Consider the following 110095-nt stretch of genomic DNA (forward strand, 5'->3'; position numbering starts at 1 on the left):
GAAGGCCTCCGCGGCCGACACGCCCGAGCCGGTCCCGGCGGCGGTGCCGGGGCGCGGCACGCCGTGGACCTCCTGGACGCCCGACGCGCCCACCCCACCCGCCGCGCGCCCCGCGCTGCGCTCCTGCAGGGCCTCGACGACCGCCCGCTCCCCGCGCCCCCGCATCAGCAGCAGCACGAACGGGTCCTCGTCCAGGAGCCGCGCCACCTGGTAGCACAGGGCCGCCGTATGGGGGCAGTGGTCCCAGGCCTCGCAGCCGCACTCCGGCTCCAGATCGCCGATGCCCGGAAGGAGTTCCAGCCCGGCCGCCGCCGCGTCCTCCACGAGGTGCGGCGGCATCTCCCGGTCGAGGAGGGCCGCGATGTGGCCGGCGCTGTCGACCGCGAGGTCCACCAGCCGGTCCCATTCCTCCTCGGACAGCTCCTGCAGCAGTACGTCGCTGCGGTGGGCCGTGCCGTCCCGGTCCCGGACCACGGCGGTGATCCGGCCCGGCCGTACCGACACCGCGCCGACCGCCCCGGCCCGCGCGTGTCGCCGGCCGGCCTTCAGCTGCTGGGCGTCGAGCGCCGTGTCCTCGAGCGCCTTGAGCCACGCCCGGCCCCACCAGGTCCGCGCGAAGGCCCCGCCGCCCACCGGCGGCAGCGCCGCGAAGGTCCGCTCGTCGGCGGCCCCGTCCGCGGAGTCCTGCGCCGTGGCACCGTTCCCGTACCCGCTCATCGTCCGTCCTCCCCGCGCAGTCGCACCAGCTCGGCCAGCTCGGCGTCGGTCAGTTCCGTGAGGGCGGCCTCGCCGGTGCCCAGCACCGAGTCGGCAAGCGCCCGCTTGCGTTCCAGCATGTCCGCGATCCGGTCCTCGATCGTGCCCTCGGCGACGAGCCGGTGGACCTGCACCGGCTGCGTCTGCCCGATCCGGTACGCCCGGTCGGTGGCCTGCGCCTCGACGGCCGGGTTCCACCAGCGGTCGTAGTGGACGACGTGCCCCGCCCGGGTGAGGTTGAGCCCGGTGCCGGCCGCCTTCAACGAGAGCAGGAAGACGGGCACCTCGCCGTCCTGGAAGCGGGCGACCATGGCCTCCCGCTCGGTCACCGGCGTGCCGCCGTGCAGGAACTGGGTCGGCACGCCCCGGGCCGCCAGATGCTCCTCCAACAGGCGGGCCATGCCCACGTACTGCGTGAAGACGAGGACGCTCGCCTCCTCCGCGAGGATCGTGTCGAGGAGCTCGTCGAGCAGCTCCAGCTTGCCCGAGCGGCCGGCGATCCGCGGTCGCTCCTCCTTCAGGTACTGCGCCGGGTGGTTGCAGATCTGCTTCAGCCCGGTGAGCAGTTTGACCACCAGACCGCGCCGCTCCATCCCGTCGGCCTCGGCGATGGCGGTGAGCGTCTCGCGCACCACCGCCTCGTACAGGCCCGCCTGCTCCTTCGTGAGCGCGACGGCGTGGTCGGTCTCGGTCTTCGGCGGCAGTTCGGGCGCGATGCCCGGATCCGACTTGCGCCGCCGGAGCAGGAACGGCCGGACGAGCGCGGCGAGTCGCGCCGCCGCGCCCGGATCGCCGCCGCCCTCGACGGCGGAGGCGTACCGCGTTCGGAACGCGCCGAGCCCGCCCAGCAGACCCGGGGTCGTCCAGTCGAGGATCGCCCACAGCTCAGACAGGTTGTTCTCGACGGGCGTTCCCGAGAGCGCCACCCGCGCCTTCGAGCCGATCGTGCGCAGCGCACGCGCCGTCGCCGAGTACGGGTTCTTCACGTGCTGGGCCTCGTCGGCGACGACCAGTCCCCACGGCACCTCGGCCAGCCGGGCGGCGTCCAGCCGCATCGTGCCGTACGTGGTGAGGACGAAGCCGCTGTCGGCGAGCGGGTCGTCCCCGCCCCCGCCGGCGGCGAGACCGTCCAGCGTGCGTGACCCGCCGTGGAAGCGCCGGACCGGTGTGCCGGGCGCGAACCTCTCGATCTCGCGCTGCCAGTTGCCCATCAGCGAGGTGGGGCAGACCACGAGGGTGGGCCCGGCCGTCGTGGGGTCGCCCTGCCGGTGGAGGTGGAGCGCGATCAGCGTGATCGTCTTGCCCAGGCCCATGTCGTCGGCGAGACAGCCGCCGAGTCCGAGCGAGGTCATGCGGTGCAGCCAGCCGAGGCCGCGCAGCTGGTAGTCGCGCAGGGTCGCGGCCAGCGCGGCGGGCTGGGCGATCTCCCGCTCGCCCCCCTCGGGGTCGGCGAGTCGCGCCCGCAGCCGCTCCAGCCAGCCGGTCGCCTGGACCTCGACGGGGCGGCCGTCGACCTCGGTGGTGCCGGTGAGGACGGCGCCGAGCGCGTCGACCGGGTGGAGGGCGCGGTCCCTCCGCTCCCGGGCGCGGCGCAGGTCCTCCGGGTCGACCAGCACCCACTGGTCGCGCAGGCGGACGAGCGGGCGCCCGGCCTCGGCGAGCCGGTCGAGTTCGGCCCGCGTGAGTTCCTCGTCGCCGATCGCGAAACGCCAGTTGAAGGCGAGCAGGGCGTCGGCGGACAGGAAGGAGGGCAGGGCGTCACGCCGGTCGCCCGAGCCCGAGCCCGAGTCGGAAGCCGAGGCGGGGTCGGCGTCCGAGCCGGAACCGGAGGCGAAAGCGGAGGCGAGAACGGAACCGGAACCGGAACCGGACCTGGAACCGACCCCGGAAACGCCTTCGTCGAGCGGCCCGATCACCGCGCGGGCGGTGAGCCGGTGGGCGAGCTCGCGCGGCCAGTGCACACGGACGCCGCTCGCGGCGAGCGCACGGGCCGCCGGACCGAGGAGTTCCGCGACCTCCTCGTCCGCCAGGTCGACGGCGTCGGGCACGGCGGCCCTGAGCAGCGGGGACAGCGGTGGCCACGCCCGCGCCGCCCGGCGCAGCGCGAGCAGCGCGTCCATCCGGGCCCGCGCGCCGAAGGCGGCCCCGGCCGGCGTCGTACCCGCCCAGACCTCGGCCGCGTCGGCGACCAGGGCCGGGTCGGCCAGGTCGTGCATCTGGAGGACGGCGCGGAAGGAAGGGGCGGACGCGTCGGCGTCGTGGGGATCGACGGCCCCTCCTCGGCCGCCGCCCTCCGTGTCGCCGGAGGTCCCACCGGACACCAGCTCCAGGCGCAGCGACAGCCGCACCCCCGCGTCGTGTCCGGCCGCCACGTCCGCCGCCCAGGCCCGCTGGTGCGGGAGGGCCTGCGGCTCGTGGTGCTCGTCGGCGGCGAAGGCGGGCCCGCCCGCCGCCAGCGGGGCGGCCGGAGTGCGGGGCAGGGTGTCGGCGACGGCGTCGGCGAACGCCCGTAGCAGGCCCTCGGGTTCGGGCAGCAGCGGGCCGCCGTCCTCCGCCGTCCCGGACAGCGGTACGGCATGGGCCGACGGCGGCATGGAGGCGGCGAGGTCCCGCAGCGCGGACAGGTCGTCCGGGCCGAGCGGCCCGGCCCGCCAGGCGTCGAGATCGCTCGCGGTGACGCCGGGCAGGAGCAGGCCGCGGGCGACGAGGTCGAGCGAGAACAGCGAGGCCGCGCCCCAGAAGGCCGCCGAGGGCGAGGCGTTCTCGTCGAACCGGGCACGGGCGAGGACCGGCAGCGCCTCCCGTACCGAGAGCAGGAGCGCGGGCACGGTGGTGACCCGGACGTCGTCGCCGACGACCGTCAGAGGGGCGAGGGCTTCGCCCTCGGCGGGCGGGGTGACGGGCGAGGCGTCGAGGGCGGCGACAGGGGAGGTGGAGGACCCGCCCTCATGAGACCCGTCGGAGGACCAGAAGGCGATCAGGCCCGCGCGGGGCGGATCGGCGGGCAGGAAGAGGGCGGAACAGCGGGCGAGTTCATCGGGGCGGGGGAGCGAGGGCGAGGACGAGGGCGACTGCGACGGAGACTGCGACAACGCATTCCTCAAATTTGACTACTGGGCCGAGCGGCCGAGAGTACCTGAAGACATCCCGTCACGCGCACAGGGCGGAGGTGATCCACGTCACGTGCCTCCGCAGGGGGCCGGCGAGGGGTAGGGGAGACCCCACCCTCACCCCCGGGGCGCCCCCCGAGCGGGTCGGGGTGGTGCCGCCATGGTCCCGGGTGATCTCCGATCCGTACGTTTCAGGAAGCCGGCGCGGCCCGAGCGACGGCCTCTTCCACGGACACCTCCAAGGACCCGGAGACCGCCATGCCCCAGGCCACCGCGACTCGCACCGACACGCCCACCGTGACGCTCCCCGCGCCTCCTGCCCCGGCCGACCCGAGCGGGCATCCGAGCAGGCATCCGAGCGGACATCCGAGCGGGCATCCGACCGGACGCCCGGGCGGGCACGCGCGCCCCACCGGCCCTCAAGGCAGGGGCAAAGCAAGCGAGTTCGCTCCCCTCCTGCGCCTGATCAAGGAACAGGGACTCCTCGAACGGCGCCCCGGCTGGTACGCCCGCGGCATCGTCGCCAACCTCCTCGGCCTCGCCGCCGTGTTCACCGCCCTCGCGCTCATCGGCCCGTCCTGGTGGGCCCTGCCGCTCGCGCTCCCGCTCGCCCTGTTCTCCGCCCGCGTCGCCTTCGTGGGCCACGACGCCGGCCACGCCCAGATCACCGGCCACCGCGGGCTCGGCCGGATCATCCAGCTCGTGCACGCCAACCTGCTCCTGGGCATGAGCCGTGAGTGGTGGAACGACAAGCACAACCGCCACCACGCCAACCCCAACCACCTCGACAAGGACCCGGACGTCGCCGCCGACGTCCTCGTCTTCGCCGCCCACCAGACCACCGACCGCACCGGACTGCGCCGTTGGCTGACCCGCCACCAGGCCTGGCTCTTCTTCCCGCTCACCACCCTGGAGGGCATCGCACTCAAGGTGTACGGAGTCCAGGCCCTGATCTCCTCGACCGGCCCCTACCGCACCCGTCGCGAACGCCTCGTCGAGGGCGCCCTGCTCCTCACCCACATCGCCGGCTACGCGGCCCTGCTCCTGACCCTGCTGACGCCGCTCCAGGCCCTCGTCTTCGCGCTGCTCCACCAGATGCTGCTCGGCGTCCACCTGGGCATGGCCTTCGCACCCAACCACAAGGGCATGGAGACGCCCGACGCCCACCCGGACGGCGACTCCTGGGGCCACCTGCGGCGCCAGGTCCTGACCTCCCGCAACATCCGCGGCGGGGCCCTCACCGACTGGTTCCTCGGCGGACTCAACTACCAGGTCGAGCACCACCTCTTCCCCAGCATGCCCCGTCCCCACCTCCGCCTCGCCCAGCCCGCGGTACGCGCGCACTGCCAGGCGCTCGGCATCCCGTACACCGAGACCGGTTTCGTCGACTCCTACCGTCAGGCGCTCGGCCACCTGCACGAGGTGGGGGCCCCGCTGCGCGCCGAGGGCGTCGCGTAGGGTCGAGGCGCACGGGGCCTCGCGGAGAGGTCACCGCGGGAGAAGAGGAGCTCCACCTCATGAGTGCAGGCACGACCGCAGGCACCGTCACCACGGTCAGCAGCAACGGCGTCTACTCGTTCACCAAGCCCAACCGGGAGAGCATCACGCTCCTGGCCGGCCTGGGCGTGGAGGGCGACGTGCACGCGGGAGTCACCGTCAAGCACCGTTCCCGGGTGGCCAAGGACCCGACCGTGCCCAATCTGCGCCAGGTCCACCTGATCCACGCGGAGCTCTTCGACGACGTGGCCGGCGCTGGCTTCGAGGTCGCCCCCGGCGACCTCGGCGAGAACGTCACCACCCGCGGCATCGACCTGCTCGGCCTGCCGACCGGCACCCTGCTGCACCTCGGCGCCGAGGCCGTCGTGGAGGTCACCGGCCTGCGCAACCCCTGCGCCCAGATCGACAACTACCGGCACGGACTGCTGAAGCAGGTCCTCGGCCGCGACGAGAACGGGCAGGTCGTCCGCAAGGCGGGGATCATGTCCGTCGTGCTGACCGGCGGGGAGGTGCGGCCCGGCGACCCGATCCGGGTCGAGCTGCCGGCGGAGCCGCACCGCCCCCTGGAGATGGTCTGACGCCCACCTCGCCTTCCCTGCCGGAAACCCGGGCGCTCCGACCGCGCCTCAGCGCAACGCGCAGGAATTGACCACGTCACCGCCCGCGGGCCGCGCGATCAGCCGGTCCTCGGGCGGCCTGACGTCCGCCTCCACCCACCGCGTCAGGGCGGTGAACGCCGAGCGGTAGCAGGGCAGGATCGGCCGCAGCCGGTCCGGGTAGGTGTCGTACAGACCGTCGGTGTGCGTCCCGTCCTGCACGGTGTAGTAGCGGTGCAGCGCACCCCGCCCGCGGGCGTCGATCATCCGCGCGTACACGTCCGAGTCGGTCGCGATCGGCAGCAGCGTGTCCAGATCGCCGTGCAGGGTGATCAGCGGCTTCCCGATCCGGCCGGTGAGCGCGACCTTCGCCACCGCCTTCCGCACGGAGGCCGGGCGCGTCGCGTAGTCGTACGAGGCGTCCGAGGCGCACGGCGCGAGGATCTGCTCGACCGTCGCGCCGGCGGTGGTGCCGGGGCAGGCGGGGTCGTACGAGGGGTCGAACTCGGCCCGGAAGATCTTCTGCGTCAACCCCCAGTAGGCCTTGTCGTGGTACGGCCACAGGAAACGCGAGCCGGGCGCGAAGCCGGCCCGGATCAGGTCCTCGTCGCCGGCCGTCCCGAAATGGCGGGCGACGGTGACCGGCAGGCCGGTGAGCAGGTTGGGGCCGCGCGTGGTCCACAGGACGCCCTCCCAGTCCACGCCGCCGTCGTACAGCTCGGGCCGGTTCTCCAGCTGCCAGCGGGTCAGATAGCCGGCGTTGGAGATGCCCGTCATGTACGTGCGCCGGGGGCCCGAGCCGTACCGCTGCCGCACGGCCTTCTTGGCGGCCTTCGTCAGCTCGGTCACCCGGCGGTTCCACTCCGCCACGGCGTCGCCGGGCGCCCGCCCGTCCGTGAAGAAGTCGGGCCCGGTGTTGCCCTTGTCCGTGGCCGCGTACGCGAAGCCCTGCGCGAGCACCTGGTCGGAGATCAGGGTGTCCGTGGAGTACTGGCGGCGCGTGCCCGGCGCGCCCGTCACGACCAGGCCGCCGTTCCAGTGGTCGGGCAGCCGGATCACGAACTGGGCGTCGTGGGCCCAGCCGTGGGTGCCGTTGAGCCGGGAGTCGTCCGGGAAATAGCCGTCGACCTGGACGCCCGGCACCCCTGAGGGGTTGACCGTGCCCTTCGCCGAGAGCCCCGCCTGGTCGGCCATGTCCGTGTACGGGGTGCCGGCCAGCCCCGCCGTGGTCAGATCGGCCAGACAGGCGGTCTCCTGGTGCTCCGCGCCCGGTACGTCGAGCCGGTGCTGCCGGGCGCAGTGGCCGGGCTCGCGCGCCCCGGCGGGCGCGGCGGGGCCGAGGACGGTGAGCCCCGTCAGGAATACGGCGAGCAGGGGAACGCCTCGGGACAGGCGCATGGCGGGCCTCCGATGGGACGACGGTACGGACGCGGGGTGCGCGCCGAGAGGCGCGCCGCCACATCCTGCGGGCGTCCCGATCAGCGGACCATGGGCCCGCGCCACACCTCCGACGCCCTCGTCGTGTGGGACGCGCTCAGCTGGGACGGACCGCCATCGCGTCCAGCGCCTCCAGGAGCGCCGGCAGCTTCGGACCGCGGGTCACCGGGAGGACCTCGTGCGGCTCCTCGTCCAGGAGCACGAAGGCCATGTCGTCGGTGCGCGCGACGAGCGACCAGCCGGGGCCGTCGGCCCGCAGCATCCGCGCCTCGCCCCCGGCGAAGCTCGATCGCACCCGCCCCACGGGCGGCGCCTCCTCCAGATACCCGCTCAGCTCGTGGAGCGCCCGGCGAACGCCGGTGTAGGGGACCGGTGCGGGTGCGGGTGCGGAGGCAGAGGCGGGGCCGCCGGGGCTTTCCGTTCCCGGGCCGCCCGAGCCCGCGGAGGGGACGCTCTCCGCGGCCGGCCCCTCAGGGGCCACGGCCTCCGAGCCCGCGCCGTCCGGGGTCCCGCCGTCCTCCGGCTCGTCCATCCGGGACCGCCACGCGGACCACTGGAGCGCCACCATGTCCGCGCCCAGGCGCCGCTGGGCCGGTCCCCACCGCTCGCCGTCGGGCGGCGACAGCGGGGCCGGATCGCCCTCCTCCGGCTCGGGGTCGTGGGGCGCCGGCAGGCCGGGCGCGGCCGTGGCGACGGCGAGCGGCCAGCCGGGCAGCGCGGCCACGACCGACCGCTCGTCGGGGGACAGGTCGTACTCCATCCCGCAGTCCCAGGAGGCGATCGCCACCGCGACCAGCGACACGTCGTCGACGACGACCGTCCACCGCGCGCCCTGGCCGTCCTGGCCGAGCACCAGCCCGTACCCCTCCGCATACGGCTCGAGGTGCAGGGCCGCGCACGCCGCCGGGTAGTCGTCGCCGAGCACGGTCGGGAACTGTGCGGGCGTGAGCAGCGCGGCCGTCAGCACGTACAGCGCGTCGTCGTCACCGTCGCCGTGTCCCGCGCCGGTCGCGGCGGGTTCCGGTTCACCCACGTCAGCCTCCCCATCTGGTCGTCGGCGCACCCTAACCAGTGAGTAACCCGCCCGTCGAGAGCTGTCACGGGAACATCCCGACGCGCGGGACGGCGGTGGGGGCGCGGGCCGGCGCTGCGGGCCGGCGGCCCGGCCGGTGCAGCAGGTGGCGGCGCGGACGGTGGGGCGGACCGTGGGGCGGCCGGTCGGGCGGGCGCCGGGGAGATCGTCGGAGTGGCGGAACCGTCACTCCGTACGGCGTACGGCCAGCGCGAGGAAGCGGTCGTCCTCGTCGGTGTAGGCGGTCAGCTCCCAGCCCGAACCGGCCAGGAGGGGCCGGAGATTGGGCTCGGCCCGCAGGTCGTCGTCGGTGAGCCGCCGTCCGTGGCGCGCGGCGAGCGCGGCGCGTCCGATCGGGTGGAAGAGGGCGAGCCGCCCGCCCGGCCGTGTCACGCGGGCCAGCTCCCGCAGACCGCGGGCCGGGTCCGCGAGGTGCGAGACGAGCCCCGCGCCGAAGACCGCGTCGAGCGCCCCGTCCCGCAGTGGCAGCCGGGCGACGTCCGCGAGCAGCAGCGCGCCGGACCGGTCGCGTCCGGCCTTCGCCGCCTCGGCCAGCATCTCGGGGGTCAGGTCCGCGCCGATCACCGTGCCGCGCGGACCCACCGCGGCGCGCAGCGGCGGCAGCGCCCGGCCGGTGCCGCAGCCCGCGTCGAGCACGGCGGCGCCGGGCCGCAGGCCGAGCTCGGCCACGGCGGCCGCGTAGGCGGGGCCGTCGTCCGGGAACCGGGAGTCCCAGCGCGCGGCGCGGGCGCCGAAGAACTCCCGTACCTGTGTGGGGTCATCGCTCATGTGTCCCATGATCCCTCAGGCGCGCGTCACCCACAGGCGTGAGTCACCGGGATCGGGCTCCTCGGAAATCCCTCGGGCGTGTGAACGTTCTGTGCGCTCGTTCGAGCCCGCCGCGATCGTTCGGGAAATCTCTCTGTCATATTCCATCAGCTTTCGAAATGCGCCCCCGGTGCGCCCCCCGGGGCCCACTAGCGTCCCGGAGCCATGGGACACCTGGACCACGCCAGCTACGGCTGGCTGACACCCGTGCTGTCGTACGCGATGGCCTGCATCGGCGCCGCCCTCGGACTGCGCTGCACCGTACGCGCCCTCGACGCGACCGGACGGTCACGGCGCAACTGGCTGCTCACCGCCGCCTCCGCCATCGGCACCGGCATCTGGACGATGCACTTCGTCGCGATGCTCGGTTTCGGCGTGACCGGCACCGACATCCGCTACGACGTGCCCCTCACCCTCCTCAGCCTCCTCGTCGCCATGGGGGTGGTGGGCGTCGGCGTGTTCGCCGTCGGACACGGCCGCGACCGGGTCCGGTCGCTCCTGATCGGCGGCCTGACGACGGGGGTCGGCGTGGCGAGCATGCACTACATGGGCATGGCGGCGCTGCGACTGCACGGGCAGGTGCGCTACGACCCCGCGCTCGTCGCCCTCTCCGTCGTCATCGCGGTCGTCGCCGCGACGGCTGCCCTCTGGGCGGCCCTCAACATCCACGCGCCGGCGGCCGTCGCCCTCGCCTCCCTCGTCATGGGCGCGGCGGTCAGCAGCATGCACTACACGGGCATGTTCGCCGTACGGGTCGAGGTCGCGCCCTCCGCGGCCGAGCTTCCCGGGGCGACGGTCATGCAGTTCATCTTCCCGCTCGCCGTCGGCCTCGGCTCGTACCTCTTCATCACCTCCGCGTTCGTCGCCCTCTCGCCCACGGCGAGCGAGCGCGCCGCCTACGCCTCGGCCGGGCGCCTGACGGAGCCCGACGAGCGGGCGGTGGACGTCGCACCGCCCGGCTTCCGGCCGGACGAGACGCCACCCCGCCCGCGGGAGACCGCCGCCACGTCCGCTGCCTTCGCCCATCCGGCGGGACCGGTCCATGGCGCTTCGGACGCGTGAGGGGGCCGGGGAGGTGTGGGGGTCGGCTCCGGCGGGCCGGGGAGGTGTGGGGGTGCCCCTCTCGCCCTCCCCGTCCGCCCGGTGCCCCGCCCACCACCCGCCGTCTCCCGTCCGTCCCGCCGCGACTCGCAGGTCGCCCCGTCCGATCGGCCGTCTCAGCCGGTCCCTGCCGTCTTAGCCGCCCCCTGCCCTCCGTTGCCGGTCCCTGCCGGCCCGCCGGTACGGAGCCGGGCTCGCCGACCGTCGTCGCGTACCACCCCGCCGTAAGCCCCAGCACCAGCGGACCCCGCCCGCTCTGACCGGGTCCGTGAACGAAGGAACGAGGAGGCCATGCGAACTCCCCGCAGGACCCCGGAGGCCGAGGCCTCCGCGCAGCCGCCCACGGCGGCCCGCGGGCGCCGGGCGCACGCCGGGCGGCCCGCCGACGAAACGGCACCGCACGAACGGCCTGCCGAGTCCGCGCCGGGCGTGCCCACGTCGGGCGTGCCCACATCGGGCGAGGGGGCTGGCGGCCGACCGGCCGCGGGCCGCCCGGGCCCCGAGGGGCTCCCTCCTGAGCCGCCGTCCGCCCGCCGTGACGCTGGTCATGAACCGGTGACGCGTCTCGGGGGCCGGAGCCGAGGCCTGGGCCTGCGCCCCCGTACCGTCCGGGCCAAGATCGTCTCGTTGCTCATGGTCCCGGTCGTGTCCCTGCTCGCCCTGTGGGGCTTCGCCACGGTCACCACGGCCCAGGACATCGCCCGGCTCCGGCTGCTGCAGTCCGTGGACACCGACGTCCGGCAGCCCGTCGTCCTCGCGATCGTCGCTCTCCAGGACGAACGCCGTGCCGCCGTGCGCCAGGCGGCCGCTCCCGGCAGCGGGCGCGCCGCCGAGCTCAAGGACCGGGTGCGGACGACGGACGCCGCCGTCGCCCGGCTGAGGCTCGACGAGCGGCACACCGTCGGCGACAGCGGCAACCTCCCCGTCGACGTGTCGACGCGGGTCGCCGACTTCGCCGGCAAGGCCGAGGGCCTGGGCCGGCTGCGCACCGCGGCCGTGGAGGGCCGCGCCGACGGAGACCAGATCTACGACGCGTACACCGCCGCCATCTCCGCCGGCTTCGCCGTCGGCGGCGCCCTCTCCGGCATCGAGGACACCGGCTCCGGCGCCGAGGCCCGCGTCCTGCTCGAACTGGCCCGCGCGGGGGAGATGCTCGCCCGCGAGGACGCGCTGCTCGGGGCCGCGCACCTCACCGGACAGCTGAACGCCGAACACCTCCGGGAGTTCGGCGGCGCCGTCGAGGCCCGGCGGACCCTGGTCGAGTCCGCCACCGCGGACCTGCCCGCGCCCCAGCGGGCCGCATGGCACGACGTGACCGCCCAGCCCGCCTACCGGCAGCTGGAGAACGCCGAGGAGCGGGTGCGTGCCGCCGAGCCGGGACGGCGCGCCGCCCAAGCCGCCCCCTCCGGCGAGTGGGACGCCGCCCACACCACCGTGAGCGAGGGCATCACCGGCGTCGCGAAGGCCGCCCGCGCCAATGCCGCCAACCGGTACGACCCCTTCGGCGGGGGCGCGTTCAGCGCGGGCGGCGCCGCCGTCGTCCTCGGACTCGCGGCCGTCGCCGCCTCCCTCGTGATCTCGGTCCGCATCGGCCGCGGCCTGGTCGTCGAGCTCGTCAGCCTCCGCAACGGCGCTCTGGAGATCGCCCGCCGCAAACTTCCCGCCGCCATGCGCCGGCTGCGGGCCGGCGAGGAGATCGACGTACAGGCCGAGGCCCCGCCCGGACCCGCTCCGGAGGACGAGATCGGTCAGGTCGGCGAGGCGCTGACGACCGTCCACCGGGCCGCGCTCTCGGCCGCCGTTGAACGCGCCGAACTCGCCAGCGGCATCTCCGGCGTCTTCGTCAACCTCGCCCGCCGCAGTCAGGTCCTGGTGCACCGGCAGCTGAACCTGCTCGACAGCATGGAGCGGCGCGCCGACGACCCGAACGAACTCGGCGACCTCTTCCGGCTCGACCACCTCACGACCCGCATGCGCCGGCACGCCGAGAGCCTCATCATCCTCTCGGGCGCCGCCCCCGGCCGCGCCTGGCGCATGCCTGTCCCGCTCACCAACGTCGTCCGGGCCGCCGTTTCCGAAATCGAGGACTACGCGCGCGTGGAGCTGCGCCCGCTCCCCGATGCCGCCGTCGTCGGCGGCGCCGTCGCCGACCTCACCCACCTCCTCGCCGAACTCATCGAGAACGCCGCCCAGTTCTCCCCGCCGCACACCAAGGTGCGCGTCAGCGGCGAACCCGTCGGCAACGGCTACGCCCTGGAGATCGAGGACCGCGGCCTCGGCATGGGCAAGGAAAGCCTCGCCGAGGCCAACGCCCGCATCGCCCAGTCCGAGGCGCTCGACCTGTTCGACAGCGACCGGCTCGGCCTGTTCGTCGTCAGCCGCCTCTCCTCGCGGCACGACGTCAAGGTGCACCTGCGCACCTCGCCCTACGGCGGCACCACCGCCGTCGTGCTGCTCCCCACCGACCTGCTGCAGGGCGCCCTCCCGCCCGGCCGGACCGCCGCACACGCCTCCGCTGCTGCTTCCGCCCCGGCCCACGCCGACCCCGCGGGGCGGACCACCGCGCCTGTACGCGTACCCGTACCCGGGGGAGCATCCGTGCCCGGCCCACGCCCTGCACCGGTTTCCGCAGGAGCATCCGCATCCGCGACCGCGGCGGGCGAACCCGGCCCCGGCGCTCCGCGACCGCCCCGCGTCCCCGCCCTCGCGGCGCCCTCGGAGCCGGACCGCCCTCCGGCCGCCGTCACCGACCTGCGCCGGCGCGCCACGCGCACGCTGCCCCCGGCCTCCCCGACCCTGCCTACGGCGCCCCCTGGCGCACCCTCCACGGGGCCGGCCGTGCCCCCCGCAGCCGGCGTACCAGCCGGATCCACCAGATCTGCCGGTCCTGCCGAATCCACCGGACGTACGGGACCTGCGGGACCCACGGGGCCTGCGGGATCTCCCGTAACCGCCGGATATTCCACGGGACCTGGTGCGCCCGGGGAGGGCGCAGGCGCTGAACTGCCGCGGCGGATACGGCAGGCCAGCCTCGTGCCGCAACTGCGTGAGGCGCCCGAGCCCGGCCCGTACGCCACTCCGGCCGTCCCCGACGGCGCGACCGGACGTACCCCGGAGCAGGTCAGGGACCGGATGTCCGCCTACCGCGAGGGCTGGCGGCGAGGCGGAGGACCGGCTCCGGGCACCCCGCTCCCGGGCAGCCCGCTCCCCGGCGACGCACGTGCCGGCAGCGGCGCCCAGGGAGCTCAGCCCGGTCCCCGGCGCCCCCTCGGCACCGGTTACGGCCACACAGCACCCCGCGACCCCGGCAGTGAAGGAGACGACGAATGATCGACCACGAGAGGATTTCCCACCACCGCTCCGGCGAACTCGACTGGCTGCTCGACGACCTCGTCATGCGCGTCCGCGAGGTGCGCCACACGGTGGTGCTGTCCAGCGACGGGCTCGCCGTCGGCGCCTCCAGCGGGCTCAGCCGCGAGGACGCCGAGCACCTGGCGGCCATCGCCTCCGGCTTCCACAGCCTCGCCAAGGGCGCGGGACGCCAGTTCCACACCGGCGGCGTGCGGCAGACCATGGTCGAGATGGACGACGGCTTCCTCTTCGTCGCCGCCGCCGGGGACGGCTCCTGCCTCGCCGTCCTCAGCGGGGTCAACGCCGACATCGGCCTCATCGCCTACGAGATGGCCCGCCTGGTGAAGCGGGTCGGCGAGCACCTGCACACCCCGCCGCGGCTCACGGTGACCCCGCCGGCCGCCGGCTGACCGGAGAGACCCATGAACGAGGACAGCCCCGGCGACGGCCAGGCCCTGCCGGGCAGTCGGTGGTACGACGCCGACGCCGGACCGCTGGTCCGGCCGTACGCGATGACCGGCGGCCGTACCAAGCCAGGACCGAGCAACGTACGGTTCGACCTCATCGCGCTCGTCGTCGTCGACGACCACCCGCCGGGCTCGGCCGAGGAGTCGCTCCTCGGTCCCGAACACCGGTCCCTGCTCACCCTGTGCCGCGCCGAGACCCAGTCGGTCGCCGAGCTCGCCGCCGACGCCGACCTGCCCGTCGGCGTCGTGCGGGTCCTCCTGGGCGACCTCCTCGAAGCCGGCTTCGTGAAGGTCAGCAGACCCGTGCCCCCCGCACAACTCCCGGACGAACGGATCCTGAGGGAAGTAATCGATGGCCTACGAGCGCTCTGAGAGCACCCCGGCGGGCGGCGTGGACACCACGGCGCTCGCACTGAAGATCCTTGTCGCCGGCGGATTCGGAGTCGGCAAGACCACCCTCGTCGGCGCCGTCAGCGAGATCCGGCCCCTGCGCACCGAGGAACAGCTCAGCCGCGCCGGGCAGTCCGTTGACGACACGGGCGGCGTCGACCAGAAGACCACCACGACCGTGGCCATGGACTTCGGCCGCATCACCATCCGCTCCGGCCTCTCCCTCTACCTCTTCGGGACGCCGGGGCAGGACCGCTTCTGGTTTCTGTGGGACGAGCTCTCCCAGGGCGCTCTGGGAGCCGTCGTGCTCGCCGACACCCGGCGCCTGGAGGACTGCTTCCCCGCGGTCGACTACTTCGAGCACCGCCGGATCCCGTTCGTCGTCGCCGTCAACTGCTTCGCGGGCTCCCGTACTTACGGCGCTCACGACGTCTCGCGAGCCCTGGACCTGGACCGTGGCACTCCGGTGGTGCTGTGCGACGCGCGGGACCGCGACTCGGGCAAGGAGGTCCTCATCCGGCTGGTCGAGTACGCGGGCCGGGTGCACACCGCGCGACTTCTGGACTCGGTCGGCTGAGTGCCTGGGCCGCGCGGACGAGGACCTCGGTGAGGACCTCCGTGAGCAGGTGGCGGCGCGCGGGGACGGCGACGGGTGCTTGCCCTGTCCACGACAGTGCGTAAGGCTGATCCGAAGCATGACCACACAGGGGGAGGACCACTTATGGCGCTGGACCGCGGACTCGACTGGCTCCTGGACGACCTGACCCGCCGGGTCGACTCGATACAGCATGCGCTGGTGTTGTCGAACGACGGCCTGGTGACGGGTGCGAGCAGCGGCCTGGAGCGGGAGGACGCCGAGCACCTGGCCGCGGTCTGCTCCGGTCTGCACAGCCTGGCCCGCGGCTCGGGCCGGCACTTCAACGCCGGCCGCGCGCGGCAGACGATGGTCGAGTTCGACGAGGCCCTGCTGTTCGTCACGGCGGCGGGCGAGGGCAGCTGCCTGTCCGTCCTGAGCGCTGCGGAGGCCGATGTCGGTCAGGTCGCCTACGAGATGACGCTGCTGGTGAACCGGGTCGGCGAGCACCTGGGCGTGGCGGCGCGACAGCCCGGCGGGAAGGGCGGAGCGGACGACGCCTGAGGTTGTCCACAGGCGGTTGTCCACAGGGTAGGCGGACGGTCGTCACTGTGCGTTACGGTCATCACCGAAAGTGTTCGAAGTGAACGCGACACGGGGGAGACCGACGCATGACCATGCAAGCGACACCGCAGAAGATGTGGCGGGCGGCGACGGCGACGACGAACCGAACGGCGTCCCGGGCGACGTCCCGAACGACGTCCCGAACGACGTCCCGAACGACGTCCCGAACGACGTCCCGAACGACGTCCCGGACGTCGATCCGGCCGGCAGGGACGGCGACGTCGAAGTCGAAGTCGAAGTCGACCGAAAGTGCGGCCGAGCGCGCCGTCAGGCTGGACAAGGACGGCGCGTCGACGCTGACGCCCGGGCGGGCCGCCCGGGAACTGGCCCTGAAACGTGAGGAGTTCCAACTCGCCGTCCAACTGGGCTTCGTCCGTACGGTGCCGGGCGCGATGCCCGGCACCGCGGAGGGCGCGGCGGATCCGACCCGGCGCCGCGTGGCCCGGAGTGAGATCGAACGGCTCACAAAGGCCCCGGACTTCCCCGAGGGGCTGCGCGAACGGGTCCGGTCCGTCGGGACGAGCGAGGGTGCCCAGCTGCTCTCCATCAGCAAGGAGCGGTTCGCCCGGCTGGCCAGGACCGGGCACTTCAGCCCCGTGCGGTTCTACGTCAACCGCTACCGGGCCGTCGTGTGGCTCTACCCGGCCGCCGAGCTGGGGGAGTTCGCCCTCACCCACCCGGGACTGCTCACCGGTCGGCTGCCCCTGGACGTGCGCATCAGAGCCGACGGGGGCGAGGACTGGCGGCCCCGGAACTGGCGGGCCCGGCGGCTCGGGATGCTGCTTCGGGCGAGCGGCGACCCGTGGGTCCGCACGGCGGCCATCGCCTCGCTGCTGGACCCGGTCCAGTTGGCCGAGGTGGTCGACGACCCCTTCGAGCGCGCCTATCTGGACCGGTTCCGCCCCGCGCCGCCCAGCTGGCGACCCACCACTCCGGCGGCCCGGGAGATCGCCGACCGTCTGCTCCTCGCGGACGACCCGGACGAGATCCTCTGGCACCGCATGAGTCTCGCCCTCGCCCTGGACGAGGCCCGCGCCGACCGGCAGGCGCCGTGGCCGGGAGCGCCGCCGCCCGGCGGCCATCCCCTGGCCCCACCGGGGAGCATCCTCGCGGCCCTCGGCGTGCCCATGCCCGCGACGGCGCCCCTGGGCCTCCCTGCCACCGCTCCCGCGACCCTGCCGTCCCCGGCACCGGCGGTACGGCCGCAGACGGCGCTCCCGGGCGGTGACGCGGCCGGGCCGGTCCCGGGCCCGGCGCCGACCGGTCCGGCGTCCTCCGGCCCGGCGTCCTCCGGCCCGGCGTCCTCCGGCCCGGCGTCCTCCGGCCCGGCGCCGGCCGGGCTGGCGGGCGGTCCGATGTCGCCCGGCGAGGCGTCGCTCGGACCGGCGTCGCCCGGACCGGCGTCGCTCGGCACTGCGTCGGCCGGCCCCGCGCGTCCGCCCGGGGGCATCCGGCCGCCGGGGCGGCGGACTCGGCGGAGTCTGCTGGACCGGCTGCGCGGGCGGAAGGAGGTCAGGTCCCGGCCGGGCGGGTGAGGGGCGGGCCGGGGGGTGCGCGGGCCGGGGTGCGGGGTGCGGTGCGCACGGGCAGGATGGGCGCATGCTCCTTGCCCGAGTCGCCGAGGTGTCGGGGCAGGTCGCCGCCACGTCGGCGCGGTCGCGGAAGATCGGACTGCTCGCCGAACTGTTCGCGGAGGCCGAGCCCGACGAGAGTCCGCTGGTCATCGCCTATCTCTCCGGGCGGCTGCCGCAAGGGCGGATCGGGGTGGGCTGGAGCGTGCTCAAGACCGTCCTGCCGCCGGCCGTGCCGCCCGCGGAGGAGCCGGAGCTGACGCTGGCCGCCACCGACACCCTCATGACCGAGCTGGCCGCGGTCGCGGGGGCCGGGGCGCAGGCCAGACGGGCCGGGCTCGTGCACGAGCTGCTGGCCGCGGCGACCCTGCCGGAACAGGAGTTCCTGCTGCGCCTTCTCTCCGGTGACGTCCGGCAGGGTGCCCTGGACGCCGTCGCGCTGGAGGGCGTCGCCAAGGCGGCGGGAGTCGGGCCCGAGGAGCTGCGGCGGGCCGTCATGCTCGAGGGCTCGCTGCCGCGGGTGGCCCGGGCCGTGCTTGCCGAGGGGCCGGCCGCTCTCGGCGCGTTCACTCTTCGGGTGGGCAGCCCCGTGCAGCCGATGCTCGCGCACACGGCGGGCGGGGTCGCGGAGGCGGTCGCGGCTCTCGGGCCCTGCGCGGTCGAGGAGAAGCTGGACGGGATCCGGATCCAGGTCCACCGGCGAGGCGACGAGGTGCGGGTCTACACCCGTTCCCTGGACGACATCACCGACCGGCTTCCCGAGGTGGTCGCGACCGCTCGGGAGACGCGCGGGGACGAGTTCGTCCTGGACGGGGAGGTGATCGCCGTCGACCCGGGGACGGGCCGGCCGCTGCCCTTCCAGGACATCGCGTCCCGGGTCGGCTCGCGGCTCGACGTGGCCGGCGCGGCCGCCGCCGTGCCGCTGTCCCCGGTGTTCTTCGACGTGCTCGCGGCGGACGGCGAGATCCTCGTGGACCGGCCCGGGCGGGAACGGAACGAGGTGCTGGCCCGGCTGCTGCCCGAGCCGCTGCGGGTGCGCCGGGCCGTCGTCGCCGAGCCCGGTGAGTCCGCGGAGGTCGAGGCGGCCGAGCGGTTCTTCCGGGACACTCTCGCCCGGGGCCACGAGGGCGTGCTGGTGAAGGCGCTCGACGCGCCGTACGTCGCCGGGCGGCGGGGGCGCACCTGGCTGAAGGTGAAGCCGGTCCACACTCTCGACCTCGTGGTGCTCGCGGCGGAATGGGGGCACGGGCGGCGCACCGGGCTGCTGTCCAACCTGCATCTGGGCGCCCGCGCGGCGGACGGCACGTTCGCCATGCTGGGCAAGACGTTCAAGGGGCTCACGGACGAGATGCTGCGGTGGCAGACCGAGCGGCTCGGTCGACTCGCCGTGTCGGACGACGGCTTCACCGTGCGCGTACGGCCGGAGCTCGTCGTCGAGATCGCCTACGACGGGCTGCAGCGTTCGACCCGTTACCCGGCCGGGGTGACGCTGCGGTTCGCCCGGGTCGTACGGCACCGCACCGACAAGTCCGCCGCGGAGGCGGACACGGTGGAGACGGTCCTCGCCTCCCACTGAGGCGGCGGACGTGGCTTCGCCGCCCCCGGCCGGCGGGGTCCTTACTTGCGGTCCTGGGCCGTGTAGCGGTGGCGTACCCAGAGCGGCAGGACGAACCAGCAGAGGAGGTACCAGAAGACGAGTCCGGCCACCAGCCAGGGGACGAACGTCGCCCCGGTGGCCACACGCAGGATGAGCAGCAGGGCGCAGGCCAGGGTGGCGAGGAGGAGGACCAGGCCCACGAAGGTGAGCCGGGAGGCCCAGGTCACGGCCTGGGGCTTGATCCGCCGGCCCGCGACGATCCGGTGGAAGGGGACGGGGCCGATCAGCGCCCCGGTCGCGGCGGCGCCGAGGGAGACCGTGATGATGTAGATGGTGCGGTCGGTGTCCGACAGTTGGGGAAAGCGTGTGGTGAAGACGACCGTCAGGAGGAAGCCGAACAGGATCTGCACGCCCGTCTGGGCGACCCGGATCTCCTGCATCAGCTCGTTCCAGCGTCGGTCCGCGCGTTCCTCGGGCGTCTCGTGGCGGCCCCGGTAGAGCTGGTCGTCGTCCTGCCGCGAGGGCTCCGGGTTGCTCGGTTCTCCTCCGGTCACGCCGCCTCCCGTGTCGTCGTCCTCCCACCCTGACTCCCACCTTGCCACGAACCTCGCGGGACACCGCCCCGAGAGGGATGCTGGAATCGGCACACGAGGAGATGAGCGACGTGTACGACTTGCACATCGACACCGATGTCACCGTGCAGCTGAGCGACTGCTGCCGGGAGGACGCCCAGGCCGTCTTCGAGGTCCTCGACCACACGTACCAGATCGAGGACATGACGGCGCCGGGCCCGGAGGCGGCCACCACGCCCGCCACCACCGTCTGGACGGCCACCTTCGACACGGCCGGCGGCCGGCACGAGGAGACCCCGCCTGCGCCGCTCACCGGCATGGTCGGTGCGCTGCTCACCGGTGGATACCACGCGGTCGACGAGGTCGAGAAGGTGCTGGCCCGCGCCTTCGAGATCCAGTCCCTGCAATCCGTCTCCGGTGATCAGGAGACCGAGGCGCGCCTCCTCCTCGCGTCCCGCTGACGGGCGTCTCGCGACCCCCCGGGCGGAGCGGACGGGCGCCGCCCGGGGCCGTCATGCCCTGCGGCGGCCTGCCCGCTCTCCGTGTCCGGACCCCCTCGCCTTCCCCCGTATACATCGTGTGTATAGTCCTTGGCGAGCCGTCCGTCCCCGTCATGACCAGGCGTGGGACCCGGCTGTCGAAGAAACGATTCCGGGGAAAGCGAGACGCACATGTTCCGAACCAAGCAGGGCCGGCGTCGGGGACCGGCCCTCGCCCTCGTCGCGGCGGCGTCGCTGATGTACGCGCTCACCGGCTGCTCGGCCGAGCGGGTCACCCCCGGCGAGGCGCGCGCCGAGGCGGGTACGGACAGCGGGAACCGTAAGGGCGGCGGGGGTGCGAGCGCGGCCGATGCCGTCGACTGCGCCGCGGTGAAGTGCATCGCCCTGACCTTCGACGCGGGGCCGGGCAAGGACACCCCCCGCCTCCTCGACACGCTGAAGGAGAAGCGGGTGCGGGCGACCTTCTTCCTCCTCGGCAGCAAGCACGTGGACCGTTACCCCGAGGTCGTCAAGCGCATAGCGGCCGAGGGGCACGAGGTCGCCAACCACACCTGGAGCCACCGCATCCTCACCGACCTCGACGCCGCCGAGGTCCGCGACGAGCTCTCCCGGACCCAGGACGCGATCGAGCGGATCACCGGACGCAAGCCGACCCTCATGCGCCCCCCGCAGGGGCGCACCGACGACACCGTCAGCGACGTGAGCCGCGAGCTCGGCCTCGCCCAGGTGCTCTGGAGCATCACCGCCAAGGACTACTCCACCGTCGACTCCGCCCTCATCCGCGAGCGCGTCCTCGGCCAGGCCCACCGCGACGGCATCATCCTGCTCCACGACATATACGACGGGACCGTCCCGGCCGTGCCCGGGATCATCAACGAGCTCAAGCGACAGGGCTACACCTTCGTGACCGTCCCGCAGCTGCTCGCCCCGGGGAAGGCCGAGCCCGGCGTGATCTACCGCCCCGAGAAGGACGACTGAGCCGAGCAAACAGGGTGAGGTGACTCACATCCGACACAGGGGACAGGGCGGAACAATGGGGGATGGTTTACCGTTCATCTGTATGTGACGGTGAAGGGGTCCGGTCCCCAGGTCCCCCCAGAGGTGACCGCCCTTCCTGACGTCACGGCAATCGGCCCCGGTTGGAATCCCCCGTCCAACCGGGGCTTTGTCGTCTCCACGGTTCCCCCGGCCGGTGGAATCGCGAGCCCCTCGGACGCCCTGTCGGCGGCGCACGCTCCGGCGCGTTCGACCCCTTCGGGTGAGTCGACCGGGTCCTCCGCATGGCCCGCCGGGCACCGGGCATTGATCGCCACGAAACGGACGGCGATCATCCCGCCGGCCCCGCCGCTCAGGCCCGCCACCAGGGGGAACCATGCGCCACGCCACCCGCCGCGCGATCGTCACGGCCGGCGCCGCGCTCGTCCTCGCCGGCTGCGCCACGGTACGCCCCGGACCCGCGACGCCGCCCGCCGCCGCGCCCACCGACCGGCACCGGCAGGACCAGCTCCTGAAAGCGGCCGAACATCACCTGGTGGTCAGGTGCCTCAGGGCGCAGGGACTCACCCTGAGCCCGGGCACCCAGGCCCGCGCCCCCGCCGAGGACACCCGCCTCCAGACGGCCCTGTTCGGCACGGACCCCCGCGAGCTCTCCCTCACCCTCGCCACCGGCCTCACCGTCACCGCCAACAGCGACGGCTGCGTCGCCACCGCCCGCGCGCAGCTGTACGGAGATCCGACCCGCTGGTTCCGCGCCCAGGTCACGGTCGACAACCTGCGCGCCGAGGCCCAGGCCCGGATGAAGCACGACCCCGCGCACCGGGCCGCCCTCGGGCGCTGGACCCGCTGCGCCGCACCCGTCGGCGGGTCACGGGCCGGCCGGCCCGACCCGGCCGTCGCCGAACGCTGCACCCGCGAGAGTGGCCTCGCCGACGTACGGGCCCGGCTCGAACCGGCCGAGCTGGCCACCGTACGCGGCCTCCATCGCGACCAGGTCGCCACATACGAGCAGCTGCGCGCCCGCGCACTGCGGCGGGCAGCCGAGCTGTCCGTACCCCCCACCGAAACGAAAGGCAACGACGCTTCATGAAGCGACTCCTCGGCCCCACGACCGCCGCTCTCCTCGCCCTCGCGGGCGGACTGGCCCTGACCGTGCCCGCCGCGGCCGCCGACTGCCCCTCCGGGGAGTTCTGCGTCTGGCAGGACGTGAACTTCGGCGGCCAGCGCGCCAACTGGAGCGGTGACGACGGCTGGTGGGAGAGCTGGATCGCCGACACCGACTCGTCCTGGGCCAACCACGGCATCTCCGGCCCGGGGATCAAGGACTACGTCAAGGTCTACGAGTCCGCCTGGCAGGGCGGCTCCATGACGATCTGTCTCGCCCCCGGCCAGGAGGTCGGTTACAACGGCGCCGCCAACGACCGCGGTGACTCCCACATCTGGGCCACCGGCTGTTGACCCCGCCCCACCACGGGGTGCGGCCGCCTGTCTCCCGCACCGCCGGTGGGGGAGACGGGCGGCTCACCGCGTGCGGGCCGGCGGGCGGCCCGCCCCCGGGTGGCGCAGAGCGGAGGAGAGGAGCAGGCCGGCGCCGCGGACGCTACTGGTGGCCGGGTCGTTGGCGAGGCGGAGGCGAACGCCCAGGCGGAGGGCGAGACGGCTGGTCAGATCCAGGCGGAGGGCGCCGCCGCCGGTGACCAGGACGCCACGGCGCAGGGCGCCCCGGACGGCGCCCGTAGGGTCGGACCGCCACAGATCCATGACCATGTCCGCCGTCGTGTGGACGAGGGCGAGCGGTGAGCCGCCCTCCTCCGGGAGGTCGTCCAGACCGACCTCGGCCAGGCGGGCGTCCTGGACCGAGCCGTCGACGAGGAGCGTGACCTCGGTGAGCCCCGCTCCGAGGTCGACCACGAGCAGCGGACCGCCGCCCGGCGGGCCCGCGTAGGCGGCGGCGGCGCGGGCGCTGTCCACCGAGACGACGCGGGTGGGACCGAGCGCCCGGACCATCCGGCGGGCCGCCTCACGATGCTCGAGGTCGGCCAGGACCGGGTGGCAGAGCATGACCACCGTGTCGCGCGCGGAGTCGCCGAAGGCGGCCGCCGCCACCTTGCGCAGCAGGTGCTGGTGCGGCGTGTCGTCCGTGACCCGACCGCGCCGGACCGGGCCGCTCGGCACGTCCGCGAGCACGCCCGCGCCCGGGGCCCACACCCGGGTGCGCGAGCTGCCGATGTCCAGGGCGAACCCGCGGACCGTGCCCGCCGGTCCCGGCAGCGCCTGGTGCGCCGTACCCATCTGCCTACTCCTGCCGCTGATCGTGAGGTGAACTCGCGGCATCACTATGCAATACCCGGGCGGATAAAGCTATGGGCCTTGGATAGTAGGGCGAAGTAGGCGAAGTGGGAGCGGAGTGGTCGCCCGCGGGCCGGTCAGGCCGTGGCGCCGAGCCAGAGGTCGGGGCCGAAGACCTCGTAGTGGACGTCCGCTGCCGCCACCCCGCGGGCCAGCAGGTCGCCCCGCACCGCGCGCATGAAGGGCAGCGGGCCGCACAGGTACGCCGTCACGCCCTCGGGCAGGTCCAGCGCCGTGACGTCCGCCCGGCCCTGACCGGCGCCCGAGGCGCCCGGCTCCTCGTACCAGAGGTGCAGCGTCGCCTGCGGCAGCGCGTCGACCAGGCGCAGCAGCTCCTCGCGGTGCGCGTGGCCGGCGGGGGAGCGGTCCGCGTGCACGACGGTGACCGGACGGTTCGCGCCGGTCGCGACGAGGTGGTCGAGCATCGCGAGCATGGGGGTGGAGCCGATGCCCGCCGAGGCCAGCAGCAGCGGACCGTCGCCCTCGGGCAGGACCAGGTCGCCGAACGGCGCCGAGACCGTGACCTGGTCGCCGACGCGGCCGTGGGCGTGCAGCCACGAGGAGACCTCGCCGGCGGGGTCGCCGTCGACGCGCTTGACGGTGATGCGCCACTCCGGACGGCCGGGTGCGGCGGAGAGGCTGTACTGGCGGATCTGCCGGGCGCCGTCGGGCAGCGTGACCTGCACGCTCACGTACTGGCCCGGACGGAACGCGGTCACCGGCCGGCCGTCCGGGTGGCGCAGCGAGAAGGAGACGGTGTCGGCCGTCTCCTCCTGGCGGCCGGCGATCTCCATCGGCTGCCAGACCTCGCCCTCGGCGACGCCCCGCTCCTGGTAGAGGCGGGCCTCCAGGGCGATCAGGGCGTTGGCCATCAGCCAGTACACCTCGTCCCAGGCCTGGGCGACCTCGGGCGTCACGGCCTCGCCGAGGACGTCCACGATCGCGGCGAAGAGGTGCTCGTGGACCACCTTGTACTGCTCGGAGGTGATCCCGAGGGAGGCGTGCTTGTGGGCGATCCGCGACAGCATGACGTCGGGGCGCGTGCCGGGGCTTTCCAGGAGCGCCCCGGCGAAGGCGGCTATGGAGCCGGCGAGGGCCTTCCGCTGGTCGCCGGTGGCCTGGTTACCGCGGTTGAACAGGTCCCGCAGCAGTTCGGGACGGGCCGCGAACAACCCCGCGTAGAAGCGCTCGGTGATCTCGTCGAGGGCGCCTCCGACGGCGGGGAGGGTGGCACGGACGACCGGGGTGGCCTGCTCGGACAGCATGACGACTCCATATCTGGTAAATGATCTTCGCATTTAAGGGCATGACGAACCGCGGCGCGCAGGGCGCGGGACGTCGAGGGGAGTGAAGCGGGGGGTCAGTCGCCGGGGCGGCCGGCGGAGAGCGCGACGAGGACCGGCCCGGTCGGGGACTCGACCAGATCCGCGACGGTCAGCGGGTCGAGCGTGCGGTAGAACGCCTCCTGCGCCTGGCGCAGCGCGCCCCGCAGCCGGCAGGCCGTCCGCAGCGGGCACGGCGGGTCGCCCTCGCAGGCCACCACCTCGTCGTCGCCCTCCAGGGCCCTGGTCAGCCAGCCGACCGAGGACCGGCGGCCCAGCTCGGTGAGGGTGAGGCCGCCGCCCCGGCCGCGCCGCGCCTCGACGACGCCCAGGTGCTGCAGTCGGGTGACCACCTTCGCCATGTGGGCGTAGGGCACGGCCATGGTCTCCGCCACCTCGCGCGTGGTGGGGGAGGCGTCCTGCTCGGAAACCGCCAGGCGCATCACGGCACGCAGCGCCAGGTCGGTGAATTTCGTCAACCGCACGCCGCGACCGTATCAAAGGCGTATTTCGGAGTCGTATTAAGGGGGGTGATAGGACAGTGGGTGCTCCCGGTCGGGAAAGTGCTTCCGGTCGGGAGGGTGCTTCCGGTCGGGAGGGTGCCTCCGGTGGGGAGGGCGCGTCCGATCCGGGCGGGCCGTCAGGAGAGGATCTTGGCCTTCGCCCTCTGGAACTCCTCCTCCGTGATGGCTCCCTTGTCCTTCAGGTCCGCGAGCCGTGCCAGCTCGTCCACGCTGCCGCCCTTGCCGGCGCCCGCCGACGTGCCCGCCGTCTTGCGGATGTAGTCCTGGAAGGCCGCCTCTGTGTCCTGGGCCTGCTGGACGTCGCGCCGGGTCATGCCCTTGCCGCGGGCGATGACGTAGACCAGTACGCCGAGGTAGGGCAGCACGATGCAGAAGATCAGCCAGCCCGCCTTGGCCCAGCCGCTCGACTCGTGGTCGCGGAAGATGTCCGTCACGACCTTGAAGAGCAGGAAGAGCCACATGATCCAGAGAAAGAACCAGAGCATGGTCCAGAAGAGGTCGAGAGCGGGGTAGTCGTCCATGCCTCTCCTCCGTTTCCCGCGGAGGCCGGGGCGGCCACGCGTACCAGCGAGTCTTGCCGAAGCCTCGCCGGCCCGCATGTCGTGATCCGCTCCGGGGGTCAGTGCCCGCGCGACCGCAGGGCCGCGAGCGCGCGGTCCGCGTGGGCGCTCATGCGCAGTTCGCTGCGGACGACCTCCAGGACCCTGCGGTCCTGGTCGATGACGAACGTGACCCGCTTGGTGGGCGCCAGCGAGAAGCCGCGCTTGACCCCGAAGCGCTCGCGGATCTCTCCCGAGGGGTCGGAGAGCAGCGGATAGCCCAGCGAGTGCCGGTCGGCGAACTCCCGCTGGCGCGCCACCTCGTCCGTGCTGATGCCGACGGGCCGGGCGCCGACCGCCTCGAACTCGCCCGCGAGGTCACGGAAGTGGCAGGCCTCCGCGGTGCAGCCGGGGGTGAGTGCCGCCGGGTAGAAGAAGAGGACGACGGGGCCCTCGGCCAGCAGTCCGGAGAGCGAGCGGGACTGCCCCGTCTCGTCCGGAAGGGTGAAGTCCTCGACGATGTCACCGACGTTCATGCGCCCGGAGGCTACCCCACTCGGCTACCGCTCGGTAGGTGCGGGGTCATGGACGCGGGGTCAACAGTCCCGCGCGGCCTGGAGGAGCCGGTCGCGGACGAGCGTCACCTGCGGGTTGTCCTGGGCCCCCGGACGCCCCACCAGATAGGCGGTGTTGATGGGCGGGTCCTCGGGGTCGAGCAGGGCCACGAGGCGCCCCGACGCGAGTTCCGCCCGGCACAGATAGCGCGGCAGCACGCCGAACCCCGCGCCCGCGGTGACGGCGGCGAGCACGCCGCGCAGGTCGGGCACCGTGACGGCGGCCTCCCCGGTGAGCCGGCGCCCGAAGACGTGCCGCCAGTACCGCCGGGCGATCGGCAGGTCCTCGGCGTACATCACCATGGGGACGCCGCGCAGCGCGCCCGGGCCCTCCGACGCGAGCGCCGTCAGGTCGATCCGCCGCGCCCGGTCCGGGGAGGCGACCAGGACGAACTCCTCGTCGGACAGCGGCACCGAGACCAGCGCGCGCCCCCGCGGGCGATAGGTGGCGACCACCAGGTCGTGGTGCCCGGCCCGCAGCCCGTCGAGCAGCTCGTCCGTGAGTCCCAGCGTCACCCGGAGCCGTACGCCGTCGTCCACCAGCGGCGCCAGGGCGGGCAGCGCGCAGGCGGAGAGGAACTCCGCGGGGCCCGCCAGGTGGACGGGTCGCGGCACCGGCCGGGCGCCCCCCGGGCCCTGGTCCGCGACCGCCGACAGCTCGTCGATCGGCCCCGCGACCCGCGCGGCGAGCTCGTCGGCGTACGGCGTCGGCGCCGTCCCGCGCGGTCCGCGTGCGAACAGCTCCCGCCCGAGCCGCCGTTCGAGGGCCTGTATCTGTGTGGTCACCGTCGGCTGGGACAGGCTCAGAAGCCGCGCGGCGGCCGTGAAGGAGCCGGTGCGGTGCACGGCCAGGAAGGTCCGTAGCAGCGACAGGTCGAGCGGCCCGCGCGACGACGGCGCGGCCGACCGGACCTCCGGGTCGTCCGCCGGACCGGCGTCGGACCCGGGGCGGCCCTGTCCATTCCGCTGCCTATGGCTCACGTCGGCCAGCATAAGCAGACCGATGACACGGCCCTACCGGCGGCCGACCTCCTGCCGATGACCGTCCCTACCGATGGCCGCCCTCCTGCCAGAGGCCGGCCTCCCACCGATGGTCGCCCTGCTACCGGTGGCCGACCTCCTGCCGGTGGCCGATCCCCTGCCGGTGGCCGACCCCCTCCCGGGCCTCGCGCTCGGTGAGGATGCCGAGCACCTGCTCGCCCCAGCGCACGTTCTCCTGCTCGAAGGCCATACCGCGCATCAGCGTGAGATACGGCCCCACCCGCGCGGTCTCGCGCAGGTACGAGGCCTCGTCCCGCCCGTCGAGCAGCCGGTCACGGAGGCGTTCGTAGCGCGCGAGCTTCGCCCGGGCCGCCGCCATCCGCTCCCGCACGTGCTCGCGCACCGCCGCCGTGTCGCCCTCGTCGCACGCCTGGACCTGGACCATCAGCTCGTCGCGGACCGCCGTCGGCTTCGGCGGGTGCGCGGTGTACGCGACGAGATCCGCGAGGCCCGACTCGGTGAGGGTGAACATGCGCTTGTTGGGGCGGCGTTCCTGCTGCACCACCCGCGCGGTGATCAGACCGGCCTCGGAGAGCCTGTCGAGCTCCCGGTAGAGCTGCTGCGGCGTGGCCGCCCAGAAATTGGCCACGGACACGTCGAAGAGCTTGGCCAGGTCGTACCCCGACGCCTCGCCCTCCAGGAGAGCCGCCAGGACCGCGTGCTTGAGAGACATCCGGACAAACTAGCAGTCGATTGAATAGTTTCCTCCACACCTATTCACCCGAGAAAGACCTGGTGAGGGGCGGGGTCCAGGCCGCGTGGCGGAGGATCGCCCGGACCGCGGCACCCGACGGCGCCAGCCGCAGCAGCGCGTTGCGCAGGGGGACCGCGAGCGGGTGACTCAGCTGCTGGCCCATACGCCCCGCCCTGCGGGCCGCGGCGGCGACCGCCGTCGTCCGGGGCCGGCGCTCGGCGTCGTACCGGGCGAGCGCGCCGTCGACGTCCGCCACCCCGTCGAGCCGCGCCGCGAGGACGACGGCGTCCTCCAGGGCCTGGCAGGCGCCCTGGCCGAGGTTCGGGGTCATCGCGTGGGCGGCGTCGCCGAGCAGCACCACCCGGCCGGCGACGAAGGACGACAGCGGAGTGGCCAGTTCGGCGATGTCGTGGTGGAGGACGTCCTCGGCGCGGGTCGCCGCGAGCAGCTCGGGGATCGGGGCGTGCCAGTCGGCGAAGCGGTCGCGGAGCACGGCGAGCGGGTCGGGGTGGCGCACCCCGGCGGGCGCGTTGAGGACCGCGTGCCATTCGGCCCGGCCGTCCGCGAAGGCGATGTGGCCGAACTCGGCCCCGCGCCCCCAGGTGAGCTCGAAGTCGGTACGGAGGTCCACCGGGCGCGCGGTGATGGCTCGCAGCACGGTCGAACCGCTGTGCACCGGGCCGGGGTGGGAGGGGAACAGGGCGCTGCGGATGCGGCTGCCGATCCCGTCGGCGGCGACGACGAGATCCGCCGCCGGCGGCTCGCCGTCCTGCCCGGTCTCCACCCGGACCCGGTCGCCGCGCAGCGGGGTGGCGGCCGAGACGGTCACGCCCGTGCGCAGGGCCCCGGGTGGCAGCGCCGCGCGCAGCAGCCGGTGGAGCTCCGAGCGGGGGATGCCCACGATGGGCGAGCCGACGGCGCGTTCGAGCGCGGTGCCGTCCATCCGGGCCAGCCAGGACCCGCCCGGCGTGCGGGTGCCGCCGGTGTACTGGCCGCGCCCGGCGGCCCGTACGGCCGCGCCGACGCCGAGTGCGTCGAGGGCGCGGATGCCGTTGGCGGCGAGCGAGATCCCGGCCCCCGCGTCGGCGAGGACCGGCGCGCGGTCGACGACCGTCACCTGCCAGCCGATGCGCCGGAGTCCCAGGGCGGCGGCGAGCCCGCCGATCCCCGCGCCGACGACCACGGCGGTGCGTTCCATGGCTGATACCCCTCTCCTGCCAGGCTTCTACATCTGTAGAAAGCTCATCCGGGGCAGCGTAACCCCTTGCTTCTACAGGTGTAGAAAGAGGGGGTGACTTCCTCCGATCGCCGCACTCTGCTCGCCGACGCCGCGCTGGGCGTCCTCGCCGACGCCGGCATGCGCGGTCTCACCCACCGCGCCGTCGACGCCGCCGCCGGACTGCCGGCGGGGACCACCTCGGCCTACTTCCGCACCCGTTCGGCGCTGCTCACCGCGCTGGTCCGCCGGCTGGTGGAGCTCGACCAGGCCGAGCTCCGTGCGGCCGCCGAGCGCGCTCCCCGGCTCCGTACGGCCGCCGACCTCGTCGACGGCCTCGCCGCCCTGGTGGCCGCCCGGACCCGCGGGGAGGGGCGGCGCCGGTCGCTCGCCCGCTACGCGTGCGTCCTGGAGAGCGTGCGAGACCCCGAACTGCGGGACATCCTGGTGCCGAGGGAGAACCCGGGGCGCGACGCGGTCCGGTCCTTCCTGGCCGCCCGTGGCGTCGCGGATCCCGAGGCCCGCACGCTCACCCTGCTCGCCTGCGTGGACGGACTGGTCCTGGACCGGGTGGTCGCCGGAGAGGAGACGGTGGGCGGGGGAACCGAGCAGATCGAGGGGCTCGTGGCCGCGGCCCTCCGGCCGTGAGCGCGTGGACGCGTGGGCGTCCGCCGGTCCGATGTCAGCAAGGGAGCGAGCTCCGATGGACGGCAAGGGAAGCATGGACACCGACGCGTTCGTCTACACGACGTACATCCGCACCACCCCCGACGAGCTCTGGAAGGCGCTGACCGACCCGGCCCTCACCCGCCGCTACTGGGGCGTGGCCTTCGAGACCGACTGGGCCGTGGGCTCGCCCATGGTGTGGGAGGAGGGCGGGCGGACCACCTCGGACCCCGCCCAGGTCGTCCTCGCCGCCGACACCGGCCGGCTCCTCTCGTACACCTGGCACACCTTTACATCCGAGTGGGCCGAGGCCGTCGGCATCGGTGACGAGGTCTACGCCCGTCTCGTCGAGGAGGGGCGCTCCAAGGTCAGCTACGTCATAGAGCCGGCCGGCGACATGGTCAAGCTGACCGTCGTCCACGACGACCTGGCGCCCGGCGGCACCATCCGAGGCCTCGTCGCCGAGGGCTGGCCGGCGCTGATCTCCAGCCTGAAGTCGCTCCTGGAGACGGGCGAGGAACTGCCCGAGGTCCCGCGCTGACCTCACCCGGCCGGGCGAACCCGGGCCGCCGCGTGCGCCCGTGAACGCGCCCGGCACGGCCGCCGGCCGCGTCGTGGGTATCCAGCTTCCGCCGCCCGCCGCCGCACCACCCCGGCGGGCGCCTCGCGTTGGTGCTTTCGAGTCGTCTCGCGGGCCTCTCGCGCGCCACGCCAGGTCGGTTGATCATCTTTTCCGTCTGTCATCCCTTTTCATGGCAACGGTCAGAACAGGTCAGCACCGGCGAGAAGGGGTGGGTGTCCGACATGTTGTCTCGCGGGAACATCAAGGAGTGGAGCGCGCTGTCCGTCGCCGTCGGAGCGGCGCTCGCCCTCAACGCGACCCAGCCCGCGGCCGTCGGCGCACGGACCACCCCCGCCCGCAGCGTGCTCGTCTCCGTCGGCGTCTGCCCCGCCGACGGTGCGCTGTGCAGCGCGCGCCGCCGCAACACGGTGTTCGACGGCCGGACGCTCGCCCTCGACCCCCGGACCGCCGCACGCCCCCTCGACCTCGTCCTGCGCACCACCGGGCGGCTCGCCGACGTCACCGTCACCGACCACGAGGGACGCCGCGTCGCCGGCACGGTGACCCCCGACGGCAACCACTGGACCAGCGTCGCGCCGCTCGCCGCCGGTGGCCGGTTCACCGCAAGCCTGCTCGTCGAACGCACCGACGGCGCCGGGCCGCCGCGCCGTCACGCCCTGCTCCACCTGCGCACCCCCGCCGCACCCGCGGGCGCGCGGCTCACCGCCGAACTCGGCCCCGGCGCCGGCACGTACGGAGTCGGCCAGCCCCTCACCGCCGAGCTCAGCCACCCCGTCCCCGCCATCGCCACCGGCGCGCGCCGTACGGTCGAACACGCCCTCCAGGTCAGCTCCGAGCCCCACGTCGAAGGCTCCTGGCACTGGGTCGGGCCCACCACCCTGCACTACCGCCCGCGCGACTACTGGCCCGCGCACACCACCATCCGCGTCCGCAGCGAACTCGACCGGCTCCCCGTCACCGACCACCTGTACGGCGGCCCCTCCGCCCCCCTGACGCTCACCACCGGCGACCGGATCGAGGCCGTCACCGACGTCGCCGCGCACACGATGACCGTCCTGCGCGACGGCCGGGTCGTCCGCACCATCCCGGTCACCACCGGCAAGGCCGGCTACCGCACCCGCGGGGGCGTCAAGGTCGTCCTCGGCAAGGAGGCCACCGTGCGGATGCGCGGCGACTCCATCGGCATCGCCCGCGGCAACAGGGACTTCTACGACCTGAAGGTCCGATGGGCCACCCGGGTGACGTGGAGCGGCGAGTACCTGCACGCGGCCCCCTGGTCGCTGGACGCGCAGGGCGCCGAGGACGTCAGCCACGGCTGCACCGGCATGAGCACCGAGGACGCCGCCTGGCTCTACCGCACCGTCCGCGAGGGCGACGTCGTCCGGGTGGTCAACGGCTTCGGCGAGAAGATGACGCCCTTCGACAACGGCTACGGCGACTGGAACCTCAGCTGGCCCGAGTGGGGCCGCGGCAGCGCGTTCGGCGTCGCCGCCGAGGACGCCGCCGCCGGCGCACTCCGCCCCGCCCTCTGACCGGACGACACCCGGCAGCCCTGGCGACCCGGCCCCCCGCGCCCCGCGCCCCGACCCCCGCCCCAGCCCCGTGACGACCGGACCGACCCGAAGACGCACCGAGGAGCCATGATGACGGAGATCACGAAGGTCGAACTCGCCGACGGCGTGCTCTACGTGGAGGCGCAGCCGCTCGGCCCCGCCGGTCAGGACACCGCCGAGCCGGAGGGGCGCGGCGACCGGCTGCCCGACCTGTCGCGTGTCACCGGCGCCCTGGCCTCCTTCGCCGCCCAGCTCGGCGACGCCCTGCACCAGGCCGCGCCCGAGCGGGCGACCGTTGAGTTCGGGTGCCAGCTCGGCATCGACAGCGGCGCGCTCACCGCGCTCGTCGTCCAGGGCAGCACGAGCGCCAACCTGCGCGTCACCCTGGAGTGGGTGAAGAAGCGGGTCTGACGGCGCCGCCGCGCGCTTCAGACCCGCGCCGCCGCCGGGCGGTTCAGACCCGGCCGCCACCGGCCGTGTCGGAGGACAGCCGCTGGGCCGCGTAGATCGGCAGCACGGAGAGCAGCACGAGCAGCGCGGCCACCACGTTGACGACGGGGGCCTGCTGGGGCCGGGTCATGTTGTCGAAGATCCACAGCGGCAGGGTCTGCACGCCGGGCCCCGCGGTGAACGTGGTCACCACGACCTCGTCGAAGGAGAGCGCGAAGGCCAGCAGGCCGCCCGCGAGCAGGGCCGAGCGCAGCAGCGGGAAGGTGACGTCCCAGAAGGTGCGGAAGGTGTGCGCGCCCAGGTCCATCGCCGCCTCCTCGTACGAGCCGGGCAGCCGGCGCAGCCGTGCGACCACGTTGTTGAAGACCACCACGATGCAGAACGTCGCGTGCCCGACGATCACCGTGAAGAGGCCGAGGCCCACCCCGAGCGGTTCGAGGACCGTGCCGAAGGCCGAGTTGAGCGCGATGCCGGTGACGATGCCGGGCAGCGCGATCGGCAGCACCACCGCGAACGACACCGCCTCGCGCCCGAAGAAGGTGTGCCGCTGGACGGCGAAGGCGATGAGCGTGCCGAGCACGAGCGCCACGGCGGTGGCGGCCAGGCCCGCCCGCACCGAGGTCCACAGGGCCTCGCGCGCCCCCTCGTTGTCCCAGGCGGCGGCCCACCACTTCAGGGTGAGCCCCGGCGGCGGCCAGCTCGCCGAGCGGTCCGGGTTGAGCGAGCCGACCAGGACGAGCAGCAGCGGCAGGTAGATCACCGCGAAGCCGAGCCCGGCCGCGGTGCGCAGCGCGATCCGCGCGGGGCGGGAGAGGTTCATCGGGGGCGGTCCTTTCGGCCTTGGTGGAGAGGCGACTTCTGGTCACAGGCTGCGCAGTGCCCCGGTGCGGCGCACCGCGAGCAGGTAGAGCACGATGACGGCCACCGGCACCGTGCCGAGCGCGGCGGCCAGCGGCAGGTTCAGGGTGACGTTGGAGTAGACGAGGTTGCCGATCAGCTGGGTCTTTCCGCCGACGATCTGCACGGTGATGTAGTCGCCCAGGCTGAGCGAGAAGGTGAACACCGATCCGGCCGCGACCGCCGGCCACACCAGCGGCAGCACCACCGAGAGGAAGGTCCTTCCGGCCCGTGCCCCGAGGTCGGCCGAGGCGTGCAGCAGGTTGTCCGGCAGCTGTTCGAGCGCGGTGTGGATCGGCAGGATCATGTACGGCAGCCACAGGTACGTCAGCACCAGGACGGTGGCGGTGAGCCCGTACCCCGGACCGCTCAGGCCCAGCGGCCGCAGCGCCCAGTCGAGCGGCCCGCCCTCGGAGAGGATCAGCCGCCACGCGTACACCTTGACGAGGTAGCTGGCCCACAGCGGGGTGAGGATCGCGACCACGAGCAGCGGCCGGCGCCGAGGACTCGCGACCCGGGCGGTGTAGAAGGCGAGCGGGAAGGCGATGACGGCGCACAGGACGGTGACGGCCAGGGCGACGCCGACCGTGCGCAGGGCCACCGTGCGGTAGACGGGGGAGCTCACGAGCTCCTGGAAGTTCTGCCCCGACCAGACGCGGACCACCTCGGAGGTGAACGAGTCGGTGGTCCAGAAGGCGGACAGGAACAGGGCGGCCAGCGAGCCCAGATAGGCCAGCACCAGCCACAGCAGCGGCGCGGTGAGCAGCGCGGCGAGCCGGACCCGGGGCCGCCGGTGGAGGGCCCCGGCGAGCCGCCGGACCGGACCGGGGAACCGGTCGGCGTCGGCGGCCCGCGTGACGGGGGTGAGCGAGGTCATGCGGCGGGTCAGCCCTTGATCTCGTTCCAGGCCTGCACCCACTTGGCGTACGGGACGCAACGGGCGTCCGTGCGGCCGTCGAGGCACTGCTCGATGGGCGTGGTCCAGAAGTGGACGTTCTTCCAGTAGGCCTCGTCGGTGGCGTGGAAGGTGGCGCAGTGGGCCTTGTCCGAGGTCTCGGCACAGGACTTGGCGTTGGCCGGGGCCTCGCCGAAGTACTCGGCGACCTGGGCGTTGGCCTTCGGCGACACGATCCAGTCGAGCCACTTGTAGGCGCAGGTGGGGTGCTTGGCCTTGGCGGAGACCATCCAGGTGTCGGACCAGCCGGTGGAGCCCTCCTTGGGCAGTACGGCCTCGACCTTGGCGCCCTCGGACTTGGCCAGGTTGGCGATGACCTGCCAGCTGGTGCCGACGACGGAGTCGCCGCTCTTGAAGGCGGAGATCTCCTTCAGGTAGTCGCTCCAGTACTCGCCGACGTGCTTGTTCTGCGTCTTGAGGAGCCCGACGGCGGCGTCGAACTGCTTCTGGTCGAGCGCGTAGGGGTTCTTGATGCCGAGCTCCGGCTTGGTGGCCTTGAGGTACAGCGCGGCGTCGGCGAGGTAGATGGGGGAGTCGTACGCGGTGACCTTGCCGCTGTGGGCGGAGGCCTGGTCGAAGACGGCGGACCACGAGTCCGGGGCGGGGGTGACCTTCGTCGTGTCGTACATGAGCAGGTTGGCGCCGCGGCCGTGCGGGATGCCGTAGGAGACGCCCTTGACGGAGTTCCACTCCTTGTCCTTCAGCCCGGCGAAGACGTCCGCGTAGTTCGGGACGAGCGCGGTGTTGACCGGGGCGGCGTCGCCGGAGGCGATCAGGCGCAGGGAGGCGTCCCCGGAGGCGGAGACGGCGTCGTACGCGCCGGTCTTCATCAGCGCGACCATCTCGTCGGACGTGGCGGCGGTCTTGGCGTTCACCTGGCATCCGGTCTGCTTCTCGAAGCCGGTCACCCAGTCGACCTTCGGGTCGTTGGAGCCGTCCTCGACGTAGCCGGCCCAGGCGATGAGGTTGACCTGCCCCTCGGGCGCGCCGAGGGACGTGGGGGCCTTGAGGTCGGGCGGGTTGAGGCCGCCGGACTTGCCGGACCCGGCCTGGTCGGCCGAGCCGCAGGCGGTGACGAGCAGCAGACCGGAGACGGCGGCGGCCGTCAGGAGCGAGCGGTGCAGGCGCACGGGGTTCTCCGTTGCGTGAGGGTGCGGTACGAGGAGTGGTGCAGGGCGAGCGGTGCGAGCCGCGCCAAGGCCGGGGGATCGAGGCCTGACGGGCTGACGGGCTGACGGGCTGACGGGCTGACGGGCTGACGGGCTGAGGGACTGACGGGCTGACGGGCTGACGGGGCCCGGGACTACAGGCCCTCCGGGACCCGCACCGCGTGCCGTGGGTGCCACCGGAGCCCCACCCGGGCGCCGCGGTAGGCGGCGAGGTCGGCGGAGGAGGTCTCCAGGTTCTGCTGGACGGCGGTGAGCCGGCCGCCGGCGTCGAGGTCGACGAGGAAGCGGGTGGCGTCGCCGAGGTAGACGACCTCGGCGACGGTGCCCGCGGCCCGCGCGTGGCCCGCCTCCGCGGGCGCGTCCGGGTCCTTGACGACCCGGATCTTCTCCGGCCGGATGCTGTACGTGCCGGACGCGCCGACCAGGGTGCGGGCGGTGTCGCCGCTGAGGAGGTTCGAGGTGCCGACGAACCCGGCGACGAAGGGGGTGGCGGGGCGCTCGTAGATCTCGGCGGGCGGGCCGACCTGTTCGATCCGGCCCTCGTGGAAGACGGCGATGCGGTCGCTCATCGTCAGGGCCTCCTCCTGGTCGTGGGTGACGAACACGAAGGTGATCCCGACCTGCCGCTGGATCGCCTTGAGCTCGACCTGCATCTGCTCGCGCAGCTTGAGGTCGAGGGCGCCCAGCGGCTCGTCGAGCAGCAGCACCCGCGGACGTCCGACCAGGGCGCGGGCCAGGGCGACGCGCTGGCGCTGGCCGCCGGACAGCTCGCCCGGGCGGCGCCGGCCGAGACCCTCCAGCCGGACCTGCGCGAGGGCCGCGCGGGAGCGCACCAGGCGCTCGGCCTTGGGGACGCCGCGGACCTTCAGGCCGTAGGCGACGTTCTGCTCGATCGTCATGTGCGGGAAGAGCGCGTAGTCCTGGAAAACGGTGTGCACGTCACGCTCGAACGGGGCGAGGCGGGTGACGTCCTGGCCGGCCAGTTCGACCGTGCCCGCGGTCGGCGTCTCGAAGCCGGCGATCATCCGCAGCACGGTGGTCTTGCCGGAACCGGACGGGCCGAGCATCGAGAAGAACTCCCCGTCGGCTATCTCCAGCTCCACCCCGGCCACCGCTTCGGTCCGGCCGTAGCTCTTGCGGAGTCCTGAGAGCCGGATCGCCATTCCCTCCATGATCGGGAACCTTTCTGGTGCGGGGGCGCGTTCTGACGAGTGGGCGTAAACATATGAAGTCATAGTTCAAATCTCAAGACCCCCTTAAGGTAAAGCCTGAGTCAACGCGCGAGGTGGTGGACGTGAGACCGGACGGCAGACAGGGCGGCGGTGTACGGGGCAGTGCGCGCAGGGCGGTTTTCGCCCCCGTCGACACCCGGGCCCGGGTCGACACCGTGGTGCGCCGCATCGGCGACGCCATCGAGCTCGGACTCCTCGCCGACGGCGAGCAGTTGCCCGGCGAGACCGAGCTCGCCGGACAGCTCGGCGTTTCCACGGTGACCCTGCGCGAGGCCCTCATGGCGCTGCGCCAGCAGGGCCTCGTCACCACCCGGCGCGGACGTGGCGGCGGCAGCTTCGTCACCCTCCCCGAGGGACCGCCGGAGGAACGGCTGCGCGCACGGCTCGCCGACTGGTCGACGGAAGAGCTGCGCGACCTCGGTGACCACTGGGCCGCCGTCTCGGGCGCGGCCGCCCTGCTCGCCGCCCGGCGCACCCAGCCCGGCGACCTGCGCCCGCTCGTCCGGACCGTCGACGACCTCGCCCACGCCGAGGACCCCGCGGCACGCAGCCGGTTCTACGGCCGCTTCCACGTGGAACTCGCCGCCGCCGCGCAGTCCGCCCGCCTCACCCGCGAGGAGATCGCCCTCCAGGCCGAGTTGGGCGCGCTGCTCGTGCTCGTCCTCGACGACACCGCGTATCTCGAATGCGTGGCGGATCGTCACCGCTCCGTGATCTCCGCCGTGCAGGATGAGGCCGACGAGCGCGCCAGAATGCTGGCCGAGCGGTGCGTACGCGAATCCGTGGGCCGGCTGGTCGCCCTGCGGCTCGCGCCCCCGACCCGCGCACCCGAGCCGCGTCCCGAGGAGGACACCGATGGCCAGGACGACCGGGCTCGCCCGCCTCACCGGAGCCGCCCCTGACCCGACCGGCGGGCTCGCCGAGGCGGTCTCGGAACGGGTCCGCGACACCCTCGAAGGCGTCTTCGCCGCCGTCGCCGCCACGGGCGCCGACACCGAGGCCCTGCTCTCCGCGGTGGGTTCGGCCGGCGGGGCCCCGGTCTCCGCCGACCTCGCCGCCCTCAGGCCCGGCCTCCACCGCCGGCTCGCTGACCACCCGCTCGTCTCCGGCGTCGGCTTCGTCGCACGGCCCGGCCTGCTCGCCGACGTGCCCGCCTGGCTGGAATGGTGGCAGCGGGGTCCCGACGGCGGCGTCCGCCCGCTGCTGCTCGACCTCGACCCCGAGCACTCCGCGTACTCCGACTACACCCACTGGGACTGGTACGAGCTCCCCCGCGAGACCGGCCGCCGGGCCGTCGCCGGTCCCTACGTCGACTACCTCTGCTCCGACGAGTACGGGCTCACCCTCTCCGCACCCGTGCACGCCGGTGGCGCGTTCGCCGGGGTCGCCGCCGCCGACGTCTATCTGCGCCACTTCGAGGCGGCCGTGCTCCCCGTGCTCCAGGAACTGCCCGTTCCGGCCCGCCTGGTGAACGCGCGCGGCCGGGTCGCCGCCTCCACCGACCCGGCCCATCTCGCCGGCTCCCTCACCAAGGGACCCGACTTCCACGCGGTGCTCGCCGCACCCCCGGCCGTCCACCGCCACGGCGCCCTGCGCCTGACGCCCTGTACCGGCACCCCGCTGGTGCTCGTCACACCGGAGCGGTGAACGAGCCGGGTCACCCCTGGCGGTACTCGACCGTCAGCGTCACCGGCGCCGCCTGGTTGACGAAGAGGTACGCCGTCGAGGCGGGCGCCGACGCGAAGCCGAGCCGCAGCTGCGTCGTCCCGCTCCGGTCCAGGGCCGCGAGCGCCGCCGGCGTCAGATCGGTGGACACGGCGCTCCCCGAGGAGAACGCGGCGATCTCCGCCGCGCCCGCCACCGTCGCCGGCGCCGACCAGTCACCGGCCTCCACGGCGCATCCGCCGAAACAGCCCGTACGCACGTCCACGAGCAGCCGGTTGCCGGCCGGCGAGGCCCAGGGATCGCCCGAGCCGCTCGACCGGGACACCGTCAGATACGCCCGCGTCACCTCCGCGCCCGCCGGGATCCTCGACGTGTCGAAGGACAGCAGCGTCCGGTTCACGTTCCCGTCCGTGCCCCGGCCCAGGGCGAAGCCGTACAGGTCCTCCAGCGTCCCGACCGCCGCCCCCGAGCCGTCGGCCGCCGCCTTCACGTAGCCGTCCTGCGCGTCCACGCTCGACAGCGTCACCGAGCCGCCGCCGGCGGGCGGCGGGGGAGTGCCGCCGCGCAGCGCCCGGACCATGCCCATCACGGCCTCGATCTGCTTCCCGCCGTGCCGCGCGTACGCCGCGTCGCCGAGATAACCCCACCAGTTCCAGCAGCCGTTGGGGTTCTCCAGCGTGCTGGTGGGGGCCGCCTGCGGATAGAGCACGACCATCGCGTTCGTGTCCGCGTACTCGTTCAGAAAGCTTCCCTCGACGAAGCGGGTCCCGAAGCCCTGGTAGGCGTACCCCTGCTTGCAGCCGTGCAGCGCCACCATCAGCGAGCAGGCCGCGCCGCCCGCGCAGGAGGCGGGAACGTACGCGAAGCCCTCGTCGCCCATCGACAGGGCCGCGGCCGAACCGCCCGGCGCGTACGCGTTCTGGTCGAAACGGATCAGCGTCCCCGAGGGGGCGGCGGCGGGCGTCGCCACGGACCCCAGGAGATGTCCGAGCAGCTCGCGCTCGGCGTCGACGCCGCAGTCGTTCAGGAACGGGGTCCGGGTCACCCCGCACGTGTTGGGGCCGAGCGGACTGATCCAGGCGTGGCCGGCCGCGGTGCCGCGGTTGTAGAGGACCCGGGCGCCGAGGTGCGCGTAGTAGTCGGAGAGCGCGGTCGCCACCGGCTGCCGGACCGTGGAGTCGTTGGTCCCGCTGAAGACGTACACCGGGTCGCCCGCCAGATTGGATATCGGATCCACCAGCCCTTGCGCCGACCGGTCGCGGGTGAGCTGCTCCAGCTGCGCGAGCTGGAGGTTCTGCGTGGTGTCCATGCACGCGTTGAGCGCGGTGGGAAGGCTGTTGCGGGCGCAGTCGTAGGGGCCGGAGGCGAAGGCCGCAGAACCGGACACCGTCCCGGAGTAGGCCACGTGCAACTGGGTGGCCATGTAGCCGCCCGAGGAGACGCCGGCGGTGTACACCGCGCCGATGTTGTACGGCGTCAGGGTGCCCGGCACCGGGGCCGGGGCGGCGGCCGCCGCCGGGGACGCGGGCGCGGCGAGGAACAGAGTGGTGACGGCGGACAGCAGCAGCGCCGCCAGACGCCGTGCCCGTGAGGGGTGGGGGGCTCGTGCTCGTATGGGTCGCATCAGGACTCCCGTGCGGCTCGGACGGGTGGGGATGCGCCGGAGCGTAGGGGTGGCGCGATCCCGCCCCCTATGGGCCCGGGAGCCACAAACGACCGGGCGGAGTATGGCGTGCCACGACCTGGCAGCCCGCGCCCGCCCCGACCGGACGACCCGCGGGGACCCCCCGGGAGCACCCCCGGGGAGCACCACGACGCCGTCCGGGCCGGGGTCAGTCGTTGACGGCGGTCAGCAGCACCACCGCGTCCTCCAGAGCGGTCAGCCCATGGCGCTCCTTCGGGATCATCTGGAGCTGGCCGGCCACCAGTTCCTCCGCCCGTCCGGACGCCGTCAGCTCCACCCGGCCCCTCAGCACCTGGAGGCTCGCCGCGGGCGGCGCGTTGTGCTCGTCCAGCGACATGCCCGCGATCAGGGCGATCACGCTCTGCCGCAGCACCCCGTCGTGCACCACCAGATGGGCGCTGCGGCCGTGTGCGTCAGCACGCGCCTTCGCCAGGTGCTCGTCGACGAGGACGGCGAGGTCGAAAGGTTCGGGCTGCTGCATCGTTTCTCCCTGCGGGTGCGCGGACCGGTATCCCCAGCGTTGCGCGTACCCGCCGTCACGCAACTCGGGACCCCCGCCCCCCGGCCGACAGCCCGAGCACCGCGAACCCCGCGGCCGCGAGCAGCACCGCCGTCCAGCCGCGCGCCCCGTACAGCCAGGCCGCCGTCAGCGAGCCGAGTGCGCCACCGCCGAACGTGGCCAGCATGAACACCGTGTTCACCCGCGCGGCCACGTCCCGCCCGAGCCCGAGCACCCGCGACTGGTTCGCCACCTGGCACGAGCTCGTCCCCAGCACCACGAGCCCGGCGCCCGCGACCAGCGCGGGCGGGGAGTCGGACGCGAGGCCGGCGACGGCCAGACCGAGCACCACGCACCCCAGCGCCCCGCGCCCGACCGGCCCAGCGCCGTACCGGTCGGTGAGCGGCCCGGCGTACGCCGAGGCCAGTGCCGCGGGAACGGTGAGCAGACCGAACAGACCCGCCGCGCCCGGCCCGTACCCCAACGGAGGGGCGGCCAGATGGAAGACCAGCGCCGCCCAGAACACGCTGTACGCGGCGAACACGCACGCGCCCCGCAGCGCCGACACCCGCAGCGCGCGGTGCTCGCCGAGCAGCCGCGGCAGCCCGGCGAGCATCCTCCCGTACGGGACGCGGGGCCGGTCCGCCACGCCGAGCCGCTCCGGCAGAGCGCGCGGCAGCACCCACAGCAGCGCCGCCGTCGCCGCCGCGGCCAGCAGATAGGCGGCCCGCCAGCTGCCGCTCACGTCGGAGACCGCGCCCGAGACCGTACGGGACAGGGTGGATCCCAGCGTCAGGCCCAGGCCGATGACCCCGACCACCCGGCCGCGCCGCTCAGCTCCCGCGAGGGCGGCCGCGACCGGCGTGAGGATCTGCGGCAGCACCGTCGTGGTCGACAGGGCGAGCGTCGCGAGGACCAGCGTCAGGACGTTCGGCGCCGCGGCGGCGACCAGCAGCGCCGCGCTCGTCGCCAGGAGCAGCAGTCGGGTGAGCCGGCGCAGCCGAGCGGTGTCGGCCAGCGGCACGAGCAGCAGGATGCCCAGCGCGTAGCCGAGCTGCGCCGCGGAGGCGACCAGGCCGGCCGTCCGGTCGGAGACGTCCAGACCGCCGGCGACAGCGGCGAGCAGCGGCTGCGGGAAGTAGATGTTCGCCACCGTCACCGCTCCGGCCACGGTGAGGACCAGGACGTTCACGGGGGCCGGAGCGGGACGCGCGGCGGCGCGCGGGCGGGAGAAGGGGAGGGGCACGGGCCTCAGACTCCCGCCCCGCGCTCGGGGCGATCAAGGTGAAAGAATGCAAGCGGCGTTGAGCAGGACTTAATGATCGAGGCCGGCCGGAGGCGGACCGGGGGACGAAACCGGAGGCGGCGGGTGCTCGAACGGCACGAACTGGAGGCGTTCCTGACTCTCGGCGACGAGCTGCACTTCGGCCGCACCGCCGACCGCCTCGGCCTGTCCCCGGCCCGGATCAGCCAGATCGTCAAGAAGCTGGAGCGCCGCGTCGGGACCCCGCTGTTCGCCCGGACCAGCCGCAGCGTCGCCCTCACCCCGGTCGGCCGGCGCCTCCACGAGGAACTCCGCCCCGCCCACGCCCGGATCCTGGCCGCCCTCGAACGCGCCACCGCCGCCGGCCGCGGTCTGGTCGGCACCCTCCGCGTGGGCTTCGGCTCCCCCTGGGGCGGCGAACTGCTCGCCGCCACCGCCGACGCCTTCCTGGCCGGTCACCCCGGCTGCGAGCTGACCCTCCGCGAGGTGCCGACCGACGCCGGTACCCGCCCGGTCGAGGACGGCGAACTCGACCTCCAGTACGCGGCGTTCCCGGTCGACGTCCCCGGACTCACCGCCGGGCCGGTGCTCGTCCGGGAGGACCGGGTGCTGCTCGTCCCGGCCACCCACCCCTTCGCCGACCGGGCCTCGCTCGCCCTGGAGGACCTCGCCGGGCAGACCCTGGTCACCACCGGCCGCACCCACTCCCGCGCCTGGCGCGAGGCCCACTACCCGACCCGGACCCCGTCCGGCGCCGTCATCCACCACGGTCCGGCGGCCGCCACCTGGGAGGAGCTGCTGTCCCTCGTCGGCGCGGGCCGCGGGGTCGCCCCGGGCGCGGCACGCGGCGCCCGGTACCACCCGCGCCCCGGCATCGCGTACGTGCCCTTCCGCGACGCGCCGCCCCTCACGTACGGTCTGGTCTGGGCGACCGCCGGCGAGAACGCCCTGGTCAGGACCTTCGCCGAGACGGCGGCGCGTGTCCTCACCCAGGGAGCGGAGCCGCCGCGGCTACGGTGAGGCGGTGCAGCGCACCGAGGACCGGCTGACGCTCGCCGCGTTCGCCACCGTCTCGCTCCTCGCGGGCGGCAACGCGGTCGGCATCCGCTTCAGCGACCGTGAGCTCGACCCCCTGTGGGGCGCCGCCCTCCGCTTCGGCGCCGCCTCCCTGCTGCTGCTCGCCGTCATGGGCATCGGGAGGATGTCCTTCCCGAAGGGCAGGGCCCTCGCCGGGGCGGTCCTCTTCGGCATCCTCAACTTCGGCGTGACCTCCGCCCTGGTGTACTACGCCCTGGTCCGCCTCCACGCCGGATTCGGTCAGACCGTCCTGTCCGTCACGCCGCTGGCCACCCTGCTCCTCGCCGTCGCCCAGGGCCTCGAACGCTTCCGCGTCGCCGCCGCCGTCGGCACCGTCCTCGCCACGGCCGGCGTGGCCGTCATCTCCCGCACTCCGCTCGGCGGCGACGTGCCCGTGGGGTCCTTCCTCGCCCTCCTCGGCGGCGTGTGCTGCTTCGCGCAGGCGACGGTCCTGGTCCGGCGGCTGCCGCGGGTCCATCCCGTCACCATGAACGCCGTCGGCATGAGCGCCGCCTCCGTCCTCCTCCTCGCGGGTTCGGCCGCCGTCGGGGACACCTGGCACCTGCCGGAACGGGCCGCCACCTGGTGGGCGCTCGCCTACATGGTGGTGGCCGGCTCCGTCCTCACCTTCGTGCTCTACCTGTACGTGGTGCACCGCTGGAGCGCGTCCCGCGCCGCGTACGTCTTCGTCGTGATCCCCGTCGTCACGATCGTGCTCTCGGCCTGGCTCGACCACGAACCCCTCCCCGCCTCCCTCCTCCTGGGCACCCCGCTGATCCTCGTCGGCGTGTACGTGGGCGCGCTGCGGCGCAGGTCTCGGGGGACGGCGAGGGGCGAGCCCTAGGGACGTCTCCTGTTTAGGGGCCGAGGACCGCGGGCGGCGGGCTCCACCTTCGTTTGCGCGACACCGTGGACGACACCCCGTAGTCCTTCTTGAGGTGCTCGGGGATGGCGTAGTGCATGACCCGGCCGCGCGTGAGCGAGGACAGCTCGAACATCGTGGTGAGATGCCCGAGCCGGTCGAGGAGCCAGGCGCCGAGCGGCGAGCGGTCCTCGACCGTCTCCAGCACGCCCAGGAGGTGGGGCACCGCCTTGACGACCGTGTCCCACGACGTGCGGGGCACCTCCAGCCAGTCGGCGCACGTGTCGCCCACGAGATGCCGGACGAGCGCGGAGACGACGGGGTCGAAGAAGGTGCCGGGTACGACCTCCTCGTACAGCTCGATCAGCTGCCTGGTCAGCAGCGCCCCGTCCTCCGACGGCCCCATGTGCCGGAGCATGTACAGGTCGAGGAAGCGGCGCGCCTCGTCCAGGTTCTTCGGCACGGCCTCCTGGTCGACGCCCAGCATGGCGCCGACCACCCGCCAGGCGTAGGCGTAGGCCTCCGCGCCCTCCGTCGACATGTGGATGCCGAGCCGGTGCAGGCTGTCGAGGACGAGCATCGAGAAGAACATCTGCCCGCCGATCATGTCCTCCTGACAGATCGGCACCCCGAGACCGGCGACGTCCCAGCGGTCCTCCCGGCGCAGGTGGTGCCGGATCGAGGCGTGCAGCAGCCGGACCTTCTGCGCGGCCGGAACGAACCGGCTGCCCGCCTCGAAGGCGTCCGGCCGCATCAGGTACACCGTGAACTGGCCGGTCTCCGCCATGCGCTTGGCCGGGTACTTCAGACCGTGCGTCGTCGCGAGCAGCTTCGCCACGTGCGGGACGAGGTAGCAGGCCGGCATCGCCGCGAACGACAGCGCGGTGGTGATGTGCACGTCGTTGTCGGTGAAGAAGAGCCGGGCCTGCTCCATCACGCCCCAGTCCACCCAGCTCGGCGGCGCGGCCGTGACGTGCAGATACTCCCGGGCGACCTCGGGCAGACCGTCCGGCAGCGGAGCGCCGGCCGTGGAGACGTAGCGCATCAGGGTGTTGAAGGTGCCGACCTCCCCCCGCTCGAAGAGGGTGGCGACAGTGGCGTCGGCGAGCTCGTCGCCGGCCTGACGCAGGGCGTCCAGCGACGCCTCGGTGTGGATCATGCGGGCTCCTTCGGGGCTCCGTTGACAGGGAGGGCTCCGGTACGGGGGTCAGGACAGCCGGGTCGACGCGGAGTGCGCCAGGGACGTCAGCGCGGCGAGCGCCACCGGCGGCGCGTCGATCTCGTCGAGGACGCGGAGGGCCTCCTCCACCCGGGCGGCGATCAGGTCCTCCACCCGCTCCGGGGCCTTCAGGACCCGCATCAGCGCGCGCACGTCCTCCGGATCCGTGTCGTCCCGGCCCAGCAGTGCGGCGAGCCGCTCGCGCTGCGCGGTGTCGGCGACCCGCCAGGTCTCCGCCAGCAGGGCGGTCGGCCGGGACCCGCGCAGGTCGTCGGCGGTGGCCTTGCCGGTGCGCGCCGGGTCCCCGAACAGGCCGAGCAGGTCGTCGCGCAACTGGAAGGCCTCGCCGAGCGGCAGCCCGTACGCGGAGTAGCCCTCGGCCAGCCGCGGGGCGGCCCCGGCCAGGGCGCCGCCGATCAGCAGCGGCTGCTCGACGGTGTACTTCGCGGTCTTGTAGCGGATCACCTGGAGCGAGGCCGCCACGTCCGGCGCGGCGCCCGTGCGCAGGATCTCCAGGCACTCGCCCGCGATCAGCTCCCGGGCGAGCGCCGCCCACAGCGGGCGCGCCCGGCCGAGGAAGGCGACGGGCAGTCCGCTGGTGACGAACAGCTGCCCGGCCAGCGACATCAGCAGGTCGCCGACCAGCATGGCGAGGGACCGGGCCGCGTCGTCACCCTCCGGGTGGTGCGCCACGGCGGCGCGCAGGGCCCGGTGCGCGGTGGGGCGCCCGTGCCGCAGGGGACTGTCGTCGATCAGGTCGTCGTGCACGACCGCGGCCGCGTGCACCAGCTCCATGGAGGCCGCCGCACGGACCAGCGCGTCGCTGTCCGGCTGCCCGCCGCCCCGCCAGCCCCAGTAACAGAACGCGGCCCGCAGCCGCTTGCCGCGCGCGACCGCCGTCTCAAGCTGTTCGGCCACCGGCGCGAGGGACGGGTCGACGTCGACCAGACGGTCCGCCTCCTGGGCGACGAAACGCCGCAGCACCTCGTCGACGCGGGCCTTGAACGCGGCCGGGTCCCAGGACTCAGCCATCTTCGCGGGACCGCCGCTCCAGCACGTGCCGGGCGAGCACCTCCAGGTGGGCCGGAGGCGACGCCGCGTACCGGTCGAGCGCCAGCCGCCCGCGCGCCAGCAGGTCCTGCTCGGCGTCCTCGACCAACTGCGCGGTGTCCGAGCGGCGTAACAGCCCGCGCACCGTCCCCAGCGCCGATCCCAGCGTGCTCGCCGCCAGATCCGCGAGCCCCGCCACGAGCAGGACCGCCTGCTCGTCCCTTCCCCCGCCTCGACCGCCACTGTCCGTTCGCATCGTCATGGATCAAGCGTGTCGGTGCCTCCGCGAGGCACGCGGGGGAAACTCACGAACGAGTGAACGCGTGGCCGGCCCCGCCGCCCCGCCCCGACGCCCTACCCCGCCGTCAGAGCGCCCGTCAGGTGGTCGTAGGCCACGTGCGCGTGCAGCCGGACCCCGGTCACCAGGGTGTCGTCGTCCGCGTAGAAGCGCGGATTGTGGTTGGTGACCAGGCCGCGCCCGCCCGGTACGGGGACGGGGTGCCCGGCGGCGTCCAGCGTCGCGTCCTGGACGCCCAGCATCACGTACAGGCCGCCGAAACGGTTCACGAACTCGGACACGTCGTCGTAGCCGAGCGTCGCTCCGGTCTCGACGACCCGCTCCTCGCCGACGACCCGTCGCAGGGTCGGCAGCCCCGCGGCCACCCACGCGGCGGTGTTGTGCACCGGGGGCACCGCCTGCAGGAAGTCGACCGCCGCCGTGGCGCCGTACGCGGCGGCCGAGTGCTCCGCGAGCGTGGTGAGCCGCCGCTGGACCGCCGCCATGTCCGACTCCACCGCGCAGCGGACGGTGCCCCACAGCGTGACGGTCTGGCCGATGATGTTGAACCGGCCGACGTCCTCGACGTGCCCGATGGTGACCGTGACGGCGTCGTAGGCGGAGACCTGACGGTAGATCTGCCCGATCCCGGTGAGGATCGCACCGGCCGCGGGCATCGGGTCCACGCCCTGCCAGGGCGTGGACCCGTGCACCTGCTCGCCCGTGACGACGATCCTGACGAGGGTCGAGGCCGCGTACTGGTTGCCGACGTGGTAGCCCAGACATCCCTTGGGATACGGGGTGACGTGCAGGCCGAACACCATGGTCGGCACCGGGTCGGCGAAGGCGCCCGCGGCCACCATGGCCCGGGCGCCGCCCTCCTCCGTGACCGGCGGTCCCTCCTCGGCCGGCTGGAAGACGAACAGGACGGTGCCGCCGAGCCGTTCGCGCGCCCCGGCGAGCACGCTCGCCGCGCCCATCAGCATCGCGGTGTGGCAGTCGTGCCCGCAGGCGTGCGAGACCGGGAACGGGCCGCCCGGGTAGTCGGCGTCCACCGTCTGCGACGCGAAGTCGGCCCCGCACAGGTCCTTGACCGGCAGCGCGTCGGTGTCCGCCCGCAGCGCGACCGTGTACGGGCCGGGCTGGCCGCTGCGGAGCACCCCGACCACGCCGTGGCCCGCGATGCCGGTGCGGACCTCGTCCAGACCGAGGGACCGGAGGTGGTCCGCGACCAGCGCGGCCGTCTTCTCCTCCCGGTTGGACAGCTCGGGGTGCCGGTGCAGGTGCCGGCGCCAGGCGATCACCTGCGGCGCGAGCTTCTCCGCGGCCCGGTCGAGCTCCGCGTACACCTCGTCCGCCTCGGAGCGTGGGGGTTCGGTGAACACCAGGGCCTCCGTCTCGCCGGTGGGAAGGACGTCCCGCACCAGCTTCGCACGCGGGAGTTGCGCGCGCGGGGCGTACGACCACGCGGGGGCCGGGGCCCTGGCCTGTCGGGCCGGGTCCCGGGTCACCCGCGCGGCCGGGGCGGACCGGGCGGGTCGGGGGCCCGGGTCCTGGGCGCGGGCCGGGTGGGCCGGCGCCTCCTGGGTCACCGGCGCGGCTTACCCGGGCAGGCCCGGGCCTCCCACGTAGCCCGCGCGGCGCGCGCGGGCCTGGGCCTCTCCGGTCACCGGCGCGGCCGACCCGAGCGGCCGGGGCCTCCCGGGTCACCGGTGCGGCCGACCCGGGCGGCCGGGCCTTCCACGTCAGCGGCGCGGCCGGCCCGGGGCCGGCCGAGGCCTCCCCGGTCACCGCGCCGCCCGTGACCAGGTCCACGGCGCCTCCCGAGCGCGCTCGGCCGGGCTCACGCCGCGGGGAAGACCGGCACCCCGCGCTCGACGATCGCCGCCGTGTCCAGGCCCGTCGGCAGGGTGCCGAAGGCGATGCCCCAGTCCGAGTCGAGGCGCGAGGCGCAGAAGGCGTCGGCGATCGCCGGGTGCCCGTGACGGACCAGGAGGGAGCCCTGGAGGACGAGGGCGAGGTGTTCGACCAGGCGGCGGGCCCGGTACTGCAGGGCCGCCGGGTCGCCGAGGTCGGCGAGCTCCTTGCGGAGGCGGGCCACCGCCGCGTCCAGGCGCCGGTCGGCGCCGGCCGCGCGGTCGACCTCGGCGAAGAAGGCCTCGACGGCGGCGGGCTGCCGGGCCATCGCCCGCAGCACGTCGAGCGCGGCCACGTTGCCCGAGCCCTCCCAGATGGAGGGCAGCGGCGACTCGCGGTAGAGCCGGGGCAGGCCCGAGTCCTCGACGTAGCCGTTGCCGCCGAGACACTCCAGGGCCTCGGCCGCGTGGGCCGGGGCGCGCTTGCAGACCCAGTACTTGGTGACCGCGAGGCCGAGGCGGCGCAGCTGCTCCTCTTCCTCGTCCCCCGCCGCCGCGCGGTCCACGGCGCCCGCGAGACGCATGGCGGCGATCGTGGAGGCCTCGGCCTCGACGGCCAGGTCGGCGAGCACGTTGGTCATCAGCGGCTGGTCGATCAGGCGGGCCCCGAACGCGCTGCGGTGGCCCGCGTGGTGGACGGCCTGGACGAGGCCGAGGCGCATGCCGGAGGCGGAGCTGACGGCGCAGTCGAGCCGGGTCATGTTCACCATGCGGATGATGGTGGCGACGCCGCGGCCCTCCTCGCCGATCAGCCGGCCGAGCGCGCCCTCGTACTCGATCTCGCTGGAGGCGTTGGATCGGTTGCCCAGCTTGTCCTTGAGGCGCTGGAAACGGATCGGGTTGAGCGAACCGTCCGGCAGCACGCGCGGCACCAGGAAGCAGGAGAGGCCGCCCGGAGCCTGGGCGAGGGTCAGGAAGACGTCCGACATCGGCGCCGAAGTGAACCACTTGTGCCCGGTCAGGGCGTACATGCCGGCCTCGCCCGTCGGCACCGCGCGGGTGGTGTTGGCGCGGACGTCGGAGCCGCCCTGCTTCTCCGTCATCGACATGCCGGCGATGATTCCGCGCTTGGCCGTCGGGACGCGCAGGCCGAAGTCGTAGGAAGCGGAGGACAGCAGCGGCTCGTACACCGCGGCGAGCTCCGGCTCGGCGCGCAGCGCGGGCACCGCCGCGTACGTCATCGAGATCGGGCACAGGTGCCCCGGATCGGCCTGGCCCCACACGAACACCTTGGCGGCCCGCGCCACATGGGCGCCCGCGCGGCCGTCGGACCAGGGCGCGCCGTGCAGGCCGTGCCGCACGGCCACCGTCATCAGCTCGTGCCAGGACGGGTGGAACTCGACCTCGTCGATCCGGTGCCCGTACCGGTCGTGGGTGTGCAGGACGGGGGAGTGGCGCTCGGCGAGCCGCCCCCACTCCTGGGCCTGCTCGCCGCCGGCCAGCACGCCCAGCTCGCGTACCTCCGTCTCGGCCCAGGCCGCCCCCTCGCGTCGAAGCGACTCGAGCAGCGCCGGGTCGGCGGAGACGTCGTAACCGGTCAGCGGCGGAACTTGGTTGGTGACCTCATGCGTGGTCGGCATCGGGTACTCCCAGGGCTCGCAGGGTGAAGGTGACCAGGGCGGGAACGGTGCCGGGCCCGGGGGCCCCTTCCGTCAGCGGGCCGATCAGCGCCTCCGCGCCCGCGCCGACGAGCGCGGAGGCGGTGAGCCGGGCGTCCTGCGGCGGCAGTTCGCCGTCCCGCACGCCGGCGGCGATCCGCTCGGCGAAGACGTCGCGGAAGGCGCGCCGGAAGACCAGCCGCTCGGCGTCGACGGCCGGGTCGACCGGCTCGGCGAGCAGCGCGTAGGCGAGCCGCGGCGCCTTCAGGGCCCGGCTCGCGAAGGTCTCTGTGACCGCGACGACGCGGTCGGCGGCCGTCCGGTGCGTGGTGAGGGCGGCGGCCTCGGAGACCGCGGCGACCTCCCGTCCCACGACGGTACGGAACAGTTCGACGGAGAGTTCGGCCTTGCTGGGGAAGTGGCGGTAGACGCTCCCGGTGGCGATTCCCGCCCGCGCGGCGACGGCGGCCACCGTGCAGCCGGCGTATCCGTGCTCGGCGAGCAGGCCGAGGCCCGCCTCGACGATCGCGGTGCGCTGTGCGTCGAGGCGGGCCTGGACCGCGGGCGTGCGTCGGTAGGGCATGAAAGGAGTGAAGCAGTGATTCACTCCTTCAGCAAGAGATCCGGCGCCGACGCGCTCAGCGTCGCGTCAGGTCGCGGAGCGCGAAGTCCTCGGGCAGCTCCTCGTCGAGCGCGTCGAGGGCGGTGACGAGCTTGCGCTCCTCGAAGGTGAAGTGGGACTCGACCAGGGCGACGAGCCCGTCGAGCTCCCCGCTGATCCGCCGCGCCTCGGCCGGGTCGGGCTCGGGCCCGCCGCCGAGACCGTCGACGAGCCCCTGGACGGCGCGCAGGATCTCGGTCACCTGCTCGTGGTCCCGGGAGAGCTCGTCGAGCACCGGGCGCAGCTCGGGGTGACGCCGGGCGAGGGCGGGGAAGACGCCGTCGTCCTCGGCGGTGTGGTGGCGGGTCAGGGCCGAGCAGAAGGCGAGGCAGTGGGCCCGCAGTGCGCGGGGCCGCTCCCCGCCGGCGGCGAGGTGCGCGGCCACGTCCGCGCGGAGGCGGGCCAGCTCCTCGCGGAGGTAGAGGTGGACGTCGACGAGTTGGTTGCCGAACGCCGTGAGGCGGTCGGTCGGTTCGGGATCGGCGGACATGCCCGCATCGTAGGTCGGGGCGGGCATGTCCGGTCCCGGTCCTCGGGGGGAGGGGGCGGTCCTGACGGTCGTACGGTACGGGCGTCAGCCGGTGAAGATCTCCGTGAACGACCAGACGGCGAGCGCCGCCATGCAGAGGCCGCCGATGCGCTGGACGGTCCTGAGCGGGACGCGCTTGGCGATGAAGCGGCCGGCGACGAGCGCGAGGGCCGAGACGCTCATGAGGGCGGCGGCCGAGCCGATCGCGGTCGACCAGGTGCCGTTGGTGGCCGCCAGGTTGGCGGTGGTGATCTGGGTCAGGTCGCCCCACTCGCTGATGAAGACGGCCATGAACGCGGTGGAGTAGACGGGCCAGAAGCCGGTCACCGTCCTGCCGCCGGCGTCCTCCTCGCCCTCGTCGTCCCCGCCGCGCAGCAGCATGAACGCGCCGAAGGCGAACATGAGGCCCGAGACCAGCTTGACGGACCAGCCGGGCAGGAGGCCGAGCAGGCTGCCGGCGCCGACGGCGATGGCCACGTGGACGACGAACGCGGTCGAGGTGCCGAACCACACGTACAGCGGACGCATGCGCGTGCCCATGGCGAGGGACGCGAACATCGTCTTGTCGGGAAGCTCGGCGAGGAAGATCAGCCCGAAGGCGGTGACGATCGCCAAGGGGTCGAGGTGCATACCGGGGCTCTCTGCTCGGACCGGGCCCGGGCCCGGCACGGCGCCTCGAAGGCGACGGGAGGACCACTCGGCCCGGCATGACGGACCACGCCCACAGGGATGCGGACGTGGCGTACTGCCTGGCCGAAGGTCTCGCCCGCCCGCGTGTCCACGTGGGCCCGGTCACCGGGAACCCGGGGGTTCCAGTGTGTCGACGACCGGTTCGCAGGGCTACTCCCCTTCGCTGCCGACCAGTGTAACGGACCGCTCGGACGATCAAGGTAGACATTGTCTACGGCCACGGTGTAGACAGTGTCTACCTTGATCGATCGGAAGGTGTCATGACCGCAGATCCCCCGTCCCCCGAGACCGGACTCCGCGAACGGCTCGTCCGCACGGGTGTCGAGCTCGTCGACGCCCAAGGCGTCCAGGCCCTCTCCCTGCGCGAGATCGCCCGGCGCGCCGGCGTCTCCCACGGCGCGCCCCGCCGCCACTTCCCCACCCACCTCGACCTGCTCTCCGCCATCGCCCGCGAGGGCTTCCACGAGCTCGGCGCCCGGGTGGCGGCGGTGTCCGAGGACGAGCCGCGCGCCCGGATCGCGGCCCTGGCCCGGATCTACCTCGACTTCGCGCACACCCGCGGCGGCATGTACGAGCTGATGTTCCGTCACGACCTGTTGGAGAGCGGCCGGCTCGGCCTGCGCGACACCAGCCTGCCGCTCTTCGCCCACCTGGCCGAGCTCGTCGCCCGGGCCCGCCCCGACGCCGCCGACCCCGCCCTGACCGCCGGCGCCCTGTGGGCCAACCTCCACGGCCTCGCGCAGCTCCGGCGCTGGGGCAGCCTCCGCCTCGCGACCGGCACGGACGACGTGGCGCCGCTGCTCGACGCCGCCCTCGACGCGCACCTCGGACCGGCCGCCCGGCCGGGCGCCAGGTCGGAGGCCGGTCCGGAGGTCGGACCGGACGCCGGACCGGGAGCCGGGACGGCGGGTGGCGGGCGATGAGCGAGCAGCCGCGCCTGGCCGCGCTCCACCGCCCCCTCGCCCTCACCTGCAGCGTCGTCGGCGCCGCCGTCGTCGCGCTCGACGGCACCGTGCTGACCATCGCCCAGCCCGCGCTCCAGGCCGACCTGGGCGCTGACACCGGGCAGGTCCAGTGGACCAGCACCGGCTACCTCGTCGCCGTCGCGAGCCTCCTCGTCTTCGCCGGGCGGCTCGGCGACCGCTACGGCCACCGCCGGATCTTCGCCCTCGGCTGCCTCGGCTTCGCCGGCGCCTCCGCCGGCATCGCCGCCGCCACGGGCATCGGCTGGGTCGTCGCGCTCCGCGTGCTCCAGGGCATGGCCGGCGCGCTGCTCCAGCCCGCCACCCTGGGCATGCTGCGCGGCGCCTATCCGCCCGAGCGGCTCGGGATGCCCGTCGCCCTGCGCACCAGCGCCATCGGCCTGGCGGCCGCCTGCGGGCCGCTGGTCGGCGGGCTGCTCGTCGACGCGTACGGCTGGCGGGCCGTGTTCCTCATCGGCGTCGCGCCGACCCTGCTGGTCGCCCTGCTGTGCCTCGCCGTCCCCGAACCGCGCCGGACGGCCGGGCGCGGCGGGATCCGCGCGCTGGACCTGCCGGGCGCCGGCCTGCTGGGACTCGCCCTCGCCTGCCTCGTCCACGGGCTCGTCCAGGGCCCCACCGCCGGGGCCGCGCCCCCGCTCGTCCTCGCGGTCGTGGCCGGCCTCGCCTTCGCCGGACACGAACGGCGCGCCCCCCAGCCCCTGCTGCCCCCGGACATGCTGCGGCCCGGCCCGGTCGCCGCCGGCCTCGGCGCCCTGCTCGCCGTGTCGGCCGCCCTCTCCGGCACCCTGTTCACGGCCACCTACCTGCTCCAGGACACCCTCGGCCTCGACCCGCTGTCCACCGCCCTCCGGATGGTGCCGCTCGCCCTGGTCATGGTGGTCGGGGCGCCGCTCAGCGCGCTGACCAAGAAACGCGTCGGCGCGCGGGCCACCGCCACCGGCGGCGCCGTCCTGCTCGTCCTCGGTGTGCTGCTGCTCGCCCGGCCGGAGGTGACCGCCTCCGCGCTCGCCACCGGCGCCTGCGCCGGGCTGATCGGCGCCGGATTCGGGGCCGTCATGGTGACCGCCACCTCCGTCGTCGTGCATCTCGCCGCGGCGGAGCACGCCGGGGTCGCCGGCGGGCTCCAGCAGACCGCGATGAACACCGGGCCGGTCGTCGGCGTGGCGCTGGCCACCCTGCTCCTCGACTCCGGCACCGCCCTGCCCGCCCTCGCCGCCGTCGCCGCGCTCGCCGTCCCCGCCACCCTCGGCCTGCCGGGGAACGCGGACCGGGAGGGCGGCCGACGGCGGCTCGCGGACACGCCAGCGGGGCCGTAACGCCCACGTACCGCCCGGATCCGTACGTACGATCACGGAATGCCCACCGGTGGTCACCGTCTCCCCGCGCCGACGAGGACGCGCACCCAGTTCACCCTCGGTCTCGCGCTGCCCCTCCTGGCCCTCGTCCTCGTGGTCGTCGCCGACCTCATCACCTCGCAGGGGCAGCACTTCGACCGGCTCCTCGTCATCGGTCCCGCGCTCGCCGCCATCACCTGGAGCGTGCGCGGCACCCTCGCGATCGGCCTGGTCGCGATGGTGCTGAGGGTGGTCCTGGGTGTGCTGCAGGACGACCCCGTGACGGACGTCGTCGCCGCGGAGCTGGTCCTGGTCGCCGTCACCGTGACCGCCCTCTGGGTCAGCGGGGTCCGCACCCGTTACGAGCGTGACCTGCGCGAGGTCACCGCCGTCGCCGAGGTGGTCCAGCGGGTGCTGCTGCGCCCGCTCGCACCCCGCCTCGGCCCGGTGGAACTCCACCTCCTCTACGTCTCCGCCGCCGCCAAGGCCCGGATCGGCGGCGACTTCTACGAGGCCGTCCGCGTTCCGGGCGCCGTCCGCGTCATGCTCGGCGACGTGCAGGGCAAGGGCCTCGGCGCCGTGGAGACCGCCTCGGTCCTGCTCGGCGCGTACCGCGCCGCCGTCACCGAGGCCGCCGACCTCGCCGCGCTCGCCGACCGTCTCGAAGAGGGACTGCAGCGCTACGGGGCCTGGGACCCCGATTCCGACGCCGCCGAGCGCTTCGCCACCGTCCTCCTGCTCGAACTCCCCGACGACCGGAACCTCGTGCGGCTCCTCAGCTGCGGCCACCCGGCCCCCCTGCTCCAGCACGGCGACAGGGTGCGCCCCGTCGTCTTCACCGACCCCTCCCTGCCCGTCAACCTCGCGGGTCTGTGCGCCTCGCGGCACCGCATCGAGGAGGTGCCCTTCGGGCCGGGCGACCGGCTGCTGCTGTTCACCGACGGGGTGAGCGAGACCCGCGACCGGGCCGGTGACTTCTACCCGTTGGAGGAGCGCCTGGGCGGCTGGGCGGACGTACCGGGGGACCGGGTCCTTGCCCTCCTCCACCAGGATCTCGCCGACTACGGGGCGAACGGTCTCGACGACGACGTGGCCGCCCTGCTGGTCCTACGCCCGCCGGAACAGGCGGCCGTGCGCGGGCGGGACGTCCCGCCCGCCTTGCCGTAGCGCCGCCGGGCCGGCGCGGCCTTGACCGGTGCGGCCCTGCCCCACGCCGCCCCGCCCGGCCCCGTCCTGCCGGCCCGCCCTGCCCGGCCTGGGCGGGCCGGCACAGGGCCGGCCCCGCTCACGGCTCCCGACGCCCCGGCGGCGGCTCCCGTCTCACGGCCGAGTCGACGGCGGTCAGGTCACGGGGGCAAGCCCGAGGTGCTCCCGCAGCGTGCTCCCCGTGTACGCCGTCCGGTACGCCCCGCGCTCCTGGAGCTCCGGGACGAGCAGGTCCACGATGTCGTCGAGACCGTCCGGGATCAGGTACGGCGAGACGTTGAACCCGTCGATCGCGCCGTGCCGCGCGAAGCGCGTGAACTTGTCGGCGAGCCCCGAGGGCGTGCCCACATGGCCGCGCTGCGGCCCCAGCTCGATCACCGTCTCCCGCAGCGACCAGCCGTTGGCCTCCGCCTTCGCCCGCCACTCGGCCACCACCGTCCGCGGATCGGCGATCCGCGCCGAGCCGAACGCCCCGGTGTTCTCCAGCACCACCGGGTCCTCGGCCGGCAGCGGTCCGTCGGCGTCCCGCTCGGACAGGTCGAGGTTCCACAGTCGGCCGGCGACCGCCAGGGCCGTCGCCGGGGTGACCTGCTCCAGCCGGACCCAGCGCGCCTTCTCCTCGGCCTCCTTCTCCGTCGCCCCGATGATGATCTCGGTGCCCGGCAGGATCCGCAGCGCGTCCTCCGGCCGCCCCGCCGCGCGCAGCCGGCGCCGGATGTCCTCGGCGAACGCCAGGGCGTCGTCGAAGTCCTGGCCGTGCGCGGAGAAGATGACGTCCGCGTTGCGCGCCGCGAAGTCCCGGCCGTCGGGCGAGTCGCCGGCCTGGAAGATCACCGGGTGTCCCTGTGCGCTGCGCGGCAGCGTCGGCGCCAGGTCCACGTCGAACTGCGGCCCGGCGGCCCGGACCCGGCCGATCGTGCCCGGCACCGACCAGCTGCGGGCGTCGACCGAGTCGGCCACCGCGCCGTCCGCCCAGCCGTCCCAGACCGCGCGGGCGACCGTCAGGAACTCCTCGGCCCGCCGGTAGCGGTCGGCGTGGTCGAGGAAGCCGCCGCGCCGGAAGTTGGCGCCGGTCCAGGCGTTGTCGGTGGTGACGACGTTCCAGCCGGCCCGCCCCTCGGAGAGCAGGTCGAGGCTCGCGAGGCGGCGGGCGAGGTCGACCGGCTCGTTGAAGGTCGTGTTGGAGGTGGAGACCAGACCGATCCGGTGGGTGACGGCGGCCAGGGCGGACAGCTGCGCGAGCGAGTCGGGGCGCCCGGCGACGTCCAGCTCGTGGATCTCGCCGCCGGTCTCGCGCAGCCGCAGGCCGTCGCCGAGGAAGAAGGCGTCGAAGAGGCCGCGTTCGGCAGTCTGCGCGACCCGGCGGAACGAGGCCGGGTCGATCTGCGAGCCGCTCTCCGGGTGGGACCAGATGGTCCAGTGGTTGACGCCCTGGAAGAAGACGCCGAAGTGCAGCCGGGCGTCGGGCCGCGGGACGTCGTACGGGTCGGTGGCGGTCATCGGTTCCCCTCCCGGGCAGCGGTGGTGGCGGCGGTGGCCGTGGCGGTGGCGGCGAAGCGGCTTTCAGGGCGGGGGAGTCCGAGGGAGGTACGGAGCGTCGTACCCGGCAGGGGGCGCGTGGCCACCCGCCGGACGAACAGCTCGGGCAGGACCAGCCGGGAGAGCACCGCCAGGTCCTCGTCCAGCACCAGCGGATGCAGCCGCACCCCGTCGACCAGGGTGCTCAGCTCCTCCAGGAGGTCGACGAGTCCCTCGGCGGAGCCGGTGTGGCGCAGCCTGCCGGGCGGCCTGCCCGGCGCGGCGTCCCAGGACGCGAAGCGCTCCAGGTCGGCGATCCGCTCGGCGGCCGACTCTCCCGGGGTGTCCAGGGCGACCTCGATCTCGGCGAAGGCGAGCGGCGCGCGGGAGGCGGCGGCCGCCTGCCCGAGCAGCGCGGGAGAGGAACCCTCCACGAGGGCGACGTCGACGAGCTCCGGAGGCACGAGCCCGGCGGGCGCGAGGACCACGGGCCGGCCCTGCGGCGGACGGGGCACGATCGCCGGGCCCTTCACGCTGTACGTCTCGCCGGTGAAGTCGATGGAGTGCAGGCGCCCGCCGTCGAGGTAGCGGCTCGTGGCCACCGAGCGGATGACGGCGTCGTCCTCCCAGGAGTCCCACAGGTCGCGCACCACGCGGAGCCCGTCCACGGCCTCGCGCCGCAGTGCCGCCTCGCCCTCGACCCGGGGCCTGCCCCAGGCGCGGGCGGCCTCCGGGGCGTCCTCGACGCCGACGACCCAGCCGGCCCGGCCGACCGAGACGTGATCGAGCGAGGCGATCCGGGTGGAGACGTGGAAGGGCTCGGCATAGGTGGTCGCGACGACCGGCGCGACCCCGATGACGCTGGTGGACGCGGCGACGAAGGCCGCCCGCTCCACGGCCCCGATCCGGCCCGCGGGACCGCCGGTGGCGGCGGAGCCGGGCGGCAGGATGTCGTCGTCCAGGGTGACCAGGGTGAAGCCGGCGTTCTCGGCGACGGCCGCGACCCTGGCGACGCGACGGGGAGTCAGCAACGCGCCGGGGGCATGCGCGGCCCGGCGCCAGGCGGCCGGGTGGGCACCGTCGCCGTCGATCTCGACGGCCAGGTGCAGGGCGGGGATGGGCATGGAGGTCCTTCCGAACAGGAGAGGCGGCACGGCGGACCGTCGGCACGGCGGCGTCGGAGCGGACAGGACCGCGGGGCGACATGGCGGTGCGAGGCCGCGGCGGCGGGCGGTACGGAGGTACGGCCACGTCGCGGCATGGCGCTACGAGCCATGGCGTACTGCGGTGGGTCGGCGGACGCGCCGGATGCGACGGCCCGTCACCGCGGCGCGGGCGCGCGGCGGCAGGGCGGGGTCAGCGGTGCGCGGAAGGACAGATGGCGGAGGCGGTACGGCAGAAGTCGACATGCCGCCGGCAGCTCAGCAACGCCCCCGACCGCACCGCACGACGGCGACGCCGCTGCGCGGCGATCGGTGCGTGCACGGGGGCCTCCACGGGTCCGGAAGGGAACGCCCCAGCTTAGGCAGGGGCGGTTCCACCATGTCAAGGGATGCCGGGGAGCGGTGGAAGAAGGAACTCACGGGGCGGGGCGGGCCGTTGGCCGGGAAGGCGCCCTGAGGCGCGACCGCGACCGCGAGCGGGCAGCGGTCCGGGGACGGCGATCGCGGCTGCCGAGCGGGCAGCGGTCCGGCGACCGCGACGGTGGCCGCGACGGCGACCGAGACCGAGACCGCGACCGCGAAGGCGACCGAGACCGCGACGGCGACCGCGACGGCAGCCCGGCCGCCCGGTGCGGCGGCGGGCGGCACCCAGTGCGGCTGCGGCCGGCATCGGGTGCGCCTGCGGCGCCGGCAGCCGGCGCGTCAACCTGATACGCGTCGCCGTCCAGGGCCTCGCCGCGGTGCTCGGCGCCACGCGGCGTTACGGCTCCCGGACTCAGCCGCGGTACGGGGTGTTCGCCTCCGCCCAGTCGGCCAGGGCCCGGGCGCACTCGGCGACCGACTCGCGCCAGCTGCGGGCCGCGCCCTCGCCGGCCTCGTCGCTCACGTGCTTGACCATCCGCAGCGGGACCCCGGCGAGGGCGGCGGCGCTCGCGAGGGCGTACCCCTCCATGTCCACCAGCGGGGCCCGGAGCGCGAGACGTGCCCGGGCCGCATCGTCCGCGATGAACGCGTCGCCGGTCGCGAGGACCACCTCGCCGCCGGCCGGCAGGGCGATGGGCGCACCGTACGTCTCGCCGGTGAGACTGGCGAGCAGCTCGCCGTCGAGGTCGTGCTGGATCACCGTGCCGACGACGTGGGTGCCGGTCCAGCCGGGGCGCAGCGCGCCCGCCGTGCCCAGGTTGACCACCTCGGAGGGCCGCGGCCCGCGGGCGAGGGCGGTGGCGAGCGCGGTCGCCGCGTTGACCTTGCCCATGCCGGTCAGCAGCACCGGCAGGTCGGTGTCGAGGTACTGCGCCTCCTCCTTGACCGCCAGGACGAGCAGGGGACGGCCGGCCGTGATCTCACCCATGAGTTCCATGCGGGTCACGCTACCCGGTCGGGCGTGGTCCGCCCTGATCAGGCCGCTTCTGCCCGGACCGCTCCGGCCCGGGCCGGTTCCGCTCGGACCGGTTCTGCTCGGGCCGGTTCCGCTCGGACCGGTTCTGCTCGGGCCGGTTCCGCTCAGGCGGCTCCTGGGCGCCCCGCCCCTGCCCGGACCGCTCCTGCCCGGACCGCTCCTGCCCGGGCCGCCCCGGCCCGGACCCTCCGCTCACACCGGGAGCAGCCGTCCGATGAGCTCGGCGAGCTGTGCCGCGTTGCGGCAGGGGCGCATGTCGACCAGCTCGGCGTAGGCGTGGGCGACGGAGTCGCCGGTGGACCACAGCGCGGGCTGTTCCGGGTTGAGCCAGTACACGCGGCGGGCGCGGTCCGCGACCGACTTCAGGGCCGGGAGATTCGGGTCGCTGTGGTTGGTACGGGCGTCGCCCAGCACGAACACGACCGTCCGGGGGCCGAGCGCGTCGGCGTAACGCTCGGTGAACTCGCCGAGCGCCGTGCCGTAGTCGCTCTGCCCGTGCCAGCCGGTCAGGGTCGCCTCGGCGAGGATCCGCTCGCCGAGCCCCGCCGGATCCGTCCGGCCGCGGGCGACCAGGTCGGTGACCTCGTCGACCCGGTTGACGAAGGCGAACACCCGGACCCGACCGAACTGGTCGTGCAGCGCCTGCACGAGCAGCATCGTGAAGTGCGCGAAGCCCGCCACCGAGCCCGAGACGTCGCAGAGCAGCACGAGGTCGGGCCGCCCGGGCCGCCGCCGCCGAAGCACGGGCCGCACCGGCACGCCCCCGGTCGACAGGGAACGCCGCAGCGTGCGCCGCAGGTCGATCTCGCCGCGCGCCGCACGGCGACGGCGGGCGGCGAGCCGGGTCGCGAGCTTGCGTGCCAGGGGCCGTACCGTACGCCGGAGCTCCTCCAGCTGCTCCCGTCCGGCCAGCAGGAAGTCGACCCGGTCCGGTGTCGCGGCGACGGCCCGCCGGGCCACCTGGTCGCGGCCCTGCCGTTGCGCCACCCGGCGACGCGCCTCGGTCCGCACGCGCTCCCGGAAGTCCTCGATGCGCCGCCGGATCTCGTCGTCCGTGAGCCGGTCGCCGAACTCCGGCTCCGGCTCGCCGCCGCCCTCCCGCAGCGCCGTACGAACGCGGGCGAGCAGGGTCTCGGGCCGCAGCCGGGACAGGGTCTGGTACGAGGACCAGCCGTCCGAGCCGGGTGTCGAGCCGAATCCGCCGAGCGCGCCCACGGCCTCGCCCGCCAGCGTCGTCAGCGCCGACGCGTCGGCCGCGGCCAGGGCGGCCACCAGCCGCTCGCGCAGCTCCGCGAGGGCGTCCGCCGGATCGGCGTCGGGCCGTCCCGGCTCCTGTTCCTCCGTCCGCCCCTCGACGAGCGGGAAGTACAGGTCGAAGACCCGGTCGAAGACGCGCCGCTGCCGCTCGCCGTGCAGCAGCGTCGCGGCGAGGGCCTCCCGCATCCGCTGCCGGTCGGTGAAGCCCACGGCCTCCAGGGCGAGACCCGCGTCGACGGTCTCGGCCGTGCCGATGCGGAGGCCGTGCGCCCGCAGCGCCCGGACGAGGCCGGTGACGCGGTCGGCCGCGCCGGCCGGCCCCGGCTGCGCGGGCCGGCCGGGGAGGGCCGTCACACCGCGTCCAGGTCGAGCTTGGCCGCGGCCTTCTGGATGTCCTCCTGGTGCTTGAGGATCACGCCCAGGCTGTCCCGCACGACCTCCTCGGAGAGCGTGGCCGCGCCGAGCGCGAGGAGCGTGCGGGCCCAGTCGACGGTCTCGGCGACCGAAGGCGCCTTCCGCAGGTCCATCGCGCGCAGCGCGCCCACCACCCGCACCACGGAGGCGGCCAGCGCCTCGTCGATGCCGGGCACCTTGCTCCGTACGATCCGGCGCTCCAGCTCCTCCTCGGGGAAGCCGATGTGGAGGAACAGGCAGCGGCGGCGCAGCGCCTCGGAGAGCTCGCGGCCGGCGTTCGAGGTGAGGACGACGAACGGGCGGCGGGTGGCGGTGATGGTGCCCAGCTCGGGCACGGTCACCTGGAAGTCGCTGAGGACCTCCAGGAACAGCCCTTCGACCTCCGCGTCGGCCTTGTCGGTCTCGTCGACGAGCAGCACGGTCGGCTCGTCGGAGCGGATCGCGGTGAGCAGCGGGCGGGAGAGCAGGAACTCCTCGCCGAAGATGTCGGTGCGGGTCTCGTCCCAGCTCTCGTCGCGGCCCGCGGTGATCCGCAGCAGCTGCTTGGCGTGGTTCCACTCGTAGAGCGCGCGGGCCTCGTCGACGCCCTCGTAGCACTGCAGCCGGACCAGCCGCGCTCCGGCGACCTCGGCGACCGCCTTGGCGAGCTCCGTCTTGCCGACCCCGGCTGGCCCTTCGACGAGCAGCGGCTTGCCCAGCCGGTCGGCGAGGAAGACGCTGGTCGCGACGGCGGGCGAGGCCAGGTAGCCGGTGGCGGCGAGCCGCGTGGCGACGTCGTCGACGGAGCTGAAGTAGCCGGTCGTCATGGGAAGTTCCCCCCGGAGTGAGCGTGGGTCACCCGCAGACCGTCCGGGTTACCCGCCAGTAGTCGCAGCGTACCCCCGTCCGCGCCCCCGGGCACGGCTCGGCGGTGGACGGACCCGGACCGGCGGCCGTCGCGCACCCCGGCGGTCCTGCCCCCGACCTCACGGAGGGTGACCCGTGCCTGGTCCGGGGGGTGCCGCGCGCGGGTGCGGCGGGCCGCTGATGGAATGGGAGGGAGTCGAGAGCGGGCGTGGAGGCACGGTGTCGGAACGAACGGGGGAGCGGTCCTTGCCGGAGGGCGAGTACGAGGCCGTCCTCGCCCGGATCGACGCCCTGGAGCACGCGGCCGCCGAGATAGGCACCCGGCTCGACGAACGGACCGTCTGCGCCGAGCTGGCCGGATTCCTGGCGCGCAGGGTGGCCGAGGCCGCGGCCGTCGAGCTCCTCGCGCCGGACGGACCCGAGACCGGTCGGACCCCTGCCCCCGTCGTCGCGGGGCCGAAGGCGCTCCTGGAGGGATCCGGCGGCGCCGAAGGGCCCCACGCCGCCAGGCTTCTCACGCTGCCGCTGGTGACGGGGGACGGCGAGGAGCTGGGCCGGGTGCGGGTGGCCCGGGCCGCCGGGGAGTTCTCCGCGCACGAATCGGCCGTGGCGGCCCACGCGGTACGGCTCGCCGGCCTCCACCTCGGGCACGCGCGCCGGCTCGCCGCCACCGAGGCCACCGCCCTGCACCTGCAGCGGGCCCTCGTCGCCGAGCCCGGCCGCCCGCACCCCAATCTCGAGATCGCCGGCCGCTACCTCCCCGCCGGCGCCCGAACCCTGGTCGGCGGCGACTGGTTCGAGACCGTGCGGCTCCACTTCGGGCGCAGCCTGCTGGTGGTGGGGGACGTCATGGGGCACGGCCTGGACGCCGCCGTCGACATGAACGCCTACCGCACCGCGCTGCGCGAGGTGGCCGGAACCGACCTGCCGCCGCACCGGGTGCTGCGTCAACTCGACGCGGTCGTCGCCGAGGACGAAGGCCGGCGCCCCGCGACCTGTCTGCTCGTCCAGGTCGATCCGGCGCGCTCGACGGCCACCTTCGCCAGCGCCGGGCATCTCCCGCCGGTCGTCTTCGCCGCCGACGGCTCGGCCGAACTCGTCGGCCTGCCCGTGGGGCCGCCCCTCGGCACCGGATTCGGGGGCTACGAGCCGGAGGTCCGCACCCTCGGCCCGTCGGACACCCTGCTGCTCTTCACCGACGGCCTGGTCGAGCGGCGGGGCGAGGACATCGACGTCTCGCTGGCACGGCTCGCCGCGCTGCGGCTGCCGCCGGTTTCGGGGCCGGAGACGGTCGTCGACGAGGTGCTGCGGAGACTCGCCGCGCGGACCGCCGAGGACGACGTCGCCGTGCTCGCCGCCCGGGTCCGTGAACGGCCCACGACCTGAGGCGAGTCAGCGATTTCCCGCCGAGGCCGGATTGTTTCGGCAGGACGCTTGTGCAGGTCGTTCCGGCGCGGCACGCTCCTCGTATGAACACAGCCAGGCACGCCAGTGAACGCCTGATGAGCTGGCCCTCGCTGATCGCCGGACGTGCACCGTGCGGCGCTGAGCTCGGACTGAGCACCGCGACGCAGGAGATCGTGCACTTCCATGGTGAGCACGAAGCCGACGTCCATCTGACCCGCGCCATGATCGCCAGACTCCGGCCGGCCCTCCTGGGATCGAGCGCGGTGCGCCTGCGTGCCGGTTCCGGGTGGGTGACGGTGCGTCTGGACATGGGCTCGGACATCGACCTGCTGGCCACCCTGGTGAGCGCGGCGCTCCAGGCCACCGGAGCCCCGTACCCGGCCGGCGACCTCGCCCCCGACCACTGCACCCGCACCGGGCGCCCCTTCGCGCGCTCCTGAACCGGCGCGGCAGGCCGGTTCGGCCCGCCGGGGACGACCGGTTCAGCCCAACGGGAACAGCATGCAGGTGCTCGTCGCGTGCCCGAGCAGGCGGTCCTGGTCGTCGTACAGGCCCGCCTCGGCCAGCGCGGTGCGCTTGCCCGCGCTCAGTACCGTGCCGATCGCCCGCACCTTGCCCGTGTGCATCGTGATCGGGCGCAGGAAACGCGTCGACAGGTCGAGCGAGGTGTACGCCATGCCCTGGGGCAGGGTGGTGTGCACCGCGCAGCCCGCGGCGGAGTCGAGCAGGGTCGCGTAGACCCCGCCGTGCACGCTCCCGATCGGGTTGTAGTGCTCCTCGCCCGGCTCGAAGGAGAACACCGCGCGCCCGTGCTCGACCTCGTCCAGGCCGAAGCCGAGCAGCGCGCCGATCGGAGGCCCGGGCAGGCGTCCCTCGATCAGCGCGCGGAGGAAGTCGAGACCGGCCATCGACGCGGCGGCCTCGGCGGTGGCCGCCGCGTCGTTCCAGTGCACCGTCCGTGTCCGCTCCATCACCGGTTCCCTCCGCTCGGGGCGTCCGCCCACCATCTGGCTTCGAAGATCGAAGCTAGATGTCCGGTCAGCTGGCTGTCAATGCCGCAGCCAGCTGTCTACAGTGTGACGATGGACTACCTCGACATGGACACCGAGAACTGCCCGGTCCGCCGCGCGCTCGACCTGGTGGGCGAGAAGTGGTCCCTGCTGATCCTGCGGGACGCCTTCAACGGGGTGCGCCGCTACGACGACTTCCGCCGCCACATCGGGCTCTCCGAGGCCGTCCTCGCCGACCGGCTGCGCAAGCTCGTCGCCGCCGGCGTCCTGCGCGTGGAGCCCTACCGTGAGCCCGGGGCCCGCACCCGCTCCCAGTACCGCCTCACCTCCAAGGGCCGGGACCTCTGGCCCGTGCTGCTCGCCCTGAAGCAGTGGGGCGACACGCACGCCGGGGACCCCGCCGGTACGCCCCTCGACATCCGGCACGCCGACTGCGGCGCCCCGGTCCGCGTGGAGGTGGTCTGCGGCGGCGACGACCACGCGACCCTCAGCCCGTACGAGGTGACCGTCCGGTCCGGCCCCGCGGCGCGCCCCCGGCGCGACTGACCCCGTGGCCCCGGCGCCGCCGGCCCCGCGACCCCACGCACCCGTTCGGCGGCATGGCGGGCGGGTTCGGCCGGCCGGCGGGGTACTCGACGAGGCATGCCCCCCACTTCCGGTGCTCCGCACGACGGTGCCCCCACCGAGCACGGCCACTGGTTCCACCGGCTCCACCAGCGGGTCCTCATCTCCCCGGTCGGACTCGCCTGGAACCGGGGGCGCGAGATGGAACTCATGCACCGCGCCATGGGGTTCGCCGCCCTCAGCCTGCTCACCCTCGTCCCCCTCCTCATCGTCGTCGCCGCCGCCGACCTCGCCAGCGGTCAGGGCTTCGCCCGCTGGCTCGTCCAGGGCCTCGGCGTCTCCGAGGTCTCCGAGGAGGAGATCGAACGGCTCTTCGGCCAGCCGGGGGCCGCCCTGCAGCGCACCACCGCCTTCGGCCTCGCCGCCCTCGCCGCCTTCGGCGTCACCTTCGGCTCGGCCGTCCAGACCGGCTACGAACGGGTCTGGGACCTGCCCACCGCCCGCTGGCACACGATGTGGCGCCACGTTGTCTGGCTCGGCGTCCTTGTCGTCGCCCTCCTCGTCTTCGTGGCGACGCCCCCCGCCGAGAGCTCCACGGCCGTCGCCACCGCCCTCGTCGCCCTCGGCGACGTGGTCGGCACCTTCCTGTTCTTCTGGTGGTCCCAGCGCTTCCTGCTCTGCGGCCGCATCCGCTGGCGCGCCCTGCTGCCCGGCGCCGTGCTCACCTCCCTCGGCCTGCTGGGTCTGCGGATCTTCTCCGCGTTCGTCTTCTCGCCGCTGATCGCCTCGAACGCCGTCACCTACGGACAGTTCGGCACGGTCCTCGTCCTGCAGTCCTGGCTCGTCGGCGTCGGCTTCGTCGTGTACGGGGGTGCCCTGGTCGGCCGGCTCGTCCACGAAGTGTTCCTGCTGCGCCGCCTGCGCCGCGAGGCCCGCGAGCAGGACCGGCTGCCCTGACCGTCACTGGTCCCGACGTCCCACCGAGAGGATCGCGACCCCGGCCGCGACCGGCGCCCACCCCGCGTGCACCAGCCACGCCCCGCTGACCGTCCACGGGAACGGCACCACGCGGCCCGCCCGCTGTCGTCCCGGGAGGTAGCTCTCAGGGGGACGGGGCGGTGGCCGCGGGGCGGCGGCCACCGCCCCGCGGGTGGGCTCACCAGCCGCAGAAGGGCGCGGTGTGCGCGACGTCGAGCACGAAGCGCTCGGGGGAGTGCAGCACGAAGGTCCGGTAGTGGGGCTTGTTCTGGAAGGCGGCTCCGATGGTGACCACGCCCTCGAAGTCGCCGGTGAGGGCGACGCCCCTGAGCGCGGGAAGGTGGATCCTGACCAGCCGGGGTCCCTTGTAGACGGACTGGCCGGCCTCGTTGTGGGCGGCGGCGGGCGAGAGCTTGATCTCCAGGAAGAACTTCCCGGCGAGCGGCACCCGGTTGCCCGAGCCGTCGTAACGCAGCTCCTTCACCGGCTTGACGCTCACCGGGGGCATCGTGCCCCGGACGTCGATCACGAGTCGGTCGAAGGTGCGGTGCCCGCCCCAGCGGACGTCGACGACCTGGGCCGTGGTCGGCGCGGTCGTACGGGAGGGGGCGGTCGTGGCGCCCGCGGGGATCGTGGCGCCGATCCCGCCGGCGAGAAGGATGCCCGCGGCCGTGGCCGCGAGGGTCTGACGGTGAAGCATGGCGTCCCCCGAACTTTCCTGCGATGGGGACAGTGGTGTCACTGGGAAAGACATTCGCACCGAATGGGTGGTTCCGTCCGAATGGTGAATATTTCGATGTGACTCAGTATGCGCGCGCCGGCGTGCGGAAACCCCGCGCGCGCCGCCGTAACCTCAGCCGCCCTCGGTAGTTGACCAGGGCATGAAGAAGCGCAGCATGCTCGCCATCGCCTCCCTCGCCGCAGGCGTCGTCACCGCCCTCGTCACCCCGACCCCGAACGCCTCCGCCGCGGAGCCCGGCGAGGCGGGTCCCGGCGTCACCGGCCTCCTCCAGGAGGACCAGTCCGTCGGCTCCCTGGTGGGCGAGACCGCCGAGGACGCGGGCACCCTCCCGATCTCGGAGGTCGGCGGCCTGCTCTGACCGCGGCCACCCCGGCCCGCCCGCGCCCCGCGGCGCCCACCAGGGCGGTGCGGGGCACGGCGTTTCCGCCGCCACCACCCGGGAGGCGGCGGCCCGTGCGCGCGCAGTGCCCGGGGAATGACAGGATGTCCCCATGAGCAACAACGTTTACTTCGACATCACCATCAACGGCGAGTCGGCCGGCCGCATCGTCTTCAAGCTCTACGACGAGGACGTCCCGAAGACCGCCCGCAACTTCCGCGAGCTCGCCACCGGCCAGCACGGCTTCGGCTACGCCGGCTCCCCGTTCCACCGCGTCATCCCCCAGTTCATGCTCCAGGGCGGTGACTTCACCAACGAGAACGGCACCGGCGGCAAGAGCATCTACGGCGAGAAGTTCGAGGACGAGAACTTCAAGCGCAAGCACGACCGCCCGTACCTGCTGTCGATGGCGAACGCGGGCCGCAACACCAACGGCTCGCAGTTCTTCATCACCACCGTCGTGACCGACTGGCTGGACGGCAAGCACGTCGTCTTCGGCGAGGTCGTCGAGGGCCAGGACGTCGTCGACAAGGTCGAGTCCCTGGGCTCCCGCTCCGGCGCCACCAGCGCCGACATCCGCGTCGCGAAGTCCGGCGTCGTCGAGGCCTGATCCGACCGCACGGCCCACGCCCCGGCGTGGCCCACCGCCCCCGTGCCACACCGGCCCGGGGGCGGTCGCACCCCCGGCCCGCCGCTCGCGGGCGACGCCGCTCAGGCGAGGGCGCGCGCCAGCGCCCGGGCGAAGCCGTCCGGATTGTCCAGCGTCATGTTGTGCCCCGCCGCCGGGACCTCGAACACCGGTACGCCCATCGCCGCGACCTTCTCGGCATCGGCGTACGGCCGGCTGAACTCGCCCACCAGGAAGGCCCGGGGCCGCCGCAGCCCGTCGAGGAGCGCGCCCGCCGACGGCACCGAACCCTTCACCAGCGCCACCGCGCTGCGGTGCACCGCCCGCGGGTCCGAGAGCCGCAGCCGCGCCGCGTAGTCCGGCCGGGAGGCCCCGGCGATCATCGCCGCGCAGCCCACCCGGGCGAAGAAGTCCTCGTCCAGGGCGGCGACGGGGGAGGAGAACGCCCCACCGCCCCCGTACAGATTGGGCTCGGCCACCACCAGCCGGTCCACCAGATCCGGCCGGGCCGCGGCCAGCCGGATCGCCACGGTCCCGCCCATCGAATGCCCGATCAGCTCCACCCCGCTCAGACCCTCGTGGTCGAGGATCCGGGCGACGGCCGCCGCCTGCGACTCCATGCGGTAGTCGAAATCGCGCGGCCGGTCGCTCAGCCCGAAGCCCAGCAGGTCGACGAGGAGTGAGCGCCGCCCCGCCAGCGCCGGATGCACCGCGACGTGCGCGAAGTCGGAGGCCCCGGTGCACCCCAGGCCGTGCACGTACACCCGCGCGGGACCCTCGCCGGAGCCCGGCAGGTCGATCCACCGCACGAAGGCGCGCGACTCCTCCAGGAACAGCTCCCGCATGGCTCCTCGCCTTCCGTGACACACCGTCGGTCCGGGCTCCCCACCGATGCCGGTCACCCTACGGGGCGGCACCGACAACGGCCCCCGCGCCGGCGTTCGAGGTGGGGCGCACGGCGCGCGCCCCACCTCCGACGCCGGGCCCACCGGCTCGCGTTCGCGCTCGCTGTCACGCGAAGGCGAAGGCGTTGCGCTCCGCCCAGGCCGAGAAGGGCCGTCCGGCCCGCCCGAGCACCCGCCGCACGTCGGGGCTCACCCGCTGCTCCTCGGCGTACGGCTCGCCCAGCACCGTCAGCATCCCCTCCACGGCCGCCTCCGGCAGGAACCGCACCAACTGCTCCCGGGCCTCGTCCCGCGTCTGCGCCACGAACCGCACCGGCGCGTCCACCGCCCGCGCGAGAGCCTCCACCTGTTCGCGCGGGGTGACGGCCGCCGGGCCCGTCAGCACGTAGGTGCGCCCGGCGTGCCCGTCCTCGCGCAGCGCGGCCGCGGCGACATCGGCGATGTCGGCCGGGTCGACGACCGGCAGGGCCACATCGGCGAAGGGCGCCGCCACGGTGCGCGCGGTCCGCACCGCGTCGGCCCACAGGAAGGCGTTCGACGCGAAGCCGGAGGGCCGCAGCACCGTCCAGTCCAGACCGGAACCGCGCACCGCGGCCTCGAACTCCCGCAACGGACGGTGGGACGCGGAGTCCGGGCGGGTGCCGGTCAGTTGCGAGGACTGCAGGACGAGCCTGCGCACCCCGGCCGCCACGGCGGCGGCCACGATCTCCCGCGGGCGCAGTTCGTCGCCGACCCCGGCGACCATCAGGAACACCGCGTCGGCGCCCGCGAAGGCGGCCGCCAGCTCCTCCGGCCGGGCGAGGTCGGCCGACCGGTGCCGTACGCCCTCGGGCAGCGGTGCCGCACCGGGGCGGCGGCTCACCGCCGTCACGTCCTCGCCGGCCGCGGCCAGCGCCTCCACGAGCAGCCGTCCGACGTTACCGGTCGCTCCGGTGACCACGATCATGATGCGTTCCTTCCAGAAAGACACAAGGGAGACAAGAGAACGGCCGGGCGGAGCCCTGGGGCCCCGCCGCGGTCACATCACTCATCCTGGAAGGTGAAGTGGTCATCCTCCGGCCAGTTATGACGGAGACGCTCCGCCGCCCTCCTCGCCGTACCGGCGCTCGAACTTCGCGATCCTGCCCTCGGTGTCCACCGTCCGTGCCTTGCCCGTGTAGAAGGGGTGGCTCTCGGACGAGATCTCGACGTCGACGACCGGGTACGTGTTGCCGTCGTCCCACTCGATGGTCTGGTCGCTGGTCGCCGTGGACCGGGTCAGAAAGGCGAACCCGGCGGAACGGTCGCGGAACACCACGGGGCCGTACTCCGGCTGCTTGTCCTGCTGCACATGTCCTCCTCGGACGGCCTGCCAGTCTTCCCCCGGTGCGCCCAGCCTCTCCGCCCGCCGCCCGCACGACCAGCGCCGCAGACCCGACCGGGTGACGCGGGCGGGACCGTCCCCGGCCACCCGCCCCGGCTTCCGGCGGGGCCGGCCGGCCTGTGGCGTGCCGTCACGCCGGGCGCCCGTGCGGGCGCGAGCGGGCCGCGAGCAGCAGGGCGATGTCGTCCGGACGGTCCGGTGCCTGGCGCGCCTCCCGGATCAGGCGGTCGGCGGTCTCCGCGAGCGGCGCCGTCCCCGTCGCGGCGAAGGTACAGCGGAGCCGCTCGATGCCCTCGTCGATGTCCGTGTCCGGCCGCTCCACCAAACCGTCCGTGAACAGGGCCAGGACCTCGCCCGGTTCGAGCCGCAGCCGCGTCACCGGATACGTGGCGGCGTCGTCGACCCCGAGCACCACACCGCCCGCGAGGTGCACCACCTCGGTGGAACCGTCCGTCCGGCGCAGCAGCGGCTGCGGATGTCCGGCCCGCGCCGCCTGCACGCCTCCCGTCTCCGGGTCGAGGACGACGTAGCAGCAGCTCGCGAACTGGCCCGGGTCGAGGTCGATCAGCAGCCGGTTCGTGCCGCGCACCACGTCCTCCGGCGGGTGCCCGCCCAGTGCGAAGGCCCGGACGGCGCTGCGCAGCTGGCCCATCGTCGCCGCCGCGGCCACGCCGTGGCCCTGGACGTCGCCGATGACCAGGGCGAGTCGCCCGGGGAACGTCTCGATCACGTCGTACCAGTCCCCGCCCACGTCCATGCCCTGCGTGCCCGGCAGGTAACGGCCCACCGTCTCCACGCCCTCGTACACCGGCAGCCGGTGGGGGAGCAGGGCGTCCTGCAGGCCCCGGGCGAGCGCCGACTCCGAGTCGTAGCGCTGCGCCCGCTCCAGGGCCTGGGCGATCAGGCCCGCGAGCGCGGTGAGCACCGTGCGCTCCTCGGCGGTGAATCCGCGCGGTTTGTCGAAGCCGAGGATGCACGAGCCCACCGGGCGTCCCGAGGCGATCAGCGGCAGGAACGCCCGCGCCCCGGTGTGCGTGTCGAGCGGCAGCCCCGGATAGGCCGTGCCCAGCTGGTCCATGGACTCGAAGAACAGCGGCCGGCCCGTCATGAGCGTCTCCACGCCGGGCAGCCGCGCACCGAGGCCGACCCCGTCGAAGGGCTCCAGGAAGCCCGGCGGGAAGCCCGTCTCCCACGCCAGGTACAGATGCCGCTCGCTCAGCAGGTAGATCGCCAGCTGCCGGCCGCCGAAGGCCGGCAGCAGCTCGTCGGTGACCACGGCCGAGACCTGGCGCGCCGTCACCGCCTCGGACAGCGCGATGGCGAGGGCCACCGGACGGTACATGGCCGCCGCCCGGCCCTCCGGCGCGGACAGGCCGTCGTCGTCCGGCCCGCGAAGGCCCTCGGGCGCACTGTCGGCCGGATCGCTCGCCGGCACCAGGACCAGCGTCACCCCGTCCTGCCCCGGGTACAGCGAGACGGACAGCCACGCGCCCCGGTCCGGGTGGGCCAGGAAGTGGATCGGCTGGTCCGACAGCAGGGCCCCGCGCAGCTGCTCCTCGTGGTACGGGTGGGCGAACCAGGGCAGCGCCTCCCACAGCGGGCGCCCGGCCAGCGTCCCGCGCGGCCGGCCCAGCAGCGTCTCCGTGCGCTCGTTGACGTAGGTGATCCGCCCGAGCCGGTCGATCGCCAGGATCGCCCGGGGCAACCGGTCGGTGGCGTCGGAGCCGACGAGCCCGGTGCCGAGGTCCACGAGCGAGCCGGTCAGCAGGTTCCCGCCCCGCTCGTCGCCCAGCGGGCGGGCGGTCACCTCCAGCAGGTGCAGCCCGCCGTCCGGTCCCTTCAGCCGGATCCGGCGCGCGGCCGGCGCGCCGGAGCCCGCCGCCTGCCGGGCGAGCGCCCACAGCGCGTACGTGTCCTCCGGCATCATCCGCGCGGTCAGCGCCTTGACGGTCCACGGGAACGGGGTGGTCTCGCCCAGGATGTCCCGGAGCCCCTGGTCCGCGGTGACCGTGCCGGTGTCCAGGTTCCAGTCGAAGTAGCCGATCCGCACCGGCGGGCCGGTCCGGGTCGGCAGCTGCACGGACACCGGCTCGCCGGGCCAGTCGACCGGGGTGCCGTGCGCCGAGAGCTCCGCGAGCGTCACCCCCAGGCGGCGCGCCTCCTGGAGCATGCGGCCGCGGTCCCGGGCGTCCACCGGCACCCCCGGCGTCGGGTCGCGCAGCACCACCAGGACGCCGAACCGCTCCCGGCCGCTGATCACCGGGGTGTACAGGGAGGCGAAGGGGAACGGCAGGCTCGCCACCAGCTGAGGGAAGAGCCGCATGGCCTCCTCGACGTCCCCCAGGTGGACCGGCTGGCCCGACCGGTGCGCCTCCGCCACGGGGAACGGCCGGTTCACGTGCATCCGCCACCAGGGCCGGAACAGCGAGCCCGGCAGGCCCGCGAGCACGGCCAGCCGCAGCAGCCCCGGGGTCCCCGAGCGCAGATAGACCCCGCCCGCGTAGCCGCCGACCGCCTCGACCGCCCGCAGGACCGACTCCGCGAGCACCACCCCCAGGGCGTCCGCCGTCGTCCCGTCGACGGCGGTGTCCCGGGGCGGCGGCCCGGTCTCGGCCGACGGGGCGGGGCCTCCCGCGCCGTACGAGGTCACACAGCCAGCATGCTCCCGCCCGGAAGGGCCACGCATCCGGAGTACCCGCGCGGGAACCACCCTCCAGGGGCATTGACCAGGCCCCCGGCCGCTCGCGAGACTCGGTCCTCGGCCGCCGCGGCGGGCGTGCGGCCCCACCACCTCGCGACCAGGGGGACTGATGACGGGCCGGGTTCTTCCGTACGACGTACACGGCAGCGGGCCGCACCGCGCGCTGGTGCTGCACAACTGGTTCGGCGACCGCACGAGCTTCGGGCCGCTGCGGGACCACCTCGACGACGCGGCCGGGTCCTACGCGTTCCTCGACTGCCGGGGCTACGGCGAGGCCATCGACGCGGAGGGCGCCTACACGATGGAGGAGGTCGCGGCCGACGCCCTCGCCGTCGCGGACGACCTCGGCTGGGACAGCTTCTCGGTCGTCGGCCACTCCATGGGCGGCAAGGCGGCCCAGCTGATGCTGCTCGACGCGCCCGAGCGGGTGCGCTCGATCATCGGGATCTCCCCGGTCTCCGCGGCCGGCTTCCCGCTCGACGCGGACACCTGGGAGCTCTTCGCCGGGGCCGCCGAGAACCCCGGCAACCGCCGGGCCATCATCGACAACACCACCGGCGGCCGGTACGACGACGTCTGGCTCTCCGGCCTGGTGGAGCGCTCCCTGCGGCGCTCCTCGGCCACCGCCTTCCGCGCCTACCTCGACTCCTGGTCCCGCACCGACTTCCACGAGCGCGTCCGCGACAACCCGGCCCCTGTCCTCCTCGTCGTCGGCGCGCACGACCCGGCGCTCGGCGCGGAGGCCATGGAGTCCACCTGGCTGCGCTGGTACCCCAACGCCCGGCTCGAGGTCCTCCCCGAGGCGGGCCACTACGCCCCCGAGGAGACCCCCAAGGCCCTCGCCGACGCGATCGAGGCCTTCCTGGCCGCCTGACGCGCGCCCGCGGCCCCGGCCGGGGACACTGTCCGCAGGAGGACGGACCGGCCGGGCCGCGGAAAGAGGGGGTGGGCGGCATGATCCTCGCCCTGACCGCGGCGGTGGCCGCGGCGCTGCTGGTCTGCCGTCTCGCGCTGCGCGAGCGGCGCAGGCCCGGTACCGCCCGGCACACCCTCGCCTTCCTCCGCGACCGGCGCGCCCTCACCGCCGGAATCTGCGCGGGAACGCTCCTGGCCGCGTTCGGCTGGCGCGTCTCCGGACCCGGCGCCGTGGCCTGGGCGGCCCTCGCCGGGATCCTGGTGGCCGCTCTGAGCTCCGCCGCCGGAAAGAACGGCGGCGCCGACGACTCCCGGAACCAGGAGCGCTAGCCGCGCCCGAGCTCGGCGATCCTCCCGCTCACGGCGCGCCCTGGTGCCCGGCCGGTGCGGATGGCTGGTGGCCGACCCCGTCCCTGGCGCCCGGTGCCGGTGGTCCCACTCGCGGGAGGCCGGTGGCCGCCGCCCGGCTCAGGCGCCCGGTGCCCGCCCCTGCCTGGCCGTGATCGAAAACGGCACTTTTCAGCCGTAAGTTACCCGGCGGTTTCGCGTGACTTCCCACGAACGCGCCAGTAGAACATGTTCCCATTCACTCCTGAAGTGAGGAACATCACGTGAGTGACAGATCCCTTCCGGCCTCGCCATCCAGAGGTCTGACCCGCCGTCGGTTCGTCACTGGAACCGGTTCTCTTCTGGGAGGCCTGGCGCTCGCCGGGCATGCCGGCACCGCGCACGCCGCCACCCCCGCCGAGGTCGCCGCCGTCTGCGCCCCGATCCCCTCGGGCGCCCACGTCCCCGCCGTCGTCGTCGGCACCGGATACGGCGGCTCCGTCGCCGCCCTCCGGCTCGCCCAGGCCGGCGTCGACGTCCACATGATCGAGATGGGCATGGCCTGGGACACCCCCGGGCCCGACGGCAAGATCTTCGCCAACACCACGAAACCCGACTACCGCTCCTTCTGGCTGCGCACGCGCACCAAGCAGCCGCTCAGCAACTTCCTCGGCTTCCCGCTCGACAAGGACGTCCCCTGTTACACCGGCATCCTCGACGCCGAGGACTTCGCCGGCATCACCGTCTACCAGGGCCGCGGTGTGGGCGGGGGCTCCCTCGTCAACGGCGGCATGGCCGTCACCCCGCGCCGCGAGGTGTTCCCGTCGCTCCTCCCGACCGTCGACCCTGCCGAGATGTACGCCACCTACTACCCGCGCGCCAACGCCGGACTCGGCGTCACCAGCGTGGACCAGGCCTGGTGGGAGAGCGCCGACTGCTACCAGTACGCCCGCGTCGGCCGTAAGCACGCCGAACGCTCCGGCTTCCCCTTCGTCTTCGTGCCCAACGTCTACGACTGGGACTACATGAAGCAGGAGGCCGCGGGGGCCGTACCCAGGTCCGCCCTGGAGGGCGAGGTCATCTACGGCAACAACCACGGCAAGAAGAGCCTCCAGAAGACCTATCTCGCCCGGGCCGCCGAGACCGGCCGCGTCGCCGTCTCGCCGCTCCACAAGGTCACCGACGTCGCCCCCGCGTCCGGCGGCGGCTACACCGTCACCATCGACCGGCTCGACACCACCGGAGCCACCGTCGAGACCAAGACCGTCACCGCCGACCGGGTGTTCTTCGCCGCCGGCAGCGTCGGCACCAGCAAGCTCCTCACCCGTCTCAAGGCCACCGGCTCCCTGCCCGCCCTCAACGACCAGGTCGGCAAGGGCTGGGGCGACAACGGCAACGTCATGTGCGGCCGGGCCAACCACATGTGGGACCCCACCGGCAAACTCCAGTCCGCCATGCCCACCGCCGGCATCGACAACTGGGACGCCGGGGGCGCCTTCGCCGAGGTCGCCCCGCTGCCCACCGGCATCGAGACCTACGCGTCCTTCTACCTGTCCATCACGAAGACGCCGCACCGCGCCGCGTTCAGCTGGAACGCCGCCACCGGTCGCGTCGACCTGAACTGGGACCGCGCCTGGAAGCAGACCTCCATCGACGCGGCCAAGACCATCTTCGACAAGATCAACGCCAAGGAGGGGACGATCTACCGCACGGACCTCTTCGGCACGTACAAGATCTGGGGCGACCATCTCACGTACCACCCGCTCGGCGGCGCCGTCCTCGGCAGCGCCACCGACAACTACGGCCGCCTGCGCGGCTACAACGGCCTGTACGTCATCGACGGCGCGCTCATCCCGGGCAGCACGAGCGTCAACCCGTTCGTCACGATCACGGCCCTCGCCGAACGCAACATCGAGAAGATCATCGCGACCGACCTGTAGGACGGGCGCGCACACGAAGGGGGCCGGCCGGGCGACAGCCCGACCGGCCCCCTTCCGCGCTCAGTGCGTCGGCAGCACGCACACCGTGTCGAGTCCGAGGACCCGGTTGAGCCGCCCGAAGGCCAGCCACGACCCCAGGCTCATCGTCAGCTCCACGATCTCCACCTGGCTGTACGCCGCCGTCATCCGCGCCCAGAACTCCTCGTCCAGGTGGTGGTGGTCCAGCGCGTACCGCTCCGCGTACTCCGCGGCCAGCCGCGTCCGCTCGTCGAAGGCCTCCGTCGTCCGCCACTCCAGGACGGCGTCCGCGAACTCCTCCTCGACCTTCTCCCCGTCCCGGTCCGTGCGCCAGTCCAGACAGAACCTGCAGCCGTTGATCTGCGCGATCCGCAGCCGTGCCGCCTCGAACTCGCGCAGCCCCAGGGTCGTGTGGGCGTACACGGACAGCGAGAAGTTCGCCGCCGCCATCCCGATCCCGGGGACCATGTCGCCCCATACGTACCCGATCGGCTCCTGCCCCTCGGGAATGTCGATGATCACCGCGGTCTCCTTCCCAGCTTCCCCACCGCCGGGCGCAACGGCACGTCCAGCGCGTCGTACAGCCCCGGCTCCGCCTCCGCGAGCCAGTCGACGGCCCCCACGAGCCGTCCCACGGCGGTCGCGTTCCCGCCCGCCGACCGGTTCTCGCCCTCGTCCGTCGCCTCCACGGTCACCTCGATCCGCGGCCGGCCCTCCACGATCACCCGGTGCGCCCCCGCCCCGTCCGGCGGCACCGGCCAGTCCGGGGCGCAGTCCGGATGGATCCGGGTCACGTGCTCGATCACCAGGCGCGGCTCGCCGTCGACGATGCCCTGCACCTCGAAGCGGACCGCGCCCTGGGTGCCGGCCGTGAACTCGCCCATCGTCCGGGTCCGCACCGTCGTCTCCAGCGGACGCCGCTCCAGCGTCTCGCGGATCTCGTCGAGCTCGACCCCGAGCGCCCGTGCCATCAGGCGGAGCTGTCCGCCCCACACCATCGTCGGCACCGACGGCAGCAGCATCGGCGGCTCGTACTCCATGGGCTGCCCCATGCCGACGAGATACCGGACCGACTCCTCCTGCTCGTACGTGGAGTAGTCGAAGATCTCCTGGCAGCGGATCGCCTCCACCGTGCTGCCCAGACCGCTCACGAGCAGCGGCAGCACGTCGTTGCCCCAGCCGGGGTCCACGCCCGAGGCGAAGAGCGAGCCGCCGCCCTCCTTCACGGCCGCCAGGACCGGCTCGCGGAACTCCGGGGGCGCGCCCCGCTGGTCGTAGAGCGGATACAGCGAGGGCGTCACCACGACGGCCCCGGCCCGTACCGCCCGCACCACGTCGGCGAGCGCCTCGTCCGGGCGCATGTCCCCGGACGCCGCGTACACGACGGCGCGCGGCCGCTCGGCCAGCACCGCCTCGACGTCGTCCCGGGCCGCGACGCCGAGCGCGCGCCCGAGCCCGGCCAGCTCGCCCGCGTCACGGCCGACCTTGGCGGGGTTCGCGACGAGGACGGCCGAGAGTGCGAGCGCCGGATGGGCGTCGACGGCTCGGATCGCCGCCCGCCCGACATTTCCGGTTCCCCATACCACGGTCGGAATCATGCGCGGAGGGTAGCGCCGGGGCCGTGAGGTTCCCAGAGGTCTGACCGACCAGATCTGACGGAACGTCAGAAGCTGACGGCGTCCTCGTCGAGCCGCAGGGTCACGAACGGCACCCTGTCGCCCGGCAGGAGGTACCGCTCGGTCTCGACGAAGCCGCGGGCCAGGGCGAAGCGCAGCCCCTCCGCGTTGCTCGCGAGCACCACGGTCTCCACGCCCGCGTCGCTCAGCGTCCGGGCCTGCGCGAGACCCCGCTCGTACAGCGCCGTGCCGTACCCGCGGCCCCGGTACGCGGGCAGGATCCGGGAGATGACGGTGGCGGCGGGGGTCTCCTCGTCCGGCGGGCGGACGGTGGAGCAGCCGACGGCCGTGCCGGCCAGGTACGCGACGTCGAGCCGGTTGCGGCCGGCGCGGGCGCGCACGTCGTCCTCGGACAGCGGGGCCGTGGGGATGATCGTGTTGTGGATCAGCCGCCAGTCCGCCAGGAGGCGCGGGGAGGCCGTCGGATCGGCCGGGTCGATGCTCTCGATGCGCAGTGCGCCGTTCGGGTCGCTCACCCGGGCAGCCAACCCTGCCCCCGACGGGGCGTCAACTTCTTTGTCTCCTCGCCCGGACGGGTGAGGAGACGGTACCGGGCGACAGGCCGGGCGCCGACCGGGTACGGATGCCGGCATTGCCCCGACCTCGGAGGTGGCCGACCCATGCCCGTCCGCAAGAGCACCGCGACGGCGCTCGCCTGCGCCCTGTCCGCGGCCCTGGCGCTGACCGGCTGCGGCGCGCTCCGGCTCCCCGCCGCGGCACCGGCCCACGGCCCGGCGGCCGCTTCGCCCAAGGCCCCGGCGCCGGACGCGCGCGACGGCGCGAACCGCGCCCCCGTCCGCATCCCCGGAATCGGCCCGCGGACGCACGCCCGCATCCCGGGAAGCACCACCCAGGCCCTCGTGGTCAGCGGCGACGGCCCCGACGGCAGCATCGCCACCGCCACGCTCCACGAGCGGGACGCGGCCGGCCGCTGGCACCGCGTGGCCGGGCCGTGGACCGGGCACAACGCCCTGCGCGGCTGGACCGACGACCACATGGCGGACGATCTGCGCTCGCCCATGGGCGTGTTCCGGATCGGCGACGCCGGCGGCCGGCTGCCCGACCCCGGGACACGCCTGCCCTACGACCAGGACGAGGAGTTCACCGTGTCGGGCACCGGCTTCCTCGGCGAGCCCCTCGAGGGCTCCTTCGACTACGTCGTCGCCATCGACTACAACCGCGTCCCGGGCAGGACCCCGCTCGACAAGGAGCGCCCGCTCGGCCCCGAGAGGGGCGGTGGCGTCTGGATCCACGTCGACCACGGCGGCCCCACCCAGGCCTGTGTCTCGCTGCTCCGCGCGCACATGGCGGAGCTGCTGCGCGCCCTGGACCCGGCCCGGGAGCCCGTCGTCGTGATGGGACCGGCCGCGGCGCTCGCCGGCTGACCGGCGGGAAGCCCCGCCGCGCCGTCGTGCGCAAACACTTGGCCGGTACGTCCGTTCTGCCGCATGGTGTCCTCTGCGTCCGGGAGCCGCGCCAAGGGGGACACCGGCCGGGCGCGAGGAGAACCAGGGGGGCGCACGTGGCGTACACGGACATGCCGGGAAGCGGCACCACGACCGGCCGGGGGCGGGGTGTGCTGGAAGGGGCGTTCGCGCTCCTGGAGGCCTTGCGGGGATTCGGCGACGAGGCGGCGGGGGTCACCGAGCTGGCCCAGGCCTGCGGGGTCCCGAAGGGCACCGCGCACCGGCTCCTCGACCAGCTCGTGGCCGTCGGCGCCGTCGAACGCCGCGACCGGCGCTACCGGGTCGGCCCGCAGCTCTACCGGCTCGGCCTCGCGTGGGAGCCGCACCCCGGCCTGCGGACCGCCGCCCGGCAGCCGATGCACCGGCTGCGGTCGCTGACCGGGGCCAGCGTGGTGCTCGTCGTGATGCGCGAGGACCAGGCGCTGACGGTGAGTTCGGTGCCGGGCGCACTGGAAGCCGTGGTGCCGGTACGGGACGGGGTGGCCTTCCGCCTCGACACGGCCGCCGGCGCGGCGCTGCGCGGGCCGCGGCGCGCGGACGCCGTGTACGACCGCGAGGACGTGATGGCCGGCGTGTGCTGCGCGGCCGTCCCCGTGCGGGCGCCGGACGGGCGCACGGTGGCCGCGATCGCCGGGATGGTGAAGGCGGGCCGACGGCTCGAACCGCTGGCCGCGGCCGTCGCCGAGGCCGGCGCCGCCCTCGCCCGGAGCCTCGCCCGAGGACGGCAGACCGTGCCGTCGGCGAGACGGCAGAGCGTGCCGTCCGCGTGATGTTCCGTCCAGCGGAACGCGCGTAGAACAGGACCGGGCGGGCCGGGCACAGTAGGGGACGTGCCGAGGGGAACGGCACGAACGGCCCGCCGGAACGGCGGGACGCACCACGGAACGTCACAGCAGTGACGTCACAAAGGGGGATTTCCACCATGCGCAAGAACCGCAGCGTCCGCATCGCCACCGCCGCCCTGCTCGGGCTCGGCAGCCTCGGGGTCTTCGCCGGCACCGCGCAGGCCGAGCCGATCGACTACGTGAAGATCGAGCTCATCCAGCTCACCTGCCACCAGCAGAGCGAGGGCGACCACGACGAGGCGTACCTCAACATCACCGACGCCAACGGCAACCAGGTCAAGGTGTGGCCCGGCAACGGGATCACGTACCAGACCATGGGCACCAACTACGTGCGCTCCCTGACCGACGGCAACGGCAACGCGGCCCTCGTCCTCGGCCGTGAGCAGGCCCGCACGCTCACGCTCTGGGACAAGGACACCTTCGGCGGCGACGACAAGCTGGGCGCGACCCTGGTCACCGGCAGCGAGGTCGGCTCCGAGATCCAGTACCGCTCCCTCGAGGGCTCCGGCGGCGTCTACACGATCGCCTACCGCGTCATCGACATCTGACGCGTCGTCGGCCGCCCGGCCGATCCGGCCCGCCGGTGCGCCGTGACCCGCTCGCGGGTGGCGCACCGGCGGGGCGGTGACGGCGTTCCCGGCCACGGCCGTCGGGTTCGAAGACGTCCCGGCACGGGGCCGGGGCGCACACGCCGCCCGGCGCGCCGACCTCAGGACGAGGTGGCGCGCAGGGAGGCCGTCTTGGCGCGGACCTGCTCGGGGGTGAGGTAGGCGTCCGTGTACTCGAAGTCGCGCAGCGTGCCGGACTTCGAGGCCAGGAAGCCCGTGCGCACGAAGTCGTCCCCGGCCACCGCGTTGAGCAGCCAGTTCGTCATCACCCGGGTCTTGGCCACGTTCGTGCGGAGCGCGCCCCAGTGGTAGGCGCGGGCGACCGCCTGCGCGGGCATGCCGTGGAGTTCCACCCCCAGCGGCTTGGAGACTCCGTCCAGACCACCGAGGTCCACCACCAGGCCCAGGTCCTTGTGCTCGTACGGACGGGTCCGCTCGCCCCGCAGCGTCGCCACGAGGTTGTCGGCGATCACCTTGCCCTGGCGCATCGCGTGCTGCGCGGTCGGCGGGCAGATCGCCCCCTTCTCGCCCTTCGCCAGGTCCGGCACCGCCGCCGCGTCACCCAGCGCGTACACGCCGGGCAGCCCCGGGACCGACATGTCCGCCTCGACCACGAGCCGGCCGCGCAGGGTCTCGGCGCCGAGCGTCCCGATGAGCGGGCTCGCCGCGACCCCGGCCGTCCAGATGAGGGTCCGGCAGGGCAGCACCCGGCCGTCCGTGAGCGTCACGTTCTCCTCGTCCACCGAGGCCACGGACACGCCGAGGGAGATCTCGATGCCGCGCCGGCGCAGGATCGACAGGGCCGCCGCGCCCAGCTTGGGCCCGAGCTCGGGCATCAGCGCGGGCGCGATGTCGACCAGGTGCCACTTGATGAGCTTGGGGTCGAGCCGGGGATAGCGCTTGACCGCGTTGGCGGTGAGCAGCTGGAGACAGGCCGCGGTCTCGGTGCCCGCGTATCCGCCGCCGACCACCACGAACTGCAGACGTGCCGCCCGCTCGGCCTCGTCCTGGCTCGCGTCGGCGAGGTCGAGCTGGGCGATGACGTGGTCCCGGATGTACACCGCCTCGGCGAGCGTCTTCATGCCGCGGGCGTGCTCCGCGAGCCCCGGGATGTCGAAGGTGCGGGTGACGCTGCCGGGCGCGAGGACCAGGTAGTCGTACGGCTCGGTCTCCAGCTCGCCCGTGATGGTCCGCACGACACAGACCTTGGCGTCGGTGTCGATGCCGACCGCGCCGCCGGGGATGATCCGGGTCCGGTGCCGCTCGCTGCGGCGCAGGGACAGGGCGACCGACTGCGGGGTGAGGACGCCGGAGGCGACCTGGGGGAGCAGGGGCAGATAGAGCTGGTACGCGAAGGGCGAGAGCAGCGAGATCGCCGCCTCCCGCCCGACCAGCCGCCGTTCGAGGCGCCGTACGCACGCGACCCCGGCGAAACCGGCGCCCACCACGAGGATTCTCGGTCGAGACACGGTGTCAGTCCGCCCTTCCACGTCCTGGCCGCCGACGGATCGACGGTCCTACTAGGCTGACTAACCGGGCACATCACTTGGAAACCATATTTATCGGCTGGATGAGTGAAGCGGGGCGGTCGGCTCGGTACGACGACGCGGCCCACCGCTCCGGCCCGGCGGCCGTCTGCCGCGGCCCGGAGCGGCTGGTGTGGGCCGTCAGCCCGTGACGCTCGGCGTGCCCGTCTCGATGTGACCGGTGTAGCGGCGCGACCAGGTGCCGTCGAGGTCGGCGAGGATCGTGAAGTCGTACCAGCCGCCGCTGTACGCGACCGCGTTGAAGTAGTCCTCGCGGGAGGACTTCGCCGGGACCGTGTACGTCCAGGGGCCGTCCGTGCGGTAGGCGTCGGAGCGGATCGTGAAGGTGACGGCGGAGGCGGAGTTGTTGCTCATCCTGAACCAGATCGCCGTCTTCCCGGTGCCCGGCTCGGTCGCGTAGCGTGCCGCGACCTCGATGTCCTTGCCCGCCTTGGAGGCGTCGCCGATGAAGCGGCGCAGGAAGCGGTTGGGGCCCATCATCGAGATGTCGTACTTGCCGGAGCCCGAGCCCAGCCCGATGTTGAAGTAGTCGGTGGCGGTGGCGCCCGGGTCGACCGTGTACTGCCAGGCGGCGGTGTCCCGGTACTGGTGCGGGTGGATGGAGAAGTGCGCGGAGCGGCGGGCCTCGGTGCCCTGGTTGGTCATCGAGAACCAGGCGAGGATCTTGCCGGCGGCGCCGAACTCGAAGCGGTCGAGGTTGCCGTTCACCTGGTACGGCACGGCCCGCGCCGGACGCGTGCCCGACTCCTGGGCGGGCAGCGCGTTGTCCTGCGGGACCGGGTTGGGCAGCGGGCCGCAGGTGGCCTGGCCGATGACCTTGGCGGTGCCGGGCAGGTTCGCCGGCACCCCGTACACCGGGTGCGCGAAGTCGAAGACGCCGGTCAGGTCGCCGACCACCTTGCGCCGCCAGGCGCTGATGTTGGGGCAGGTGGCAGGGGTGCCGAGGGCCGCCGTCCACACCTCCATGAAGCGCAGCACGGAGGTGTGGTCGAAGACCTCGGAGCTGACCCAGCCGCCGCGGGTCCACGGCGACATGACGAGCATCGGGACCCGGAAGCCGAGACCGATCGGCACCCCGTCGATGTACTCGCCGGGCGTGCCGGGCGGCGCGACGGGCGGCGGCACGTGGTCGAAGAAGCCGTCGTTCTCGTCGTAGTTGAGGAAGAGCACGGTCGAGTCGAAGACCTCGGGGTTCGCCGCGAGCGCCCGGTACACCAGGTCCACGAAGTGGGCGCCGTCGCCCGGCGGGGCGTACGGGTGCTCCGAGAAGGCCTCGCTCGCCACCACCCAGGAGACCTGCGGCAGCGTGCCCGCCACGACGTCGGCGCGGATCGCGGCCGCGATGTCGTCCGGGGTCGAGCCCGTCACCTTCGGCACCGAGCCCATGCCGCGGTCGTACAGCGGGTCGCCCGGCCTGGCGTCGGTGAACCTCTTGAAGTACGCCAGGCCGTTGTCGCCGTAGTTGTCCTGGGCGTTCTGGTAGACCTTCCAGGTCATCCCGGCCCGCTGCAGCGCCTCCGCGTACGTCTCCCAGGTCAGCCCCGACTCGTCGCCGCCGTCCTTGCTGCCGGCGTCGACCTTGCCGCTCCACAGGAAGGTGCGGTTGGGGCCGGTCGCGCTGAGCGTCGAGCAGAAGTAGGCGTCGCAGACGGTGTAGTTGTCGGCGAGCGCGTAATGGAACGGGATGTCGCCGCGGTCCAGGTAGCCGAGCGTGCGGGTGTTGCCGACGCCCGTCACCCAGTTGTCCATCCGGCCCTTGTTCCAGGCCGCGTGCTGCGAGGTCCAGCTGTGCGGCAGGTCGCCGTTGCACTGCGCGAGCGTCTCGCCGTCCACGCCGCCCGCCGGGGGAGTGGCGCTCAGCTTCCACGGGTACTGGCGGCCGCCCCAGTTGGGCTGGTTGAAGGTGCCCCAGCCGCCCGGGATGTTCCCGGCGGCCCGGTCGCCGAAGCCCCGCACACCGCGCAGCCGGCCGAAGTAGTGGTCGAAGCTGCGGTTCTCCTGCATGAGGATCACCACGTGCTTCACGTCGGTGATCGTCCCGGTGGCCGCCGCCGCGGCGGCCGAGGTCGCCTCCGCCGCCCCCGCCGGCCCGGCGGGCAGCGCGGCCCCCGCGACCAGCCCCGCCCCGATCCCTACGAACCCTCTGCGGCTGATGGGAATCATGCCCCGCCCCTCGTGTCCCGTGGGTGCCCTGGTGGCACGCCGAGGCCAGGATGGGGGAAGGCGGCCCAAAGGTATACGGCCGTGCAGTAATCGATTGGTTAACTTCCGGAGATGGCCGAGCTGATGCGCTAGATACCCGCTGACGTTTGGTCCGGATTCGAACCAATGGGATCCGGGGGAGAATGAGAGCACGGGACGCACCCGGATCCGGACCACGGAGGTGGATCATGGGCGAGGCACGTGACGTGATGGACCGTCTCACCGAGGCGGTGACCCACGGGGACCTCAAGACGATCGCCGACCTGTACACCGAGGACGCCGTCGCCCTCACCCCCGACGAGGGCGAGATACAGGGACGCGACGCGATCGTCGAGTACTGGCGCTCGATGACCACATCGATACCGGACCCGACGTTCACCTACCGGAACCGCTTCGAGATCGGTGACACCGCCATCGACGAAGGCATCTTCAGCGGCAAGAACACGGGCCCGATCCCCCTCCCCGACGGGGAGACGCTCCCGGCGACGGGCCGGATGGTCAACATCCGCGGGATCGACCTGGCGCAGGTGAGGGACGGGCGCATCGCGAGCTATCGGCTGTACTTCGACCAGATGGAGTTCCTGGACCAGCTCGGGCTGCTCCCGGAGGACTGAGCCGGCCCCGAAGCGGCCGGCCCGGCCCCGCGGCGGGCCGGAACCAGGCCCGCCCCGGGGCGGGCGGCGCGGTGTCGGCGGCGTGGTCCACAATCGTCGGCATGACCGAGACGAGCACGGACACCGGCACCACCGACCCCTACCTCTGGCTGGAGGAGGTCGAGGGCGAGCGCGCGCTCGCCTGGGTGCGGGAGCGGAACGCCGAGACGAAGGCCGAGCTCGCCGACGGCGACGGCTTCGGCGCGCTCGTCGCCGAGCTGCGCGAGGTGCTCGACGCGCCCGACCGGATCCCGTACACCCGGCGCCGCGGGCAGCACCTCTACAACTTCTGGCAGAGCGCCGAGCACGTCCGTGGCGTCTGGCGGCGCACCACCCTGGACGAGTACCGCACCGACGAGCCCGCCTGGGACGTGCTGCTCGACCTCGACGCGCTCGCCGCCGCCGAGGGCGAGGACTGGACCTGGGCCGGGGCGCAGGTGCTGCGGCCCGGCTTCCGGCGGGCCCTGGTGAGCCTGGCCCGGGGCGGCGGCGACGCCGTGGTGGTGCGGGAGTACGACCTGGCGGAGCGGGCGTTCGTCGAGGACGGCTTCCGGCTGCCCGAGGCCAAGACCGACATCGGCTGGATCGACGAGGAGCACGTCTTCGTCGGCACCGACCAGGGGCCCGGCTCCATGACCGCCTCCGGCTACCCCCGCACCGTACGCCGCTGGCGCCGGGGCACTCAGCTCGACGCCGCCGAACTCGTGTACGAGGGAGTCGAGTCGGACCTCGCCGTCTCCGCCTGGCACGATCCGACCGAGGGCTTCGAGCGCGACTTCGTCGTCCGCTACCGGGACTTCTGGCACCACGAGACCCACCTCCTCACCGAGGCCGGCGAGCTGCGCCGGATCGACGTCCCCGACGACGCGGACAGCTCCGTGCACCGCGAGTGGCTGCTCGTCACCCCGAAGGCGCCCTGGCTCGGGCAGCCCGCCGGAGCCCTGCTCGCCTTCCGCCTCGACGCCTTCCTCGCCGGCGACCGCGAGCCCGAGGTCCTCTTCGTCCCCGACGAGCGGACCGCCCTCGCCGGCCACGCCTGGACCCGCCACCACCTGGTCGTCGAGACCCTCCAGGACGTCGCCAGCCGTCTGCACGTCCTCACCCCCGGACCGGACGGCTGGCAGCGGCGTGAACTCGCCGACATCCCGCCGCTCGCCTCCGCCGGCCTCACCGACACCGACCCGGACACCGGCGACGAGTACTTCCTGACGATCACCGGGCACCTCACCCCGACCACCCTCACCCGCGGCGAGATCGGACAGCCGGGCGAGACCGTCAAGCAGGCCCCCGAGCGCTTCGACGCCACGGGCCTCGACGCCCGCCAGTACTTCGCGACCTCCGCCGACGGCACCCGCGTCCCGTACACCGTCGTCGGCGCCCGCGAGCACGTCCCGGGCCCCACCCTCCTCACCGGGTACGGCGGCTTCGAGGTCTCCCTGACGCCTTCCTACGACAGCGTGCGCGGCCGGGCCTGGCTCGCCCGGGGCGGCACCTACGTGGTGGCGGGCATCCGCGGCGGCGGGGAGTACGGGCCCCGCTGGCACCGCAGCGCCCTCAAGGCCGACCGGCACCGTGCCTACGAGGACTTCGAGGCCGTCGCCCGCGACCTCGTCGCCCGGGGCATCACCACTCCCGGACAGCTCGGCATCACCGGCGCCAGCAACGGCGGACTGCTCATGGGCGCCATGCTCGTCCGCAGCCCCGAGCTGTTCGGCGCGATCGTCGCCCACGTCCCGCTGCTCGACATGCTGCGCTTCCACACGCTGCTCGCCGGGGCCAGCTGGATCGCCGAGTACGGGGATCCGGACGACCCGGCCGACCGGCCGCACCTCGCCGCGCTCTCCCCGTACCACCGGCTCGCCGCCGACCGGCCCTACCCGCCCGTGCTGCTCACCACCTCGACCCGCGACGACCGGGTGCACCCCGGACACGCCCGCAAGGCCGCGGCCCGGCTGCGCGAGCTCGGCCACCGGGTGCTGCTCCACGAGACGCTCTCCGGCGGCCACGCCGGCGCGAGCGACCACGAACAGACCGCCTACAACAGCGCCCTGGAGCACACCTTCCTCTGGCGCACCCTGGGGGCCTGACCACGCGGCCGGGGGCATGTCCCCCGGCCGCCCGCAGGCCCGGTGCCGGCCCTGCCGCGCTCAGTCCTCCCGGCGGGCCAGCAGGCAGGAGCGCCGCGTCTCCGCCTCGTGCGGGTAGGGAGCGCGTTCCAGCTCGGCCTCGATCCGGAAGCCGGCCTCGCGCAGCGCGGCCGCGACGGCCGCGGGCTGCAGGAAGTGGAAGTCGACGTCCACGTCGTGGCCCCACCACTCGGTGAGGTTCCGCACCTCGGTGCCGATGTGGAAGGACACCAGCAGCAGGGCGCCGGGGCGCAGCACCCGGCGGATCTCGGCGAGGGCCGGGGCCAGCTCGGCCGGCGCCAGATGGATGAGCGAGTACAGCGCGACGGCCGCGTCGAACTCGCCGTCCCGCGCCGGCAGTCCCAGCAGGTCGCCCTCGCGGAACTCCACCCGCGGATACCGCTTGCGGCCGATCTCCACCATGGCGGGGGAGAGATCGACCCCGACCACGCCCGGCCCGCGCTCCGCGAGCCACCCGGCCACGTGCCCCGGCCCGCAGCCCAGGTCGGCGATCACCGCGCCGTCGCCCGCCTGCTCGGCCAGGGCGGCCAGCAGCGCCCGGTCCAGCGGCTTCCCGTCGAGCTCGCCGCCGATGCGGGCCACGTACTCCTCGGCCACGACGTCGTAGCTGCGCCGTACGCGCTCGTGCGCCCCGTCGCCGGTCCCGTTCCCGCGGTCCGTACCCGTCATGCTCCCGACCCCCTGTCCGCCGCCGTGGCGGCCTCGGTTTCACTGCATGGGACGCGTGTTCACTGCAGGGGATGCGTGGGCTGCATCGCCTGCATCGGCTGCATCTGCGCGCCCGTCGGGCCGAGCCCGGACGGCGGCATCTGGATCACACGGCTGAGGTCGCGCAGCACCTCCTCGGCGGTCCGGCGCACCTCGCCGGGAACGTCCCCCTGCTCGCGTATGAGCTCGGCGTAGATGGGGGCGGTGGTGTCCGCGTAGTTCATTGCGCTCGCTTCCTCGGCCTTCTGCGACGTACGTCCTCGGGCGGCGAGTCTACGGGGCCGGGCGCACCGGTACCGGCGCGGGCCCGGTGCTCCGGGCGCGCTCCCGGACGCCGGAGGCGGGGGGCGCCGCCCCCTCGCGGACGTGGCCGGCCCCCCCGCCGTCCGTCCCGAGCGGTCCGCCAATTCGCTGGTCAGGGACGCGGACACACAGAAGAATGAGCCTCCTTGAACAGGGGAGGGAACCGATGAGCCAGGCGTACCTGACTCTCGACGCGCTGCTGCCGCCGCACGAGCTGGCGGCCGCCGTCGAAGCCGGGCATGTGACCCGTAAGTCACACCCCGAGCTGCCGCTGTCGATCTACACGTACACGCGGGTCTGCCAGTACGAAGGCGTCTGGAACCAGGTCACCACCCGCTGCCGGGGTCTCGTCGCCGACGACCGCACCGGACGGATCGTCGCCCTGCCGCTGCCCAAGTTCTTCAACGTCTCCGAGCACGAGAGCGGCCGCCCCTACGCGCCCGCGCTGCCCGAGGAGCCGTTCGAGGTGTACGAGAAGGTGGACGGCAGCCTCGGCGTCGTCTTCCACTACGAGGGCCGGTGGCGGGTCGCCTCCAAGGGCTCCTTCGTGAGCACCCAGGCCGGCTGGGCTCAGCGCCGCCTCGACGCCGCCGACACCACGGCCCTCGTGCCCGGCGTGACGTATCTCATGGAGATCGTCTACCCGGAGAACCGGATCGTCGTCGACTACGGCGCCCGCCGGGACCTCGTGCTGCTCGCCGCCTACGGCCCCGACGGCACCGAGACCCCGCTCGCCGAGGCCGCGACGGCCTGGCGGGGCATCGGCTCGGTCGTCACCGTCCACCCGCCCATGCCGCTCGACGCGCTCCTGAAGCTGACCGAGACGAACACGCTGCCCGACGGCAGCCCCGCCACCGGCATGGACGCCGAGGGCTTCGTGCTGCGCTTCGCCTCCGGCGTCCGCGCCAAGGCCAAGATCGCCGAGTACGTACGCCTCCACAAGGTCCTGACCGGAGTGACGGAGCGCGACATCTGGCGCGGCCACGGCATCCAGCGCTTCGCCGGGACCGCCGCCAAGGTCCTGGCCCAGGGCCTCGGTCTGTCGATGGCCGAACTCGGCGGCATCCGCTCCACCGGCGGGCGTCCTCTCGACGCCCTCCTGGAGCAGGTGCCCGACGAGTTCGACGCCTGGGTGCGGTCCGTCATCGCCCGCCTGGAGGAGGAGTTCGCCGCGCGCGAGCGCGCCGTCGACGAGGCCTACAAGGCCGTCGCTCACCTCGCCGACGACCGGGGCGCCTTCGCGCGGGCCGCCAAGGCGCTGCCCGACCGGCAGCTGCGCTCCGCCCTCTTCCTGCGCCTCGACGGGCGCCGTACCGATCTGCTGACCTGGCGTGCCCTCCGTCCCGAGGCCGCCGACCCCTTCACCCACGACGAGGAGAACTGACCGTGCCCGTGGTCCACGTCATGACCGGACTGCCGGCCTCCGGCAAGACGACCGCCGCCCGCGCCCTGCAGGAGCGGTCCGAGGGCCGGATGCGCCGCGTCAACCTCGACGACCTGCGCCAGATGCTCGACCTGCCGAGCGGCGACCGCTCGCACGCCCACGAGCAGACCGTGCTCGGCATCCAGGACGCGGCGGTCCGCGCCGCCGTCGACGACGGCTTCGACGTCGTCGTCGACAACACCCACCTCACCCCGCACATCCCGAAGCGCCTCAAGGCCGCCGTCGCCGGCCGCGAGGCCACCTTCGTCGTGCACGACTTCACCCACGTCCCCGTCGACGAGTGCGTCCGCCGGGACGCCGCCCGCGAGCGGCCGGTCGGCGAGGAGATCATCCGCATCCTCGCCGACAAGCACGCCAAGGCCACCCGCGGCGGCTGGCGGCTCACCGACGACTGGCTCAACGACCGCCCCGCCGTCACTCCGTACGTCCCCGACGCCGCGCTGCCCTCCGCCGTCCTCTGCGACATCGACGGCACCCTCGCGCTGCGCGGCGACCGCGGACCGTACGACTTCACCCGGTGCGACCTCGACCTGCTCAACGTCCCCGTCCGCGAGGCGCTGCGCGCCTTCCGCGCCGCCCACGAGGACCGGATCGTCCTGCTCTCCGGCCGCAGCGAGGATCACCGGGAGCTCACCGAGGCATGGCTGAAGCGGTACGAGGTGCCGTACGACGAGCTGTGGATGCGCGCCTCCGACGACGGCCGCTCCGACGACCTGGTCAAGGCGGAGCTCTTCGACGCCCACGTGCGGCACCGCTACGCCGTCCGCGTCTCCCTGGACGACCGGGACCGGGTCGTCGCCGTCTGGCGCCGCATGGGCCTGCCCACGTGGCAGGTCAATTACGGCAACTTCTAGGATCGGACGTGCCGGTGCCCGCACGGGGCGGGCACGGCACGCACGGGGGGTACGGAATGAAGCGGCGCTGGGTCAAGGTGCTCGTGGTTCTGGTCGTCGTGGTCGCGGGGCTGTTCGTCGCGGCGGACCGGATCGCGGTGCACTACGCGGAGAAGGAGGCCGTCGCCCTCGCGGAGGAGAGGTACGGCTACGGAGCGGGATCGACCGACGGCTTCACCGAGGTCTCCATCCACGGCTTCCCCTTCCTCACCCAGGCCGCGGACCTCAGCCTCGACCACGTGACGCTGACCGCCGGGAACTTCTCCGTCAACACCACGGCCGGCGCCCAGGGCGACCACCTCACCGTGCGGAAGCTCGACCTCGACCTGCGGGACCTGACCGCGTCCTCGCTGTCCGCGCGCAGCGCCGGCGCCAACCTGGTCACCGGCCGCGTCACCATCGGCTACGAGGAGCTGTCCGGGGTCGTCTCCCGACTGCTCGGCAAGGGCGGCGCGCTCACCGTCGCCCCGGCCGCCGGCGGGTCCTCGGGCCAGGAGGCGGCGCTGCGCGTGACCGGGACCTGGGACGGCAGGCCGCTGGACACGGCGGCGAGCGTGGCCGTGGCGGCCGACGAGTTCCAGCTGCGCGTCCCGGAGCTCGGCGGCGCCACGTACACCTGGCGGGTGCCCCTGCCGCAGAACATCGACTTCACCGCCGCCCGCTCGAACCCGGACGGCCTGCAGCTGGAGCTCACCGGACACCAGGTCGTCCTGGGCCGCTGACCCGGCCCTCCGCCCCCGGACGGAGACCGACCGCGACCGGGGGCGGATGCCGAGCCCGCCGGCGCCGTCCTAGGGTGGACACCGGCCCACGACAGCCCGCGACCGCACGACCGAGGAGATGTCTTCGCGCATGATCCGCCGCACCGACGAGGTCGAAGACCTCATGCACCGCTTCCCGCACGTCCCCAAGGAGGCGGTGATCAAGGAAGACCTGCTGCGCGGCGGCATCGCGTTCGACGACTCGGCGCTCACCGACTCCGGCGACGAGGCCTCGGGCGAGGTCAAGCCCAAGTCGTACTTCATCTTCTCCTTCGACCACCGCACCCTGCCCGAGCTCGGCCAGGCCGCGCTGCGCCGGCCGCCGGAGGAGATCGTCCTCACCGGCGGCCCGTACGAGCTGCGCCGCACCGTCGTCTCCGTCCGCGTGAACCCCGCCTCGCCCTACCGGGTCGCCGCGGGCGAGGACGGGATGCTCGGGCTCTACCTGGACGGGCGCCGCATCGCCGACGTCGGCCTCCCGCCGATGCCCGAGTACTACCGGCACACCCTCGCCAGCGGGAAGTCGGTGATGGAGGTCGCCCCCACCATCCAGTGGGGCTACCTCATCTACCTGACGGTCTTCCGCGTCTGCCAGTACTTCGGCGCCAAGGAGGAGTGCCAGTACTGCGACATCAACCACAACTGGCGCCAGCACAAGGCCGCCGGACGCCCCTACACCGGTGTGAAGGACGTCGAGGAGGTGCTGGAGGCGCTCGCGATCATCGACAAGTACGACACCGCCGGCGCCTCCACCGCGTACACCCTCACCGGCGGGGCCGTCACCTCCCAGGTCGGCGGCAAGGACGAGGCCGACTTCTACGGCCAGTACGCCCAGGCCATCGAGGAGCGCTTCCCCGGCCGCTGGATCGGCAAGGTCGTCGCCCAGGCGCTGCCCAAGGCCGACGTCCAGCGCTTCAAGGACTACGGGATCCAGATCTACCACCCCAACTACGAGGTGTGGGACAAGCGCCTGTTCGAGCTGTACTGCCCGGGCAAGGAGCGGTACGTCGGCCGCGACGAGTGGCACCGCCGGATCCTCGACTCCGCGGAGGTCTTCGGCCCGCGCAACGTCATCCCCAACTTCGTGGCGGGGGTGGAGATGGCCGAGCCCTTCGGCTTCACCACGGTCGACGAGGCCATCGCCTCCACCACGGAGGGCCTGGAGTACTTCATGTCCCGCGGCATCACGCCCCGGTTCACCACCTGGTGCCCCGAGCCCACCACCCCGCTCGGCAAGGCCAATCCCGCGGGCGCGCCGCTCGAGTACCACATCCGCCTCCTCGACGCCTACCGCGCGACGATGGAGTCCCACGGCCTCAGCTCGCCCCCCGGATACGGCCCGGCCGGCCCCGGCAACGCGGTGTTCTCGGTGAGCTCCTTCATGGACAGCCTCCCGGCCGCGGAGCCGGCCTCCGACTGACCTCCCCGCCCGCGCACACGACCGACGCTCCTCAGCCTTACCCGTAAGGCTGAGGAGCGTCGGTCGTCCGTCTGCGCGGTTGAGGAGCGTCGCCGCTCAAAGTGGCGGGGAGGGCGCCGGACGGCGCGCCGCCCCCGCCGGCCCGTCAGCGGGGGCCGTGGACCCCCTGGCCCGCCCGCGCGTCCAGCGCGAGGACGGAGGTGAGAGCGGCCCGCAGGGCCGACTCCGGGTCCTCCGACGAGCCTTCGGACCGCCAGGCGACGAATCCGTCCGGGCGGACCAGGACCGCGCCGCTCGCCGTGACGCCGTGCGCCTCGGCCCAGTCCCCGCCGGCCGGGGCGAGCTCCGCCTCGCCCCCCGTACCGATCCGGTACGAGTCGAGCGGCACGGCCAGACGTTCGGCGACCCGCGCGGCCGCGCCGTGCCATCCGCCGGGCGTGTCCGCGGAACTGAGCAGCACGAGGGACCGCTCGTACAGGTCCAGGGTGGAGATCCGGGTGCCCGCGCGCTCCAGCCACAGGTGGGGCGCACGGCTGCCCGGCTCGCCCGTCAGCCGCAGCCCGTCGGGCACGATCGGCACCGTGGGGTCCGCGCCCAGGACCGCCCCCTGCGGATAGCGGTAGCCCAGCGCCACGTTGAGGATCCCGCCCGTCCGCCCCCCGGGGCCGCCCGCTCCCGGACCGGGGGCGTATCCGGGATGGCTGTGCTCGACCGAACGCGACGAGGCGCGGGCGCTCGTCGCCTCCGCGACCGGCCGGCGCTCCGTGTCGTAGGACGTGAGCAGCCCCGGACCGGCCCACCCGCCCAGCACCGCGGCGAGCTTCCAGGCCAGGTTGTGCGCGTCCTGGATACCGGTGTTGGAGCCGAAGGCACCCGTGGGCGGCATCTCGTGGGCCGCGTCGCCGACGAGGAACACCCGCTCGTCCCCGTACCGTTCGGCGATCCGCTCGGCGGCGTGCCACGGAGCCCGGCCGGTGATCTCCACGTCGAGATCCGGCACACCCACGGCCCGCCGGATGTGCTCCCGGCACCGCTCGTCGGTGAACTCCTCGAGCGTCTCACCGCGTTCGGGATGCCACGGGGCGTGGAACACCCAGCGCTCGCCGTTGTCCACCGGGAGCAGCGCTCCGTCCGCCTCCGGGTTCGTCAGGTAGCAGATGATGAAGCGCCGGTCGCCGACGACCGCCGCGAGGTCGCGGGAGACGAAGGTGATGCTCACGTTGTGGAACAGGTCGCCCGGGCCGGTCTGACCGATGCCCAGACGCTCGCGCACCGGGCTGCGCGGCCCGTCGGCGGCGACCAGGAAATCCGCCCGGACGGTGGTGTGCTCACCCGTCTCGCGGCTCTTGAGATGCGCGGTCACGCCCTCGGGGTCCGGCTCGAACGACATCAGCTCGGTCGAGTAGCGCAGATCACCGCCCAGCTCCCGGGCGCTCGCCAGCAGCACCGGCTCCAGGTCGTTCTGGCTGCACAGGCACCATTCGGCAGGGCTGAAGCGGGCCACGCTGCCGTCGGAGTCGATCTTCCGGAACAGCCACTCGCCGGCCTCGCCCACCAGGCTCGGCGTCTGCAGGATGCCGTTGTTGGCGGCCAGGACGGACGCCGCCGCCTTGATGCGCTGCTGGACCCCGGCCACGCGGAACAGCTCCATCGTGCGCAGGTTGTTCCCCCGCCCACGGGGGTGGATCGACGTGCCCGAGTGGCGCTCGACCAGCGTGTGCGGCACGCCGAGACGCCCCAGGAAGAGCGAGGTGGACAGACCCACGAGGGAGCCGCCGACGATGAGGACGGGCGTACGGTGCCCGGTCTCGCCGACCGGTGCGCTTCGGTTCATTGGTCCTCCCGCGTCACCTGCGACGCGCTTCGGGGATGGGAAGCAGATTCATGCCCTCCCTGGGCCGCCGCGTGTGCGCGGGGCACCCGAATGACCCACGGTTCACTCATCCGCACCGTGGGGGTCGCCGGGATCGCCGGACCGGGTCAGCCTTCGGTACATGACGACGACCCCGGCCCCCAGAGCCAGGCCGTCCCTCCCCGCTCTCGAAGAAGAGAAGAGGTGCGTCGCATGACCACCACCGCCCCCGCACGCACGTCGCAATCGGCGTTCGACGGCTCCCGACTGCGCGTGATCCTGCTGCTGGACCTGTACGAAGGCGCCCAGCAGCAGTTCCTCGAGGCGTACGAGGTGATGCGCAAGCAGGTCGCAGGAGTCCCCGGGCACATCAGCGACCAGCTGTGCCAGTCCATCGAGAACCCCTCGCAGTGGCTCATCACCAGCGAGTGGGAGAGCGCCCCGCCCTTCCTGGCCTGGGTCAGCAGCGAGGAGCACGTCGAGACCGTCAAGCCGATGCACAGCTGCGTCCGGGACACCCGGTCCATGCGCTACAGCATCCTCCGCGAGACCGGGGCCCAGCGGCCGGCCACCCCCGAGGCCGGCACCGCGGCCCGGACGACGGCCCGCGTGGGCGACGGAGTGACCCGCCACGCGCTCACCTTCACCGTCAAGCCGGGCTCCGAGTCGAAGGTCGCGGAACTCCTCGCCGGCTACCAGTCGCCCAAGGCCCAGGTCGACGAGAACACCCGGCTGCGCCGCACCTCGCTGTTCATGCACGGCAACCGGGTCGTCCGGGCCGTGGAGGTGGAGGGCGACCTGCTCGTCGCGCTGCGCCACGTCGCCCGGCAGCCCGAGGTCCGGGCCGTCGAGGAGGCCATCAACCCCTATCTGGAGCAGGACCGGGACCTCACCGACCCCGAGTCGGCCCGCGTCTTCTTCACCCGCGCGGCGCTCCCGGCCGTGCACCACGTGGTCTCCGGCCGCCCGAAGCCCGCCGGCCTGCGCCGCCACGCCCTGTACTACCCGGCCAAGCAGGGCCGCGGCATGGAGCTGGCGCGGCTGCTCGCCGAACAGGACGAGGCGGCCGCGAACGACCCGGACAGCCCCGTGTACGGCAGCACCCTCTTCTCGCGCGACGACATCGTGGTGCGGCTGATCGACATCACCGCCGACCTCGACGCGGACCCCGTCGCCTCCCTCGGCGTCAAGGGCCCCGGGAAGGCCGCGGAGCTGGAGCGTCTGCTCGACGGCGCCGCCATCGGCGTCGAGGGCGCCCTGGACACCGAGCGCAACGTCAACCGGCTGCTGTCGCACGCCGACATGCTCCCCGTCACCGACCGCACCTCGGGTGACTCCTGAGGGGTCACCGCGGCCCTCGACCCCGGCCGTCCCCACCCGTCACCGCACACTCGGAGGTATCAACCATGCTCAAGCAGCGCCCGCACATCGTGAACCTCAGCGACACGGAGCCGAACCGCAGACGCGGAGGTGACATCCGGGCCATGCTCACGCCGGCGACGGTGGGTTCCACCAGCGGCTTCATGGGCCTGGCCATCGTCATGCCGGGTGAGCGCATCGGCGAGCACTACCACCCCTACTCCGAGGAGTTCGTCTACGTCGTGCAGGGCCACTTCGAGGTGGACCTGGACGGCGAGACGCACACCCTGCTGCCCGACCAGGGGCTGCTGATCCCGATCGGTGTGCGGCACCGGTTCCGCAACATCGGTGAGGTGGAGGCCCGGATGGTCTTCCACCTCGGGCCCCTCGCGCCGCACCCCAGCATGGGCCACGTCGACACCGAGGCCACCGACGAGGCGGCCCCGGCGCCCGAGCTCGCCGTGACCGCCCCGCACCTGTGCGAGGGGGACCACGGACAGGCGGCCGAGCGGACGGGGGCGCTCGAGTGACCCGGCGCGTGGCGGTCACCGGCATCGGTGTGATCGCCCCGGGCGGCGACGGCACGGCGGCCTTCTGGGACCTGCTCGCCGAGGGCCGCACCGCGACCCGTGGCATCACCCTGTTCGATCCGGCCGGCCTGCGCTCCCGCATAGCCGCCGAGTGCGACTTCGACCCGCTCGCGCACGGCCTGGACCAGGAGCTGGTCCAGCACGCCGACCGGTACGTCCAGTTCGCCGTGGCCGCCGCGGGAGAAGCCGTACGCGACTCCGGACTCGACACCGACGCCGAGGACCCCTGGCGCGTCGCCGTCTCCCTGGGCAGCGCCGTCGGCGGCACCACCCGACTGGAGCACGACTACGTCCTGGTCAGCGAGCGCGGCCGACGGTGGGACGTGGACCACCGGGCGGCCGAGCCGAAGCTGCACCTGGCGTTCTCGCCGAGCACCCTCGCCTCCGTCGTGGCCGAACGGTTCGGCGCCCGGGGCCCGGTGCAGACCGTCTCCACCGGCTGCACCTCCGGCCTCGACGCCGTCGGCTACGCCTTCCACACCATCGAGGAGGGCCGGGCGGACGTCTGCATCGCGGGGGCGTCGGACTCGCCGATATCCCCGATCACGATGGCCTGCTTCGACGCCATCAAGGCGACCTCCCCCGACAACGACGACCCCGAGCACGCCTCCAAGCCCTTCGACAACCGCCGCAACGGCTTCGTCATGGGCGAAGGCGCCGCGGTCCTCGTCCTGGAGGAGTACGAGCACGCCCGGGCCCGCGACGCGCACATCTACTGCGAGATCAGCGGCTACGCCACCTACGGGAACGCGTACCACATGACCGGTCTGACCAGCGAGGGGCTGGAGATGTCCCGGGCGATCGACACCGCCCTGACCCAGGCCGGCCTCGACCCCACGGCGATCGACTACGTCAACGCGCACGGCTCGGGCACCCGGCAGAACGACCGGCACGAGACGGCCGCCGTGAAGCTGTCCCTGGGCTCCCACGCGTACGACACGCCCATGAGCTCCATCAAGTCCATGGTGGGGCACTCGCTCGGCGCGATCGGCGCGATAGAGGTCGCCGCCTGTGTGCTCGCCCTGAAGCACCAGGTGGTGCCGCCCACGGCCAACTACGAGATCCCCGACCCCGAGTGCGACCTGGACTACGTGCCGCGCACCGCCCGCCCCCGGAAGCTGAGGAACGTGCTCTCCGTCGGCAGCGGCTTCGGCGGCTTCCAGTCCGCCGTGCTCCTGGCAGGGCCGGGCGGGAGGACACGATGAGAGGTCAACGTCCACCACGCGCGGCCGTCACCGGAATCGGTGTCATCGCGCCCAACGGACTGCGCGCCGACGCGTACTGGAAGTCCGTCCGGGAGGGCCTCGGCGTCCTGGACCGGATCACCCGGGAGGGATGCGAGGACCTGCCCCTGAAGGTCGCGGGACAGGTCGAGGGCTTCGACGCCTGCGCCCTCATCGAGGAACGCTTCCTCGTGCAGACCGACCGCTTCACCCACTACGCGATGGCCGCCGCGGCACTCGCCCTGGACGACGCCGGCCTCGGCGGCGAGCACTCCGCGGAGGAGCCCTACGACATCGGCGTGGTCACCGCCGCGGGATCGGGCGGCGGCGAATTCGGCCAGCGCGAGCTGCAGAAGCTGTGGGGACAGGGATCCAAGTTCGTCGGTCCCTACCAGTCCATCGCCTGGTTCTACGCGGCGAGCACCGGACAGATCTCCATCCGGCACGGCTTCAAGGGGCCGTGCGGCGTGGTCGCCAGCGACGAGGCCGGCGGCCTGGACTCCCTCGCCCACGCGGCGCGCGCCGTCCGGCGGGGCACCGGCGCCGTGGTCGTCGGAGCCGCGGAGGCGCCGCTGGCCCCGTACTCGATGGCGTGCCAGCTCGGCTACCCCGAGCTCAGCACCGTCGAGGACCCGGCCCGCGCCTACCGCCCCTTCACGGCGAGCGCCTGCGGCTTCGTCCCCGCCGAGGGCGGCGCGATGCTCGTCGTCGAGGACGAACGCCGTGCCCTCGACCGGGGAGCGGCCGTCCGCGGCTACGTGGCCGGCCACGGCGCCACCTTCACCGGCGCCTCGCGCTGGGCGGAGTCCCGCGAAGGACTCGCCCGGGCGATCCGGGTCGCCCTCGCCGAGGCCGACTGCGCCCCGGAAGAGGTCGACGTCGTGTTCGCCGACGCCCTGGGCGTGCCCGAGGCCGACCGCGCCGAGGCCCTGGCCATCGCCGACGCCCTGGGCGCGCACGCCGGCCGGGTCCCCGTCACCGCACCCAAGACCGGCATCGGACGCGCCTACTGCGGGGCGTCCGTGCTGGACACGGCGGCGGCCGTGCTCGCGATGGAGCACGGCCTGGTGCCCCCCACCCCCAACGTGCTCGACATCTGCCATGACCTTGACCTGGTGATGTCCCGCGCTCGTCCCGCCGAGCTGCGCACGGCCCTCGTGCTCAGCCGGGGACTCATGGGATCCAACGCGGCGCTGGTCGTGCGCCGCGGCGAGGTCGCCCGGTAGGACCGGGCGGAGAAGGAGAAACGTAGTGATCACCAAGGAACTGACCTTCGACGAACTGGCCGCGCTGATGAAGCAGTCGGCCGGCGTGACCGTCGACCCGCAGCAGCTCGCCCAGTCCCCTGAGAGGCTCTTCGGCAGCCTCGGGGTCGACTCGCTCGGCCTGCTGGGCATCGTGGGCGAGCTGGAGAACCGCTACAGCGTGTCGCTGCCCAACGACGCCGAGCGCTGCAAGACGCCGGCGGAGTTCGTCGTCCTGGTCAACGACGTGCTGAAGGCGGGGCGCTGACGTGTCCGGACACACCGACAACAGCATCACCATCGACGCCCCCTTCGATCTCGTCTGGGAGATGACCAACGACATCGAGAAGTGGCCGCGGCTGTTCAGCGAATACGCCTCCGTGGAGGTGCTCTCCCGGGACGGCGACACGACCACCTTCCGGCTGACCATGCACCCGGACGACAACGGGAAGGTCTGGAGCTGGGTGTCGGAGCGCACCGTCGACCGCGACCAGCGGGTCGTCCGGGCCCACCGCGTCGAGACCGGACCGTTCGCGCACATGAACATCCGGTGGGAGTACGCGGAGCTGCCCGGTGGCGTCCAGATGCGCTGGATCCAGGACTTCGCGATGAAGCCCGACGCCCCGGTCGACGACGCGTGGATGACGGACAACATCAACCGCAACTCCCGCACCCAGATGGCCCTCATCCGGGACCGCATCGTGACGGAGGCGCGCGAGCGCGGCCACGCTCCGGTCATGCCGGCCTGACGGACCTCCCAGAAAGGACGTCCATGCACCACGCACTGATCGTCGCCCGCATGGCGCCCGGCTCGGCGCCGGCGATCGCGGACGTGTTCGGCGAGTCCGACCGCGGCGAACTGCCGCACCTGGTCGGCGTCTCCCGGCGCAGCCTCTTCCAGTTCGGCGACGTCTACCTGCACCTCATCGAGGCCGAGCAGGACCCGGCGCCGGCCATCGCGAGGACCGCCGGTCACCGCGAGTTCCGCACCATCAGCGAGCGGCTCTCGGCGTACGTCAGCCCGTACGACCCGGAGACCTGGCGCAGCCCCAAGGACGCCATGGCGCACTGCTTCTACCGGTGGGAGCGGACACCGGGGTCCTGAGCATCCACCCGGCAGCGCACACCGAGGCCGCCGACTCCGTCCAACGGAGTCGGCGGCCTCGAGGGTGTTGGGCCCCGACCAGGGGTCTTCGGCCCGGCCTGGGGCCCGGCCGGGGAGTGTTCGGGTCCCCTCCCCTCACGGGAAGGGGAGGGGACCCGAACCGCTCGGTCAGCCGGGCACGGTGCACTCGAAGGCGTGGAGGTAGGCGTTGACGGGACGGATCTCGCCGAGGACGAGTCCGGCGCCCGTCAGCCGCTCGACCATGCTCGCGCGGGTGTGCTTGGCCCCTCCGACGTTGAGGAGCAGCAGCAGGTCCATCGCCGTGGTGAACCGCATCGACGGGGTGTCGTCCACGAGGTTCTCGATGACGACGACACGCGCCCCGGGGCGCGCAGCCTTCCGGATGTTGGCCAGCGTCCTGCGCGTGCTGTCGTCGTCCCACTCCAGGATGTTCTTGATGACGTACACGTCCGCCTGGACGGGGATGTCCTCGCGGCAGTCGCCGGGCACGATCCGGACCCGGGAGGCCAGCGAACCGCCCTCCCGCAGCCGCGCGTCGGCGTTGCCCACCACCGCCGGCAGGTCGAGCAGCGTGCCGTGGAGGCCGGGGTGCTTCTCCAGCAGGCTCGCCAGGACGTGTCCCTGGCCGCCGCCGATGTCGACGACCGAGGTCGCGCCGCCCAAGTCGAGCAGCGCCGCGACATCGCGTGCGGACTGTTCGCTGGACGTCGTCATGGCCCGGTTGAACACGTGGGCGGACTCGGGCGCGTCCTCGTTGAGGTAGGTGAAGAACTCCCTGCCGTACACGTCCTCGAAGACGTTGCGTCCGGACCGCACCGCCTCGTCGAGCCGGGGCCACACGTCCCAGGTCCACGGCTCGGTGCACCACAGGGCGATGTACCGCAGGCTGTGCGGGTCGTCCTCGCGCAGCAGCCGGGACATCTCGGTGTGGGCGAAGCTGCCGTCCGGCAGCTCCGTGAACACGCCCTGGCTGGACAGGGCGCGCAGCAGCCGCCGCAGGGTGGCCGGCTCGGTGTGCACGGCGGCCGCGAGGTCGTCCACCCGCATGGGCGTGTCGCCCAGGGCGTCGGCCACCCCCAGGCGGGCGGCGGCGCGTACGGCGGCGGCCGCGGCGGCCCCGAAGACGAGCTCCCGCAGCCGCATGGGCGGCGGGGGAGCCGGAGCCGGATCAAGAGTCGTCATGTCTCGTCGTGCCTTTGCTGTCGTGCCGCGCGGTGCCGGCGGCCGGGTGGGTGAGGGGGCGGGGAGGGCGGCGTGCGGTCAGCACAGGCCCGCGGGCTCGGAGACGCCGCAGGTGTTGCGGCGGAAGGTGTTGCCGGTGCCGGCGGTGTCCCGGTTGGCGAGGTCGGCGCCGCCGTTGCGCAGCACCACGTTGTCGCGGATCTCGTTCCGCTCGCTGAGGACGCCGACGAAGCTCTTGAAGAGCACGATCCCGCCCGACAGCGGGGAGGTGCCCACGTTGTCCACGACCCTGTTGCGCGCGACGAGCGTCTCCTCGGCACCGGTCAGGACGATGCCCGAGCCCTGCAGAGCGGGCAGCCGGGGGGTCTTGGGGCACAGCTTGTTGTTGTCGTGGATGTTGTTCCGGCGCACGCTCATCGCGCCCGCGCGCGGCAGGGACTCGTCGCCCACCACGAAGACGGCGGCGCAGTTGCCGGTGGCCTCGTTGCGGTCGACGGACAGGTTGCGCAGGCGTCGGACCGTGATGCCGATCCGGTTGCCGGACACCCGGTTCTCGCTGACGAGCGTGCCCTTCGTGTCGGTGGCGCCCTCCTCCTTGTCGAGGGTGTTGCCCAGGAACAGGCCGGCGTCGCCGTTGTCCCGAGCGGTGTTGCGGCGCACCGTGCTGCGCAGGGACCGCTCCTGGGCGATGCCCCAGGTGCCGTTCTTCTCGGCGGTCACGTGCTGGACCCGCAGCCGGTCGGTCCACGAGGCCCACAGCCCGTTCCTGGCGAAGCCCCGGAGCGTCACCGAGCGCACGCTGACGCCCTCGACGGGATGTCCCTCGGTGCCCGTCACGCAGATGCCGTTGCCCGCCTTCGCGCAGGTGTCGGCGCCCTTGCCGGGCTCGATGACGGTCACCAGGGCGCCCGAGCCGCGCAGCGTCAGGTGCGGCGTGCTGATCCGCACGCTCTCGTGGTAGGTGCCGGGGGAGAGGACGATCGTGTCGCCGGGCTGCGCGGCGTCCACGGCCTTCTGGATCGATTCGCCCGGGTTCACCTGGTGGACCGAGCGGCTCTCGAGTGGCGGTGCGGCGGCACCCAGCCCTGTGGCGGCGAGAGCCGTGGTGCACGCCAGGAGGGCGATCTGTCGTCTGGTCATATCGCGAAGCTATGAGCGCGGGTACCGCCCCGCCACCGCTGATCGCCCGGGCGGGCCGGGGCCGATCGGGGGCCCGGAAGCCGCCCTCCCGCGCCCGGCCCGCCCGGTGCCCGCCGGCCGCTGGTCCCTTCGGGCGTACGACGAAGTGGGGCTCGCCCGTTCGCACCTGAGGCGGCGTCATCCCTGGCGGCCCGGGCCCACCGTCGTGACCTGCGGTGACGCGGCGTACGGGGAGCCGGTGCACCCGGCCGGAGGACAACCGGACACGCTCGCCGCGTTGCGGTGATCACCGCGTGGCCTTTGCCTCGTGCATGGAGCACAGCGCAGCGTCGGCAGACGGGCCGGCGGAGAGCTCCGCCGAAGGAGAGAAGCATGACTTCCGCACGTACCGCTCTGCAGGTCAGCCTGATCGTGGGAGCCCTGGCCCTGTCCGCTCCCGCGGCCCTCGCCGCCGCGGAGCCCGTCGTCGGCGGCGCCGCCGGCGACGTCCGGATCACCCCGGCCAAGGCGGCGCCCGGCACCACCGTGACCGTCACGACCTCCGCGTGCGGCAAGGAGACCTACGGCAAGGGCATGTCGGACGCGATCGGCCAGTTCCACCTCCTGCCGGGCGACCGGAAGGGCGTCCTGGTGGGCACGTTCCAGGTGCCCGAGGACGCCACGTCCGGCACGGACACGATCACGCTCAAGTGCCCGCCGCGCGTCAAGCAGACGGTCACCTACCAGATCTCCGGGCGCCCGAACGGGGCCGTCGACGCCGGCTTCGGCTGGGCGGCGGGCGCGACGGGGACCGAGGGGTCGGACACCTCGCACGGACAGCTCGCCCTGGGCGCGCTGCTGCTCGGCGGAGCCGCCGCGGCCGGAGCGGTCCGGATGTGCCGGCGTTCTCCGAACGTCGGGCGCTAGGACGTGTCTTCCGGATCATCCCGGGCTCGCGGCGCTCCTTTCCGGACACCCCCTGGAGCCCGGCGGACCAGGGCCGGCGAGCCCGAGGCCCCACCGCGCGGCCCCGTCCGCCCCGCCTCCACAGGGAGGACGGGGCCGGCGGGGCCGCCGGTCCGAGCGAAGGCGTCCTCACCATGACCCGGCGCACGGCGCGGCGGACCGGCGGCGCGGCGGGGCGGACCGGCGGCCCTGCGGGGCGGACCCGCGGCAGCGTGCGGCGGACCCGCGGCGCCGCGCCGCGGCGGACCCCCTCGTACGGGATGATCGTCTGGACAGCGCTCGCCGGAGTGCTGCTCATGGTCCGTGGACTGGACGCCGACGGCTCCTCCGTGCCGGTCACGGCCGCGCGGGCGCGTCCGCCCGCCGTGCGCACCGCTTCCGAGCCCGCCGCGGGCCGCCCCGCGGCCCGGCCGCTGCCGCCCTCGGACCCGGTGAGCATCAGGATTCCGGACATCGGGGTCGACGCCGAACTGACCGGCCTCGGGCTCGACGGCCGGGGCAGACTGCTGCCACCACCCGCCTCGGCCTCGTCCCGCGCCGGCTGGTACGCCGACGGGACCGTGCCCGGAGCCCGGGGCGCGGCGGTCGTCACCGGCCACGTGGACAGCCCGTCGGGGCCGGCCGTCTTCTACCGGCTGGGCCAGCTCAGCCCAGGCGCCGAGATCGCGGTCGACCGCGAGGACGGCCTCACGGCCCTGTTCACGGTCGACGCCGTGGAGGTGCACGCGAAGGACGCCTTCCCGGACGCCCGGGTGTACGGCGCGTCCGACCGGCCGGTGCTGAGGGTGATCACCTGCGGCGGGACGTGGCGGCGCGGTTCGGGGTACGACGCCAACGTCGTCGTCTACGCGACACTCACGGCTTCGGAGTAGCCGCCGGCCCGCGGCGCCGCGCCCGCCCGGCGCTCCGCCGGGCCTGCCGCCCCGCGGCCCCGTACCGAGGGCGGCCCCGGTCGGCCGGTGGTCACGCGCGGGCGCGCGGGCATGTCAGGATCGAGGGATGACAGAGAAGATCATCGCGGCGTGCGACGGCGCCTCCAAGGGCAACCCCGGGCCCGCGGCCTGGGCCTGGGTCATCGGGACCGAGAGCGGCGAGGTCGCCCACTGGGAGGCCGGGCCGCTCGGCACGGCGACCAACAACGTGGCCGAACTGACCGCGCTCCTCAGGCTGCTCGAGCGCCTTGAGCCGGGCGTCCCCGCCGAGGTGCGGATGGACTCGCAGTACGCGATGAAGGCCGTCACCACCTGGCTCCCCGGCTGGCGCCGCAAGGGCTGGAAGACCTCGGCCGGCACCCCGGTCGCCAACAAGGAGCTCGTGGTGGCCATCGACGAACTCCTCGCCGACCGGCCGGTGGAGTTCGTCTACACGCCCGCCCACCAGGTCGACGGCGACCCCCTGAACGACGCCGCCGACCGCGCCGCCAGCCACACCGCACGCAGTCAGGAGCCCGCCGGATCGGCCGCGGGCTCGACGCTGCCCCCGCCCGAGCCGGCCTCCGCGCGCCCCGCCGCCAAGCGCCCCGCGAAGGCCGCGGGCACCGCCCGTCCCCGGCGCTCCGGCGGCGGCTCCTCGGCGCCCTCGCTCAAGGCCCGGTTCCCCGGACGGTGCCGCTGTGGACAGACGTACGGGAAGGGCGAGACGATCATGAAGAACTCCGCCGGCTGGGGCCATCCGACCTGCGCGGATGCCGTTTCCTGAGGGGGTCCCGGGGCGTTCGGTGGGCCGAACGGGGTATCGGGGTGAACCGGACATTCACCTAGCGGTGCGCACGGGTTCGTGTGGGGTTCTGTTCTCGGAGCCCTCGGGGCTGCATACTGTTCCTCCCGCCACCGATGGCGAACCGTTTCACTTGCCCTTTTCCTCTTGGGCGAAGCGGTCGGCAACGGGCCGGGAACCCCTCCCTTTCATCCTCGCCGCGATCCGGCGTGCGATGACCCCTGCCCGTGAAAGACCCGAGGTTCCGTGCCAGTACCTGTAGTCCTTACCGGGCGCACCGTGCGCCTGGAGCCGCTGGCCATGCGCCACGCCGAGGGCATTGCCTGGGCGGGTGCCATGGATCGTGCGGCGTATGCCTACACCTCCGTGCCCCACGGCCTTGACGCCTCCTGCGACTACATCGCCCGCGCCCTTGCCGAACAGGCGCAGGGCCGGGTGCTCCCCTTCGCCTTGGTCCATCCCCAGACCGGCCGGGTGCTCGGGTCCACACGCTTCCTGGAACTCGACTACTGGCGCGGGCCGGTCGTCTGGCCGCCGGTCACCGGCGTGCCCTACGGCGATCCGCTGACCTCGGTCCCGGACGCCGCCGAGATCGGCAACACCTGGATCTCCACCGAGGCCCGCGGCACCGGCGTCAACACCGAGGCCAAGTACCTCATGCTCCGGCACGCCTTCGAGACCTGGGGCGTCCGCCGGATCTCGATGCGCGCCGACGCCCGCAACACCCGCTCCCGGGTCGCGATCGAGCGCCTCGGAGCGAGCTGCGAAGGGGTGCGCCGGGCCCACTCGCGCGGCCTCGACGGAGTCGTCCGCGACACCGCCTTCTACTCCATCCTCGACGAGGAGTGGTCGGCCGTCCGCGGCATCATCGAGCTCCGGCTCCCGGGCCTGCGCCCGCCGGCCGTGCACCCGGCCGCCTTCCCCGGCGACACCCGCGAACACGGCGGCGCGGGCGAGCTGCTGCCCGCCTGAGGCCGCGCGGGCGCCCCGGCGGCTGCCGGTCACACCGGCAGCCGCCCCGGCCGCCCCGAGCGCGGCGCCGGTGGTCCACCACCCCCCGGCGGCGGCGCGGGCGGCGAGGGCCGCAGTACGTCGTCGAGCCCGGCGAACCGGACCAGGCGCAGGATCATCGGCTGGTCGCACACCAGGCGCCACTCCACGCCCCGGTCCCGCACGCGCTGCGCGCAGCGCACCAGGAGCCCGAGCCCCGACGCGTCGCAGAACGTGACGTGGCGCAGGTCCACGGTGAGCGCGGGCGCCTCGCGGGCCAGCACGTCGAGTTCGGGCCGGACGCGCTGCACCAGCACCAGGTCGAGCTCGCCGAACAGCTCGACCGTGGTGAGGTGCTCGCTCGACCGGACGGCCAGGTGCGGATCGCCGCGGCGGATCAGATGCATGGACACGCTCCACTGGATCGGTCCCCGTGAGTCGAGGTTCGCGGCCCTTACCGAGGCAGACACGTTTCTCCACATCCGCCATCACCCGAAGAGGTGAAGTCGGTGCATTTCCGCCCGCTCCTGGACTGGCGCGGCCCCGGCTCACCCAGGGGAGTGCGGGGCCTCCGCCCTCCCACGGGGGTCGGGGCCGGCCGCGCTCAGGACGTGCGCGGCGCCCGAACGGGCGGCACGACGGCCACCGGGCACGCCGCGTGGTGCAGCACGGCATGGGCGACGGAGCCCACCAGCAGGGTCTCGACCCGGTGCCGGCGATGGCGGCCCACGACCACGAGCCCCGCCTCCTGGGAGTCCTCCACCAGGCGCCCCGCCGCGTCGGCGGGCGTGACCGCCGGGACGACCTCGACCTCGGGGTAGCGCTCGGCGAACGGGCGCAGGCGCTCCTCCTGGTGGCGGCTGGTGGCGTCGGCCAGCTCGGGCGTCTCGTCCGGCAGCGGCGGCGGCACCTGGAGGGCGGGAGCGGGCGCACCGATCAACAGGGCGGGGGAGGGCGGCACCGGATAGGCGGTCACCACCTCCAGCGGCACCCCCCGCCTCCGGGCCGCCTCGAAGGCGAAGTCCACGACCTCGTCGGGGGTCTCCTCGACGTGCAGTCCGAGCAGCACCCGGCCCGCCTCCGCGCCGCTCTCCAGCGAGGCGGCCCGCGCCTCGTGCGGCACGACGACCACCGGACAGGGCGCCGAGGAGGCCAGGGCGCGGCTGGTGGACCCCAGGAGGAGGCTCGCGAAGCCGCCCCGGCCCCGCGAGCCGATCACGAGCAGCCGGGCTCCCCGGGACGCCTCCGCCAGCGCGTCGACGACGGAACCGTCCAGCGAGGCGTACCGCACGTCGAGGCCCTCGGCCCGGGGCCCCACCTCGGTGGCGAGCGCGTCCACGACGGTGTCCGGGATCTCGGGCGTGCCCCCGAGCGAGGCGATCCGCGCGCTGCCGAGCTGCAGCGCCTCGGACCGGACATGGGCAACGGTGAGCGGCGCCTCCAGGCTGCGCGCGGCCCGCAGCGCCCACTCCAGGGCCCGCAGGCTGTGCTCGGAACCGTCGACCCCCACCACCACGGCAGATTTCTCGCTCATGCCTGGCACTCATATCGGGATCATTCGCCCACTTCCGGGTGCCACGCCGGGAGGCCTGCCCTCAGCCGTGAGCGGGGCCCCGGCGGGGAGGGGGCGCGCGGCTGACTCACGCGCCCCCGCGTGCCTCGATTCCCGGACGACCCCGGTTCTCGGACGCCCCGGGGCAGGCGGCCCTCTCCGTCAGGTCAGCGGAGCAGTCGGCGGCGTCCCCGGGCGGCGGCCACCAGCTCGGGCAGCGTGCCCAGCTTCACCCGGGGGCGGCCGGACTCCTCGCCCCGCGCGCGTTCGGCCCGCTCGATGGCGGCGAGGCCGCGGGCGTCCACCAGGGTCCGTACCCGGCCGCGGGCGAGGCGGTCGAAGGCCCGCGCGGTGCCCGTCGGAGCCGGCAGGACGCCGTCGACGGCGTCGGCCAGCAGGGTGCCCACGGTCTCGGCGGCGCAGGTGCGGTTGGCGCCGATGCCGCCCGAGGGGCCGCGCTTGATCCAGCCCACGACGTACGTGCCGGGCCGGCCGCCGACCCGCCCGTTCTCGTGCGGGACCGTGCCGGTCGCCTCGTCGAACGGCAGCCCCGCCACGGGGAGTCCGCGATAGCCGACCGCCCGCAGGACCAGGCCGGCCGGGATCTCGGCCGGACCGCCGTCCCCCGTCACGCGCACCGCCCCGTCGAGGATCTCCTCGGGCGCGGAGTGGAAGCGGAAGACGATGCGCCGCTCGGGGCCCGGCGGCTCGGACCAGTCCACCCGCTCGCGCAGCGCCCCGCCGAGCAGCGCCGCCTTCTCGTGCGGCGCGGCGGCCCGCACGGCCGCCCACACGCGCGGATCGTGGTCGTCGACGACCACGCGAACCCCGGGAAGCCGTCCCAGCGCGAGGAGTTCGGGCGCGGTGCAGGAGGCGTCCTCCGGTCCGCGCCGCGCGAGCAGCACCACCTCGCGTACGGCGGAGCCCCGCAGCGCGGCCAGCGCGTGGTCCGCGATGTCGGTCGTCGCCAGCGCCTCGGGGTCGGAGACCAGGATGCGGGCGACGTCCAGGGCCACGTTGCCGGTGCCGACGACCACGACCCGCTCGGTACCCGACAGGTCGACCGTGTCGGGGGCGGCCTCGGGATGTGCGTTGTACCAGGCGACGAAGTCCGTCGCCGAGACGCTGCCCGCCCGCTCCTCGCCCGGGACGCCCAGGCGCCGGTCGCCCGCCGCGCCCACCGCGTACACGACGGCGTCATGGTGCGCGGCCAGCTCCTCCGCCGTGACGTCCGTGCCGACGTCGACGCCGAGGTACATCCGGACCCGCGGGTGGGTGTGGAAACGGGCGAAGGTGTCGCCGATCCGCTTGGTCGCGGGGTGGTCGGGCGCCACCCCGTACCGGACGAGACCGCCCGCGACCGGCAGCCGGTCGACCAGCGTCACCTCCGCGGCGGTGTGCAGCAGCAGGTCCTCCGCCGCGTACATGCCGGCCGGACCCGTGCCGACCACCGCGACCCGGAGCGGCCCGAAGTCGGAGGGCAGCGAACGCGCGAACGACGGCGCGCCCCACGCGTGGAAGGTCGGCCCGCCCTCCGGTGCCGGCCGGGGCGGGCGCTGCTCGTAGAAGGCCGCGTTGACGGCGGCGTACCGCTCCTGCCCGACGGCGAGCGCGTCCGCGGGGAAGATCGCGTCGACCGGGCAGGCGTCGGCGCACGCGCCGCAGTCGATGCAGGACTTCGGATCGATGTAGAGCATCTCGGTGCGGCCGAAGTCCGGCTCGTCGGGGGTCGGGTGGATGCAGTTGACCGGACAGACGGCCACGCAGGTGGCGTCGTTGCAGCAGGTCTGGGTGATGGCGTAGGTCATGGCGTCGTCGGCTCGCGGGCTCCGTGAGGGCGGAAGAGGGGCGCTGGGGCGGGCGGGTGTCAGATCAGGTGGGCGCGCCGGTAGACGGCGACGGCCGGGCGGGTCAGCAGTCCGGCGGAGGCCAGGAACTCCATCAGGCCCGAACAGCTCGACCGCATCAGGGACTTGTGGTGCTCGTTGGCCCGCGCCTCGGTGAGCGCCCGCTCGGTGTCGAGGCCCGCGTGCGCGTACACCTCGCGGTTGACCATGCTGGTCACGATGAAGTACGAGGCGATCGAGACCACCAGGGCCTGCACCTGGCGGCGCAGCGGACCGGCCTTGCGCAGCCGGGCCCGGGTCTCCTCGCGGGCGAACTTCATGTGCCGCGACTCCTCGACGACATGGATGTTGTTGATGGTCCGGACGAAGGGCACCACGCGCTCGTCGCGCATCCAGTCGCGCTGCATGACGTCGAGCACCTCCTCGGCGACCAGGATCGACGCGTACGCGGCCTCGCCGACGGCCAGCGTCTTGAAGGCGCGGCCGAGTTCGCGGACGAGGCGCGGCGGGCGGTAGGCGGGGGCACCGAGCTTGGCCGCGCCGCGGCCGAACATGATCGAGTGCCGGCACTCGTCGGCGATCTCCGTCAGGGCCCACTGGAAGCGCGGGTCGGTCGGGTCCTTGGCGTACATGTCGCGCAGCACCATCTGCTGGAGGATCATCTCGAACCAGATGCCGGTGCTGGCCACCGAGGCGGACTCCTGCCGGGTGAGCTCCTTGCGCTGGGCCTCGGTGAGCTCCTGCCAGTAGCGGGTGCCGTAGAGGGTGCTCCACTCGGGGCTCATCCCGTGGAAGTCCCGGTCGAGCGGAGTGTCCCAGTCCACC

General features: G+C 74.0%; 109 protein-coding genes (2 of these 109 only partly in view). 54 read left to right on the forward strand and 55 right to left on the reverse strand.

Annotated elements, in window-relative coordinates; all coding sequences use genetic code 11:
• On the reverse strand, positions 1-717 hold the 5' portion of the coding sequence (locus ACIGXE_RS07175) for an SWF or SNF family helicase (protein WP_399744365.1). It extends 615 nt beyond the left edge of the window; the window shows 717 of its 1332 coding nt (coding positions 1-717); it begins with the start codon at positions 715-717; its stop codon lies beyond the left edge, outside the window.
• Positions 714-3848, reverse strand: coding sequence for a DEAD/DEAH box helicase (locus ACIGXE_RS07180; protein ID WP_399744366.1), 3135 nt, complete (start codon positions 3846-3848; stop codon positions 714-716). Before ACIGXE_RS07180 ends, ACIGXE_RS07175 begins: the two co-directional genes overlap by 4 nt.
• Before the next feature lie 276 nt (positions 3849-4124).
• On the opposite strand from ACIGXE_RS07180, the gene ACIGXE_RS07185 reads away from it, so the two are divergent.
• Complete coding sequence (locus ACIGXE_RS07185; RefSeq protein ID WP_399744368.1) at positions 4125-5324, forward strand: fatty acid desaturase family protein; 1200 nt, start codon at positions 4125-4127, stop codon at positions 5322-5324.
• 59 nt (positions 5325-5383) lie between these two features.
• A complete protein-coding gene (locus tag ACIGXE_RS07190) occupies positions 5384-5941 on the forward strand; it encodes an MOSC domain-containing protein (RefSeq protein ID WP_399744370.1) in 558 nt (185 codons plus the stop codon).
• Positions 5942-5989: 48 nt separating this feature from the next.
• Here ACIGXE_RS07190 and ACIGXE_RS07195 read toward each other — a convergent pair whose 3' ends face one another.
• From ACIGXE_RS07195 to ACIGXE_RS07205, 3 genes are all read right to left on the reverse strand, one after another.
• Complete coding sequence (locus ACIGXE_RS07195; RefSeq protein WP_399744372.1) at positions 5990-7357, reverse strand: tannase/feruloyl esterase family alpha/beta hydrolase; 1368 nt, start codon at positions 7355-7357, stop codon at positions 5990-5992.
• Between the two features lie 136 nt (positions 7358-7493).
• Complete coding sequence (locus ACIGXE_RS07200) at positions 7494-8429, reverse strand: hypothetical protein (protein ID WP_399744374.1); 936 nt, start codon at positions 8427-8429, stop codon at positions 7494-7496.
• Between the two features lie 225 nt (positions 8430-8654).
• Positions 8655-9257, reverse strand: coding sequence for a class I SAM-dependent methyltransferase (locus tag ACIGXE_RS07205; protein WP_399744375.1), 603 nt, complete (start codon positions 9255-9257; stop codon positions 8655-8657).
• Between the two features lie 204 nt (positions 9258-9461).
• On the opposite strand from ACIGXE_RS07205, the gene ACIGXE_RS07210 reads away from it, so the two are divergent.
• From ACIGXE_RS07210 to ACIGXE_RS07235, 6 genes are all read left to right on the forward strand, one after another.
• Positions 9462-10358, forward strand: a complete 897-nt coding sequence (locus ACIGXE_RS07210) for an MHYT domain-containing protein (protein ID WP_399744376.1) — start codon at positions 9462-9464, stop codon at positions 10356-10358.
• A gap of 330 nt (positions 10359-10688) precedes the next feature.
• Positions 10689-13727 (forward strand): nitrate- and nitrite sensing domain-containing protein, encoded by a 3039-nt coding sequence (locus ACIGXE_RS07215; RefSeq protein ID WP_399744378.1) that lies wholly within the window; start codon positions 10689-10691, stop codon positions 13725-13727.
• Positions 13724-14158: a roadblock/LC7 domain-containing protein gene (locus ACIGXE_RS07220; RefSeq protein WP_399744380.1), complete on the forward strand. Its 435-nt coding sequence runs from the start codon at positions 13724-13726 to the stop codon at positions 14156-14158. Before ACIGXE_RS07215 ends, ACIGXE_RS07220 begins: the two co-directional genes overlap by 4 nt.
• Before the next feature lie 12 nt (positions 14159-14170).
• Positions 14171-14587, forward strand: a complete 417-nt coding sequence (locus ACIGXE_RS07225) for a DUF742 domain-containing protein (protein WP_399744381.1) — start codon at positions 14171-14173, stop codon at positions 14585-14587.
• A complete protein-coding gene (locus tag ACIGXE_RS07230; RefSeq protein WP_399744382.1) occupies positions 14568-15182 on the forward strand; it encodes a GTP-binding protein in 615 nt (204 codons plus the stop codon). The genes ACIGXE_RS07225 and ACIGXE_RS07230 overlap by 20 nt, the downstream gene beginning before the upstream one ends.
• 144 nt (positions 15183-15326) lie before the next feature.
• Positions 15327-15743, forward strand: a complete 417-nt coding sequence (locus tag ACIGXE_RS07235) for a roadblock/LC7 domain-containing protein (protein WP_399744383.1) — start codon at positions 15327-15329, stop codon at positions 15741-15743.
• A 61-nt stretch (positions 15744-15804) separates the two neighbouring features.
• On the opposite strand, the gene ACIGXE_RS07240 is transcribed toward ACIGXE_RS07235, so the two are convergent.
• Entirely contained in the window at positions 15805-16083 is a 279-nt protein-coding gene (locus ACIGXE_RS07240; protein ID WP_399745194.1) for a hypothetical protein, read from the reverse strand.
• Between the two features lie 49 nt (positions 16084-16132).
• Here ACIGXE_RS07240 and ACIGXE_RS07245 point away from each other — a divergent pair, with 49 nt between their 5' ends.
• On the forward strand, positions 16133-17338 hold the full coding sequence (locus ACIGXE_RS07245) for a DUF6397 family protein (RefSeq protein ID WP_399745150.1): 1206 nt from the start codon (positions 16133-16135) through the stop codon (positions 17336-17338).
• A 64-nt stretch (positions 17339-17402) separates the two neighbouring features.
• A complete protein-coding gene (locus ACIGXE_RS07250; RefSeq protein ID WP_399744385.1) occupies positions 17403-18950 on the forward strand; it encodes an ATP-dependent DNA ligase in 1548 nt (515 codons plus the stop codon).
• Positions 18951-18991: 41 nt separating this feature from the next.
• Here ACIGXE_RS07250 and ACIGXE_RS07255 read toward each other — a convergent pair whose 3' ends face one another.
• On the reverse strand, positions 18992-19525 hold the full coding sequence (locus ACIGXE_RS07255) for a DUF6328 family protein (protein WP_399744387.1): 534 nt from the start codon (positions 19523-19525) through the stop codon (positions 18992-18994).
• Between the two features lie 101 nt (positions 19526-19626).
• On the opposite strand from ACIGXE_RS07255, the gene ACIGXE_RS07260 reads away from it, so the two are divergent.
• From ACIGXE_RS07260 to ACIGXE_RS07275, 4 genes are all read left to right on the forward strand, one after another.
• On the forward strand, positions 19627-20004 hold the full coding sequence (locus ACIGXE_RS07260; RefSeq protein ID WP_399744389.1) for a hypothetical protein: 378 nt from the start codon (positions 19627-19629) through the stop codon (positions 20002-20004).
• Positions 20005-20214: 210 nt separating this feature from the next.
• Positions 20215-21021: a polysaccharide deacetylase family protein gene (locus tag ACIGXE_RS07265; RefSeq protein WP_399744390.1), complete on the forward strand. Its 807-nt coding sequence runs from the start codon at positions 20215-20217 to the stop codon at positions 21019-21021.
• Positions 21022-21415: 394 nt separating this feature from the next.
• Positions 21416-22129: a hypothetical protein gene (locus ACIGXE_RS07270; protein WP_399744392.1), complete on the forward strand. Its 714-nt coding sequence runs from the start codon at positions 21416-21418 to the stop codon at positions 22127-22129.
• A complete protein-coding gene (locus ACIGXE_RS07275) occupies positions 22126-22497 on the forward strand; it encodes a peptidase inhibitor family I36 protein (RefSeq protein WP_399744394.1) in 372 nt (123 codons plus the stop codon). The genes ACIGXE_RS07270 and ACIGXE_RS07275 overlap by 4 nt, the downstream gene beginning before the upstream one ends.
• A 63-nt stretch (positions 22498-22560) precedes the next feature.
• On the opposite strand, the gene ACIGXE_RS07280 is transcribed toward ACIGXE_RS07275, so the two are convergent.
• The 8 genes from ACIGXE_RS07280 to ACIGXE_RS07315 form a co-directional block, all read right to left on the reverse strand.
• Complete coding sequence (locus ACIGXE_RS07280) at positions 22561-23331, reverse strand: rod shape-determining protein (RefSeq protein ID WP_399744396.1); 771 nt, start codon at positions 23329-23331, stop codon at positions 22561-22563.
• A 134-nt stretch (positions 23332-23465) separates the two neighbouring features.
• Entirely contained in the window at positions 23466-24653 is a 1188-nt protein-coding gene (locus tag ACIGXE_RS07285; protein ID WP_399744398.1) for a globin domain-containing protein, read from the reverse strand.
• 95 nt (positions 24654-24748) lie between these two features.
• Positions 24749-25195: an RrF2 family transcriptional regulator gene (locus ACIGXE_RS07290; protein WP_399744399.1), complete on the reverse strand. Its 447-nt coding sequence runs from the start codon at positions 25193-25195 to the stop codon at positions 24749-24751.
• 155 nt (positions 25196-25350) lie between these two features.
• Positions 25351-25755 (reverse strand): SHOCT domain-containing protein, encoded by a 405-nt coding sequence (locus tag ACIGXE_RS07295; protein ID WP_399744401.1) that lies wholly within the window; start codon positions 25753-25755, stop codon positions 25351-25353.
• A 98-nt stretch (positions 25756-25853) separates the two neighbouring features.
• Entirely contained in the window at positions 25854-26309 is a 456-nt protein-coding gene (locus tag ACIGXE_RS07300; protein ID WP_399744403.1) for a peroxiredoxin, read from the reverse strand.
• 60 nt (positions 26310-26369) lie between these two features.
• Complete coding sequence (locus ACIGXE_RS07305; protein WP_399744405.1) at positions 26370-27368, reverse strand: LysR family transcriptional regulator; 999 nt, start codon at positions 27366-27368, stop codon at positions 26370-26372.
• Between the two features lie 121 nt (positions 27369-27489).
• Entirely contained in the window at positions 27490-28101 is a 612-nt protein-coding gene (locus ACIGXE_RS07310; protein WP_399744407.1) for a PadR family transcriptional regulator, read from the reverse strand.
• 40 nt (positions 28102-28141) lie between these two features.
• Positions 28142-29320: an FAD-dependent monooxygenase gene (locus tag ACIGXE_RS07315; RefSeq protein WP_399744409.1), complete on the reverse strand. Its 1179-nt coding sequence runs from the start codon at positions 29318-29320 to the stop codon at positions 28142-28144.
• 159 nt (positions 29321-29479) lie between these two features.
• Here ACIGXE_RS07315 and ACIGXE_RS07320 point away from each other — a divergent pair, with 159 nt between their 5' ends.
• The 4 genes from ACIGXE_RS07320 to ACIGXE_RS07335 all read left to right on the forward strand — a co-directional run bounded on the left by ACIGXE_RS07320 (position 29480) and on the right by ACIGXE_RS07335 (position 32551).
• Positions 29480-29986, forward strand: coding sequence for a TetR/AcrR family transcriptional regulator (locus tag ACIGXE_RS07320; RefSeq protein WP_399745152.1), 507 nt, complete (start codon positions 29480-29482; stop codon positions 29984-29986).
• Between the two features lie 55 nt (positions 29987-30041).
• Positions 30042-30545, forward strand: a complete 504-nt coding sequence (locus ACIGXE_RS07325; RefSeq protein WP_399744411.1) for an SRPBCC family protein — start codon at positions 30042-30044, stop codon at positions 30543-30545.
• 263 nt (positions 30546-30808) lie between these two features.
• On the forward strand, positions 30809-32119 hold the full coding sequence (locus ACIGXE_RS07330; protein WP_399744413.1) for an Ig-like domain-containing protein: 1311 nt from the start codon (positions 30809-30811) through the stop codon (positions 32117-32119).
• Positions 32120-32227: 108 nt separating this feature from the next.
• Positions 32228-32551, forward strand: a complete 324-nt coding sequence (locus ACIGXE_RS07335; protein WP_399744415.1) for a CU044_2847 family protein — start codon at positions 32228-32230, stop codon at positions 32549-32551.
• 43 nt (positions 32552-32594) lie between these two features.
• Here the strand turns inward: ACIGXE_RS07335 and ACIGXE_RS07340 are convergent, their stop codons facing one another.
• The 4 genes from ACIGXE_RS07340 to ACIGXE_RS07355 form a co-directional block, all read right to left on the reverse strand.
• Positions 32595-33410, reverse strand: coding sequence for an ABC transporter permease (locus tag ACIGXE_RS07340; protein WP_399744417.1), 816 nt, complete (start codon positions 33408-33410; stop codon positions 32595-32597).
• Between the two features lie 42 nt (positions 33411-33452).
• The gene (locus tag ACIGXE_RS07345; RefSeq protein WP_399744419.1) at positions 33453-34364 is read right to left on the reverse strand and encodes an ABC transporter permease; all 912 of its coding nucleotides are present in this window, start codon (positions 34362-34364) and stop codon (positions 33453-33455) included.
• A gap of 8 nt (positions 34365-34372) precedes the next feature.
• The gene (locus ACIGXE_RS07350; protein WP_399744421.1) at positions 34373-35572 is read right to left on the reverse strand and encodes an ABC transporter substrate-binding protein; all 1200 of its coding nucleotides are present in this window, start codon (positions 35570-35572) and stop codon (positions 34373-34375) included.
• A 173-nt stretch (positions 35573-35745) separates the two neighbouring features.
• Positions 35746-36783, reverse strand: a complete 1038-nt coding sequence (locus tag ACIGXE_RS07355; protein WP_399744423.1) for an ABC transporter ATP-binding protein — start codon at positions 36781-36783, stop codon at positions 35746-35748.
• A gap of 122 nt (positions 36784-36905) precedes the next feature.
• On the opposite strand from ACIGXE_RS07355, the gene ACIGXE_RS07360 reads away from it, so the two are divergent.
• Positions 36906-37745 (forward strand): FadR/GntR family transcriptional regulator, encoded by an 840-nt coding sequence (locus ACIGXE_RS07360; RefSeq protein ID WP_399744425.1) that lies wholly within the window; start codon positions 36906-36908, stop codon positions 37743-37745.
• A complete protein-coding gene (locus tag ACIGXE_RS07365; RefSeq protein ID WP_399744427.1) occupies positions 37699-38490 on the forward strand; it encodes a cache domain-containing protein in 792 nt (263 codons plus the stop codon). Before ACIGXE_RS07360 ends, ACIGXE_RS07365 begins: the two co-directional genes overlap by 47 nt.
• Before the next feature lie 10 nt (positions 38491-38500).
• Here ACIGXE_RS07365 and ACIGXE_RS07370 read toward each other — a convergent pair whose 3' ends face one another.
• The 3 genes from ACIGXE_RS07370 to ACIGXE_RS07380 form a co-directional block, all read right to left on the reverse strand.
• Complete coding sequence (locus ACIGXE_RS07370) at positions 38501-40132, reverse strand: PHB depolymerase family esterase (RefSeq protein ID WP_399744429.1); 1632 nt, start codon at positions 40130-40132, stop codon at positions 38501-38503.
• Positions 40133-40340: 208 nt separating this feature from the next.
• Positions 40341-40673, reverse strand: a complete 333-nt coding sequence (locus ACIGXE_RS07375) for a cupin (RefSeq protein ID WP_399744431.1) — start codon at positions 40671-40673, stop codon at positions 40341-40343.
• Positions 40674-40728: 55 nt separating this feature from the next.
• Positions 40729-41937: an MFS transporter gene (locus tag ACIGXE_RS07380; RefSeq protein WP_399744433.1), complete on the reverse strand. Its 1209-nt coding sequence runs from the start codon at positions 41935-41937 to the stop codon at positions 40729-40731.
• Positions 41938-42060: 123 nt separating this feature from the next.
• On the opposite strand from ACIGXE_RS07380, the gene ACIGXE_RS07385 reads away from it, so the two are divergent.
• Positions 42061-42975 (forward strand): LysR family transcriptional regulator, encoded by a 915-nt coding sequence (locus ACIGXE_RS07385; protein WP_399744435.1) that lies wholly within the window; start codon positions 42061-42063, stop codon positions 42973-42975.
• 4 nt (positions 42976-42979) lie between these two features.
• Positions 42980-43876, forward strand: a complete 897-nt coding sequence (locus ACIGXE_RS07390) for a DMT family transporter (protein WP_399744437.1) — start codon at positions 42980-42982, stop codon at positions 43874-43876.
• A 13-nt stretch (positions 43877-43889) separates the two neighbouring features.
• On the opposite strand, the gene ACIGXE_RS07395 is transcribed toward ACIGXE_RS07390, so the two are convergent.
• The 8 genes from ACIGXE_RS07395 to ACIGXE_RS07430 form a co-directional block, all read right to left on the reverse strand.
• The gene (locus tag ACIGXE_RS07395; RefSeq protein ID WP_399744439.1) at positions 43890-45053 is read right to left on the reverse strand and encodes an oxygenase MpaB family protein; all 1164 of its coding nucleotides are present in this window, start codon (positions 45051-45053) and stop codon (positions 43890-43892) included.
• Between the two features lie 48 nt (positions 45054-45101).
• Positions 45102-46145, reverse strand: coding sequence for a polyprenyl synthetase family protein (locus ACIGXE_RS07400; RefSeq protein WP_399744440.1), 1044 nt, complete (start codon positions 46143-46145; stop codon positions 45102-45104).
• Positions 46138-46425, reverse strand: a complete 288-nt coding sequence (locus ACIGXE_RS07405; RefSeq protein ID WP_399744442.1) for a polyprenyl synthetase — start codon at positions 46423-46425, stop codon at positions 46138-46140. The genes ACIGXE_RS07400 and ACIGXE_RS07405 overlap by 8 nt, the downstream gene beginning before the upstream one ends.
• Before the next feature lie 92 nt (positions 46426-46517).
• Entirely contained in the window at positions 46518-48032 is a 1515-nt protein-coding gene (locus ACIGXE_RS07410; RefSeq protein ID WP_399744444.1) for a M20 family metallopeptidase, read from the reverse strand.
• Positions 48033-48283: 251 nt separating this feature from the next.
• Positions 48284-49936, reverse strand: a complete 1653-nt coding sequence (locus ACIGXE_RS07415) for an acyl-CoA dehydrogenase family protein (protein WP_399744446.1) — start codon at positions 49934-49936, stop codon at positions 48284-48286.
• Positions 49920-50537: a TetR/AcrR family transcriptional regulator gene (locus ACIGXE_RS07420; protein WP_399744447.1), complete on the reverse strand. Its 618-nt coding sequence runs from the start codon at positions 50535-50537 to the stop codon at positions 49920-49922. Before ACIGXE_RS07420 ends, ACIGXE_RS07415 begins: the two co-directional genes overlap by 17 nt.
• 55 nt (positions 50538-50592) lie before the next feature.
• A complete protein-coding gene (locus ACIGXE_RS07425) occupies positions 50593-51105 on the reverse strand; it encodes a hemerythrin domain-containing protein (RefSeq protein WP_399744449.1) in 513 nt (170 codons plus the stop codon).
• 84 nt (positions 51106-51189) lie between these two features.
• A complete protein-coding gene (locus ACIGXE_RS07430; protein ID WP_399744451.1) occupies positions 51190-51774 on the reverse strand; it encodes a TMEM165/GDT1 family protein in 585 nt (194 codons plus the stop codon).
• Between the two features lie 320 nt (positions 51775-52094).
• Here ACIGXE_RS07430 and ACIGXE_RS07435 point away from each other — a divergent pair, with 320 nt between their 5' ends.
• From ACIGXE_RS07435 to ACIGXE_RS07445, 3 genes are read left to right on the forward strand one after another with little or no spacing between them, the layout of a single operon-like run.
• Positions 52095-52757: a TetR/AcrR family transcriptional regulator gene (locus tag ACIGXE_RS07435; protein ID WP_399744453.1), complete on the forward strand. Its 663-nt coding sequence runs from the start codon at positions 52095-52097 to the stop codon at positions 52755-52757.
• Positions 52754-54133 (forward strand): MFS transporter, encoded by a 1380-nt coding sequence (locus ACIGXE_RS07440; RefSeq protein ID WP_399744455.1) that lies wholly within the window; start codon positions 52754-52756, stop codon positions 54131-54133. The genes ACIGXE_RS07435 and ACIGXE_RS07440 overlap by 4 nt, the downstream gene beginning before the upstream one ends.
• Positions 54134-54172: 39 nt before the next feature.
• Positions 54173-55318 carry a PP2C family protein-serine/threonine phosphatase gene (locus ACIGXE_RS07445; protein ID WP_399744457.1) on the forward strand — a complete coding sequence of 382 codons (1146 nt, stop codon included), beginning with the start codon at positions 54173-54175 and terminating at the stop codon, positions 55316-55318.
• 174 nt (positions 55319-55492) lie between these two features.
• Here ACIGXE_RS07445 and ACIGXE_RS07450 read toward each other — a convergent pair whose 3' ends face one another.
• The 5 genes from ACIGXE_RS07450 to ACIGXE_RS07470 form a co-directional block, all read right to left on the reverse strand.
• A complete protein-coding gene (locus tag ACIGXE_RS07450; RefSeq protein ID WP_399744459.1) occupies positions 55493-56857 on the reverse strand; it encodes an NtaA/DmoA family FMN-dependent monooxygenase in 1365 nt (454 codons plus the stop codon).
• Positions 56854-57999, reverse strand: a complete 1146-nt coding sequence (locus ACIGXE_RS07455) for an LLM class flavin-dependent oxidoreductase (protein ID WP_399744461.1) — start codon at positions 57997-57999, stop codon at positions 56854-56856. Before ACIGXE_RS07455 ends, ACIGXE_RS07450 begins: the two co-directional genes overlap by 4 nt.
• A gap of 814 nt (positions 58000-58813) precedes the next feature.
• Entirely contained in the window at positions 58814-59398 is a 585-nt protein-coding gene (locus ACIGXE_RS07460) for a nucleosidase (RefSeq protein ID WP_399744462.1), read from the reverse strand.
• A gap of 231 nt (positions 59399-59629) precedes the next feature.
• Positions 59630-61048, reverse strand: a complete 1419-nt coding sequence (locus tag ACIGXE_RS07465) for a VWA domain-containing protein (RefSeq protein WP_399744464.1) — start codon at positions 61046-61048, stop codon at positions 59630-59632.
• Positions 61045-61914: an AAA family ATPase gene (locus ACIGXE_RS07470; protein ID WP_399744466.1), complete on the reverse strand. Its 870-nt coding sequence runs from the start codon at positions 61912-61914 to the stop codon at positions 61045-61047. The genes ACIGXE_RS07465 and ACIGXE_RS07470 overlap by 4 nt, the downstream gene beginning before the upstream one ends.
• Positions 61915-62173: 259 nt before the next feature.
• Here ACIGXE_RS07470 and ACIGXE_RS07475 point away from each other — a divergent pair, with 259 nt between their 5' ends.
• Positions 62174-63340 carry a PP2C family protein-serine/threonine phosphatase gene (locus ACIGXE_RS07475; RefSeq protein ID WP_399744468.1) on the forward strand — a complete coding sequence of 389 codons (1167 nt, stop codon included), beginning with the start codon at positions 62174-62176 and terminating at the stop codon, positions 63338-63340.
• Between the two features lie 83 nt (positions 63341-63423).
• Entirely contained in the window at positions 63424-63801 is a 378-nt protein-coding gene (locus ACIGXE_RS07480) for a luciferase family protein (RefSeq protein ID WP_399744470.1), read from the forward strand.
• A gap of 42 nt (positions 63802-63843) precedes the next feature.
• On the opposite strand, the gene ACIGXE_RS07485 is transcribed toward ACIGXE_RS07480, so the two are convergent.
• Positions 63844-64332, reverse strand: coding sequence for a PaaI family thioesterase (locus ACIGXE_RS07485; protein WP_399744473.1), 489 nt, complete (start codon positions 64330-64332; stop codon positions 63844-63846).
• 111 nt (positions 64333-64443) lie between these two features.
• Between ACIGXE_RS07485 and ACIGXE_RS07490 the strand changes: the two genes are divergently transcribed.
• Together ACIGXE_RS07490 and ACIGXE_RS07495 are read left to right on the forward strand one after the other, a co-directional pair.
• Complete coding sequence (locus tag ACIGXE_RS07490) at positions 64444-64917, forward strand: winged helix-turn-helix transcriptional regulator (protein WP_399744474.1); 474 nt, start codon at positions 64444-64446, stop codon at positions 64915-64917.
• 96 nt (positions 64918-65013) lie between these two features.
• The gene (locus tag ACIGXE_RS07495) at positions 65014-65892 is read left to right on the forward strand and encodes a YhjD/YihY/BrkB family envelope integrity protein (RefSeq protein ID WP_399744476.1); all 879 of its coding nucleotides are present in this window, start codon (positions 65014-65016) and stop codon (positions 65890-65892) included.
• A gap of 199 nt (positions 65893-66091) precedes the next feature.
• Here the strand turns inward: ACIGXE_RS07495 and ACIGXE_RS07500 are convergent, their stop codons facing one another.
• Positions 66092-66613, reverse strand: coding sequence for a hypothetical protein (locus ACIGXE_RS07500; protein ID WP_399744478.1), 522 nt, complete (start codon positions 66611-66613; stop codon positions 66092-66094).
• Between the two features lie 181 nt (positions 66614-66794).
• Here ACIGXE_RS07500 and ACIGXE_RS07505 point away from each other — a divergent pair, with 181 nt between their 5' ends.
• A complete protein-coding gene (locus ACIGXE_RS07505) occupies positions 66795-67013 on the forward strand; it encodes a hypothetical protein (RefSeq protein WP_399744480.1) in 219 nt (72 codons plus the stop codon).
• 133 nt (positions 67014-67146) lie between these two features.
• Positions 67147-67644 (forward strand): peptidylprolyl isomerase, encoded by a 498-nt coding sequence (locus ACIGXE_RS07510; RefSeq protein WP_399744482.1) that lies wholly within the window; start codon positions 67147-67149, stop codon positions 67642-67644.
• A 101-nt stretch (positions 67645-67745) separates the two neighbouring features.
• On the opposite strand, the gene ACIGXE_RS07515 is transcribed toward ACIGXE_RS07510, so the two are convergent.
• From ACIGXE_RS07515 to ACIGXE_RS07530, 4 genes are all read right to left on the reverse strand, one after another.
• Positions 67746-68507 carry an alpha/beta fold hydrolase gene (locus tag ACIGXE_RS07515; RefSeq protein ID WP_399744484.1) on the reverse strand — a complete coding sequence of 254 codons (762 nt, stop codon included), beginning with the start codon at positions 68505-68507 and terminating at the stop codon, positions 67746-67748.
• 166 nt (positions 68508-68673) lie between these two features.
• On the reverse strand, positions 68674-69513 hold the full coding sequence (locus ACIGXE_RS07520) for an NAD(P)H-binding protein (RefSeq protein WP_399744486.1): 840 nt from the start codon (positions 69511-69513) through the stop codon (positions 68674-68676).
• Between the two features lie 117 nt (positions 69514-69630).
• A complete protein-coding gene (locus ACIGXE_RS07525; RefSeq protein WP_399744489.1) occupies positions 69631-69897 on the reverse strand; it encodes a type B 50S ribosomal protein L31 in 267 nt (88 codons plus the stop codon).
• A 163-nt stretch (positions 69898-70060) separates the two neighbouring features.
• Entirely contained in the window at positions 70061-72580 is a 2520-nt protein-coding gene (locus ACIGXE_RS07530) for a SpoIIE family protein phosphatase (RefSeq protein ID WP_399744491.1), read from the reverse strand.
• Positions 72581-72740: 160 nt separating this feature from the next.
• Here ACIGXE_RS07530 and ACIGXE_RS07535 point away from each other — a divergent pair, with 160 nt between their 5' ends.
• The 3 genes from ACIGXE_RS07535 to ACIGXE_RS07545 all read left to right on the forward strand — a co-directional run bounded on the left by ACIGXE_RS07535 (position 72741) and on the right by ACIGXE_RS07545 (position 75813).
• A complete protein-coding gene (locus tag ACIGXE_RS07535) occupies positions 72741-73505 on the forward strand; it encodes an alpha/beta fold hydrolase (protein WP_399744493.1) in 765 nt (254 codons plus the stop codon).
• Positions 73506-73585: 80 nt separating this feature from the next.
• Entirely contained in the window at positions 73586-73876 is a 291-nt protein-coding gene (locus ACIGXE_RS07540) for a hypothetical protein (protein ID WP_399744495.1), read from the forward strand.
• A gap of 281 nt (positions 73877-74157) precedes the next feature.
• Entirely contained in the window at positions 74158-75813 is a 1656-nt protein-coding gene (locus ACIGXE_RS07545) for a GMC oxidoreductase (RefSeq protein WP_399744497.1), read from the forward strand.
• Between the two features lie 60 nt (positions 75814-75873).
• On the opposite strand, the gene ACIGXE_RS07550 is transcribed toward ACIGXE_RS07545, so the two are convergent.
• The 3 genes from ACIGXE_RS07550 to ACIGXE_RS07560 all read right to left on the reverse strand — a co-directional run bounded on the left by ACIGXE_RS07550 (position 75874) and on the right by ACIGXE_RS07560 (position 77983).
• On the reverse strand, positions 75874-76353 hold the full coding sequence (locus ACIGXE_RS07550) for a carboxymuconolactone decarboxylase family protein (RefSeq protein WP_399744499.1): 480 nt from the start codon (positions 76351-76353) through the stop codon (positions 75874-75876).
• Positions 76350-77429, reverse strand: coding sequence for a dihydrodipicolinate reductase (locus tag ACIGXE_RS07555; RefSeq protein WP_399744500.1), 1080 nt, complete (start codon positions 77427-77429; stop codon positions 76350-76352). The genes ACIGXE_RS07550 and ACIGXE_RS07555 overlap by 4 nt, the downstream gene beginning before the upstream one ends.
• 65 nt (positions 77430-77494) lie before the next feature.
• On the reverse strand, positions 77495-77983 hold the full coding sequence (locus ACIGXE_RS07560; protein ID WP_399744501.1) for a GNAT family N-acetyltransferase: 489 nt from the start codon (positions 77981-77983) through the stop codon (positions 77495-77497).
• Between the two features lie 144 nt (positions 77984-78127).
• Here ACIGXE_RS07560 and ACIGXE_RS07565 point away from each other — a divergent pair, with 144 nt between their 5' ends.
• The 3 genes from ACIGXE_RS07565 (at position 78128) to ACIGXE_RS07575 (ending at position 80366) form a co-directional block, all read left to right on the forward strand.
• A complete protein-coding gene (locus ACIGXE_RS07565; RefSeq protein ID WP_399744503.1) occupies positions 78128-78892 on the forward strand; it encodes a hypothetical protein in 765 nt (254 codons plus the stop codon).
• 137 nt (positions 78893-79029) lie between these two features.
• The gene (locus ACIGXE_RS07570) at positions 79030-79743 is read left to right on the forward strand and encodes a helix-turn-helix domain-containing protein (RefSeq protein WP_399744505.1); all 714 of its coding nucleotides are present in this window, start codon (positions 79030-79032) and stop codon (positions 79741-79743) included.
• Between the two features lie 152 nt (positions 79744-79895).
• Positions 79896-80366: a hypothetical protein gene (locus tag ACIGXE_RS07575; RefSeq protein WP_399744507.1), complete on the forward strand. Its 471-nt coding sequence runs from the start codon at positions 79896-79898 to the stop codon at positions 80364-80366.
• Between the two features lie 161 nt (positions 80367-80527).
• On the opposite strand, the gene ACIGXE_RS07580 is transcribed toward ACIGXE_RS07575, so the two are convergent.
• Both ACIGXE_RS07580 and ACIGXE_RS07585 read right to left on the reverse strand, forming a co-directional pair.
• Positions 80528-81895 (reverse strand): NAD(P)/FAD-dependent oxidoreductase, encoded by a 1368-nt coding sequence (locus ACIGXE_RS07580; RefSeq protein ID WP_399744509.1) that lies wholly within the window; start codon positions 81893-81895, stop codon positions 80528-80530.
• A gap of 198 nt (positions 81896-82093) precedes the next feature.
• Positions 82094-84136 (reverse strand): phosphocholine-specific phospholipase C, encoded by a 2043-nt coding sequence (locus ACIGXE_RS07585; protein ID WP_399744511.1) that lies wholly within the window; start codon positions 84134-84136, stop codon positions 82094-82096.
• A gap of 227 nt (positions 84137-84363) precedes the next feature.
• Here ACIGXE_RS07585 and ACIGXE_RS07590 point away from each other — a divergent pair, with 227 nt between their 5' ends.
• Together ACIGXE_RS07590 and ACIGXE_RS07595 are read left to right on the forward strand one after the other, a co-directional pair.
• Positions 84364-84789 (forward strand): ester cyclase, encoded by a 426-nt coding sequence (locus tag ACIGXE_RS07590; RefSeq protein ID WP_399744513.1) that lies wholly within the window; start codon positions 84364-84366, stop codon positions 84787-84789.
• Positions 84790-84890: 101 nt separating this feature from the next.
• Positions 84891-86915 (forward strand): prolyl oligopeptidase family protein, encoded by a 2025-nt coding sequence (locus ACIGXE_RS07595; protein ID WP_399744515.1) that lies wholly within the window; start codon positions 84891-84893, stop codon positions 86913-86915.
• Between the two features lie 60 nt (positions 86916-86975).
• Here ACIGXE_RS07595 and ACIGXE_RS07600 read toward each other — a convergent pair whose 3' ends face one another.
• The gene (locus ACIGXE_RS07600; RefSeq protein WP_399744517.1) at positions 86976-87644 is read right to left on the reverse strand and encodes a class I SAM-dependent methyltransferase; all 669 of its coding nucleotides are present in this window, start codon (positions 87642-87644) and stop codon (positions 86976-86978) included.
• Between the two features lie 59 nt (positions 87645-87703).
• A complete protein-coding gene (locus ACIGXE_RS07605; protein WP_399744518.1) occupies positions 87704-87907 on the reverse strand; it encodes a hypothetical protein in 204 nt (67 codons plus the stop codon).
• A 245-nt stretch (positions 87908-88152) separates the two neighbouring features.
• Between ACIGXE_RS07605 and ACIGXE_RS07610 the strand changes: the two genes are divergently transcribed.
• The 4 genes from ACIGXE_RS07610 to ACIGXE_RS07625 all read left to right on the forward strand — a co-directional run bounded on the left by ACIGXE_RS07610 (position 88153) and on the right by ACIGXE_RS07625 (position 92504).
• Positions 88153-89370: an RNA ligase gene (locus ACIGXE_RS07610; RefSeq protein ID WP_399744520.1), complete on the forward strand. Its 1218-nt coding sequence runs from the start codon at positions 88153-88155 to the stop codon at positions 89368-89370.
• 2 nt (positions 89371-89372) lie between these two features.
• Positions 89373-90284, forward strand: coding sequence for an AAA family ATPase (locus ACIGXE_RS07615; protein WP_399744521.1), 912 nt, complete (start codon positions 89373-89375; stop codon positions 90282-90284).
• Between the two features lie 56 nt (positions 90285-90340).
• The gene (locus tag ACIGXE_RS07620) at positions 90341-91045 is read left to right on the forward strand and encodes a DUF2993 domain-containing protein (protein ID WP_399744523.1); all 705 of its coding nucleotides are present in this window, start codon (positions 90341-90343) and stop codon (positions 91043-91045) included.
• A gap of 130 nt (positions 91046-91175) precedes the next feature.
• The gene (locus tag ACIGXE_RS07625) at positions 91176-92504 is read left to right on the forward strand and encodes a radical SAM protein (RefSeq protein ID WP_399744525.1); all 1329 of its coding nucleotides are present in this window, start codon (positions 91176-91178) and stop codon (positions 92502-92504) included.
• Positions 92505-92649: 145 nt separating this feature from the next.
• On the opposite strand, the gene ACIGXE_RS07630 is transcribed toward ACIGXE_RS07625, so the two are convergent.
• Complete coding sequence (locus ACIGXE_RS07630; protein ID WP_399744527.1) at positions 92650-94338, reverse strand: FAD-dependent oxidoreductase; 1689 nt, start codon at positions 94336-94338, stop codon at positions 92650-92652.
• A gap of 231 nt (positions 94339-94569) precedes the next feature.
• Here ACIGXE_RS07630 and ACIGXE_RS07635 point away from each other — a divergent pair, with 231 nt between their 5' ends.
• The 7 genes from ACIGXE_RS07635 (at position 94570) to ACIGXE_RS07665 (ending at position 99877) form a co-directional block, all read left to right on the forward strand.
• Positions 94570-95697: a SchA/CurD-like domain-containing protein gene (locus tag ACIGXE_RS07635; RefSeq protein ID WP_399744529.1), complete on the forward strand. Its 1128-nt coding sequence runs from the start codon at positions 94570-94572 to the stop codon at positions 95695-95697.
• A gap of 65 nt (positions 95698-95762) precedes the next feature.
• A complete protein-coding gene (locus tag ACIGXE_RS07640; RefSeq protein ID WP_399744530.1) occupies positions 95763-96245 on the forward strand; it encodes a cupin domain-containing protein in 483 nt (160 codons plus the stop codon).
• Positions 96242-97510, forward strand: a complete 1269-nt coding sequence (locus ACIGXE_RS07645; protein WP_399744532.1) for a beta-ketoacyl-[acyl-carrier-protein] synthase family protein — start codon at positions 96242-96244, stop codon at positions 97508-97510. Before ACIGXE_RS07640 ends, ACIGXE_RS07645 begins: the two co-directional genes overlap by 4 nt.
• Positions 97507-98754 carry a ketosynthase chain-length factor gene (locus ACIGXE_RS07650; protein WP_399744534.1) on the forward strand — a complete coding sequence of 416 codons (1248 nt, stop codon included), beginning with the start codon at positions 97507-97509 and terminating at the stop codon, positions 98752-98754. The genes ACIGXE_RS07645 and ACIGXE_RS07650 overlap by 4 nt, the downstream gene beginning before the upstream one ends.
• A 25-nt stretch (positions 98755-98779) precedes the next feature.
• Entirely contained in the window at positions 98780-99040 is a 261-nt protein-coding gene (locus ACIGXE_RS07655) for an acyl carrier protein (RefSeq protein ID WP_399744536.1), read from the forward strand.
• Between the two features lies 1 nt (position 99041).
• On the forward strand, positions 99042-99521 hold the full coding sequence (locus ACIGXE_RS07660) for an SRPBCC family protein (protein WP_399744538.1): 480 nt from the start codon (positions 99042-99044) through the stop codon (positions 99519-99521).
• A gap of 23 nt (positions 99522-99544) precedes the next feature.
• Positions 99545-99877, forward strand: a complete 333-nt coding sequence (locus ACIGXE_RS07665; protein WP_399744540.1) for a TcmI family type II polyketide cyclase — start codon at positions 99545-99547, stop codon at positions 99875-99877.
• A 168-nt stretch (positions 99878-100045) separates the two neighbouring features.
• Here the strand turns inward: ACIGXE_RS07665 and ACIGXE_RS07670 are convergent, their stop codons facing one another.
• Both ACIGXE_RS07670 and ACIGXE_RS07675 read right to left on the reverse strand, forming a co-directional pair.
• Positions 100046-101080 (reverse strand): methyltransferase, encoded by a 1035-nt coding sequence (locus ACIGXE_RS07670; protein ID WP_399744542.1) that lies wholly within the window; start codon positions 101078-101080, stop codon positions 100046-100048.
• A 78-nt stretch (positions 101081-101158) separates the two neighbouring features.
• Entirely contained in the window at positions 101159-102220 is a 1062-nt protein-coding gene (locus ACIGXE_RS07675; protein WP_399744544.1) for a nitrous oxide reductase family maturation protein NosD, read from the reverse strand.
• Positions 102221-102592: 372 nt separating this feature from the next.
• Between ACIGXE_RS07675 and ACIGXE_RS07680 the strand changes: the two genes are divergently transcribed.
• From ACIGXE_RS07680 to ACIGXE_RS07695, 4 genes are all read left to right on the forward strand, one after another.
• Entirely contained in the window at positions 102593-103126 is a 534-nt protein-coding gene (locus ACIGXE_RS07680; protein ID WP_399744546.1) for a sortase, read from the forward strand.
• Positions 103127-103425: 299 nt separating this feature from the next.
• The gene (locus tag ACIGXE_RS07685) at positions 103426-104037 is read left to right on the forward strand and encodes a class F sortase (RefSeq protein WP_399745154.1); all 612 of its coding nucleotides are present in this window, start codon (positions 103426-103428) and stop codon (positions 104035-104037) included.
• Between the two features lie 127 nt (positions 104038-104164).
• Complete coding sequence (locus ACIGXE_RS07690) at positions 104165-104863, forward strand: ribonuclease H (protein WP_399744549.1); 699 nt, start codon at positions 104165-104167, stop codon at positions 104861-104863.
• A 264-nt stretch (positions 104864-105127) separates the two neighbouring features.
• Positions 105128-105853, forward strand: coding sequence for a GNAT family N-acetyltransferase (locus ACIGXE_RS07695; protein WP_399744551.1), 726 nt, complete (start codon positions 105128-105130; stop codon positions 105851-105853).
• A gap of 29 nt (positions 105854-105882) precedes the next feature.
• On the opposite strand, the gene ACIGXE_RS07700 is transcribed toward ACIGXE_RS07695, so the two are convergent.
• From ACIGXE_RS07700 to ACIGXE_RS07715, 4 genes are all read right to left on the reverse strand, one after another.
• Entirely contained in the window at positions 105883-106278 is a 396-nt protein-coding gene (locus ACIGXE_RS07700; protein ID WP_399744553.1) for an STAS domain-containing protein, read from the reverse strand.
• A 197-nt stretch (positions 106279-106475) separates the two neighbouring features.
• The gene (locus ACIGXE_RS07705) at positions 106476-107405 is read right to left on the reverse strand and encodes a universal stress protein (RefSeq protein ID WP_399744555.1); all 930 of its coding nucleotides are present in this window, start codon (positions 107403-107405) and stop codon (positions 106476-106478) included.
• Between the two features lie 185 nt (positions 107406-107590).
• On the reverse strand, positions 107591-109231 hold the full coding sequence (locus ACIGXE_RS07710) for an FAD-dependent oxidoreductase (protein ID WP_399744557.1): 1641 nt from the start codon (positions 109229-109231) through the stop codon (positions 107591-107593).
• A gap of 59 nt (positions 109232-109290) precedes the next feature.
• On the reverse strand, positions 109291-110095 hold the 3' portion of the coding sequence (locus ACIGXE_RS07715) for a diiron oxygenase (protein ID WP_399744559.1). 110 nt of this gene lie beyond the right edge of the window; only the last 805 of its 915 coding nucleotides appear in the window; its start codon lies off the right edge, out of view — the gene reads right to left on this strand; it ends in the stop codon at positions 109291-109293.

This window comes from Streptomyces sp. NPDC053431 (assembly GCF_044544925.1).
In the GTDB taxonomy this organism is placed as follows: domain Bacteria; phylum Actinomycetota; class Actinomycetes; order Streptomycetales; family Streptomycetaceae; genus Streptomyces.

What these genes read in the sequence shown, in the direction of transcription:
- ACIGXE_RS07345 (WP_399744419.1), bottom strand. Translation starts at nt 34,364, where the DNA reads ATGACCTCGCTCACCCCCGTCACGCGGGCCGCCGACGCCGACCGGTTC.
- ACIGXE_RS07185 (WP_399744368.1), top strand. Translation starts at nt 4,125, where the DNA reads ATGCCCCAGGCCACCGCGACTCGCACCGACACGCCCACCGTGACGCTC.
- ACIGXE_RS07215 (WP_399744378.1), top strand. Translation starts at nt 10,689, where the DNA reads ATGCGAACTCCCCGCAGGACCCCGGAGGCCGAGGCCTCCGCGCAGCCG.
- ACIGXE_RS07455 (WP_399744461.1), bottom strand. Translation starts at nt 57,999, where the DNA reads ATGCCCATCCCCGCCCTGCACCTGGCCGTCGAGATCGACGGCGACGGT.
- ACIGXE_RS07395 (WP_399744439.1), bottom strand. Translation starts at nt 45,053, where the DNA reads ATGATCCACACCGAGGCGTCGCTGGACGCCCTGCGTCAGGCCGGCGAC.
- ACIGXE_RS07265 (WP_399744390.1), top strand. Translation starts at nt 20,215, where the DNA reads ATGTTCCGAACCAAGCAGGGCCGGCGTCGGGGACCGGCCCTCGCCCTC.
- ACIGXE_RS07540 (WP_399744495.1), top strand. Translation starts at nt 73,586, where the DNA reads ATGATCCTCGCCCTGACCGCGGCGGTGGCCGCGGCGCTGCTGGTCTGC.
- ACIGXE_RS07610 (WP_399744520.1), top strand. Translation starts at nt 88,153, where the DNA reads ATGAGCCAGGCGTACCTGACTCTCGACGCGCTGCTGCCGCCGCACGAG.
- ACIGXE_RS07275 (WP_399744394.1), top strand. Translation starts at nt 22,126, where the DNA reads ATGAAGCGACTCCTCGGCCCCACGACCGCCGCTCTCCTCGCCCTCGCG.
- ACIGXE_RS07700 (WP_399744553.1), bottom strand. Translation starts at nt 106,278, where the DNA reads ATGCATCTGATCCGCCGCGGCGATCCGCACCTGGCCGTCCGGTCGAGC.
- ACIGXE_RS07210 (WP_399744376.1), top strand. Translation starts at nt 9,462, where the DNA reads ATGGGACACCTGGACCACGCCAGCTACGGCTGGCTGACACCCGTGCTG.
- ACIGXE_RS07260 (WP_399744389.1), top strand. Translation starts at nt 19,627, where the DNA reads ATGAGCGACGTGTACGACTTGCACATCGACACCGATGTCACCGTGCAG.
- ACIGXE_RS07225 (WP_399744381.1), top strand. Translation starts at nt 14,171, where the DNA reads ATGAACGAGGACAGCCCCGGCGACGGCCAGGCCCTGCCGGGCAGTCGG.
- ACIGXE_RS07285 (WP_399744398.1), bottom strand. Translation starts at nt 24,653, where the DNA reads ATGCTGTCCGAGCAGGCCACCCCGGTCGTCCGTGCCACCCTCCCCGCC.
- ACIGXE_RS07650 (WP_399744534.1), top strand. Translation starts at nt 97,507, where the DNA reads ATGAGAGGTCAACGTCCACCACGCGCGGCCGTCACCGGAATCGGTGTC.
- ACIGXE_RS07690 (WP_399744549.1), top strand. Translation starts at nt 104,165, where the DNA reads ATGACAGAGAAGATCATCGCGGCGTGCGACGGCGCCTCCAAGGGCAAC.
- ACIGXE_RS07575 (WP_399744507.1), top strand. Translation starts at nt 79,896, where the DNA reads ATGCGCAAGAACCGCAGCGTCCGCATCGCCACCGCCGCCCTGCTCGGG.
- ACIGXE_RS07375 (WP_399744431.1), bottom strand. Translation starts at nt 40,673, where the DNA reads ATGCAGCAGCCCGAACCTTTCGACCTCGCCGTCCTCGTCGACGAGCAC.
- ACIGXE_RS07515 (WP_399744484.1), bottom strand. Translation starts at nt 68,507, where the DNA reads ATGCGGGAGCTGTTCCTGGAGGAGTCGCGCGCCTTCGTGCGGTGGATC.
- ACIGXE_RS07405 (WP_399744442.1), bottom strand. Translation starts at nt 46,425, where the DNA reads ATGACGATGCGAACGGACAGTGGCGGTCGAGGCGGGGGAAGGGACGAG.
- ACIGXE_RS07430 (WP_399744451.1), bottom strand. Translation starts at nt 51,774, where the DNA reads ATGCACCTCGACCCCTTGGCGATCGTCACCGCCTTCGGGCTGATCTTC.
- ACIGXE_RS07490 (WP_399744474.1), top strand. Translation starts at nt 64,444, where the DNA reads ATGGACTACCTCGACATGGACACCGAGAACTGCCCGGTCCGCCGCGCG.
- ACIGXE_RS07675 (WP_399744544.1), bottom strand. Translation starts at nt 102,220, where the DNA reads ATGACCAGACGACAGATCGCCCTCCTGGCGTGCACCACGGCTCTCGCC.
- ACIGXE_RS07680 (WP_399744546.1), top strand. Translation starts at nt 102,593, where the DNA reads ATGACTTCCGCACGTACCGCTCTGCAGGTCAGCCTGATCGTGGGAGCC.
- ACIGXE_RS07460 (WP_399744462.1), bottom strand. Translation starts at nt 59,398, where the DNA reads ATGGAACTCATGGGTGAGATCACGGCCGGCCGTCCCCTGCTCGTCCTG.
- ACIGXE_RS07420 (WP_399744447.1), bottom strand. Translation starts at nt 50,537, where the DNA reads ATGCCCTACCGACGCACGCCCGCGGTCCAGGCCCGCCTCGACGCACAG.
- ACIGXE_RS07625 (WP_399744525.1), top strand. Translation starts at nt 91,176, where the DNA reads ATGATCCGCCGCACCGACGAGGTCGAAGACCTCATGCACCGCTTCCCG.
- ACIGXE_RS07370 (WP_399744429.1), bottom strand. Translation starts at nt 40,132, where the DNA reads ATGCGACCCATACGAGCACGAGCCCCCCACCCCTCACGGGCACGGCGT.
- ACIGXE_RS07665 (WP_399744540.1), top strand. Translation starts at nt 99,545, where the DNA reads ATGCACCACGCACTGATCGTCGCCCGCATGGCGCCCGGCTCGGCGCCG.
- ACIGXE_RS07565 (WP_399744503.1), top strand. Translation starts at nt 78,128, where the DNA reads ATGCCCGTCCGCAAGAGCACCGCGACGGCGCTCGCCTGCGCCCTGTCC.
- ACIGXE_RS07435 (WP_399744453.1), top strand. Translation starts at nt 52,095, where the DNA reads ATGACCGCAGATCCCCCGTCCCCCGAGACCGGACTCCGCGAACGGCTC.
- ACIGXE_RS07340 (WP_399744417.1), bottom strand. Translation starts at nt 33,410, where the DNA reads ATGAACCTCTCCCGCCCCGCGCGGATCGCGCTGCGCACCGCGGCCGGG.
- ACIGXE_RS07415 (WP_399744446.1), bottom strand. Translation starts at nt 49,936, where the DNA reads ATGCCGACCACGCATGAGGTCACCAACCAAGTTCCGCCGCTGACCGGT.
- ACIGXE_RS07190 (WP_399744370.1), top strand. Translation starts at nt 5,384, where the DNA reads ATGAGTGCAGGCACGACCGCAGGCACCGTCACCACGGTCAGCAGCAAC.
- ACIGXE_RS07300 (WP_399744403.1), bottom strand. Translation starts at nt 26,309, where the DNA reads ATGAACGTCGGTGACATCGTCGAGGACTTCACCCTTCCGGACGAGACG.
- ACIGXE_RS07440 (WP_399744455.1), top strand. Translation starts at nt 52,754, where the DNA reads ATGAGCGAGCAGCCGCGCCTGGCCGCGCTCCACCGCCCCCTCGCCCTC.
- ACIGXE_RS07425 (WP_399744449.1), bottom strand. Translation starts at nt 51,105, where the DNA reads ATGTCCGCCGATCCCGAACCGACCGACCGCCTCACGGCGTTCGGCAAC.
- ACIGXE_RS07330 (WP_399744413.1), top strand. Translation starts at nt 30,809, where the DNA reads ATGTTGTCTCGCGGGAACATCAAGGAGTGGAGCGCGCTGTCCGTCGCC.
- ACIGXE_RS07470 (WP_399744466.1), bottom strand. Translation starts at nt 61,914, where the DNA reads ATGACGACCGGCTACTTCAGCTCCGTCGACGACGTCGCCACGCGGCTC.
- ACIGXE_RS07595 (WP_399744515.1), top strand. Translation starts at nt 84,891, where the DNA reads ATGACCGAGACGAGCACGGACACCGGCACCACCGACCCCTACCTCTGG.
- ACIGXE_RS07495 (WP_399744476.1), top strand. Translation starts at nt 65,014, where the DNA reads ATGCCCCCCACTTCCGGTGCTCCGCACGACGGTGCCCCCACCGAGCAC.
- ACIGXE_RS07220 (WP_399744380.1), top strand. Translation starts at nt 13,724, where the DNA reads ATGATCGACCACGAGAGGATTTCCCACCACCGCTCCGGCGAACTCGAC.
- ACIGXE_RS07335 (WP_399744415.1), top strand. Translation starts at nt 32,228, where the DNA reads ATGATGACGGAGATCACGAAGGTCGAACTCGCCGACGGCGTGCTCTAC.
- ACIGXE_RS07605 (WP_399744518.1), bottom strand. Translation starts at nt 87,907, where the DNA reads ATGAACTACGCGGACACCACCGCCCCCATCTACGCCGAGCTCATACGC.
- ACIGXE_RS07705 (WP_399744555.1), bottom strand. Translation starts at nt 107,405, where the DNA reads ATGAGCGAGAAATCTGCCGTGGTGGTGGGGGTCGACGGTTCCGAGCAC.
- ACIGXE_RS07250 (WP_399744385.1), top strand. Translation starts at nt 17,403, where the DNA reads ATGCTCCTTGCCCGAGTCGCCGAGGTGTCGGGGCAGGTCGCCGCCACG.
- ACIGXE_RS07640 (WP_399744530.1), top strand. Translation starts at nt 95,763, where the DNA reads ATGCTCAAGCAGCGCCCGCACATCGTGAACCTCAGCGACACGGAGCCG.
- ACIGXE_RS07355 (WP_399744423.1), bottom strand. Translation starts at nt 36,783, where the DNA reads ATGGAGGGAATGGCGATCCGGCTCTCAGGACTCCGCAAGAGCTACGGC.
- ACIGXE_RS07445 (WP_399744457.1), top strand. Translation starts at nt 54,173, where the DNA reads ATGCCCACCGGTGGTCACCGTCTCCCCGCGCCGACGAGGACGCGCACC.
- ACIGXE_RS07505 (WP_399744480.1), top strand. Translation starts at nt 66,795, where the DNA reads ATGAAGAAGCGCAGCATGCTCGCCATCGCCTCCCTCGCCGCAGGCGTC.
- ACIGXE_RS07600 (WP_399744517.1), bottom strand. Translation starts at nt 87,644, where the DNA reads ATGACGGGTACGGACCGCGGGAACGGGACCGGCGACGGGGCGCACGAG.
- ACIGXE_RS07295 (WP_399744401.1), bottom strand. Translation starts at nt 25,755, where the DNA reads ATGGACGACTACCCCGCTCTCGACCTCTTCTGGACCATGCTCTGGTTC.
- ACIGXE_RS07555 (WP_399744500.1), bottom strand. Translation starts at nt 77,429, where the DNA reads ATGATTCCGACCGTGGTATGGGGAACCGGAAATGTCGGGCGGGCGGCG.
- ACIGXE_RS07585 (WP_399744511.1), bottom strand. Translation starts at nt 84,136, where the DNA reads ATGATTCCCATCAGCCGCAGAGGGTTCGTAGGGATCGGGGCGGGGCTG.
- ACIGXE_RS07320 (WP_399745152.1), top strand. Translation starts at nt 29,480, where the DNA reads ATGCGCGGTCTCACCCACCGCGCCGTCGACGCCGCCGCCGGACTGCCG.
- ACIGXE_RS07400 (WP_399744440.1), bottom strand. Translation starts at nt 46,145, where the DNA reads ATGGCTGAGTCCTGGGACCCGGCCGCGTTCAAGGCCCGCGTCGACGAG.
- ACIGXE_RS07315 (WP_399744409.1), bottom strand. Translation starts at nt 29,320, where the DNA reads ATGGAACGCACCGCCGTGGTCGTCGGCGCGGGGATCGGCGGGCTCGCC.
- ACIGXE_RS07205 (WP_399744375.1), bottom strand. Translation starts at nt 9,257, where the DNA reads ATGAGCGATGACCCCACACAGGTACGGGAGTTCTTCGGCGCCCGCGCC.
- ACIGXE_RS07325 (WP_399744411.1), top strand. Translation starts at nt 30,042, where the DNA reads ATGGACGGCAAGGGAAGCATGGACACCGACGCGTTCGTCTACACGACG.
- ACIGXE_RS07510 (WP_399744482.1), top strand. Translation starts at nt 67,147, where the DNA reads ATGAGCAACAACGTTTACTTCGACATCACCATCAACGGCGAGTCGGCC.
- ACIGXE_RS07280 (WP_399744396.1), bottom strand. Translation starts at nt 23,331, where the DNA reads ATGGGTACGGCGCACCAGGCGCTGCCGGGACCGGCGGGCACGGTCCGC.
- ACIGXE_RS07670 (WP_399744542.1), bottom strand. Translation starts at nt 101,080, where the DNA reads ATGACGACTCTTGATCCGGCTCCGGCTCCCCCGCCGCCCATGCGGCTG.
- ACIGXE_RS07500 (WP_399744478.1), bottom strand. Translation starts at nt 66,613, where the DNA reads ATGCTTCACCGTCAGACCCTCGCGGCCACGGCCGCGGGCATCCTTCTC.
- ACIGXE_RS07450 (WP_399744459.1), bottom strand. Translation starts at nt 56,857, where the DNA reads ATGACCGCCACCGACCCGTACGACGTCCCGCGGCCCGACGCCCGGCTG.
- ACIGXE_RS07710 (WP_399744557.1), bottom strand. Translation starts at nt 109,231, where the DNA reads ATGACCTACGCCATCACCCAGACCTGCTGCAACGACGCCACCTGCGTG.
- ACIGXE_RS07230 (WP_399744382.1), top strand. Translation starts at nt 14,568, where the DNA reads ATGGCCTACGAGCGCTCTGAGAGCACCCCGGCGGGCGGCGTGGACACC.
- ACIGXE_RS07620 (WP_399744523.1), top strand. Translation starts at nt 90,341, where the DNA reads ATGAAGCGGCGCTGGGTCAAGGTGCTCGTGGTTCTGGTCGTCGTGGTC.
- ACIGXE_RS07310 (WP_399744407.1), bottom strand. Translation starts at nt 28,101, where the DNA reads ATGTCTCTCAAGCACGCGGTCCTGGCGGCTCTCCTGGAGGGCGAGGCG.
- ACIGXE_RS07685 (WP_399745154.1), top strand. Translation starts at nt 103,426, where the DNA reads ATGATCGTCTGGACAGCGCTCGCCGGAGTGCTGCTCATGGTCCGTGGA.
- ACIGXE_RS07480 (WP_399744470.1), top strand. Translation starts at nt 63,424, where the DNA reads ATGAACACAGCCAGGCACGCCAGTGAACGCCTGATGAGCTGGCCCTCG.
- ACIGXE_RS07630 (WP_399744527.1), bottom strand. Translation starts at nt 94,338, where the DNA reads ATGAACCGAAGCGCACCGGTCGGCGAGACCGGGCACCGTACGCCCGTC.
- ACIGXE_RS07270 (WP_399744392.1), top strand. Translation starts at nt 21,416, where the DNA reads ATGCGCCACGCCACCCGCCGCGCGATCGTCACGGCCGGCGCCGCGCTC.
- ACIGXE_RS07520 (WP_399744486.1), bottom strand. Translation starts at nt 69,513, where the DNA reads ATGATCGTGGTCACCGGAGCGACCGGTAACGTCGGACGGCTGCTCGTG.
- ACIGXE_RS07485 (WP_399744473.1), bottom strand. Translation starts at nt 64,332, where the DNA reads ATGGAGCGGACACGGACGGTGCACTGGAACGACGCGGCGGCCACCGCC.
- ACIGXE_RS07590 (WP_399744513.1), top strand. Translation starts at nt 84,364, where the DNA reads ATGGGCGAGGCACGTGACGTGATGGACCGTCTCACCGAGGCGGTGACC.
- ACIGXE_RS07195 (WP_399744372.1), bottom strand. Translation starts at nt 7,357, where the DNA reads ATGCGCCTGTCCCGAGGCGTTCCCCTGCTCGCCGTATTCCTGACGGGG.
- ACIGXE_RS07635 (WP_399744529.1), top strand. Translation starts at nt 94,570, where the DNA reads ATGACCACCACCGCCCCCGCACGCACGTCGCAATCGGCGTTCGACGGC.
- ACIGXE_RS07365 (WP_399744427.1), top strand. Translation starts at nt 37,699, where the DNA reads ATGGCCAGGACGACCGGGCTCGCCCGCCTCACCGGAGCCGCCCCTGAC.
- ACIGXE_RS07535 (WP_399744493.1), top strand. Translation starts at nt 72,741, where the DNA reads ATGACGGGCCGGGTTCTTCCGTACGACGTACACGGCAGCGGGCCGCAC.
- ACIGXE_RS07235 (WP_399744383.1), top strand. Translation starts at nt 15,327, where the DNA reads ATGGCGCTGGACCGCGGACTCGACTGGCTCCTGGACGACCTGACCCGC.